This window comes from Mesorhizobium sp. M0195 (assembly GCF_040322115.1).
Lineage (GTDB): Bacteria > Pseudomonadota > Alphaproteobacteria > Rhizobiales > Rhizobiaceae > Mesorhizobium.
In genome coordinates, this window is sequence record NZ_JAMYSV010000001.1 from 279,342 (window position 1) to 388,150 (window position 108,809).

Sequence of the window (108,809 nt, forward strand, 5' to 3'; positions counted from 1 at the left end):
GACATAGGGCACCGGCTTGACGGTCGGGTGTGTCGGGTCGGCGGCGTTGATGGAATCCAGCGTCATTTTCGCGAAAGGCGCCGCCTTCTGGTACTCCGGGTTGTTGTAGAGCGAGGTGCGCGTTCCGGGCGGAACGTTGGCCCAGCCTTCCTTTGAAGCGACCAGTTCGAGATAGTGCTTCGAAGTCGCCCAGGAAACGAACTTTTGAGCGGCGTCGGCCTTCTGCGTGCCGGCGGGGATGGCCAGCGACCAGGCCCACAGCCAATTGCCGCGCTTGCCGAGGCCATTGTCCGGGGCCAGCGCATAGCCGACCTTGTCGGCGACGGTCGAGTTCTTCGGGTCGGAGACGAAGGACGCAGCGACGGTAGCGTCGATCCACATGCCGCATTTGCCCTGCTGGAACAGCGCCAGGTTTTCGTTGAAGCCGTTGGACGACGCGCCCTCGGGGCCGTCGGCCTTCATCAGGTCGACATAGAACTGCAGCGTGTTCTTCCATTCGGGCTGGTCGAATTGCGGCTTCCAGTTCTCGTCGAACCAGCGCGCTCCGAAGGAGTTCGACATGGCGGTCAGGAAGGCCATGTTCTCGCCCCAGCCGGCCTTGCCGCGCAGGCAGACGCCGTTCACGCCGTTGGCGCGGTCGGTCATCTTGTCGGCGGCCTGCTTGATGAAGTCCCAGGTCGGTGCATCGGGCATTTCGAGCCCGGCCTTGTCCATCAGGTCCTTGCGGTACATGACGAAGGAGCTTTCGCCGTAAAACGGCGCTGCGTAGAGCTTGCCGTCGACCGACAGGCCGCCGGCTATGGCCGGGATGATGTCCTTGACGTCATAATCGTCACCGAGCTTGTCGAGCGGCAAAAGCCAGTTCTGCTTGGCCCAGATCGGCACCTCATAGGTGCCGATGGTCATCACGTCGTACTGGCCACCCTTGGTGGCAATGTCGGTGGTGACGCGCTCGCGCAGGACGTTTTCCTCGAGCGTGACCCACTGCAGCTGAATGTCGGGATTTTTGGCGGTGAAGTCGTCGGTCAGCTTCTGCATGCGGACCATGTCGCCATTGTTGACCGTGGCGATGGTGATGGATTCGGCATGCGCGGCGAAAGCGAGGGCGCTGGCCGAGAACAGGCCTAGGGTGAACGTGCGAAGTTTCATCAAAATTCCTCCCATAAACCAAGATGAGCATTTGCCTTGGCTGTGGGCAATTACTCACCTGCGATGAATTATGTCAAGACGGAATCGTTGCTGCAGCGCAGCACGCCGGGTCTCGTGCGGCGACAAGCTGGGACGTTTGCGGCATGTCTGACGAAGGATTTCAGCCGGGCTGATTGGGCCCGGAGCTTTGCTGTCGGGCTTGCTGGGATTCAGCCTATTGGCAAGCGATCTCGCTCAGGATCCAATCGCGGAAGGCGCGGATCTTCGGCACGTTGCGCCGCGCCGTCGGATAGACCAGCCAATAGGCGTGGCCGTCGTCACCGACCAGATCAAAGGGCTGGATCAGGCGGCCGTCGGCAAGTTCGGCCTTGAACAGCGCCTTGGTGACGATCGCCACGCCGTGGCCGGCAATCGCGGCATTGGCCTCATAGGCCTGCGCGCCCATGCTGGTGCCGGGGCGCTTGGCCAGTTCCTCGACCGGCAGGCCGGCGGCGGCAAACCAGTCCCGCCACCAGATGTCGCCCGGGTCGAGGATCGGCAGCCGCAGCAGGTCGGCCGGCTCCTTGACGCCGCCGATGCTTGCTGCGAGCTTTGGACTAAGGACCGGCGTGAAATCGGCCCTGAAAAGCATATGGGTCTCGACGCCCGGCCAGTTGCCGCCGCCGGAGCGGATGGCGAGGTCGATATCCTCTCTGGCAAAGTCGACAACCCTGTTCGAAGTATCGACGCGCACCGCCAGCGACGGATGCGCGACCTGGAACGAACCGAGATGCTGGGCCAGCCAATTGGAGGCAAAGGTCAGCAGCGTCGAAACGCAAAGCACGCCGTCGGCGCCGGTGCGCGCGGCGGCATAGGCGCCGCTCAACAGCGCGAATGCTTCGCTGACCGCGGGCGCCAGGCGTTGGCCGGGTTCGGTCAGCACGATCTGTTTTGGCTGGCGCAAGAACAGGGGCGCACCGATGCGCTCCTCCAGAAGCTTGATCTGATAGCTTGCCGCCGCCTGCGTCATGCCAAGCTCCTGGGCGGCCTTGGTGAACGAGAGATGCCGCGCCACCGCTTCGAATACCCGGATCGCCTGAAGCGGAGGAAGCTGCGAAACCAGCTGTCGTGAATTGAGCTCCGGCATAAGCCCTCCTTATGGGCAGTGATCGACGTTTGATTGGCGGCACCGGCCGGGCCTACCGATATTCCGTATTGAAGATCAATTACGCCTAGAGATAGCGAAGGCAGACGATCATGACCACAATACAGGAAAAGCTGCTTCTTGCTCCAGCCCATGGCTGGTTTTCACGGTTGGCGCGGGGATTGGCAAGGCACGCGGCGCGGAAACGGGCCTATCTCGACGTCCGGGAGCTGCCGCCGCATCTGCAGCGCGACATGGGCTTTCTCGACGGCAACGATCCTTGCGGCCGGCACCAGTAGTGACGCTCGTTTTATCGGGAATTCAGATGCGTTTCGATTTCACATGATCGTTTCCGACCGCCAGCGGCTCGGAGATCATGCGCCCGCTAGCAAGGCCGCGGCGGTCCGCTCATCGGTGATCAGGCCGTTGACCAGCCGCCGGTTGACGGCGGCGAAGATGCCCGGCAGCTTGCGGTCGCCCATGGCAAGCGCGATCACCAGCGACTTTTCGCGCGACGGCAGCGGTGCCGACGACACCCGATCATTGGTAATACCCTCGATCATGCGGCCGTCACGATCGAACACCCAGCCGACGATCTCGGCGACGCCGCCTGCCTTCTGCAATGCCTTTAATTCACCCTCCGAAATGAAGCCGTCCTCGTAAAGCGGCGCCTTCGGGCCGAGATCGCCTATGCCGACAAAGGTGACGTCGGCCTCAGCCGCAAGCGCCAGCGTCGGCTGGATCATCGGCTGGCTCAGCAGCATCTCGCGCTCCTCCGGCGAGGAGGCGATGACCGGCAAAGGCATCGGAAACGAGCGCGCCTTGACCCTGTCGGCCATGGTGAAGATGACGTTGTAGAAGGCGGCCGAGCCGTCCGGCGAGATGTTGCCGGTCAGCGATACCACCTTGTGCTGCGGGCATTCCATCGGCGGCAGTTGCTCGATCGCGGCCTTCAGCGTGCGGCCGGTGCCGATCGCCATGACCATCGGCGTCGGCGACCGCAGCCGCCGTTCGATCTCGGCCGCCGCCGCCTCGGCCACGCCGATGACGGTGGAGGAAGAAGAAGGGTCGCTGGGCACCACCTCGACCAGATCAAGCGCAAAGCGCGATTTCAGCCGTGCCGCAAGGTCGAGGCAATTGGCGATCGGATGGTCGACGCGCACCTTGATCAATCCTTCGGAGACTGCGAGCGACACCAGCCGCTGCGCCGTCTGCCGGGAGATGCCAAGCGTGGCGGCGATCTGGTCCTGGGTGTTGCCGGCAACGTAATAGAGCCAGCCGGCGCGCGCCGCATCGTCCAGCCTGTTGCCGCCGCTATCCTGCCGCGAATTCAAGTTCCTGCCTCCCAACCCCGCCGGGCATAAGAGGCGGAGCGCCGTAGTTTCGCAGGGAATGAACTTGCGCGCAATTGCCTATTGCAAGAGCAATTGCTTAGGGCTGAGACTTGGGTATTTGGAGCGAAGTGGCGGGTCGACCCAGTCTCGTCGCAACAGCAAGGCTGTGGAGGTCGCACAATCTCGGTCCAAAGCGCGTCGCGTTCAATCGGGCTTATGCGATGCGCTTTAGACTCTTGCTTTCTATGCATGTCCGTATCGCAAAACCGCTGCACAGTGTTGCGCGACATGCATTAGCGGGGACGCCGCGGTTTATCTCCCGCGCCAAACGCTTTAAGGGATTTTTGAGAATGGAGCCTTGCATGACGCCGAAAGCGGTTTTCTGGGATATGGACGGCACGCTGGTCGACAGCGAGCCGCTGCACGAAGCGGCGCTGATCGCGGCGCTGCACAGTGTCGGCATCGTACCGCCGGCCGACCTGCATGAGCGCGTGCTCGGCATCGCCGCATGGCCGGTCTACGAAATGCTGCGCGACGAGTTCGGCCTCGACCTGCCTTTCGACGACTGGATCGTGCGCAAATACGATCACTATCTGCCGATGGCCCAAACGCTGACGCCGCGCAGAGGCGCGATCGAGATCTTCAACGAGCTGCGCGCGGTTGGCGTACCGCAAGCGGTGGTCTCCAACTCGGACAGGCTGATCGTCGATGCCAATCTGCGCGCCGTCGGCCTCGTCTATCCCGGCATGAAGACGGTCAGCCGGAACGACGTGCGTGAAGGCAAGCCGCATGCCGAACCTTTCCTGCGCGCCGCCTGGCTGGCCGACGTCGATCCCGCCGAGGCCGTGGCGGTCGACGACAGCGTGACCGGCGCCACGGCGGGGCTGGCAGCGGGAATGAAGACGATCTTCTGGCCAGAGGCGCCCATGGAGGGGCCGCCGGGGGCGATTATCATCAACAGCGCCGACGAATTGCGAGCCGAACTCGGGCTTTAAGCCAGGCCCGGCGGGACCGCGCTCAACTCCGGTAGGCGGGTTCCTGCTCGTCGAGGATCGCCTTCAGTTCGGAGAGGTGGCGTTCGGCCTGGCCGGGATAGTCTTCCTGTTCCCTTGCCGCCTTTTCGGCGATCTCGTCCGACAGTACCCGCAGCGGCCGGCCGGTCCACAGCGCCTTGATATAGGTTTCGGCGGCGCGCTCGAAATAGAACATGCGGTTGAAGGTGTCGGCGACGCTGTCGCCGATGACCAGCACGCCATGGTTGCCCATCACCATCACCTTGACCTTCGGGTCGACAAGAAGCTGCGAGCAGCGCTCGCCCTCTTCCTCGAAGGCCAGCCCGCCATAATGAGCGTCGACGACATGGCGGTTGAAGAAGATTGCCGAGTTCTGGTCGACCGGCGGCAGCGTCGAGTCGGCGAGCGAGCCAAGCACGGTGGCGTGGATCGAGTGGACATGCATGACGCAGCGCGCATGACGCACGTTGCGATGAATGGCACCATGCAGGCCCCACGCCGTCGGATCGGGCGCATTCGGGCCGACCAGCGTGTCGGGATCGTTGGCGTCGATCAGAAGCAGATCGCTCGCCTTGATGCGCGAGAAATGCACCTGGTTGGGATTCATCAGGAATTGCGAACCATTGTCGTTGACGGCCAGTGAGAAATGGTTGGCCACCGCCTCGTGCATGTTGAGCCGCGCCGTCCAGCGGAAGGCGCAAGCGAGGTCGACGCGCTCCTCATAGAACGGCAGGTTGGTCAGCACTTCCTTCTGCAGGCGCGTGATGCTCATCGTAAACCTCCGTGAAAGAAGCAAGGATGCCGCGCGGCTGGAACAGGTGCAACCGGTTTCGTTTGGTACAGGCGAGCTCCGCTATGCCGCCGTGCTGGTGGCCGCGCCGACCCGAAGCCCGCCATGCTCGACGATGAAATCGATCACCTCCTGCAGCCCCTTGCCGCGCGACAGGTCGGTGAAGCCGAACGGCCGCTTGCCGCGCATGCGGGCAGCGTCGCGTTCCATGATGTCGAGATTGACGTTCACATAGGGCGCAAGGTCGCTCTTGTTGATGACCAGGAAATCGGACCGGGTGATCGCCGGTCCGCCCTTCCTCGGGATCTCCTCGCCCTGGCAAACCGAGATGACGTAGAGCGTCAGGTCGGCAAGGTCCGGCGAGAAGGTGGCGGCGAGATTGTCGCCGCCCGATTCGATGAAGACGATGTCGAGATCGGGGAATTTTCTGGTCATCTCGGCGATCGCCTGCAGATTGATCGAGGCGTCCTCGCGAATGGCGGTGTGCGGACAGCCGCCGGTCTCGACGCCGACGATGCGATCCTCGGGCAGGGCCTGCAACCTGGCCAGCATCATGGCGTCTTCCTTGGTGTAGATGTCGTTGGTGACGACGGCGATCGAAAACTCGTCACGCAGTGCCTTGCAGAGCTTTTCGGTAAGCGTCGTCTTGCCCGAGCCGACCGGGCCGCCAATGCCGATGCGAAGAGGACCGTTGGGCGATATCATGCGGGGAACTCCGTGACGGCAAGAATGGCGAAGCCAAGCCCGATCAGCAGGCACAGCGGCGAATAATAACGCAGATCGAGCCGCGCGAAAGGCTGTTCGGGCGTCAGCCGACGCCACCACGGCGTGCAGCCGGCAATGCCGCGCGCCAGGAAAACCAGCGCGATGAGAAGCGACGTGGCGGCAAGCCCGGCTTTGGGAAACGGCGTGGCAAAGATGCCCTCGAGCGCCATCGGCCACAGTGTCGCCAGGCCAAGGCATGCGGCAACGGCGAAGCTGGCAAAGGGTGCCGGCATCTCGTCGACGCCATGAAAGCCGATGACCGCACGAGCGCAGGAAGCGGCGTCCCTGCCCGGCCAGATGCCGCCAATGCCCCAATAGACATGCAGTGCTGTGATCGACAGCAGGACGAGCGAGAGGGCGAAAGCGAGGACGATCATGAGCGGAACAACCGCGAATACTGGGCCTCGTGCTTCATCGCCACGATATCCGAGGCGAACGCGCAGCCGCCGAGATCGTCGAGCGTCGAGCCGGCAGCCCGGTCGGCCGTAGCCAGGGCAAGCGGCTCGAAGCCGGCGAGCAGCGCCGTGGCGCCGGTCTGGCCGACGGCGCCGAGCCGGATCGCGGCCTGAAGAAGGTTGGAGAAGAAGGCCTGCAGGAAGGCGGCCAGGGCGTCCCGCAGCGAAATGCCGTGATCGCCGGCAACAGCGCCGACGGCAACGCAATAGGCACATTCGGTCGGCAGGCGATCCAGTACCTGGCACGGCCAGGCGGAGGCTGCTTTCAGGAAAGCGGCGCCCTGCAGCATCGTCTCGGTATGACGCTCGCGCGAGCCTGCCAGAGCTTCGGCAAGGGCGACGATTTCATCGAGATCGCCGGTTTCGCGCGCCCTGCGCCAGCTTTGGGCAAACAGCACCGCATCATTCCAGCCCGAACCCATCTCGACGAGCGTTTCCAGCCACGCGGCGAGATCTTTGCTGTCGGCAACCAGCCCGGCATGCACGGCTTGTTCCAGGCCATGGCTGTAGGAAAAGCCGCCGACCGGGAAGGAAGGCGACAGCCACGCCATCAGCCGCAACAAAGCAATATTGGAAGGCTGGGCAACGCTGGAAGGCCGGTCAGTCATGGTCATGGTCATGCGAATGGCTGTGGGAATGAGAATCGCTATGGCTATGGGAATGCGCTTCGGCGTGGCTGTGCGCATGTGCCTCGGCATGGGCATGGCCGTGCCCGCCATGCGCGGAATAGGCGCCGCGCACCGGCTTGAACGGTTCGGAGACGTCGCTCACAATGGCGCCCAATCCCTCCAGCATCGTCTTAATGACATGGTCGCGCAGGATGAGGATGCGGTTAGCCTCGATGGCGGCGGCGAGATGGCGGTTGCCGATGTGCCAGGCGAGCTCGGCGAGATGGATCGGGTCGCTGCCCCTGATATCGTAGAGCGGCTCTTCGGCCGCGATGATCTCGATGTGGCGGCCATCCTCCAGCACCAGCCGGTCACCATGGTTCAACGTCACCGGTTCGGGCAGGTCGACCAGCACCTTGTCGCTACCGGCCGTTTCGATGGCACGACGGCGCAGATGCCGCTCGTCATGGGCAAGCACCGCCCGGTCGTATGGCGTGGTGGTTCCGGCTTCGCCTGCGGCCAGGACGGCGACTGCGCGCGGGAATTTGGTGAAGTCGGTGCGAATATCGAGCTTCATGTAAAAACTGCCTCTCCCAAAAGCCTAGCCTATCGCGTCCGCCGCCCCAATGGCGCTCAAACAATCGTGTCGAAGAGCCGCATGATAAACGATACCTGATAGACGAGCGCGCCGGCGACAAAGGCGATGTGAAAGCGGCGGTCGCGCAGCAGGACCGCAATGACGCAAAGCGCGACGAAAACCGGCGTGCGGATCAGATATTCGACGCCGAAATGGGCGAAATGCGCCGGCCCTTTCAGCAGCGTGTCGACCACGTCGAGCAGATAGGTCGCCGCCAGCAGGCCGAAGAACCAGGCCCGGCGCGAATAAAAGAAATCCTCATAGCTGGTGTAGTCCAGCATCGAGTCCGGAAACAGCAGCGCGCAGAGCAGGAACAGCGTGACGGCGTAGAAGATGATGAACAGGTATTTGCCGAAGGTCCAATTCTCGATCTGGAAGAGGCCGAACTCCCACCACCAGAAATGCACCAGCATCAAAAGCACCGACGCAACCCAGGCGAGATGCACGGGATAGAGCCGGTACTGGCTGGGATGCTGGACGATACGGGCAAGCCCCGACAAAAGCCGGGTGACGCCAAGGCCGATCACCATGCCCAGGACGATGCGGATATGCGGGAAAATGTCGTGGGCGTAGGGGAGTTGCTGGTCCATAGGCCTGGCGCGGCATGTTCTACATCGGTCGTTCTAACGCCTATGGTTCAGAACAGGAAGTAGCGTTGCGCCATCGGCAGCACGGTTGCTGGCTCGCAGGTCAAGAGTTCGGCGTCGGCGCGGACCTCATAGGTCTCCGGGTCGACCTCGACATGCGGCGTGGCGTCGTTGAGCACCATCGAATGCTTGCCGATGCCGCCGCGGGTGTTCTCGACGGCCACCATCTGCTTGTCGACGCCGAGCCTGCCGCGCAGGCCGGCGTCGAGCGCGGCCTTCGAAACGAAGGTCACCGACGAATTGGTCATCGCCTTGCCGTAGGCGCCGAACATCGGCCGATAGTGCATCGGCTGCGGCGTCGGGATCGAGGCGTTGGGATCGCCCATCGGGGCGGCGGCGATCATGCCGCCGATCAGCACCATGTCCGGCTTGACGCCGAAGAAGGCCGGGTTCCACAGCACAAGGTCGGCGCGTTTTCCGACCGCCACCGAGCCGATGTCCTTCGACAGGCCATGCGCGATGGCCGGATTGATGGTGTATTTGGCGATGTAGCGGCGGACGCGGAAATTGTCGTTGTCGCCGGTCTCCTGCGGCAGCGAACCACGCTGGCGCTTCATCTTGTCGGCGGTCTGCCAGGTGCGGATCGCCACTTCGCCGACGCGGCCCATGGCCTGGCTGTCCGACGAGATGATCGAGAAGGCGCCGATGTCGTGAAGAATGTCTTCGGCGGCGATGGTTTCCTTGCGGATGCGGCTTTCGGCAAAGGCGATGTCTTCGGGGATTGACGGCGACAGATGGTGACAGACCATCAGCATGTCGAGGTGCTCGGCCAGCGTGTTGACCGTGTAGGGACGCGTCGGATTGGTCGAGGACGGAATGACGTTGGGCAGACCGCAGACCTTGATGATGTCAGGCGCGTGGCCGCCGCCGGCGCCTTCGGTGTGGAAGGCATGGATGGTGCGGCCCTTGATCGCCGCGACCGTGTTTTCGACGAAGCCGGACTCGTTCAGCGTGTCGGTGTGGATCATCACCTGCACGTCGTAATCGTCGGCGACCGACAGGCAGCAGTCGATTGCAGCCGGTGTCGTGCCCCAGTCCTCATGCAGCTTCAGCGAGCAGGCGCCGGCGAGCACCATCTCCTCGAGCGCGGCAGGTAGCGACGCGTTGCCCTTGCCCGACAGGCCAATATTCATCGGGAAGGCGTCGAAAGACTGGATCATGCGCGCCAGATGCCACGGCCCCGGCGTGCACGTGGTCGCCAGCGTGCCGTGCGCCGGGCCGGTGCCGCCGCCGAGCATGGTGGTGATGCCCGACATCAGCGCTTCCTCGATCTGCTGCGGGCAGATGAAGTGGATATGCGCGTCGAAGCCGCCGGCGGTCAGGATCTTGCCTTCGCCGGCGATGATCTCGGTGCCGGGACCGATGATGATGGTGACGCCGCCTTGGGTATCCGGATTGCCGGCCTTGCCGATCGCGACGATGCGGCCGTCCCTCAAGCCGATGTCGGCCTTGACGATACCGGCGGTGGCATCGACGACCAGCGCATTGGTGATGACGGTGTCGACCGCGCCTTGCGCGCGTGAAACCTGGCTCTGGCCCATGCCGTCGCGGATGACCTTGCCGCCGCCGAATTTCACCTCCTCGCCGTGAACGGTGAGATCCTTTTCGACCTCGATGAACAGCTCGGTGTCGGCGAGCCGGACTTTGTCGCCAACGGTCGGGCCGTACATCTGCGCATAGGCGGCGCGGGTGATTTTAGCCATCAGCAATTGCTCCCGAAATACAGCCCGAAAATACCGCTTGTCGAAGGCGGGCCCCACATTGCCGCCATCCTATGATCACGCAATGACCCGCTGAGCGACACTTTCCGATCCCATTTGGCGTTTGAGGTGGCCGGGTCACCCCAAAACGACCATTTGCCAATCGATGGAAAGGAACATCCATGCGCAAAACGACCCTTCTGGCAGCCGCCGCCACGCTGGTGCTCGCAACCGCCGCCAGCGCCCAGCAACAGCCTGCGCAGCAGCCCAGTCCGGCGCCGGCCGCGCCTGCTCCTGCCGCGCCCGGAGCGCAGCCACAGGCGCCCACCATCCAGGCGATCAACGTCGTCGACATCAAGGATCTGCCGGCGGACACTCAAGCCAAGGTCAACGAGGTGATCGCCAAGCGCAGCGACGCCGATCTGCAGAAACTGCGCGGCTCGATCGACGCGACACCGCAGGTCAAGTCCGCACTCGAAGCCAAGGGGCTCACCTCGGCGCAGGTGATCGCCGCCAGCATGAGCACCAATGGCGCGCTGACGCTGATCACCAAGAAAGCGAGCTGACGAGACGAGGCGGCGGGCCGGCGCCCGGTCAGCCCGCCGCATCGCAAAGGGAACCTTCACGGGGGACGTTTCGTTTCGGTCCTGTCGCCCTGACACAAGCCTCGAAAAGGACCCTGAGAACGAGCGATGGCGATCACCACCTTCTCCGACACCAGATGGCTGCATGGCATTGCCGCGACCGCGTTTCTGGCCGCCAGCATTCCGCACGCCGCGCTGAACGCGCAGAGCCTCGACAGCGCCGAGACCGTCAACCGGATCGTCGGCTCGGAGGTCGGCCAGGAGGAGACCGAGACAAATGCGGAAGCCGGCAAGGTCAGCTCGGCGATCGACCGCACGCGTGAGAACATCGCTGCCGTGCGAAAGACATCCAAGCTCGACAAAGTCGATATCGTGTTTCTTACCGACGCCGCGCGCACCGAAGGCGGCCCGCCGCCGGCGATCGAAAGCAAGGTCAGGCAACATCGGGACGACATTGCCGAGCTGCGCAAGGAGATCGAGGCGAACGCATTGCTGTTCAACGCTATCGACTCGCGGCGAGTGCAGACCGAGGACGTTCTGGCGGTTGAATTCGACGATTCGGGAAAGGTCGTCATCTATGCGGCGGCCAAGCCGCCCGGCTGAGCCGAAACTGCTCGACGCCTTCGATCTCACAGCTTGCCCATGATCTTCTGCTGAAATCCGTAGACCTCGCGCTTGCCGCCGAACGGCACTAGCGTAACATCGCGCTCCTGGCCGGGCTCGAAGCGCATCGCGGTGCCGGCGGCGATGTCGAGGCGCATGCCCCTCGCCTTGTCGCGATCGAATCTCAGCCCTTCATTGGTCTCGAAGAAATGATAGTGGCTGCCGACCTGGATCGGCCGGTCGCCGCTGTTGGCCACCTTCATGGTGACCGTCGGCAGTCCCTTGTTCAGTTCGATCTCGCCGCTTGCCGTGATGATTTCGCCGGGGATCATCACTGCCTCACAGGATGCCGAAGGCGAGGCCGGCGCCAATCGCGGCACAGGCGGCGCCAGCGGCGCGGGCAAGCCCACTGAAGCGCCAGCCGAGGCCGAGACCAGCCGTGATGCCGACGGCATGGAGCAACGCGGTGGCAACGGCAAAGCCTGCGGTATAGCCAAGCCCAGCGGCATTTTCAGGCACCTCGGTGCCGTGGGCGTAGCCATGGAACAGCGCAAACAGGCCGATGACGGCGACGCCGGCCGAGACGGGAAGATCGACGGCGAGCGCAACCAGCAGCCCGAGTGCCACGACGGACGCCAATATGGCCGGCTCGACGAAAGGCATCGGCACATGCAGCATACCGAGCGCGCCGCCGGCCAGCATGACGCCGACGAAAGCCAGCGGCCATGCCCAGATCGCCTTGCCGCCCCTGAGCGCCGCCCATAGGCCGACGACAATCATCACCGTCATATGATCGAGGCCGGAGAGCGGGTGGGAGAAGCCGGCGGCGAAGGACGAAACCGTGCCGACGCCGACATGGGCATAGGCCGGCATAGCTGCCGCCAGCAGCAGGGCCGCCGACAGCGTCGTGCATTTCATCGTAGCGGGGATCATCGGCGTAGCTTCCATCTTCGAGATCATCATGCCTCTCACGCCGCCTTGCGGGCCGGACCGCAGCCTTCTGCCTTGAGGACGCGCTTGGTCGAGGCCGGATATTTCGTCAGCAGCGCTGCCGGACGGATCGGGCGGGCCGAGAAGTTGCCGCCGCAATTCGGGCAGGCGCCGCCGAGCACGTTTTGTGCGCAGTCGGCGCAGAAGGTGCATTCGAAGGTGCAGATCACCGTGTCCGTCGCATCGGGCGGCAGATCCTTGTCGCAGCATTCGCAGTTCGGACGCAGCTGAAGCATTTTCCTCTCCTTGGCGGTTTTATCTGATCGGCTCGTGCACGGTCACCAGCTTGGTGCCGTCTGGAAACGTCGCCTCGACCTGCACATCGTGGATCATTTCGGCAATGCCTTCCATCACCTGGGCCCGGGTGACGACGTGGGCGCCGGCCTCCATCAGCTCGGCGACGGCGCGGCCGTCGCGGGCACCCTCGACGACGAAATCGGTTATCAGCGCGATCGCTTCCGGATGGTTGAGCTTGACGCCGCGTTCGAGCCGCTTGCGGGCCACGATCGCCGCCATGGCGATCAGCAGCTTGTCTTTCTCCCTCGGCGTCAGATTCATGCGTTTTCCTGCGGTTGCACAATCGAAATCAGAGTGACCATAATTTGGGCAGGCCCGCCCGTCCGTTGAGCAATTCGACAAGCGGCACCAGCCGCTTGCGGAGCTGGTAGCCGTCCTCGGCGAACAGCCGAGCAAGAAGCTTGCCAGATTTCCGCACGCTCCAGAAACTGACGCCGCCCTGGCCGCCGACCATGGCCCGGGCCGGCTCGAGCAAAGCTTCTGCCCGCGGCGACACCATCAGCAGCGTCGCCACCGCGATGCCGCCACCGGCAACCGCCGGACGATTCAAGGTGACGGCAATGTCGGGGCCGATGCGGAACTCCTCGGCGTGAATCAGCGCCCCGTCCTGGCGGACGCGCCAGCGGTCATGGAATTGGCCTTGCCAAGCCCGTTCGCCCATGGCCAGGCGGCCGAAGACGGTAGCTTCCAGGATCAGCGCCTCGGCTCCGGCGGCAAGCTCCACGTCAAGCGTGCGGGCAAAGGCCGAGCGGTCGAAGACGATGGTTTCCTGCGGCAGCCAGGCAATGTGGCCGCCTTCGCCGGCGCTCAATTGCACCCGCACTTCGGCGCGGTCGGATGCGGCGCGGTAGATTTTCTCGCAGGCCTGCGTCGTTATCGTTGCGGACGCGCCGGCACCGACATCGACCTCCCAGGCGAGACGGTCGCCACCGGTCAGCCCGCCGGCGGTGTTGATCAGGACGGCTTCGAGCGGATCGGCCGAGACTGCCGGCATGCGGATCTTGGCCGCGCCGTCCTGGTACAGGCGCCGAAGACGCGTGCGGCCTCCGTTCCAGTCGCAGCCAAGCCGTGCAACGCCGGCAACGCGCTGGGCCGGCGGCACTGAGGTCAAGCTATATGCGATCGTGTCCACGACACCAACGTTAAGCACTGCGGCGGCTTTGTCGATATATAGCTTGTTGCTTGACAGCGTTTCGGTTTCTATAGAGGGAGCCACCTTGGTACGGTCACCGGCGCCTGGCGGGGGTAAAAGGCGACGATGACGACGTAATCGAGCACAAAAGGGGCGCTGATCAGTTGGCGTCGGGAAACGACAGAGTTGGGGAAGAAACCGAATGGCTGACCAGCTGGCAAACGATATCATCGCCAAGATCAAGGCTCATGCCGAGCCGGGCGGCGAGGAAATCACCACCGGTACCGAACTGACCGCGCTTGGCATCCATTCGCTGGAACTGACGGAGATCATCTTCGATCTCGAGGAAGAGTATGGCATCGAAATCGAGATGAACACGGTCGATGCCTGGAGCAATCTGAAGAATGTCGGCGACATGGTCGAGGCGGTTCGCGCGCTGATCGCGAAAAAAGCCTGACTGAATGCACAAGCGGATCGTCATCACGGGCATCGGCGGGTTATGCGGCCTCGGCACCAATGCACCGGCAATCTGGAATGAGATGCGCGCCGGCCGTTCGGCAATCGGCGCGATCGACAATCCGCTGCTGCATGATCTGAAGGTCAAGGTCGGCTGCGAAATCAAGGCGCTTCCCGAGCACGGCATCGACCGCAAACAGGTCGTGTCGATGGACCGCTTCAGCCTTCTGGCGACGATCGCCGCGCGGGAGGCGGCACAGCAGGCGGGATTGAACCCGCACGCGGCCAACACCTACCGGATGGGCACCATCGTCGGCGTCGGCGTCTGCGGCTGGGAGGCAATCGAAGAGAACTATCGCGCCATCCTGCTCGAAGGCAAGAACCGCGCCGGCATCTTCACCGTACCGAAAGTAATGCCGGGCGCAGCCGCCGGCCATGTCAGCATGAATCTTGGTCTGCGTGGACCGGTGTTCGGCATCACCTCTGCCTGCTCGTCATCCAACCACGCCATTGCCTCCGCGGTCGATCAGATCAGGCTCGGCCGGGCCGACGTCATGGTCGCCGGCGGCACCGATGCGCCACTGGTCTGGGGCATCCTCAAGGGCTGGGAAGCCCTGCGGGTATTGTCGCCGGACACCTGCCGGCCGTTTTCGGCCGACCGCCAGGGGCTCGTGCTCGGCGAAGGCGCCGGCATGGTAGTGCTGGAAACGTATGAGCATGCCATGGCGCGCGGCGCCGCTATTCTTGCCGAAATCGCCGGCGTCGGCCTTTCCGCCGACGCCTCCGACATCGTCGCGCCAACTATCGAAGGGCCTGAGGCGGCGATGCGCTTCTGCCTCGTCGACGCCGGGCTCAATCCGGAGGACGTCGACTATCTCAACGCGCATGGCACCGGCACCAAGGCCAACGACCAGATCGAGACGGCGGCGATCAAACGCGTGTTCGGCGACCATGCCTACAAGCTTTCTGTCTCCTCGACCAAATCGATGCATGCCCACTGCCTCGGCGCATCCGGCGCGCTGGAAATGATCGCCTGCGTGATGGCGATCCGCGAAGGCATCGTGCCGCCGACCGCCAATTATCGGGAAGCCGACACCGACTGCGATCTCAACATCACGCCGAACGTGGCACGCGAGCGCGCGGTGCGCACCGCGATGAGCAACAGCTTCGCCTTCGGCGGCACCAATGCGGTGCTGGCGGTCAAGGCCGTGTGACCACACCCTTTGCGGGCCTTTCACCGGGGCCGGTGAAACTTTCCATGCGCATATTGATCGCGCCAGGCGTCGCGCCTAACTCACTGCGACCCGCCATGACCATGCCGCTCGGCGCGGTCCCCGACCAGGAGTTTCGATGACCGATCTGTCCGCGTTTCCGATCGCCAGGCGCTGGCCGGCGAGCCACCCCGACCGCATCCAGCTTTATTCGTTTCCGACGCCGAACGGGGTGAAAATATCGATCGCGCTGGAGGAACTTGGCCTGCCCTACGAGCCGCATGCCGTCGACATCGGCAAGAACGAGAGCTGGACGCCGGAATTCCTGTCTTTGAACCCGAACGGCAAGATCCCGGCGATGATCGATCCGGACGGCCCGGGCGGCAAGCCGATCGGCCTGTTCGAATCCGGCGCCATTCTGCTTTATTTCAGCGACAAGACCGGCAAGCTGGTCCCGGCAGACGCAACGCTGCGTTACGAGACGATCCAGTGGGTGTTCTTCCAGATGGCTTCCATCGGGCCCATGTTCGGCCAAGTCGGTTTCTTCCACAAATTCGCCGGGCGCCAAATCGCCGACAAGCGCCCGCTCGAGCGTTATCGCGACGAGTCGCGGCGGCTGATCGGCGTCCTCGAAACGAGGCTCAAGGGCCGCAACTGGATCATGGGCGACGATTACACCATCGCCGACATTTCGATGCTTGGATGGGTGCGCAATCTGATCGGCTTTTACGAGGCGCGGGACCTCGTCGGTTTCGACGATTTCCCGGGCGTGGGCGCATGGCTGGAGCGTGGCCTTGCCCGGCCGGCGGTGCAGAGGGGCCTCACCATTCCGGCCAGAGCCTGATCAGAACCCTGACTGCCCCGGCTATTTTGCCTTGGTCCGGGGTTTCGAGCCGCCCTTGCCGACTACGGAAGCGGCAAGCGACGCCGCACCTTTGGCGGTCGCAAGCACGGCACCGGCGGCGACATTGGCCGTTGCCTTAACGGTGCGCATTGCGCTGCCTGCGATCGATCCTCTGCTGCTTGCCGACCTTTTGGCCTTGGGTGCAGCGGCTTTGGCCGCGGCAGGCATCACCTTTTTCGGCGCCGCCTTGCCAAAGCTGGGCTTTGCCGCATCCTTGGAGTGGGCCGCTCCTGCCGGGCCGGCGCTGGTTTTCGCTCGAGTGATTTTTGATCGTGTTACCTTGCCCTTGGCGGGCGCAGGCTTTCTTGCCATGGTTTCCATCTAACCGTTCCCTCATGCAATTGCCGTGTCCGGGATAACGGCCTGAAAGTGTTAAGGTTCCGGCCGAACAGTCCTTACCAGATCAGGCCTGTCCACCGACCACCAGGTCGGCGGGCCGCCGACGGGCAAGCACGCGGTCGATGTTCGGCATGTCGTTGGAAGCAATCCAGGCGCGCGCGTCCTGGTCGGACCGGCCGTGCTCGTGCCATCGCTCGAGCAGTCGGCGCTCGAGCTCGGCGCGCGGCACGTCGACGAAGATAGAGTAGTCGAACAGCGGCGCCAGCCGCGTCCATGGCTCTTCGTCGAGCAGCAGGTAATTGCCTTCGACCAGGACGAATTTGGTCTCGGCGGCGATGATCGCAGCGGCAGCGCGCGACAGCTCCATGCTGCGGTCGAACACCGGGATGGCGATATCCGGCTCGCCAGCGCGGATGCGCTTCAGCAGCGCTTCGAAGCCGGCAAAATCAAAGGTTTCCGGGGCACCTTTTCGCTGGCGAAGGCCGCGCCGCTCGAGCACGACGTCATCGTAGTGGAACCCGTCCATCGGCACGACTTCCGCCGTGCCTTCCGGCAGCAGGTCATGCAAGCCTGCCGACAATGTCGACTTGCCGGCGCCGGGCGGACCCGCAATGGCAACAATGAAGCGCGGCGCCTTGCCGGCGCGCTTGAAAATGGTAGCGGCGAGATGGGCGATCTCAGACATTGGCATCCGTTAAGATGGTTCTGGCGCATTTTGGCGGCAGTTTTCGAAAATTTCAAACGCGGCTTGTGCCAGGCCTTCAATCGGGCCTGGACTGGCTGATCCGCAGGAAATCGTTGTCGAAGCCGATGTCGCGCTCGGCACCGTCAGCCGCCAGGATGCGCATGCGGCCCGGCGAGGTCGTGACGTCGCGCGGCGGCTCGCCGGATGGCCATGGCAGTGCGCCGATGACATGGCGGAACGAAAAGCGGCGCCCTTCAGCAAGGGCAAAGGCGGTCGCCACGCCTTCATGCTTCAGCCAGTTGTCGCCGAGCGACGCGGCATGGCCGACGGCCGTGCGGCCGTCCTCGATGCCGAGCACGCCGCGGTGGCGGCCGCTCCATGGCGCGTAATCGCGCCCGCCATTGCTGACCCACAGCATGGTGACCGGCAGTTCGGCCGGGTTCTTCAGCACCAGCACGAGGTCGGCTTCCGCCTGGCGCGCCAGCGCGGTCCAGCCCGGTCCGCCATGGTCGGCCTCGACCAGCGTGACGAAGTCCTCACGCAGCTGGTCCATGCGATAGGCGGTCAGGTCGATCGTGCCGCCGTCGGCGGCGGGAAAGCGCGTCAGGTCGGTGCTGCGCGCCGGGTAGGCGAGCAAAGAGCGGCCGCGGGCCGGATCGGGCTCCGGCGGCTCGTTCGGCGTCGCGGCAAGGCGCTTCGGCGAGAACGCCAGCCTGCCGCCGGCCTTCATCACCGTCATCGGATGGTGGGCGACCGGAATGGCGCCGGCCCCGCCGGAAAAGACGTGCTCCTGATAGAGAAAGGGATGATCGTCGCGCACGATCAGGATCTTGTCGACGCTCGCGCCCATGACCGGGCGCTGCAGCCGCAAGACGGCGCGCCAGCCATCGACCGTTGCCGCGCTGTCGACGACGTCCCAGCGACTATTGGCCGGCCAGCCATGCAAAGGTGCCTCTTCGACGTCGCTGATCGAGAACGGCGCGCAGAGGAAATCGCCGGACAGGTGGACCGTACCTTCAGGCAGATCTTTCGGCAGCGTCTCGCGCGGCTCGCCGACCCAGGGTGCGCGATGCAAAGGGTTCAGCCGAAGGCCATCGATATCGACCGCCATGTCGGCGAGATGGCCGACGGCAAGATCGACCGATACCGAAATGCCTTTTGCCGTGATCGTGACCGTATCCATGTGCACCTACCGATTCTGCCAGCCCGAATTCAGGCGGCCCGATTCTGCCGGCGCCAGCAAAGCCCACTCGCCGCCGGTTGCGCAAGCGTGGTGGCCGGCAATTCCCCTCAGCCGGCTCGGCACAGCGGCCACGTGGGCCTGTGGACAGGGCACCAATCCAGGCCCCGACCGATATTAACCAAATGGACTGCGCCTTTGCGGTAAGATAGCTTCGCCTCGTCTCGGAAACAGCCTGCCTTCGGAACCGACTTGTCCGCCTTGCGCTTCTTTTCGCTCATCCACAATTACGTCGCGGTGCTGGCGCTGCTGCTGTTTGCCGCCGGCTGCACGACGGTGACGCCGCCCGACAGCGTGCTGGCCGTGCCGGCGCCGCCGCAGAAATATGCCGCGATGGTCATCGACGCCGGCACCGGCAAGACGCTGTTCGAGGTCAATTCCACGGCGCCACGCTATCCGGCGTCACTGACCAAGATGATGACGCTCTACCTTCTTTTCGAGGCGCTGGAGTCGGGGCGGATCAGCAAGGAGACGCAAATTCCGGTGTCGGACTACGCCGCGCGGCAGCCGCCGACCAAGCTGCGGTTCAGGCGCGGCGAGACGATCGACGTCGATTCGGCGATCCGCGCCATCGTCGTCAAATCGGCCAATGACGTGGCGGTCGCCGTTGCCGAATATCTCGGCGGCAGCGAAGAGGCGTTCGCCGGCATGATGACCGCCAAGGCGCGCCAGATCGGCATGAGCAGCACCGTCTTCCGCAACGCCTCGGGCCTGCCGGATGGCGACCAGCACACGACGGCGCGTGACATGGCGGTGCTCGGCATGGCGCTGCACACCCGCTTCCCGCAGCATTTCCACTATTTCTCCGACAGCGACTTCATGTTCCGCGGCAGGCTGGTGCGCGGCCACAACGACATGCTCGGCCGGGTGCGCGGCGTCGACGGCATCAAGACCGGCTACATCAGAGCTTCGGGCTTCAACATCGTTACCTCCTATAATGCAGACGGGCACAGGCTGATCATCGTGGTGATGGGCGCCGACAGTGCGCGCCAGCGCAACGACCATGTCGAGGCGCTGATCCAGCGCAGCCTGTCGACGGCGACGGCGAACGCGACGACGCGGCTGCTGTATGCCGAGCAGCAGTGAGAGGTTGGTCTACGGATATGGCCGGACGTTATCCGGCCAATCAAGTTTGTCGAGTTCATCCTGAGGCACTTTGCCATGCTGGTCGAACGCGGCCTGCAATCGCTCACTAAGCCACGATGTGCCTTGGTTAGAAAGCTCAACCGCTGCTTGTTGTTGGTAAGCCTTTCTCGGATCAGTGTTCCCTTCGCCACGTGATGCATTGCGCTTCGTCGACGCGAACGAATTTGCGCCGAGAGCACCCATGAGTTCGTTGAGAGAGATGCCGTTGGCCATCGTGCCTGCAACAAATTCGGCATGGTGGACGCGAATATAGCGGGACCACGTTGCTTTCCAATCGCGGTGAGTAATGTCTTCGGGCGTGGCATCGTCTCGTGCCGGCACATGATGCATGCCTATCGCAAGCCCAAAAACCCGGATGTCATTCGGATCGTATGTCAGTCGTGCGATGAAGATCACCGCATCGTCCTTAACCATTCGCGGCCGCTTTGTGGCGGGGTATGCGACAGCCCAATGGCAACCAGATCGCTCTATTTCCTCGATCGTGGGGAATGCTAATGGAACCCGATTGTCGCCCTCACCAAGAAACTTCACAAATGCCTGGGGAGCATCGGCAACATTTATGGGCAAGGTTGCCGGAGAGTCGACTATCCCTGCGTCGGCGCCAAAGTCGCCGAGGCCGATGGGGAGATTTGGGCGCCCGCCTTTCGCTCGATGGTGCGTCACCGTTTCGTCCCATTTATCGAGCTGCTGGACCGTAAGGTCGGCACCGCTGCGCATCCAAAGATCATCGAAATAGCGGCGGCACGCCGCGATGATTTCTGCATCTTGGGAAACCAAGCCGAACTCGTGGTTTCGGGTGAGCGCGGCCTCCGTCAGATTGGCAGATGTCACGATCGCTCTGTTTGATCCGAACAGGTACATCTTAGCGTGCAGGTTCCTGACGCCGCGCACCGTCCCTCCGACCTCCAGCAGCCGCCGCAGGGCCACAACGTCGCTGACGCCTTCCGCGAAATCTGACAAATTGAACCGGGTGATAGCCTGAACGGTTTTCGGACCCGCTGAAAGCAAGCGTCGCAATGCGCCCGCTTTTATAAACGGGGAAATGATCCGCAACTCGCTTGCATCCTCGCGAATGGCCTCGGCGACTTCCCGCGACCAACCTGAGTCGACGAGCCTTGTCGTCATTCCGCTGCCTGCAGTTCTCGATTCTCGACCGGCGCTAGCGCTTCGGCCAGCAGCGCGTCGAGGAGGCGCCGGCGGGTGGCGGCGGTAGTATTGAGGCTCGCCTCTAGCCGGTCGCAGAGCGCCATCAGCGCATCAACCTTTGCGACGATGCGGTGCTGCTCGGCGAGGGGCGGGATCGGGATCGGAAGCGGCTTCAAGTTGGCCGCCTTGATGCCCTTGGCCGTCATGCCGGTTGCGTGCTTGTCGATCAGCGACTGCATCAGATCGCTCATCACCGCGAACATCAGGAACTTTGTATCAATCATCGCATATGGCTGAAAGCAGATGGCGCGTTGCGCGAGTGCAAATGGTTCCTGGATATCGTTCAGGCAGATGTTTGCGAGCGGCGCCTCCGTGGTGAAGAACAAGTCGCCGATCTCGGGGAAGCCGCGCTTCATCCACGTCTTGAAAGTCACCTTCGATATGTATTCGCGCGGCTCACGGTTCAGGTAGCCCATGCGAATGTTCTTCGCGGTGATGAGTGGGATTCCTTCATCCGTCTTGGGAGGCGTGTTCCCGCGATAGTCGATGAACAGAAAGAGGTTCTCGAATGATTGAACGGCCCATCCCGAGGGAAGCGCCATTTCGAGTTCGTCGGGCGTCGGATCGGGCTCCATCTTGATCCGTGCGTCGCCGGTCTTCTTCTTCCGTTCAGCCTTTGCCTTCGCGATCCGCTTCAGCAGTTCCGACGCTGGTTCGTCCTTCTCGTCCTGCGGCACCAGCTTGCCGCGCACGGCGAGGTTGAGGATGGTCTGGCGCAGGGCATTGATCTGGTCGGGGCGCGTGGTGAGGGCGGGCAGCGCGTCGAGGACGAAGCGGGCGTCGGCCAGGAAGGTTTCGGCATCAAGCGCGTTGAGGCGGGCGAGGCTCGACGCCGTCAACCTGTCGCGTAACCCCTCGCGGTTTCCCCGCCCTGCCGCCAGCCGATCGCAGAGACCCATCAGCTCATCGACCTTGGCGACTATGCGGTGCTGCTCAGCGAGGGGTGGGAGGGCGATTATCTGCTCGTATGCGTCGGAACGGCTTAAGCCGGGTTTCACGCCCTTTCCGAGCTTGTCCAAATCGAGAGCCGCAAGCGCGTTTAACAGAAATCGAAGATTAAGGAATAGCGGAGACTCGACGAAGTAGGCAACGTCGGTCGTCCACGACGGGCCATCGCAGAGAGTCAAGGCACCAGCTGATCCTTTACGGCCTACGATGATCGAAGGGCGCACCGTCAGTGGTTCATCGGTGAAGCCGACGATCCCATTTGAACCGAACACGGGCACTGGGCCTTCGTCTAATCGTTCGCTTGCCTTCAAGCCTTTGCCGTATTGGAAATCTAGGATCGAACCGACCTTGGCTCGACGCCATCCTTGCGGCAAATCGGATTGATCTAGTTTCTCCTTTGCGATCCGCTTCAGCAATTCCGATGCCGGTTCGTCGTTCGTATCTTGCGGGACGAGTTTGCCGCGCACCGCCAGATCGAGAATGAAGCGGCGCAGCCGTGCGATCGCGTCGGGCGCGTCGGCGATCTTCTCGTAATGCGCCAATAGCCGTTGCGCATTCATCGGGCCAGCGCCTCGGCGAGGATCGCCTTCAACTGATCCCGCAATCCCACCGTTTCGGCTTCGGCGCGGGCGAGGTCGGCCAGCAGCGTTTCCGGGTCGCCATGATCGTCCGCCACCGCGTGCGGGTTCTTGATGTCGAGATTGTAGCCGCGCGCCTTGACCTCCTCGGCCGTGACGCGCCACGCCTGCGGCGTCTCCTCGCGGCCCTCGCGATCCTTGCCGCCCCACCAGTCAATGCAGCCCTCGAAATGCTCCAGCCGGATCGGCTTTGTCATCGAATAGGCTTTCTGGCCTTCCGGCACGCGATGCTCGTAGAACCAAATGTCTTTCGTTGGCGCGCCCTTCTCGAAGAACAACAGGTTAGTGCCGATCGATGCATAGGGCTTGAACACGGAATTGGGCAGGCGGACGATGGTGTGGAGGTTGCACTCCTCCATCAGATGTTCCTTGAGCCGCGTCTTCACGCCCTCCCCGAACAGCGTGCCATCGGGCAGAACCACGGCGGCGCGACCATTCGGTTTCAAGAGGCGCACGATCAGCGCCAGGAACAGGTCCGCCGTTTCCTTGGTACGGAAGGTCGGAAAATTGTTCTCGATGCCGTCTTCCTCGCGCCCGCCGAAGGGCGGATTGGTGACGACGATATCGACGCGCTCGTCCTTGCTCCATGAAATCAGCGGGCGGGCCAACGTGTTGTCGTGGCGCACGAAGCTCGGGTCCTCGATGCCGTGCAGCAGCATGTTGGTGACGCAGAGCATGTGCGGAAGCTGCTTTTTTTCCACCGCGCGAAGTGCGCCCTGCATCGTCTCACGCTGCGCGGGCGTGCGGACGTAGCCTTTTTCCATGTGACGAATAGCGCAGGTGAGAAAGCCACCCGTGCCGCAGGCAGGATCGAACAGCGTTTCTCCTGGGCGCGGGTCAATGCGATCAACCATGAAGGCAGTCACGGCGCGCGGTGTATAATATTCGCCGGCATTGCCTGCCGATTGAAGATCATTCAGCAACTGCTCATAGAACTCGCCGAAGTGCCGCCGCTCGTCGAGATTATTGAAATCAACCTCGTTGATCTTGTTTAAGACCTGCCGGATGAGGTGTCCGGATTTCATGTAATTGTACGCGTCCTCGAACACGTCGCGCACTACGCGGCGCCGGTCGCCCGGTTTTCCAGTGAGCTGCAGGCCTTTCAATGCAGGGAAAAGTTCATCATTGATGAAATCGAGCATGGCTTGCCCGGTGATGCCTTCTGGGTCGGCCGCCCAGTTGCGCCACTGGAGTTTTTCCGGAATCGGCGAGTGGTAGCCGTCCTTAGTCAGTTCAAGTTCTTGATCCTGGTCGTCGATGATCTTGAGGAAGAACATCCAACACAACTGGCTGATGCGCTGTGCGTCGCCATCAACGCCAACATCCTGGCGCATGATGTCCTGGATGGATTTGACAGTGGTGCGGACAATCATTGGCTATGCGATCTCCTGGTAAAGGGCGTCCTGCATTTCGTGGACGGCCTTTTCAAAGCCCTCCTTGCCGCCGAACGCCTTGATTAGTTGGACGACGCTGCCCATCGCAGTGAAGGGCGTCACCTTCAGCACGTTGGCGTCGTCGAGATGGATTACGCCTTCGTCCCGATATTTTTCGAGCAGCGCATCGAGCACGGCCCGGGCTTGTGGCCCGTATTTGGTGAACACGTCGCGCTTCTTGACGTTTTCGGCACGCTCGCGGCGTGTCAAAAGTTTCTTGTCGAATGCCACGTGGCAGATCAGATCGAAGGGATCGAGGTTCTTGCCCAGTTCATCTGCGATGGCGTCAAGCGCCAGGCCCTCGGCTTCCAGTTCCTCAACGATCGCGTGTTTGCGTTCAGCAGATTTCCAGCGTCTGAGGAAATCGTCGAGACTGGCGAAACGCTTCTTCAACGCCGTCTTAGTGAAATCGCGCAGGCTTTCGGTGACGAGCTTGCCGTTCTCGTCAAGATATTCGACGCGCTCGGCGACGATGCGGGCGCCGACGCCGTCCACGTAAATCTTGCGCACGTGGTTGCCCGGCGGTAGCGGAACGCCCGGCTGATCGATTATGGTTTCGCTATCGCCCGGTTCGTATGGCGCTTGATCACCTTCACCAAGACCGACGACAGTATCGTCGGGCGGTGTGATCGGATCGTCTTCGCTGGGTTCGTAAATCTGCACCGGATCCCCATCGAATTCTGGGTCAGCGAAATGATTGGTCGCGCCACGAAAGTCGATCAACGTGAAGTAGAATTTCTTGGTATCCTCGTGAACGCGGGTGCCGCGCCCGACGATTTGCTTGAACTCGGTCATCGACCCTACCGTGCGATCGAGCACGATTAGCCGACAGGTCTGCGCGTCAACCCCGGTGGACAAAAGCCGCGAGGTCGTGACTAGAACGGGATACTTCGATTCCGGGTCAAGGAAATTGCCAAGCTGGTCCTGGCCATCGCTGTCACCGCCGGTGATCCGCATGACATATCGGTGGTTCTCGTCGCAAAGATCCTTGTTCTCGTTGATGAGTGCCTGTCGCATACGCGCTGCGTGCTCCCGGTCAACGCAGAACACGATGGTTTTCTGGAAGCGGTCGCCGGTTTCCTTTAGAAATTCGGTGACCTTCTTGGCGGTAAGCAAAGTGCGGTCGTCAAGAACCAGCGTCCGGTCGAAATCCTTAGCGTTATAGATTCGATCCTCGACTTCGTTACCATCTCGGTCGAGTTGCCCAAGTTCCGGGCGATAGCCCTCAATGTCGCGATCGATGTGGACCTTGATGACTTTGTAGGGTGCAAGGAAGCCGTCACTGATGCCCTGGCGCAATGAATAGGTGAAGATTGGCTCGCCGAAATAATCGGCGTTTGAAACGTATTCCGTTTCTTTCGGCGTGGCAGTCAGGCCGATCTGCGTTGCACCGGAAAAGTGGGTGAGGATTTCGCGCCACGCGGAATCCTCGGCCGCGCTGCCGCGATGGCATTCGTCGATGACAATTAGGTCGAAGAAGCCGGGGGAGAACTCTTTGTAGAGCTTCTGGCGCTCCTCCGGTCCGGTGATCGCTTGATAGAGACCGAGATAGACCTCGAAGGCGGTGTCGATGCGCCGCTTCCTGTCGAGCGCCAGTGTCAGATCGACCGTGGTGCCGTCCTGCCGCTCAATGGTCTTTGCGTTCGTCGAAAGCTTCGCCATCGCCGCGCCGAACGGGCGGAAGTCGTTCACCATCGTCTGGTCGATCAACACGTTGCGGTCGGCAAGGAAGAGTATGCGTTTCTTGCGACCCGCCTTCCACAGGCGCCAGATGATCTGAAATGCCGTGTAGGTCTTGCCCGTCCCCGTCGCCATGACGAGCAGCACGCGATCGCGCCCCTTGGCGATGGCCTCGATCGCGGCATTGACGGCGTTTACCTGATAATAGCGGGGTGCTTTGCCGCTGCCGTCGTCGAAATAATCCTGAAGCACGATCTGTTCTGCTTCCGGGTCGAGGCCCTTCCAGGCGCGATAGCGTGCCCAAAGATTGGCGGGCGACGGAAAGGCGTCCATGCCGAGGTTCGCCTCCTTGGTGTCGCTCTGGCCCGTGCGGTCGTGAAAGACGAAACCGTCGCCGTTTGAGGAAAAGACGAAAGGGATGTCCAGCGTCGCGGCATAGTCGAGGCCCTGCTGGATACCATCGCCAACGCCGTGGTTGTTGTCCTTCGCTTCGATCAAGGCGATGGGGATATTCGGCTTATAGTAGAGAACGAGGTCGGCTTTTTTTGCCTTGCCACGCGTCACCAGCTTGCCACGTACGATAATGCGGCCCTTGGTGAAATAGACCTCCTCCCGAACCTGCAACATCTCGTCCCATCCGGCGAGCTTAACGGCGGGCAGAATGAATTTCGTGCAGATGTCGCGTTCGGTGAGGCTTCGTTTGTCCATTAATTGATATCCCCCTCCTTGGCTCTATTGGGTAAGCTCAATCCGATCAAGAGCGCGGTTCAAAACGTTGACCGGATTTCGTGCAAACTCCACTTGCCCGTTGAAGCCCGGCCCGGCTTCCGCTAAGAAGCCGGGGCTGGCCGGTTTACCGGCTGGTTCGTTTTCCGGATCGCCGATCCTGAAGGCACCCGTAGCTCAGCTGGATAGAGCGCTGCCCTCCGAAGGCAGAGGTCACAGGTTCGAATCCTGTCGGGTGCGCCATTTCTCAAGGGTACGACCCGGAGACATGGGTAATGGTTTATACCGGAGACATGGTGGACTGCACCCCTTGGATGAGCCACCAATTACGAACAGTTCCCCAGATTTTTGGATTGCGTACAACCTCCTAGCGCAACGGTTAAGTAGGCGACCGCGGGAAGTCCGCGGAGGGTCAAGCTTGTGCAAAAACGCCGGGCATAGCTCCAATAAGATCCGTGGATCATGTACTGTGATGAGACGTCGGGACCGAGGATCAGCGGATATGGACGAGGAGGGCTTGGCCGAGATCTCAGCCCGATATATTCGCTTCGCCGATACGGAAGCTCGCGGTCGCTCGCCGCTCTACGAGGAGTTGGCTCGGGCAGTCGCTGGGGATCGGGAGGCGCTCGGTTTCCTGTCGACCCTTCCGGACCTAAAGCGGCAACCGAACCTTCTACTTGCCGCGGTGCGTCACCTGTTCGGTACGCCGACAGGGTGGACCGAGTTTCGCCAGGCGCTTCAGGCTAATCCAGACGCTATCCGCTCGCTTATGCTCGAGCGCTCAACGCAAACCAATGAGCCGGGAAGATGCGCCACCCTGCTCCCCGTCCTGGCGCGGTTGTCGCAGCCGCTGGCGCTCATCGAGGTCGGGACATCCGCAGGGCTCTGCCTCATGCCGGACCTCTACGGCTATGACTATGGACGCACGGTGATCCGCGGACCCGCGATGGCCTTGGAGCAGCCTGTCTTCCGATGCTTCGCCAGCGAAACAACGCCATTGCCGACGGCCTTGCCGCAAGTCGTCTGGCGGGCGGGATTGGACCTGAGCCCGATAGATGCTTCGGACGACTCGCAAGTCGCATGGCTTGAGACACTGGTCTGGCCGGAACAGACAGCACGGCTCGCCAATCTACGGGCGGCCCTGAAGATCGCTGCCACAGTCAAGCCTCGGGTGGTGAAGGGCGACCTGCGCGGGAGCGACCTCGTGCAACTCTGCAACGAAGCGCCGAACGACGCTACACTCGTCATCTTTCACACAGCCGTCCTCGACTATGTCTCCGACCCTGGTGACAGAGAAGCTTTCGCCGAGCAGGCGATGCGTCTCTCGCCTTATTGGGTATCGAACGAATTCCCTCGCGTCTTCCCGTCCATCGCCACACGCGCCGAAACAAGCTGGCCGCCCGGCCGCTTCCTCTTATCTGCGAATGGCTCCCCTGTAGCTTGGACTGACCCGCATGGCGCCTCGCTCGAATGGATCGCGAACGAGGCGTAGGATATTGGTGGCGGATTACCGTCCTTGGCTAGAGGCGCCATCAGTTCCCAGCTTCATCTATGCTCGTTTCGACTGCTGCGTCTCGAATTCATTGGAAGCGACCTCTCCGACTTGTCTTGTCACCGCCTCTACCGGTCGGCCGAGAACGAGAATGGCGAGCCGAGGCCCGCGCAGACCGTCTCCGCAATCGGGAACCACAGCTATCGGCCAGCCGTTTACACTGCAAACCCACCTGGCGATCCTCAGAGGCCGGGCCGAGTTCTCCGAGATCCGCAAATTGGAGATTGATCATGACAAGCGCTGCCGACCGCGATCCGCGCCACCACACGCAGAAGATGCAGAAGAAATTGGAGGAGGTGAAACAGCACCTTCGCGAGGACATTGAGAAGGTCGATGAGCCGCAGCTGAAGGCGATGTTCGAGACGTCCGCCGAGGTGATCGGCGGTCTCCAGAAAGCGTTCCAGGACTATGAACAAAAGAATGAACCCGCTTGGCGTTGAACGAGTTGTTCGTGGATAGACCCCGAAGGGAGCGCCCCCGTGCCCGCACCGCCCGAAATGGATGTCGTCCTCGAAAAGCTGCCGTTGAGGATCGGCGCCTACATACCCGACGATTTGCTGGAGGACTGGTTTGCGCCGGGAACCGGCATGAACCCGGTCAGCAAGGAGGCGCTTGCCGCCGCCAAGAATTACGGTTGGCGCTTCGAATGCGACTTCAAGCACTACCCCGACCGCAAGGAGGGCGTGTTCTGGAAGTGGGTGCCGGCGATCTGATCCACGCTAGACGATTCATCGTTTTACGGAAACGCAGAACCGGTCTATCTTTTTTGACGCAATTCCGGACGGAAAACCGTTTCACACTTTTCCTGGAATTGCTCTAGCCTCAGCCTATCGGCGTCGTCACCTTGCCGGTTCCGCCGCATTCGGGGCAGGTTCGGCCGTCGATCATGCCTGACCCTGCACAGCGGCGGCAAATGTTCTCGCCAGCGCCGGGGACGCCTGCCGGAACCTCGTCCATGTTGGATTGAGCGGCTTGCCGGGGCTTGCCCTGCAGCTTGTTTCTCAACCGGGCGACCAAGCCTTCGTCGACCTCGAGCGGCTTGCTGCTGTCGTCCGGCAGGCCTTCGCCGGATTGGCCGATGGTTTCATTGCGCGGCCGGTCATTCATGCCTGTCGTGATCTTCTGAGCCATTGCGTTGCCGTTACGCCTTGCAATTTTTCGAACGCCTCAGCTCCGCAGAGGTTCCGGTTGCGGCCAGCCGCCTTCAGCCGGGTTTTGCCCGTGCCGGCCGGCGGCCGCGGCTGGCGAGGATGGTGGGAAGCGTGACCGGACGAAAATCCCAGCTGTCGACACCAACGTCATACTGGCGCGTGACCGGGGTGAGCCGGCCGTGCGAATGGCCATGCAGGTCGATCGACCTCCTGCCGATCTGGTTCCAGGTGCGAAAAGGATAGTGGCAAAGGATCAGCAGGCTGCCATCGAGCGTCAGCTCCTTGTAGTGTTGCGTGCTCGCCCAACCCGTCGCGTCAATGGTGGCCGCAGCATCGTTGTTGCCGATGATCAAGTGCTTGCTGCCATGAAGAGACGACAGCAGTGACGACACGAAGGACGCCGAGCCCCTGGCAAAATCGCCGAGGTGCCAGACCTCGTCGTCCGGGCCGACAGTCTCGTTCCAGAACGCAATGAGCGCCCGATCATGCTCCGCCAGCGAGCCGAACGGGCGGCGGTCGATGCGCAAAATGCGCGGGTCGCTGAAATGCGTGTCGGCGGTGAAGTAGATCATGCGCTGGAGCCTGTTTCGAACTGCCGATCTGGGCGCGTGGCGCACCAAGTCCATGTTGCTCTCCCGATGCTTGCTCAACCCGCTCGATCGCCGGTTGTTCCTGGAGGCAGGCCCAGGCGGTTTCCGCTCGTTGGCACTTTGAAACGGGGGAACTTTGAAACGGGGGAACTTTGGAATGAGACGCAGGTTAGAATGCTTGAGGCCGATGCTCTGAAAGGACCTCGACGATGACCGACGCAGCACCTGTTGGGCGAAGCCCGGCTCAAGCGCGGGGCGATATCGACGCCGGGCGCGAAGGCGATAAGATACCGGGGATCGACCCAGCCGCAGCTCCCATGGAGACGGACGCGGAATCGGCCGGCAGCGTTCCGGCAAAGGATCGGTCTGCGCCTCATGAAAAGCCGGAGTTCACCAACCAGGCGAGCTATGCCAATGCGATGCGTCCGCTGAAGGATGAGCCCGACGTCCAGCCGCGCCGATATGGGCCGGTGCTGGTGATTGCCGCCATCGTCGTGCTGGCCGCGGCGGTTTTCATCGGCGCAGCGATGCTGCGCTGAATATCGCAGATCCGAGAGCAGTGGCTGGACATTTTGCTTCCGGTCCGAGAATTTGCTGACGCGCCAGGTTGAGGCGCGATCAGTCCGGTGCACGTTGACCACGAACCACGAATTCTTTGCCCGAGACGCCACCACCGTGGCGCGCGACATGATTGGCGCGACGCTGCTTTTGCACAGCGTTGGCGGCATCATCGTCGAGACCGAGGCCTATCGCCCCGATGACCCGGCTTCGCATGCTTTCGGTGGCAGGACGGTGCGCAATGGCGCCATGTTCGGCACCCCGGGCAGCGCGTATGTCTATCGCTCCTATGGCCTGCACTGGTGCCTCAATACCGTGTGCCTGCCCGGCAGTGCCGTGCTGATCCGCGCAATCGAACCGCAATCCGGGCTGGAGGTGATGCGGGCCAATCGCGGCATTGACGACCCCCGGCTGCTTTGTTCGGGACCGGGTCGCCTTTGCCAGGCGCTGGCAATCGACAAATCCCATGACGGGCTGCCGCTGGACGCGCCGCCATTCGAATTCAGGCAGCCGGGCGACGCCAGCGCCATTCTTACAGGCCGCCGGATCGGCATTTCCAAGGCTGTCGATGCCGAGTGGCGGTTCGGCCTGCGCGGCTCGGATTATCTGAGCCGCAAGTTCTGACGCCTGCGGCAGCGGCAGCGCAGCTGCTGGCATCACTCGTCGGGTTTGCCGAGATGCATGGGTGTCGCCTGCTGGCGGGCTTCCCTGGTCACCTCGTCGGCTCCGGCAGGTGAAATCCCTCGCAACGCCTTCGCGGCTTCGACCAGGCGCCCACGATCATTGCCGAAGCTCTTGATCAGCTGACGGACCTGGTCGGCGGTGATGCCGTTCTGCTGGGCAAAATACTCGACTTCACGGTCGTCTTCCGCAGCAACGCGATCGCGGTCGCGGAAATCCCGCTTGCTCTTATCGTCGGCCATTTTTTCCTCCTGGTGGAGCCTTGCATCAACGGCAACGTGGGCAAGCCGCTTTCGTTGCCGCGACCGGGCGGACTTTTCCGCCGCCGAGCAGACTTACCAGGAACCATGAGGCGAGCAGCCGGTTTGGCTTGGATGCAGCAGCCACCAATTCATACCGATGGAGATTACGATGACGCTCGCAAGCAAAACCACTGTAGTTGCCGCGGCGCTGGCTATGTTGGCCGCGCCGGCATTCGGCCAGACGAGCCCGCCCGCGCCCGCAGCTCCGGCGCCCGGAATGAGTGGGCAAAGCCAGGATGCCATGCGCGATATGATGCGCCAGATGATGACCGAGATGCTGGAGGAGAGAATGCAAGAGGATCGCGCGCCCCGGGCGGAACGGCGCGGTCGCGACCGCTGGCATCATGACTACAGGATGGGCCCGCCTGACCGAGGCTGGGAGACGGGTGGTGGCATGGGACGGGGGATGCATGGCGCGAGGATGCGAATGATGTTCGCCATAGTCGATGCCGATGGCGACGGCGCGCTTTCTCAGGCAGAAGTCCAGGATTTCGTCGGGCGGATATTCAACGCCGTCGATGAGGACGGTGACGGCAGCGTCGACATGCAGGAAATCCGGTCCTTCTTCCACGGAGGCGGTGCCGAGGATCAGGAGTAAGTCTCCCACCGGTCGGCAAGGAGGCCTATCCGGGCAGCGCCACCTACGTCGGCCGGGGAAGATGAAAAGTCGCTGGCAACGGGATACGAGGCTGCCAGCCGGGGAGATCCGTTCCTTGGCTGGCATTCGAACGCCGGCGGACCAATCAGACCAGCAGGGATTCGTTGCCATGACAGAGAAAATTACGGAGAAAACTCCGACCATCGCCCGTATCTGGCGCGGCAGAACCGTGCCTGAAAAGGCGGATGCCTATGAGCATTACAATTACGAAGCCGGCATCAAGCCGCTGATCGAGAAGGCACTGGGCGTTCAGGCCTTTCGCGAGGACACGCCGAGCCATTCGGAATTCGTGACGATCTCCTATTGGGAAAATGTCGAGGCGATGGCGGCGTTCACCGGCGGCGATCCGACGAGGATCCACCATCTGGAGCGTGACGAAGAGTTCCTGATCGAGCTGCCGTCGAGGGTGCAGGTGCTGCGCATCCGCTCCAGTCACGGCCGCCTGGCATAGGGCGCCGCCGCTGCCCAGATCTATGGAATCGCCGTCAAGTCGATTTCGGTAATGTGCGAGCGGCCGAGATTTGCGGTGTAGAGCTTGTCGCCCTTGAAGGCGATGTTGGTGGGATGGGCGAGCGTGGTTGCCGCCGGATCCTCGATCAGCACCTCGAGCCCGCTATCCTGTCGCCAGCGATAGATGCGGCTCGGCTCGTAGCACGAGATGAACAGCGAACCGTCCGGCGCCACGGCGACGCCATCGGGGACGTTGTTCACGCCGTCCACGACGAGTTGGCGAGGTCCTGCCGTGCCGTCGGCACGGATCGGCACATAGCTGACGCAGGCCGCATGGCTTTCCACGACGTAAAGCCCATTGCCATCCGGCGCCAACGCCATGCCGTTGGCGAAGGCCATGGCCTCGCGGCACCACAGGCCGCCTTCGCCGGTCTTCAGATCATAGCGGAAGATACCGGAACGGTTGTCTTCGCCGAGGCTATCGGAGACATAGAGCCAGCCGCGCGCCTCGTCGACGATCGGATAATTCGGCACGCGGATGCCGGCCGAAGCGAAGCGTTGCATCTCGGCCACCGCGGCATCCCAGCGAAAGACCGCCGCATGTCTGAGATCGCAAGCAAAGCAGTTGCCTGCGCTATCGAACGCGATGCCAAGCAGAAAGCCTTCCGTGCCACCCATACGTTCGACCGAGCTGCCATCGGCGGCCAGCCGCAACAGGTCGCCGGTTTCGGTGCCGCACCAGATCGAGCCGTCGCTATGGATGGCCACGCCTTCAGGATGCGCGACGCGCGGGCTGGTGAAGATGCCGTCTAAGAAGACCTTCGCGGCCGACATTTCGAGCAACGGCTTTGCCATGCGCCGCCCCCTCTTCAGCCTGTTTCGGTATGCGATTGCTGCGCGGCTATACAGCGCTCGACCATCAGCCGGTCGGCCGCGAGGATCTCGGCGATCAGCGCGCCGCGCTCCTTGGCGCTGACGAATTCCAGTCGCCGCAGGCCGAGCGGGTCGATCCGGTTTCGCAGGACATCGAGCGTCTCGTTCGCGGGCAGCGGAACGTCGCGGCAATGGGCAGCGAATATCACAGCAAAGCCGGTGGCATCCTGGATCTGCTGCCGCGTCACGCCCGGCATGGTCTCGATGACGGCCAGTTGCCGGCTCTCCCGGTCGAGCCGAAACACGCAAAGGTCGGTGAACACTAGCGCCGGGCCGGTCCGATAGCCCATCGGCTCGCGTTCGGCCTGCGTCAACAGTCCGCGCGCCGAGCTGGCGATCTCGACCGTATCGACCAGCGACTGCACCGAATGGCGGGGGACGTAGAGCAGATGATCGCGGTGCATGTTGGCGACATCGGCCATGCCGCCTTGCCCGGGCAGCCGGATGGCGCTGCCATCGCGTTTGCGCAAGGCTATGGTGTTGACGCGGCCGCGTCGATCGACCTGCGCGGCACCGACGATCTCATGCGTCACTGCGCCGGCCTGGTAGTAGGTCGAATAGGTGTCGTCGCCGCCGGCATGCGCCACCGCCGTTTCGCAATCGAGGCTTTCGATCAGCGACAGGATCATCGGGCTCGGCGCGATGTCGAGATGGCCGCAACTCATGGTGGCGATGATCATGTCCGGCGCGTGCGTCGCTTTGGCCAGCCGATAGGCGACATTGGCCAGCGGCGACACCGCGCCGGCACTGGCAAAGCTGTCATTGTCGAGTTCGGCGGCGATGCGGGCGGCGATGATCTCGTCGATGGACGCCTGCTTTTCGCCGTGCACGAGCCCGGGCATGGCGAGGACTGTCTCAGCCCGGACTTTTGCAGCATCTTGAACCCGCTCCGGCACGCCTTCCGAAGGCATGCTCAGGCTGTCCGACAAAGGTATTTCCTTGGCCGCGAACGCCCCCGCCAACGCTTGATAATCCGTCACATAGAAAGGCAGGCAGGAGGCGGGATAGGCGCCGCCCGGCGCCAGCGCTATGGCCGACACCTGATTGCGGGTCAAAATGCTCTGCCGGCCGTCATGGCGCAGCGCCCCGACCGGGACGATTTCCTCAACCGTGACCAGCACCTGGCGCGCCGCGCCGGCCATGGCGAAATCCAGCGCCCGCGGCCCGATGATCTGGACATTGCCGCTCTCGTCGGCGCGCTGGCCATGGACGACGAACGTGTCGAGCCGCAAGGCCGGGATGAACCCGATCTCGGTTCTGGCAATGGGATCTGGCACGGCGATCGCGCCCGGCACGCGCGCCAGCATGTCCGAGCCCTCGGGAAGCTGAAACGGCATCGACGGCAGGTTCTGCTGCGCCGCCCGCAACGCCTGGATCATGGCCAGCGCCGTCCAGTCGCGGACCGGCACGGCATTGGTCTCGGCGGCCGCGCGGAAGCGCGGCGGCAAGCCAAAAATGTCGAGGCTGGAAAAGCAGATGTCGATCTCCGCCACGGCATCCGCTTCGAGGAGCAGTTCGAGCGGCAGGCCGCCGGCCCAGCAGACATAGCGTAGGCCTTTGACGCCCGAGCGGGCGATGGCGCGCAGCAGGGCGATCGGCAACCGGGCAAAATGATGCCCGCCGACGCCGAAGACATCGCCGCCGCCGACCATCGCGGCCAGGCTCTCGACATCGGTGAAGCGCGGCCGGTTCGGCTTGACCAGGGATGTCATTGCCCAGCCTTCGGCCGCGCGGCGCTTTTTTCGGCGAACGCCTTCACCCGCTGCTGGCCGGTCTCGCTACGATAAAGCCGGCCCAGTACGTCGCGCTCCATGGCAAGGCCTCCCGCCAAGTCGCCCGACACTGCGTGCGCTGTCAGCGCCTTCAATGCCTCGATCGCGGCAGCCGGTTCGGCGGCTATCATGCCGGCGAGTTCCAGCGCCCGCGGCATCAGCTTTTCGGCGTCGACGACTTCGTTGACCAGCCCGGCGGCGACGAACTCGGAAGCCGGCACGATGGCGCCGGTCATCAGCAAAAGGTTGGCGCGGTTGCGGCCGAGCTTTTGGACGCTGCGCTGCGTGCCGCCGCCGCCGGGGACCAGCCCTAGCTTGATCTCCGGCAGGCCGAGCTTCGCGAACTGGTTGGCGATGACGATGTCGCAACACAGCACCAGCTCCATACCGCCGCCGAGCGCAAAACCATTGACCGCGGCGATGACCGGCTTGCGGTTCTGCTCGATCGCCGCATACATGCGCGTGCCGGCGGCCTGGAAGACGTCGAACTCGGCAGCTGTCTGGGCGGCGTATTCCTTGATGTCGGCGCCGGCCATGAAGCCGCGCCCCTCGCCGGTCACCACGATCGCACCGACCCCGTCATCCCGCGACAGCACCTCGAAAACATCGGTGATCTCGCTTTGCATCAGCCGGTTCATGGCGTTGAGCTGATCGGCGCGCCGGAAGGTGACGACTGCGACGCGCCCGGATATTTCCAAGCTGAGTGTCTGGTAAACGCTCATCGTCAGACAGCGTCCACGGTCATGTCGCCGGACGCCTCAAGCGCTGCAATCTCGCCGCTGGACAGGCCGAACTCGGCCAGTATCTCGCGGCCATGCTGGCCGACCAGCGGCGCCGGCCGCTCTATGGTAGGCGGCGTCTCGCTCATCTTGACCGCCGGTGCGACCACCCTGACCTTACCGCCGCGCGGATGATCGTAGCTGGTGATCATGCCCAAGTGCTTGACCTGCGGGTCCTCGGCTGCGCGCCTTATGTCCTTCACCTCGGCACACCAGATGTCGACTGCCAGCAGCCGCGCCAGCAGGTCCTGCGTGGCAAACTTCCTGGTTTCGGCGTTGACTTTGTCGAACACCTCGTCGCGTTTGTCGAACAGCGTCTTCAGATCATCGTAGACAGCAAGCTGCGGCGCCTCCAGCACTTCATACAGCGTCTTGAACGGGCTCATGGCGATCGACACATAGCCACCGTCCTTCGCTTGGTAGATACCGAACGGCGCCTGCATGCCGGGGTGGCCGATGCCTGAATTCGGGCGCACGAAATCCTCGCCGAGATTGAGCACGGCGACATATTCTTGATTGAGGTGCGCCAGCATCCCGGCCAGCAGATTGACCTCGATCTTCTGGCCCTTGCCGGTCTTCTCGCGATAGTAGAGCGCCGACAATATGCCGTAGACCATGTTCATGGCGCCGATCTGGTCGGCGAGGCCGGCACCGGCCGGAACAGGGGCCTGATCGCCGCGGCCGGTGTTGGAGATCAGCCCGGACAGCCCCTGGATCAGCATGTCCTGACCGGGACGCTCGACATAGGGGCCTTCCTCGCCATAGCCGGAGCCAGAGCAATAGATGATGGCGGGGTTGACCGCCTTGAAATCCTCGTAGCCATAGCCGAGCCTGGCGAGCACGCCGGGGCGGAAATTCTGCACCACCACGTCCGCCTTCTTGGCCATGTCCATGATGATGGCATGCACCTTGCGGCTTTTCAGGTTGAGCGCGATGGAGCGCTTGTTGCGGTTCCAGGCGAGGAAATTCGGGCTTTCGGAGCCGCCGACCCATTTGGCGAAGAAGGTCATGCCGCGGAACATGTCGCCGGCGCCTGAACGCTCGATCTTGATGACGTCGGCGCCCATGTCGCCGAGCAGCTGCGTGGCGAACGGCCCCTGCAGCAGATGGCTGAAATCGAGGATGCGGACGCCTTCGAGGGCCTTGTTCATTTTTGTCTCATTGGTTGTCAAAGCAGGTCGGGTACGTAGCGGGGTGCGGCGGTGAGGCCGCCGTCGACGCGCAGGTCGGTACCGGTGGTGAAGCCGGCGGCGTCGGAGGCGAGATAGACGGCGGCTTCTGCCACTTCGGACGGTTTGCCGATGCGACCGAGCGGATGCATTTTCACCCAGGCCTTGGCGAGATTGCCGCCGATCTCCTTGATCAGTTTGTCGTTCATCGGCGTGTTGATGGTTCCGGGCGAGATCGAGTTGACGCGGATGTTGAGCGGGCCGAACTCGACCGCCATCTGACGCGTCATCGCCATCACCGCACCTTTGGCGCCGGCATAGGCGGTCCAGCCGTCGAGCCCGATATGACCTTGCGCCGAGGCCATGTTGATGATCGAGCCCGATTTCTGCGCGATCATATGCGGCAGCGCATATTTGCAGCCGCGGAACACGCTGGTCAGGTTGACCGCGATCAGCCGGTGCCACTGCTCGTCGGTCATCTCATGGACCGGCATGCCGCCGATGGCGATGGCGGCATTGTTGACCAGAATGTCGAGATGACCGGTCTTGCCGATGGCGCCGTCTATCAGGGCGGCGATGTCGGCCTCCTCCGCCACGTCGCAATGGATGTAGTCAGCGCGGTGGCCGGCGGCGCGCAGCTCGGCTGCGAATTTTTCGCCCTTCTCATCATCGATGTCGCCGAGGAAGACGTGCGCGCCCTCACGCGCCATTGCCTCGCTGATCGCATGGCCGATGCCGTCGGCGGCGCCGGTGACGATTGCGGTTTTCCCTTTGAGACGATCCATGTCAGACTCCAATGGCGCGCCGGCGCTTCGCTTCGTCGAAAGCGACGGCGGCAATGATGATCATGCCGGTGATGACCAATTGCCATTCGGTCGGCAGGCCGAGCCCGCGCAGCCCGTTGGACAGGAACTGCAGGATCAACACGCCGAGCGCCATGCCGGTCAGGCTGCCGATGCCGCCGGCAAGGCTCACCCCGCCGAGCACGGTGGCGGCGACGACCTGGAACTCGAAATTCAGCCCGGCCGTATGCTGCGCCGAGCCGACGCGGGCGGCTAGGATAATGCCGGCTACCGTTGCCAGCAGCGCGCTGATGATGAAGCAGATGAACTTGACGCGGCGCACGTCGTAGCCTGCCAGCCGCGCTACTTCCGGATTGCCGCCGACGGCATAGATCTGCCGCCCGAACGGCCGGTGCTGCATCACGTAGGCGAAGACGGCGAGCAGAACGATGGCAATGACAGCCGAATAGGGAACGACGTTGAACAGGCGACCGTCCGACAGCGCGATGAAGCTGTCGAGCGCTGCATCATCGGGGATGGCGCGCTGGCCGGTGTAGAGGTAGACACCGCCGCGCATGATGAACATCGTGCCCAGGGTCACGATCAGCGAGTTGATGCCGGCATAGGCCGTCAGATAACCATTCACGACGCCGATGATCAGCCCGAACAGCAACGCGCCGCTGATGCCGAGCACAAGCGAGTTGGTGTCGTTCATGATGATGATCAGCGGCAGCGCGATCGTCGCCAGCAGCGAGCCGATCGAGATGTCGACCTCGCCGGAGATGAAGACGATGGCGCAGCCGATGCCGGCTGTCAGCGCCAGCGAAGCCTGACCGAGCACATTGGTGATGTTGCGCACGGAGAAGAAATTCTCGGCGGTGAAGGAAAAGAACGCGATCACCAGGATGAGGCAGAAGAGCAATGCCACTTCCTGCCGTGCGACGAGCCGCGCCGGCATGGACGGCCCAGATTTCGTGGTGTCGGTGCTTGCCAGGCTCATCACTTGGTCCCTTTGCGAAGCGTCATCGTCTTAGCCGATCGCCGCATTGAGGATGTTCTCCTGCGTGGCCTCGTCGCGGGACATGATCGCGGTGAGGCGGCCTTCGCACATCACCGCGATGCGGTCGGCAAGCCCCAGCAGCTCGGGCATTTCGGACGTCATCATGACGACCGCCAGGCCTTCGCCGGCGAGCCGGTCGATGAGCGCAAAAATCTCCGACTTGGCGCCGACGTCGATGCCGCGGGTCGGTTCGTCGACGACGATCACCTTGAGACCGCGCATCAGCCAGCGCGAGATCAGCACTTTCTGCTGATTGCCGCCCGACAGGTTCTTGACCTGCTGGAACAAGCTCGGCGTCCTGATGCGGAAGCGGTCGACATAGTCCTGCACCGCTTTGCGTTCGCTTGCCTTATCGACGAAGCCCATCCTGGCGAAGGCGCCGAGCGAGGCGAGGCTGGCATTCTGGTAGACCGGCAACTCGCCCATCAACCCTTCGCTCTTGCGGTCTTCGGTGAGCAGGCCGATGCCGAGCCGGACGCCGGTGTGCGTGTCGTGCGGCAGCAGCCGGCTGCCATCGACCGAAATCGCGCCGGAGGTGATCGGATCGAAGCCGACAATCACCTTGGCGAGCTCGGTCCGGCCGGCCCCCATCAGGCCGAAGAAGCCGAGGACCTCGCCGGCATGCGCCTCGAACGACACATCCTTCAGCTTCTTGGCGGTGCTGAGCCCTTCAACGGAAAGCGCGACCTTGCTGCCCGGCGCGCCGCGCTTGCGAGGGAACAGGTTTTCGATGCGCCGGCCGATCATGTCCTGGATCAGCGTGTCGTTGGTGTGCTCGCCGATCGGCCTGGTCGAGACGTGGCGGCCATCGCGCAGCACGGTCACGGTGTCGGCGATCTCGAAGACCTCGTCGAGCTTGTGGCTGACATAGAGCACCGCGATGCCGAGCGCGGCCAGCCGGCGGATGACGGTGAACAGCAGCGAGACCTCGTTCGGCGTCAGCGAGGAGGTCGGCTCGTCCATCACCACGACGCGGGCCTCATGGGCAAGTGCGCGGGCGATTTCGACCATCTGCTGCTGGCTGACCGGCAGCGATCCCGTGCGCGCCGCCGGGTCGACATTGAAGCCGATACGCTTGAACAGAGCGGCCGCATCGGCACGGATCTTCTTCCAGTCGATCGAGCCGCCTTTGCCGGTCGGATAGCCTTCGAGGAAGATGTTTTCGGCGACGCTGAATTCGGCGATCAGCGCGATCTCCTGGAACACCACCTTGATGCCCTCTTTCAGGCTATCGCGCGGCGACTTGATGTCGGCCTCGCGGCCGCGCAGGCGGATGGTGCCGGCATCCTTGCCGTAGACCCCGGCCATGATCTTGATCAGCGTCGACTTGCCGGCGCCGTTCTCGCCCATCAGGGCATGGATTTTGCCGGGTTCCAAGGTCAGATCGACATTGTCCAGCGCCACCACGCCGGGAAAACGCTTGCCGATACCGCGCATCTCCAGCGCCGGCACGCTTTTGTCGACAGCCACGGTTTCGCCGGGGTGAAGGAAATCAACCGACATTGGCTCTGTTCCGCACGATGTCGAGATAGGTCGCCAGGATGATGACGATGCCGGGCACCACCATCTGCAGATCCTGGTTCCAGCCGAGGATGATGATGCCGTTGTCGATGACCTTCAGCACCAGCACGCCAAGCAACGTGCCAAGCAGCGAGCCGCGGCCGCCAAGCAGGCTGGTGCCGCCGAGGATGACCGCGGCAATAACCGTCAGCTCGAAGCCGCGGCCGGCGGTCGGCTGGCCGGCATTCATCAGCGACGACAGGATCATGCCGGCAATGCCGACGCAGAGGCCGGTGACGACGAAGGCGAAGATTTTCAAGCGTTGCGAGCGCACGCCGGAGAGACGAACCGCGCGCTCGTTGGCGCCGACAGCGTAGAGATAACGGCCGAGCGTGGTGAAGCGCAGCGTTGCCGCGGCCAGCGCGAAAATCACCGCGGCAACGACCACGGGCAGCGGGATCGCGCCGATATAGCCGGCGCCGAGATCGGTGAAGCCGGCAAGTCGGTGGTGGTTCTGCACCGCCTCGCGGGTGAACAGATAGACGCCGCCCTGCAGCATCATCATGGTGCCGATGGTGGCGATCAGCGAGTTCACCTTGAGCATGGTGACGACCAGCCCGTTGAACAGACCGACCGCGCCTGAAAAGGCGAGTGCCGCCAGCAGGCCGAGCGTCAGGCTGTGTGTTGAATTGAGCACGGCCATGCCGATACAGCCGACAAAAGCCAGCGATGCACCGACCGACAGGTCGACTTCCGCGGTGATGATCAGCATCGTCATGCCGGAGGCAACGATCAGCACCAGCGCGCATTGGCGCAGGATGGCGATGATGTTGGCTTCGGAATAGAATTGCGGCGCCGCAATCGAAATGGCGATGCAGAGCACGGCCAGGATCACGCCGAGCACCAGCTGGCTGCTGCCCAGCAGCTGGCCGCCGATGAAACGCCTTGGCGCAGAGGATTGCGTAAGCTCGCTCATGTCCATTTCATCTCCGGGCCCGTATCGGTGCCGTCGCCGTTTCGAAGCCTGCCGGCCAAAACAGGACGGTTGCCCTGTTTTTCCGTCGGCATATCCGATCCGCTGCCCTTCCCGCCGTGCGGGAAGGGCTACCCGGAATCCCTACTTCTTGAGATCGGCGGAAGTTTTCATGCATTTTTCCGGTGGCTGAAGCGCATTGACGGCATCCCATTTGATTTTGCGTGTGGTGCCATCGTAGTCGTAGAACTTCTTCCAGTCGTCACCGTTCATCGGCGCCGTCGGGCTGACGATGTGTTCCGGCACCTCTTCGCCGTTGAAGAGCTTAACCGCTGCATCGATGGCGGTGTAGCCTTCCTTTTCCGGGAACATCGCGGCCTCGATTCGGTAGGACGGCTCGTTCTGCATCGCATTGATGAAGGCGAGGCCTTCGCCGCCGGTGCCGACAGTCAACAGGCCGTCCTGCGACTTGCCGGCCGCTTTCCAGGCCTGAAGGCCGCCGAGCGAGGAGGAATCGTTGATGCCGTAGATGATGTTGATGTCGGCGTTCTTGGCAAGAGCCGCCGACGAGACTTCGAGTGCGCGATCGGGATTGCCGCCGCCGTCGAGGTCGTGGACCATGACCGCGTCGGGGATGATGGTCTTCAGGCCGTCCATGAAACCCTGCGACCGCAGGACGGTGGCGGACAGCAGCGGCAGGCCGACATTCATCACCTTGGCCTTGCCTTCGAGCTTTTCCTTGGCGTATTTGCCGGCTTCGACGCCGGCGGTGTAGCCGGTGTCGTAGTCGCAGATCGCGACCATGGTGGTCATGCCCTTGACCGGATTGCCTTCGAGCACGACCGGAACGTTGTTGGATTTCGCCTGGCGCAGCAGCGGCACGACGCCTTCCTCGTTGACGGGCGTGATGATCAGGACGTCGACGCCCTTGGCCATGAAATCTTCGGCGGCGGAGACCTCCTTGGCGACGTCCAGATTGGCGTCCTGCACCTCGAGCTCGATACCGAGTTCCTTGGCGCGGGCCTGCATACCCTTGATGACGTTCTGATACCACTCATGCGTGGCGTAGTTGGTGACGTAGCCGATGCGCTTCGGCATGTTTTCGGCCTGTGCCGCGGCGGCGCTCAGAGCCAGCACGGCCGCCGAGGCAAACAGCGTCGATTTGGACCAGTTCATGTTTCTTCTCCCTGTATTTCTTGTCAGTTGCTGAACGGATAGTCCCGCCGTTCCGGGTCGGCACGTGAAGAGGCGGCAGCTTCGCCCGCGCCCAGCGCCGCCGATATCGTCTCGGCCGCCGCCTTAGTCCGCTCAAAGACGGTGCTGCGATCGAAGCGCGCGGCCTTTTGCGGCAGGAACGGGACGGTGAGCGCGGCAATGACTGCGCCGGTATGGTCGCGCACCGGCGTCGAGATGTTGATGCAGCCCTCGACAGCCAGCGAGGCGCGCGTTTCATAGCCGAGCCTTGCGACTTCGTTCAGCCGCGCTTCGATTTCCGCCCGGCTGCCTTGGCCTTCGCCTGCAGCGACGATCCGCTCGACGATGCGGTCGCGCTCGGCGCGGCTCGAATGCGCCAGCAGCACCGCGCCGGAACTCGTTTCGAGGATCGGGAAATGCGAGCCAAGGGCAACCGAATAACGCATCGGCAAAGGCGAATCGATCTGCAGCACGACCAGTGCGCTCTCGCCTTCGCGGACGACGAGATGGCAGCTCTGGTCGGCATTGGCGGCGAGGCCGCGCATCACCGGCAGCGCGCATTCGACCAGACGGTTCACCGGGGGATGCATATGCGCCAGTTCGAACAGCTTCAGCGACAGGCGGAAGCGGTCCGATTGCGTCCGGAAAATGTAGCCGCGCTTCTCCAGCAGCAGCAGGATGCGGTAGATCTCGTGAATGGAGCGCCCCATTCCGGTGGCGATCTCGGTCTGGGTCAGCGGCTCGCCGCTGGCAGCCATGAATTCCAGTATGTCGAGCGCCTTCTCCACCGCGGGCACGCGGTAGCCGTTGCGGCCGCTTTCGCCTTCGTCGACGATCTGGGCAATATCGGTGGCCATTACGCGACGCTCCGTTGCGGCTGGCCATGCCTGGTCTCGCGATAGAGCCGGTTCAGCCGGTCCGCGAGCTCCGCCGCCGGCAATTCGCCGGTGATGGCCGCCGCGGCGTGAGGGGCGCATTGGCGGAAGAAGCTGATGAAGCCCGGATGGGTCGGGCGCAGATAGGAAGCTTCGATCGTCGCCAGCGTCGAGGCGAAGAAGCCGCCTGAGAGAGCGTTGACCTCGGCATCCTGCCACGCCGCCAGCGATCCCGGCTGTCCGCCGGATTTCACGTAGTCGCCGCGCTGATAGCCGGGCGAGCACAGAAACAGCGCGTAATCGATGGCTGCCTGCTTGTGTTTCGATTGAGCGCTGACGCCGATGCCGGCACCGCCGAGCAAGGCGCCGGCGGATCGCGGCGTCGGCACGTCGGCGAAGCGCAGATACGGCCTGTCTGCCTTAGAGGCGTAGTTCACATAGCCGAAGGCGAACGGCACGTAGACCACGTCGTCATGCGCGATCATGTGATCGTAGCAGCGGATCGGGTTCCATTTCGGCGAATCCGGATGCGACAGCGCTGCAAGCTGGCGCAACTGCCCGACGGCCTGCGCGATTTTTTCCCCGGCGATGAACTCGTCGCCGTCTTCCCGGGGCTCACCCAGCGTCAAAAGCAGGCACATGGCGTCAGTCGGCACCAACGGCAGCCCAAGCCATTTGCCGTCCTTCAAGGCGCGCCGGCCGAGCTCCAGCACCTCGTCATGGCTGCGCGGCAGCGGCCCGTAGCGCTCCAGCAGATCGGGGCGATACGAGGCAACCTGACAGGCAGCATCGATCGGCAACGCCCATTGAAGCCCGTCCCTTGCGTAGGATTGCCAGGACGCGCCAACCGAATCCCGTTCGAAGCCGCGGCGCTGCTCGGCCGACAAATCGAACGGCACCATCAGCCCGCCTTCGGCAATATCGCCGATGAACGGATGGTCGAACACGACAAGATCATAGGCGCCGAGCACCGGACCAAGCGCGCCCTCGCCGAATTCGTAGAGGCTGCGGCGGTCCCATTCGATCTCAAGACCGGGATTGCCGGCACAATACGGCCCGATGCTGGCGTCGAGCGGACCCCAGCAGCGTCGGTGATCCCACGCGAGACCGCGCAGTCTTGTCATGCCCGAAATTCCTCCCAGAGGCGGCCATGCGCCGGCCCAGCCGATTAGTAGCAACTATTTTCACCTAGACAAGTAGTTTTTACATACGCAAAGCCAGTCCTCGCTTCCGTTTGGCGAGAAAGCCGCCCAACCATCCTTGGTGCGCATCGCGTTGCCGCCGGCCTGCAGCCAAAGGCTGCGATGGATCTGGCTTTTGGGGAACTTTCGCGACGAACATTCGTTCGGTTGGCGCAGCCATCTGGAGCAGCATCACTGGAATCAGCAGCCACGTCGCAGGGAGCGGACTAAATGGACCAACCGTGGGCGCGGCCATGAACCGGTTTACCGCCTTGGCATTCGCCACGTTTCTGGCGATAACTTCGATCTGGGTCCTGTTCCTGGTTTCTTAAGATTTGGCTCTGGTTTTTCAGGATTTGGCTCTGGTTTGTTAGGATTTGGAGGGGTTCTCGACAGGTCGACCGCTTAACGACAACATCCACGGCATGCGGTTCTGCCAGCCGGAGCCGCGTGCGTGAAGAAACTGTCGCCAGGAGCACACCGGCACGCACATTCGGGGTTGGCAGCCACGCTGCCTGCAACGTTCCAATCAGTTTTCAGGAAACGGCGAGATCTCATGCTGCTGAGGGTGATCGTTCGAAACTGTGCCGCCATCCGTCTTGGCTGCCTCGGCGCGACGATCTTGCTGGTCGGGCTGCTTGCCGGCTGCCAGGGCGGCGTGCTCGATCCGCAAGGGCCGGTGGGGGCGGCGCAGCGGACGATCCTGCTCAATTCGGTTGCTATCATGCTGGCCATCGTCATCCCGACGATCGTGGCGACGCTCGGCTTTGCCTGGTGGTTCCGGGAAACCAACACAAGAGCGTGGTACCTGCCGGAATGGGCCTATTCCGGACGCATCGAACTGGTGGTCTGGTCGATCCCCATCCTCGTCATCCTGTTTCTGAGCGGCATCATCTGGATCGGGTCGCATGACCTCGATCCAATGAAGCCGCTGGATTCGCAGCAAAAGCCGCTTGAGGTGCAGGTCGTCTCGCTCGACTGGAAATGGCTGTTCATCTACCCCGAGCAGAATGTCGCGAGCATCAACCAGCTTGTGGTGCCGGCGGGCAGGCCGGTGCATTTCTCGCTCACCTCGGCAAGCGTGATGAATGCGTTCTTCGTGCCTCAGCTCGGCGGCATGATCTACACGATGAACGGCATGACGACGCAGCTTCACCTGCAGGCGGATCAGCCCGGCGAATTCTATGGGCGGTCGGCCCATTTCAGCGGCGACGGTTTTCCAGGTATGCAATTCGTGCTGCATGCCGTCGCAGCGGATGCCTTCGACGCGTTCGTCAATTCGGCGCGAAGCCGGGGACAGGCACTCGACAAGGCCAGCTACCACGAACTAGCCAGACAGAGCATCGACGTGCCACCTTCAACCTATCGCTCGGTCGAGCCGGACCTTTTCCATGAAATCGCGACGCAGGGCGTTCCGCCCGCGCCCGGTCCCCAGGCCGATCGCCCCGAGCCGGGCGTATCGCCCAAGACAGGAGGTTGACAATGCTCGGAAAATTGAGCTGGGACGTCATTCCGTTCGATCAGCCTCTGCCGATGATCGCCTCGGCGGTCGTCGCCCTGACAATCCTCGGCGTGCTGGCCTGGGTCTTCCTGGCCGGCCATTTTCCCTATCTGTGGCGCGAATGGATCACCAGCGTCGATCACAAGCGGATTGGCGTGATGTACACGCTGCTGGCGCTGCTGATGCTGCTGCGCGGCTTCAGCGACGCCGTCATGATGCGGTCCCAGCAGGCCCTCGCCTTCCAGGCGCCCGGCTATCTGCCGCCCGACCACTTCAATCAGGTCTTTTCCGCCCACGGCACCATCATGATCTTTTTCGGGGCGATGCCGTTCGTCATCGGCCTGATGAACCTGGTCGTGCCGCTGCAGCTCGGCGTCCGCGACGTTGCCTTTCCAACGCTCAACTCGGTGAGTTTGTGGCTCACCGCCACCGGCGCGCTGCTGGTCAACATCTCGCTGGTGATCGGCGAGTTCGCACGCACCGGATGGCTGCCCTATCCGCCGCTCAGCGAGACCGCCTACTCGCCGGGCGTCGGTGTCGATTACTATCTGTGGGCGGTGCAGATAGCGGGTGTCGGAACGCTGCTCACCGGCATCAATTTCGTCACCACGATCCTGAAGATGCGGGCGCCCGGCATGAGTTACCTCAGGATGTCGATGTTCTGCTGGACTTCGCTCGCCGCCAGCCTGCTCATCGTCGCCGCGTTCCCGATCCTCACCGCCACGCTCGCGATGCTGACGCTCGACCGCTATTTCGGCTTCCATTTCTTCACCAACGAAGCCGGCGGCAACATGCTGATGTTCGTGAACCTGATCTGGGCCTGGGGCCATCCCGAGGTTTACATCCTCGTCCTGCCGGCGTTCGGCATCTTCTCGGAGGTCATCTCCACCTTCTCCAGCAAGCCGCTGTTCGGCTACCGCTCGATGGTGGCCGCGACACTCTTCATCTGCATCGTTTCCTTCATGGTGTGGCTGCACCACTTCTTCACCATGGGCGCCGGCGCCGACGTCAACGCTGCGTTCGGCATCGCAACCAGCGTCATCGCTGTCGGTACCGGCGTGAAGATCTACAACTGGATGTTCACCATGTATGGCGGCCGCATCCGCTTCGCGACCCCAATGCTGTGGTCGCTGGGCTTCATGGTGACGTTCGTCATCGGCGGCATGACGGGCGTGTTGCTGGCGGTGCCGCCGGCCGATTTCCTGCTCCACAACAGCCTGTTCCTGGTGGCGCATTTCCATAACGTCATCATCGGCGGCGTGCTGTTCGGCGCCTTCGCGGGATATACCTACTGGTTTCCCAAGGCATTCGGTTTCCGGCTGCACGAGGGCTGGGGCAAGCTGGCCTTCTGGCTGACGCTGATCGGGTTCTATGCCACCTTCGTGCCGCTCTACGCCGTCGGCCTGCTCGGCATGACCCGCCGCATGCAGCATTTCGACGTGCCGGCCTGGTATCCCTGGGTGCTGGTTGCCGGCGCCGGCATGATCATCACCACCGCCGGCGTGGTCGCGCAGATCATACAGCTCGTCGTCAGCATCCGGCAGCGTGCGGCGCTTCGAGATTCCACAGGGGATCCCTGGGACGGGCGCTCGCTGGAATGGGCCACGACCTCACCGCCGCCGGTCTTCAACTTCGCCGCGCTTCCGCACGTCGAGGGCGAAGAGCCCTACTGGAGCATCAAGCAGCGGGCACGCGAGCAAAACCGCCTGCGCGACGAGCCTGAATACGAGCCGATCGAGATGCCGCGCAACAGTCCCACCGGGTTCATCTGCGCCTTCTTTGCGACCGTGATGGGTTTCGCTCTCATCTGGCACATCTGGTGGATGGTGGCGCTCGGCGCGCTCGGTGCTTTCGCTACCTTCGTCGTATTCGCATGGCGCGACAAACCCGAATACGTCATTTCTGCCGCCGAAGTCGCCCGGATCGACCGCGCCAACCGAAGCGCGCGCCGCGAGGCACTGGCTACCTACACGGGGCCAAGGCCATGACCGCGATAGACGTTCGAGAGCGTGACCCTTACCGTATTCATGGCGGGCACGGCCATGCACCCGGCGGCCCGGCCCCGATCCGGATCGTCGTCGGCTATGGCTTCTGGATCTTCCTTCTGAGCGACATCGTGATGTTCTCCGCCTTCTTCGCGGCCTATGCCGTGCTGGCGGGCAAGACGGCGGGCGGACCAAGCGGGGCCGAGCTGTTCAACTTGCGCAACGTCGCGATCGAGTCGGCCGCTTTGCTGTTGTCGAGCTTTACCTGCGGTCTCGCCGGCCTTGCCGTGACAGCGCGGCGAAGCTCCTGGTTCTATGTCGCGATGACTGTCACCTTCGTGCTCGGCGCCAGCTTCATCCTGCTCGAATTGCGCGAGTTCGTGCATATGGTTGCCAGTGGTGCCGGACCGACGCGCAGCGCTTTCCTGTCGGCGTTCTTCACGCTGGTGGGATGCCATGGCCTTCACGTCACGGCGGGGCTGCTGTGGCTGCTCACGATGATGGCGCAGATCTTCGCCAAGGGATTCCGCGACGATATTCTTCGGCGTTTCATGTGCTTCAGCCTGTTCTGGCACGCCCTCGACATCATCTGGGTCGCGCTGTTCACCGTGGTCTATCTCCTGGGAGCAAGTCGATGAGCAATGCGGATGATCGCCACGCGCAACGGCGCGACACCCATGGCCTGGAGCGCTACGACATCGATACGGCGCCGGGTGACGAATACCTCGGCGACACCGACGTCGGATCCGGGCTACGTGGCTATGTGATCGGCCTCGGGCTGGCAACGCTGCTGACCATCGCCTCGTTCTGGTTGCCCGGAGCCGACCTGGTATGGGCACCCGGCGTTCCGGTGGCGCTGGTCGTGCTGGCGATCGCCCAGATGGGCGTGCATCTCGTCTTCTTCCTGCACATCACGACGGGACCGGACAACACCAACAACGCCCTGGCGCTTGCCTTCGGCGTGCTGATTGTAGCTCTGGTGATCGGCGGCTCGATCTGGATCATGGCCAATCTCGACCACAATTTGATGCCGATGAACGCGATCATGAACATGAACCGCTGATTTAGCGATTATTCCGGCCATCGGCCGCAGTTCATGCGACAGCGAACTCCGGTCTCAAGCCCGTTCGAATGTTCCCACGAGCTCGGCGTCTCCCAGGACGTGTGGGGCGGCCTCGTTCAGCACGTTGTCCACCGCAGCCTTCTCGCCGGGACGCAGCGTCTCGACGTCGACCGCAAGAAGCTCCGGGCAGCCACCCGGTCAAACCCGCAGCCGGCCGTTGGCCGGAACATTCGCCGCGTCAACGGGTTTTTTGGTTCGGACGCATTGCCGCGGAAACGGCAATGGGCTCGGCAATGGACGAAGGGCGCGACATGACCGGGCTAAGCGGTAAGCAACCAAGCGGGGCGAAAGGTGTTGTGGTCGCATTCTCTGCGCCGGGCGGCGAGACCATCTACGCCCATGAACGGGAAACCGTCGCTGCCGTCGCGCGCACGATTGCAGCGTTGAAGGGATTTTCCTTCCGCGAGGGCCTGCGTGAAGGTGGCGGTGACAGGGGCGGGTTGTATTTCGTGCCGGACGACAGCCTGCTTGCTGCCGATGCGGTTCAACTGGGCATAAACGGGCCCGACGATCTCTTCGGCGGGGTGGTGCCTTGGCGCCTCGCAACCACCAAGGCCATAACCCACGAGCTGGTGGACGGATCGGCGGCACGGCCAAAAGAATGGCCCGCCGGCTTCGGCAGCGCCGTCGCCGCGGCCGTACTGCCCGGCTACACTGCATTTTCACGCCATGACGCGCTGCGCGCAGCGCAACGTCTGCTGGAGCTCGGGCTGGTCCGGTTCAAGCCACCGCGCGCTTCGCGGGGCCGCGACCAGCACACCGCCGCGACAGTCGGCGATGTCGAAAGGCTGCTGGACCAATATCCATCGTCTGAGCTAAGCGAATACGGCCTTGTTCTCGAAACGCAGCTTCGCGACATCGTTACGCTGAGCGTTGGCAGAACCATGATCGACGAATTGTCGATCAGCTATTACGGCACCCAGCGGACGACGACCGACAACGACGGACAGCCCGTTTACGGCGGATCCGATCTGGTTGTGGTGCGCGGCGGATGGGAGGCGCTGGATGAGCTGCGATTATCTCCGGCGCTGGGTTTGGCCGTGGCGCAGGCGAGGACCTATGACGCAGCGATGGATGGTTATCCAGGATTCTTCGCTTCGCGACGCAACTACGACATCGGCCAAGGTGTCGATTCCTCGGGCATCTGGCGATCGGGTGTGCTGGAAGCCAGCTGGCGGATCGGTGGCAGCAGCAGCGCCGAGCTGGCAGCGATGGACGCCATGACGCGCGACCCCGACATGCAGATCGTGCATGTCTCCGCCGTCAAGCAGTTCGGCAGCACTGCGCGGCTGCCGCCGAACGCGGCAATCCATTTCCACGGGGAGGACCCGGAGGAGGGTCAAATCACGCGTTACACCGTCGTGACCCAGGCGATCCGAGGGCCGATCGGAGAAGCCGGCCGATTCTAGCCATGTCAGGTTGAAGTCAAGCACGCCTCCGGCATAGAACATCCACAAATGGCCCGAGTTTGTTTCGGGCAGGCAGCAAGTCAGAAAAGGCCCAGGCCCTGAAATGGGTGGCGGGCGTGCAATAGCGGCGTTGCCTGCCGGAGTGGTTACGGAAATGGCCATGCCAACCGTTTACGACAAACGACAGGATCCGGAAGGCCTCTGGGAGGTCTATGACAGCGAGAGCGACGAAGCCGTCGTGGTCGATGGCTTGCCGCTTTCCGGTCTCGACGAAAGCGAGGCCTATGAAGCGATTGAAAAGCTCTATCGCGGCGAGCTGACGTCGGACAACATCCCCGAGACAGCTCGGTCAGGGTGGCCTCCGACCAAGGACGGATTGTGATGACGGCCTGACGGACATCACCGGGGCGACCGGTCGCGGATCTACGACGAGGCCTTGACCCCGAGCTTGCGGGCCTTGTCCTCGAAGTCGTCACGAATGTCCTCGATCGTCGGCAGATGCAGTCGCCGCAGCTGGGCGTGCAACTTTTTGGCAGCGTCGGAATTCAGGTCGCGCTTGAAATTGGTCGCGACCTCCTCGGCCGAGCCGTAACGGCGATAGCGCTCTATGTCGGTCTTCGTGGCTTGCTGGACATGTTCGAGCGTCTTGCGCTCGGCATCGGATTTTCCGTCCGGTTTGGCCCGCATGACCGGATTGAAGGCTTTGCTGATAACGAATTCGACCAGTTCCTGCTGGGCGTGAGCCATGATTGTTCTCCCTCGAAGGAGGCCTGTCCGGGCTTAGAACGGTTCGTCGTTTTCCGGAAACGCTGAACCGCTCTATCTTTTCGTTTTGACGCATTCGAACGGAAAACCGTTCCACACTTTTACTGGAATTGCTCTAACCGCGGCGGCAATTGAAGGTTCCTTGGCGGATTTCGTTACCGCCGCAGGTCAAGCGCAGTTCCTCGAGGATCACAGCCGAGCCTTGGTGGTGCGTGGCGTTGCCAGGAGCAGGCTTGTTTCGCTGCCGGTAATTCCGGGGATCAGGCGGATACGTCTCAGCACCGCGTCGAACTCGCTCAGGGTCTGGGTTCCGAGTTCTATCACCAGATCCCAGCGGCCATTGGTGGTATGGATGGTCGAGACCTCGGAGAAGCCACCCAGCGCCCGAATGACGCGATCGGCGGCGTGGCCTTCGATCTCGATCATCATGATGCCACGCACGCGCTGATCGACCGCGTCGGCGCGCAGAATGACGGTGTAGCCGACGATGACGCCGTCCCTTTCAAGTCGCTCGATCCGGGACCTTACCGTTGCCCGGGAGACACCCAGGCCGACGGCAAGATCGGAAATGCTGCGCCGGGCGTCGTGCCGCAAAGAGGTGATGATCTGCTCGTCGAGCTGGTCCATGGTTGCTCACAACGGAAGTAGATGATGCCATTATGCTAAGGCATTTCGACAAATTTGCCAATTTGACATGTTCATTCTGCCAGCGATGCGAGGTTCAATAAAGGCATCGTAATTGGCGGGGTATGAGAATGCATTGCACGATCGTGGGCGCACCGATCCAGGCCGGCTCAGGCCGCATGGGCTGCGAGATGGGGCCGAGTGCGCTGCGCACGGCCGGCCTGGCCACCGCACTGACCGAGCTCGGCCATACGCTGACCGACCTCGGAACGATCGTCCCGGCCGACATGCGTCCTGTCGTACACGGCAACGCGGCGGTGAAGGCGCTGCCGGAAATTGCCGCCTGGACGGCAGCAATCAGCGAAACGGCCTATGCCGCGAGCGCCGATGCGATGCCGATCTTTCTCGGCGGCGACCACAGCATTTCGGCCGGTACGCTCGCCGGCATTGCCCGCCGGGCGGCGAATGCCGGCCGGCCGCTCTTCGTGCTGTGGCTCGATGCGCACCCCGATTTTCATACGCTCGACACGACCACCAGCGGCAATTTGCATGGTGTGCCGCTGGCCTATGCCAGCGGGCAGCCCGGCTTCGAGGGCTATTTCCCCCGCCTTGCAGCGCAGGTGGACCCGGCTCGCATATGTGCGCTGGGGATCCGCAGCGTGGACCTGGCGGAAAGGGAAGCGTTGCGCAGAGCCGGCGTGACGGTCCATGACATGCGTTCGATCGACGAGCACGGCATTGCGCAACTGCTTCGCGCCTTTCTCGAACGGGTGAGCGCCGCCAACGGCATGCTGCACGTCAGCCTCGACGTCGATTTTCTCGACCCGTCGATCGCCCCGGCGGTCGGCACCACCGTTCCCGGCGGCGCCACCTTCCGCGAGGCGCATCTGGCAATGGAAATGCTGCATGACAGCGGCCTCGTCACCAGTCTCGACCTGGTCGAGCTCAACCCTTTTCTCGACGAACGCGGCCGCACCGCCACGCTTTTGGTCGACCTGACCGCGAGCCTGATGGGCCGGCGGATCATGGATCGCCCGACGAGGGGGTTCTGAGCCATGACCGTCAATTTGAACATCGTCCCGTTCGTCAGCGTCGACCGCATGATGAAGCTGGTGCTTGCCATCGGCATCGAGCGCTTCGTGCTCGAGCTTGCCGCCTATATCGAAGAGGATTTCAGGCGCTGGGAGCTGTTCGACAAGACGCCGCGCGTCGCCTCGCACAGCGTTGACGGCGTCATCGAGCTGATGCCGACCAGCGACGGGCAGCTCTACGGGTTCAAATACGTCAACGGGCATCCGAAGAATACGCGTGACGGCCGCCAGACCGTGACCGCTTTCGGCGTGCTTGCCGATGTCGGCAATGGCTATCCGATGCTGCTTTCGGAAATGACCATCCTGACGGCGCTCAGAACCGCCGCAAGCTCGGCGGTCGCGGCGAAATACCTCGCTCCAGAGGCCGCCAGGTGCATGGCGATCATCGGCAATGGCGCGCAATCGGAATTCCAGGCCATTGCCTTCAAGGCGCTGCTTGGCGTCGACAGGCTGCGTCTCTACGATATCGACCCGGCGGCCTCGGCGAAATGCATGAAGAACCTTGCCGGCATGGGTTTCGACATCAAGCTCTGCGCGTCGGCGCAGGAAGCCGTCGAAGGTGCAGAGATCATCACCACGGTCACCGCCGACAAGCGGTCGGCAACAATCCTGACCGACAACATGGTTGGATCCGGCGTGCACATCAACGCGGTTGGCGGGGACTGCCCGGGCAAGACCGAGCTGCATCGCGACATACTGCTGCGCTCGGACATTTTCGTCGAATATCCGCCGCAGACGCGCATCGAAGGCGAGAGCCAGCAGCTCGATGCGGATCACCCGCTCACCGAATTGTGGCAGGTGATGACAGGAAAGGCAGCAGGCCGGACGGATGCCCGACAGATCACATTGTTTGACTCCGTCGGCTTTGCGATCGAGGATTTTTCCGCGCTGCGCTACGTCCGCGATCAGCTTCAGCGGACCGGCCTTTACGAGGAACTAGACCTTCTGGCCGATCCCGATGAGCCGCGCGACCTGTTTGGCATGCTGCTGCGCGCCGAAAAAGCGACCGGGCTGGCGGTTGCCGGCAGCTGAGCTGCGATCCCGTCGGTCAGTCCTTCTTTTCCTGATACAGGCGCTCGGTCGCACGCTCGCTTTCCCTGCGCTCCGCCGGGCCGCGACGGCGCTGCGTGAGCAGGGCGTAGGCGATCAGGACTGCCAGCAGCAGTGGACCGCCTGCAACAACGAGCAACCACAAACTATTCCCAGACATCGACCGTCTCCTTTCCCTCACAACCGGAAAGGACCCGAACCGTTCCTCCGTCTTGTTGGATGTCGCCCGCAGGACGTCGTGCGATTCAGGATTTTGTGCCGCGAGCAGGACGTTCCACGCCTTGTCTGCACTCAGGATGCCCTTATCTAGACTCTTATCGTTCGGTCACATGCACTCTCTGCGAAGTGAAGGGAACCACAAGGGCTTTCCAACATTTGGTTGTTCAAGAGACAAACATGCAGCCACATCGGCTCCGGGGCTAGGAATACCATGCGTGAGAATCAATCCGACGTCTTCGATCTGTTTTCCGAGGTTTACAAGAATGCGGCGCAGGAGGAGATAAGCCTCCAGCAATATCTGCTTGCCTGCCGCGAGGACAAGTCGATGTACGCCTCGGCACCCGAACGGATGGTCGAGGCGATCGGCGAGCCGACCTTTGTCGATACCAGCAAGGACGAGCGGCTCGGCCGTATTTTTTCGAACCGGACGATCAAGATCTATCCGACCTTCGCCGACTTTTACGGCATGGAGGATACGATCGAGCGTATCGCCGGTTATTTCCGCTATGCCTCGCAAGGGCTCGAGGAACGCAAGCAGATCCTCTATCTCCTCGGCCCAGTCGGCGGCGGCAAGTCCTCGCTTGCGGAGCAGCTGAAAAGGCTGATGGAGCAGCGTCCGATCTATACACTGAAGGTCGGCGGCCAGGTCAGCCCGGTCTTCGAATCGCCGCTCGGGCTGTTCGATCCCGACCGCATGGGCGACCTTTTGGAGGACAAATACGGCATCGCCCGGCGGCGGCTGACCGGCCTGATCTCGCCCTGGGCGGCCAAGCGTCTCGACGAATTGTCCGGCGACATCTCCAAATTCAGCGTCGTCAAGCTGATGCCGTCCAGGCTTCGCCAGATCGGCATCGCCAAGACCGAGCCGGGCGACGAGAACAACCAGGACGTTTCGGCCCTGGTCGGCAAGGTCGACATCAGGCAGCTGGAAAACTTCAGCCAGTCCGATCCGGACGCCTATTCCTATAGCGGCGGGCTGAACCGGACGACGCAAGGACTGCTCGAATTCGTCGAGATGTTCAAGGCGCCGATCAAGGTGCTGCATCCGCTGCTGACCGCCACCCAGGAAGGCAGCTACAACGGCACCGAGAATTTCGGCGCTTTCCCCTATCAGGGCATCATCGTTGCCCATTCCAACGAATCGGAATGGCTGCAGTTCAAGAACAACAAAAACAACGAGGCGTTCCTCGACCGCATCCTGGTGGTCAAGGTGCCGTATTGCCTGCGCGTCACCGAAGAGCGGCAGATCTACGAGAAGCTGTTGCGCGAAAGCGAACTGGCTAACAGCCCCTGCGCTCCGGAAGTGCTCGACATCCTCAGCCGGTTCACCGTCTCGACCCGCCTGGCCGAACACGACAATTCGCCGCTCTACACCAAGATGCGCGTCTATGACGGCGAGAACCTCAAGGAAACCGATCCCAAGGCGAAGTCGGTCCAGGAGTACCGAAACGCCGCCGGTGTCGATGAAGGCATGACCGGCGTCAGCACCCGCTTCGCCTTCAAAATCCTGTCGCAGACCTTCAACTACGACACCGAAGAGGTGGCCGCCGATCCGGTGCATCTGATGTACATCCTGGAAGAGGCGATCAAGCGCGAGCAGTTCCCGAAGGAAACAGAGGCGGACTATCTCGATTTCATAAAGTCGGAGCTGGCCACCCGTTATGCCGAGTTCATCGGCCACGAGATCCAGAAGGCCTATCTGGAATCCTACAGCGAATACGGCCAGAACCTGTTCGACCGCTACATCGCCTATGCCGATGCCTGGATCGAGGATCAGGACTACAAGGATACCGATACCGGCCAGATCCTCAATCGCGAGGTTTTGGACAACGAACTGTCGCAGGTCGAAAAGCCGGCCGGCATCGCCAATCCCAAGGACTTCCGCAATGAAGTGGTGAAGTTCACGCTGCGCGCGCGGGCCAGAAACCATGGCCGCAACCCGTCATGGACGAGCTACGAAAAGCTGCGCGAAGTCATCGAGAAGCGGATGTTCGGGCAGGTCGAGGACCTGCTGCCGGTGATCAGCTTCGGCTCCAAGCAGGACAGCGTGACGGAGAAGCGGCATACCGAATTCGTGCAGCGGATGATCCAGCGCGGTTACACCGAACGCCAGGTTCGCCGGCTGGTGGACTGGTACATGCGGGTGAACAAGGCGGGTTGAAGCCAGCCCGGGGTAACATATGCCGATCTTCATCGATCGCCGACTGAACCCGAAGGACAAAAGCCTCGGCAATCGGCAGCGTTTCCTGCGGCGGGCGCGCGAAGAGTTGAAGCGCACGATCCGCGATCAGATCCGCACCGGCAAGATCGCCGACGTGGACGCCGAGCATGCCGTTTCGATGCCGGCGCGGGGCACCGGCGAGCCGAGCTTCAACGATGCCAGGAACAGCGGCAGCCGCCAGCACGTCCTGCCCGGCAACAAGCATTTCTCCCCAGGCGACCGGCTGCCCAAGCCCGGCCAGGGCGGCGGCATGGGGTCCGCCCCGGGGAGAACCGAATCGGAGGACGATTTCCGTTTCGTGCTGTCGCGCGAAGAGGTGCTCGACCTCTTTTTCGAAGACCTCGAACTGCCTGACATGGTCAAGCTCAACCTCAAGGAGATCCTCGCCTTCAAGCCGCGCCGGGCCGGCTTCGCCGCGACCGGCTCGCCGACCAACATCAATGTCGGGCGCACGATGCGCAACAGCCATGGCCGCCGCATAGCGCTCAGGCGTCCCAAGCAGGAGGACCTCGATGCGATCGCGCAGGAGATTGCGTCGCTGGAGGCGAAGCCGCAAAACGTCGAGATGCGCCAGCGCATCGTGGCGCTGCAGGAAGAGTTCGATCGACTGGAGCGTCGCCGCAAGCGGATCGCCTATGTCGACCCGGTCGATATCCGCTTCAACCGCTTCGACGCACAGCCGGTGCCGAACGCCAACGCGGTGATGTTCTGCCTCATGGACGTGTCCGGTTCGATGGGCGAACGCGAGAAGGATCTGGCCAAGCGCTTCTTCGTGCTGCTGCACCTGTTCCTGAAGCGGCGCTACGACCGGACCGAGGTGGTCTTCATCCGCCACACCCACGAGGCGCAGGAGGTCGACGAGGAAACCTTCTTCTACAACACCCAGAGCGGCGGTACGGTGGTTTCCACCGCGCTCGAGGAGATGCACCGCATCGTCGAGCAACGCTATCCCAGCCGCGAATGGAACATCTATGTCGCCCAGGCCTCGGACGGTGACAATTTCGTCACCGATTCCGAGCGCTGCATCGCCCTGCTCGACGAACAGATCATGCGGCTGTGCCAGTATTTCGCCTATGTCGAGATCCTCGACGAGCGCGAGAGCCACATCTTCGGCGCTACCGACAACGGCACGTCGCTATGGCGTGCCTACAGTGCGGTCAAGCTGAGATGGTCGAACTTCCAGATGAGCCGCATCGCCACCGCGGCCGACATCTACCCGGTTTTCCGCCAGCTCTTCGCCAGACAGCCGGGCTATCAAAAGAGCGGTGAAAGAGGGGGCTGATGGCGAGCAGATCCGGGCTGCTGTTTTCCGGTTCCGACTGGGATTTCAGGACGCTGTCGCGCGCCTACGAGACCATCGAGGCGATCGCCACCGAAGAGCTCCACCTCGACACCTATCCGGTACAGATGGAGATCATCTCGTCCGAACAGATGCTCGACGCCTATTCTTCGGTCGGCATGCCGCTGATGTACCGGCACTGGTCCTTCGGCAAGCACTACCTCTACCAGGAACTGCTCTATCGCAAAGGCGGGCGAGGGCTCGCCTATGAACTCGTCATCAATTCGAATCCCTGCATCGTCTATCTGATGGAGGAAAACACCATGGCCCTCCAGGCCCTGGTGACGGCGCACGCAGCACTCGGGCATAACCATTTCTTCAAGAACAATTATCTTTTCCGGCAGTGGACGGACGCCGGCGCCATCCTCAGCTATCTCGACTTCGCCAAGGGCTATATTGCCCGCTGCGAAGAGCGGCATGGCGTCGATGCGGTGGAAGAGATCCTCGATGCCGCACACGCGCTGATGGAACAGGGCGTGTTCAGATATCACCGGCCGCCGAAGCTGTCGTCGGAAAAGCAGCGCGAGGGCCTTCGCGAGCGCCTGGAATACGAGGAGCGCTCCTACAACGATCTGTGGCGCACGCTGCCGCCGTCCAAGGACGGCACCAAGGTTCGCGAGACGGACACCATGGCGGAGCGCAAGAAATCGCTCAACCTGCCCGAGGAGAACCTGCTTTATTTCCTGGAGAAGAACAGCCTGATCCTGGAACCGTGGCAGCGTGAGGTTATCCGGATTGTCCGCGTTATCGCGCAGTATTTCTATCCACAGCGCCAAACGCAGGTGATGAACGAGGGCTGCGCCACCTTCGTGCATTACACGCTGATGAACCTTTTGTTCGACCGCGGGCTGATCGGCGAAGGTGCCATGCTGGAGATCCTGCGCAACCATTCGAACGTGATCTTCCAGCCGGGCTTCGACGATCCGCGCTTTTCCGGTATCAACCCTTACGCGCTGGGGCTTGACATGATGCAGGACATCCAGCGCATCTCGACCGCGCCGACGGCCGAGGACCGCGACTGGTTCCCCGATATCGCCGGCAACGGCGACTGGCGCCAGACCTTGCTGGACGCCTGGGCCAACCATCGCGACGAGTCCTTCATCCGCCAATATCTGAGCCCTACCCTGATACGGAAATGGCGGTTCTTTGTGCTTGCCGACGCTGCCAACGACCCCCATTACGAAGTCGCCTCGATACACAATGAGCGCGGCTACGAGAGTATCCGCAGCGCACTCGCCCACAGCTACGACATCGGCGCCAGCCGGCCGGACATCCAGGTGGTGGATGTGGACCTGCTCGGCGACCGGCATCTGCGCCTGCAGCACAAGGTCAAGGACGGCATCGTGCTGGAAGGCGGCAGCCGCGACGCCACGCTGCGCCACATCCGCAAGCTCTGGGGCTACGAGGTCAGCATGGTCGCGGTCGACGCGCAGACCGGCGCCAGGCTCCACGAACGCTCGACCAGCCAGATCGGGGAATGACCGAACAGCCTGCCGGCGAAGTCGGGCGCCTTTTCAGGATCACCAACCACCCTATCTACGCGCGCACCACGAGCGCATGGTCGGGAGCAGGAACATGCGCGCATTGACGATCGCCACGCTTCTGTTGGTCGCCGTCTCGATGGCGCTCTCGCTCGCGCACGCTTTGGAATTGCCCGGCAAGTTGCGCCTCAAGGAGGCCACCTACAGATCAGTGCAGGCGATCTACTATCCCGGCTTCACGATCGGCGGGTTCGCCGAGATCGGCGGCATCATTGCACTCGCCGTCCTGCTTTACCTGACGCCCTATCCAAGCGCCCGATTCTGGTGGACCTTGGCGGCGCTTGTCTCATTGCTGGCGGAGCACGCGACCTATTGGTTGGTCACCCACCCCGTCAATAATTTCTGGGTGCAAGACACTGTCCTGCCGAAATCCGCCGCGACGTTTTTTTCAATGTTCTCTCGAAAGCAGACCGGCGACTGGAGAGATTTGCGCAACGTCTGGGAGGCTTCGCATGTGGTCAGGGCAGGCCTGGCAATGCTGAGCCTCGTCTCAATTGCTGTCGCCGCGACATTTTTTGCCGAATAGCCCCAGGGATTAAGGTCAAGGGACGTACCCGGCATCGTATTGTCTTAACGTCAAGCGATCCGGCCGTTCAGCGGTCGGCGCGATGCTTGTTGTGGGCGCTTTCCTGGTGCTCGCCGCGGATGATGTTGCGATCGTCGGGATCGGCAATATCCTTCGGGTCCGATCTGAGCTCGGCACCGCGCCGGAACGCCTCGCGCTCTTGCCTGGTCTTTTTCAAATCCGCTTCCGCGTCGAAATCCTTGCCGGCGTTTTTCGTGTTCTCGCGCTCTTCGATGATGCGCAATTGCTGCTCATGAGTCTTCTTTCCGGCCATTGGTGACCTCCTTCCTTCGATTGTCCGCTTCCCCAAGGTCCAGATTCGCTACAGCCCGAAAGGATAAGTCTCGGGAAGGCCTGTCCCCGCATGCTCCGGCCCAAGCGGCGTCACGGCATTGGTCTCATCGAACCAGACGAAAGCATCGAACTGGCGGGCGAGCGAGGCGTCCGCATAGTGGCTGTGCAGCTCGGTCTCGGGCCGATAGATGACGCCGATAAAGCGTTCCAGCCGGCGCTCCAGAAGCCGTTGGCGCAGCGTGTCGTCGCGCTCGAAATCGAGCAGGAAAGGCGAGACGCCGCTGTCGTGGCAAAGCCGCTCATAGCTGTCGTTGTGGGAAGGCCGAACCGGTTTCACTTCCATGTCGCCGTCCCAGTCGGTGGCAGCGGCCACCGTCCCGGAATGCGTACTGAGCCCAATCAAGGCAACCTCGTCGCCAAGACGCTGGCGGCAGAGCTGGCCGATGTTCAATTCGTCCCTGACGATCCCCATCTCGGTATAGCGGGCATCGCCAATATGGGAATTATGCGCCCACACCACCGCCTTGGCGTTCGGGCCGCGGGCCTGCAGCAGGTGCTCCAGCGTTTCGAACATGTGGGTGTCGCGCAGGTTCCAGGATTGCGCGCCGCCATAATACATGGTGCGCATTTCTGGTAGCCGGAGGTGAGTGCGACACGGCCATAAGTGGCCGGGTCGTTCTGCCACGGCGTCAAGCAGCCGTAGCGTTCGCGTGCGATCCTTGCCGCCTGCGGATCGACCCGGTCGAGATATTGCAGGACCGCCGCGATCGACCCGCCCATATTGTAGATGTCGAGGCCATAGAACCCGGCCCGCCGGGAGGATATCCTGATCCGCTCATCATGCTCTCGCATCCAGTCGACGAACGCCGCGACGTCGGTGTTGCGCCACATCCAGGTGGGAAAGCGCTGGAACGGCGGATCGGCGCCCGGCCGTGGTGGCCGGTGGCGGACGTAACGGTCGATCGCCGCCACATCGGGCCAGTCGGCCTCGACCGCGACGATGGTGAAGCCATGCTTCTCGATCAGCCTGCGCGTGATCGCGGCGCGCGCACGATAGAACTCCGACGTGCCGTGGCTGGCTTCGCCGAGCAAGACGACGCGGCGGTCGGCAAACCGGTCGAACAGCGCACCGAAGGCCGGATCGTCGAAATCCGGAAGCGGTTCGGCGGCGGCCGCTATCATCTGCGGCAGGCTGCTCCTGCGCTGATGCCGGTGCGGAAGATCGGCCGCTATCTGGCTGTCGCTGCCTGGCTCGCCCCAGCCTTGCTCGCCGATCAGCGGAACAAACCGCACGCCGCCGAAATCCTCCTCGGTGTAAGTTGCTGCGCCGGTCCGGGTGACCTTGAGCAGGCGCTGCGCGTCGAATTCGTCGCCGACCGGGATGATAAGCCGGCCGGCGACGTCGAGCTGTTCCTGCAGCGCGAGCGGTGCGCCGGGGCCAGCGGCGGCAACCAGGATCGCATCGAAGGGTGCAGCCTCTGGCCAGCCCTTGGTGCCGTCGCCAGTGCGGACTTCAATATTGTCGTAGCCAAGCTTTTTAAACCGCTGCCTTGCCGTTTCAGCCAACGCGGCGTGGCGCTCGATGGTGTAGACACGTTCGACGATCCGGCTCATTACGGCAGCCGCATAGCCCGAGCCGGTGCCGACCTCGAGAACATGGTCACCGGCTCCGACCTCGGCCATTTCGATCATCAACGCAACGATGTAGGGCTGCGATATCGTCTGACCTTCGGCGATCGGCAGCGGCCCGTCCTCATAGGCAAATTCTTCAAAACCGGGCTCGACGAAAGCCTCGCGCGGGACCTCGCGCATCGCCTGAAGGACATTGCGGTCGCGAATGCCACGGCGGCGTAGGTGAATGTCGACCATTTGGTTGCGGGCATGGGAGAGATCGAGCATTTTTTGCTCCTCCTACGGGCCTCCGCCACAATCGCCCAAGCTGCTCAACGGCACTTTGGCCAGTCGATGTCCCGGGGGCCTCGGCAGTCCCCTTGGATTCATGCAATGCGGTGCATCTTCCTAACCGTTGGCAAGCCCCGAGGTTCCTCAAAAGACCGACCCGCTTTTTGTCGGGCGAGGCGGATTGCAGGATCGGCGAGCGGGAGCTGGCCGCGCCCGCCCAAACTTATTTCGAGGCAAATCCTTTCTCCGAGGCGACGCCACTCCAGATAACGACGGACGAGGGTATTCCGGAGGCATTTCCATGAACGACGAGGCCCGCACCACTGCGCAAACAACCGGCCTTGACCAGATGGATCTGATGGACCGCTACTGGCGCGCCGCGAACTACATTTCGGTTGGCCAGATCTATCTGCTCGACAATCCGCTCTTGCGCGAGCCTTTGCGGCCCGAGCACATCAAGCCGCGGCTGCTCGGCCATTGGGGCACGACGCCCGGCCTCAATTTCATCTATGTGCATCTGAACCGGATCATCCGTGAACGTGGTCTCGAGGTTCTGTTCATCTGCGGGCCGGGTCACGGCGGCCCGGCAATGGTCGCGAACACCTGGCTCGAGGGCACCTACAGCGAAATTTATCCCGAGATCGGCAGGGATGAAGACGGCCTGCGAAAGCTGTTCCGGCAGTTCTCGTTCCCCGGTGGTGTGCCGAGCCACGCGGCCCCGGAGACACCCGGCTCGATCCACGAAGGCGGAGAGCTCGGCTATGCGCTGGTCCATGCCTTCGGCGCCGCCTTCGACAATCCGAACCTTGTGGTTGCCTGCGTCGTCGGCGACGGCGAAGCCGAGACCGGCCCGCTCGCCGCGGCCTGGCATTCCAACAAGTTCCTGAACCCGGCATCCGACGGTGCCGTCCTGCCGATCCTGCATCTCAACGGCTACAAGATCGCCAGCCCGACGATCCTCGGCCGCATGGAAGACGAGGCGTTGCGCAGCCTGTTCCTCGGCTATGGCTACGAAACCTTTTTCGTGGAAGGCCACGAGCCTGCCCCGATGCATCGGGAGATGGCCCGCACGCTCGATACCGTGCTCGACCGGATACACTCCATCCAGGAGCCTGCACGAGCCGCGGGCTGGAAGGGAGAGCGGCCGTTGTGGCCGATGATCGTGCTGCGCAGCCCAAAGGGCTGGACCGGGCCGAAAGAGGTCGACGGCAGACGAGTCGAGGATTTCTGGCGTTCGCACCAGGTCCCGGTGTCGAACGCGCGCGGCGACGCGGCGCACCGCCAGATCCTCGAAGACTGGATGCGCAGCTACGAACCGAAGACGCTGTTCGATGAAGGCGGGCATCTCCTGGCGGAGCTCGCGGCGCTGGCGCCCACAGGGCCCAGACGCATGGGCGCAATCCCCTACGCCAATGGCGGCCTGCTGAAGCAAGACCTCGTGCTTCCCGACTGGAAAGGCCGGGCGCTCGACGTACCGCGTCCGGGCGGCACTGTTGGGGAGGCGACGCGGACCGTGGGGAGCTATCTTCGCGACGTGATCCGCCTGAACGCCGAGGCCAGGAATTTCCGGCTGATGGGACCCGACGAGACGTCCTCCAACCGTCTCGACGACGTGTTCGAGGTTACGGACCGGGTCTGGATGGAGCGGATCGAGCCTTACGACGTTCATCTTTCCCGCGGCGGCCGCGTCATGGAAGTGCTCAGCGAGCACCTTTGCCAAGGCTGGCTGGAGGGCTATCTGCTGACCGGCCGCCACGGCCTGTTCTCGTGCTACGAGGCGTTCGTCCACATCGTCGATTCCATGGTCAACCAGCATGCCAAATGGCTGAAGACCTCCGGCGAACTTGCCTGGCGCAAGCCGATCGCCTCGCTAAACTACCTGCTGACCTCGCATGTCTGGCGGCAGGATCACAACGGCTTCAGCCATCAGGATCCGGGCTTTGCCGATTTCGTCGCCAACAAGAAGGTCGACACGGTAAGGCTCTATTTCCCGCCGGATGCAAACACGCTGCTGTGGATCACCGACCATTGCCTGAAAACCTACAACCGCATCAACGTCATCGTCGCCGGCAAGCAGCCGGCGCCGCAATGGCTGTCCGCCGAGGACGCGGAAGCGCACTGCAAGGCCGGCGCGGGCATCTGGGAATGGGCCGGGACGGTTGCCAAGGGCGAAGATCCGGATGTGGTCCTGGCTTGCGCCGGCGACGTGCCGACGCTGGAGACGCTTGCCGCAGCCGACATCCTGCGCTCGGGCATTCCGGACCTGAAGATCCGCGTCGTCAATGTCGTCGACCTGATGATTTTGCAGTCGAATTCCGAACATCCGCATGGCTTTGCCGACGACAGATTCGACGCGCTGTTCACCAAGGCCAAGCCGGTCATCTTCGCCTATCACGGCTACCCCTATCTCATTCACCGTCTGACCTACCGGCGCGCCAACCACGACAACATGCATGTGCATGGCTTTCGCGAGGAAGGCACGACGACGACGCCGTTCGATATGGTCGTGCTCAACCAGCTCGACCGCTATCATCTGGCGCTCGCCGCGATCGCGCGTGTGCCGGGGCTGGCCGAGCGGGCGAAGGAGCTTGCCGCGGCGCTGCATGGGAAATTGGCTGAGCACAAAGCCTATGTCCGCGAACATGGCGAGGACATGCCCGAGATCCAGAAATGGTCCTGGCCGCAGGACGGCGCGACAAGGGCCGGCGATTGATGCGACGATCGATCCTTGCGTTGAATGCCGGCTCGTCGAGCATCAAGTTCGGACTTTACGACCTTGCAGCATCCGCCGAGCTGGATCTTGCCTCGCGCGGTTCGCTGGATCTGGGCGATGCGCCAAGGCTGACCGCGAAAGCCGCCGATGGGGAGCTGCAGTGCGATCGGCCACTTGCCGCGGACGCATCGCCCGACATGGGCCTCGGCCAGATGCTGCAATGGATCGAGAACGAACTTGGCGGAAGGAAACTGATCGCCGCCGGCCATCGCATCGTTCATGGCGGACGCGAGTTCGTCGAACCTGTCCGCCTGACACCGACAATTATCGAGGCTCTCGACAGGCTGACGCCGCTTGCGCCACTGCACCAGCCGCGCAGCCTCGCGCCGATCCGGGCGCTTGCCGCGTTGCGGCCCGACCTGCCGCAGGTCGGATGTTTCGACACGGCCTTCCATAGGACCATCGAGCCTCTGGTCAGCCGTTTTGCGCTGCCGCGTCGCTATGAGGCAGACGGCATCCACCGCTACGGCTTTCACGGGCTTTCCTACGAATATGTCGCGGGCCGGCTCAAGCAGAGATCGCCCGATCTGGCGGCGAAAAGAACCATCGTCGCCCATCTCGGTAACGGGGCGAGCCTGTGCGCCATGCGCGACGGGAGAAGCGTCGATACGACGATGGGCTTTTCGGCGCTTGACGGCCTGGTCATGGGCACACGCTGCGGCGCCATCGATCCGGGCGTGCTTTTGTACCTCCTGCTGGAAAGAGGGGTTTCGGGAGAGGCGCTGCAAGACATGCTCTACGAGGAATCCGGCCTGCTCGGCGTGTCCGGCATTTCCGGCGACATGCGAACGCTGGAGGCCAGCGATGACCGCCGGGCGCGCGAAGCGGTGGAGCTTTTCGCCTTCCGCGCCGCCAGGGAAGTTGCCGCCCTCGCCAATACGCTGGGCGGGCTGGAATGCCTGGTGTTCACCGGCGGCATCGGCGAGCACTCTGCCGCGGCCCGCAAAGCGATTTGCGGCAGGCTTGGCTGGCTCGGCGTGGCGATCGACGAAGCCGACAACAACTCCCATGAAGCGCTCATAAGCCAGGCGGATGGCAAGGTCGAAGTCCGCGTCATCGCGACCGACGAAGAAGGTGTCATCGCCCGCCACACGCGCAAGGTGATCGACGGGCCTGGCTGATGCGGATGGCCTTGATGGCGCTTGCTCGACCGGCTACGTCGCGACGGCGGCCGATCTGTTGAACACGATGGTCACCCGCGTTCCTTTGCCGGGGGCAGAATCCACCTCGAACCGGGCTTTGGCATTTTCAATCAGCGATTGAGCGATCAACGCTCCGAGCTTGCCGGGTTTCGGCCAGGTCTCGCCTTCGGGCAGGCCGATGCCGTCATCGGCGACTACGATGCGAAAACCGTCTCCGTCGACGACGCTGCGCAGCGTGATCGTCCCGCCTTCGCGACCCAGAAAGGCGTGTTTCAGCGCGTTCGTCAAAAGCTCATTGACCACCAGTCCCGTCGGCATCGCCACGTTGATGGACACCGGATAAGTGTCGACCTTCATATCGAGCCGGATGCCCTGCATGGCGTGCGACGTCATCACGGCGGAAGCGATCTGGCTGAGATAGACGCCAAGGTCCACTTCGGCCTTCTGTTCGTCGGCCGACAGCGTCTGGTAGAGGATTGCGAGCGCATCGACGCGGCCGGCGAGGCGCTCGAAACCTTTCTGATCAGGCGATGCCGCACTGCGGGCCTCCAATCTGATGAGAGCCGTGATCATTTGGAGATTGTTCTTCATCCGATGCTGCAACTCGCGCAGCAGCATGTCCTTTTCCCGAATGCGTTGTTCGATGGCCTCGCTGTCGCTTGCCTTGTGCGCGGTAACGTCGACAAGGGCGACCAGTCGAAAGGACCGTCGCCCGCGCTCGTCCTCGATCAGGTTCGAATAGACATCGACGATGGCTGGCGCTGCGGCGGCACGTTGTATCCTGAATGTTCCCGCGCGATCGATATCCTCGACGATGGCCCGGGCCAGCGGCCGGTCCTTGTATTCGCTCAAGCCTTCTCCGCTCAGTGCGGCCCAGTTCCAGCGCTCGAGCTCGGCGACGGATACGCCTGACAATTTCTGGAACTCGGAATTGACATAGACGACACGTTCATCGCCGCTGAGATCGGAAATTGCGATCGCGATCGGCAGCTGGTCGAGAAATCTCTTGAATTGTTCGCTATCCAGCACGCCCGCCAGATGCGGGGTATCGAGCAATTGCTGGAGCTGCTCGGTTGTTTCGACTTCGGCGGGCATTCCAGGCTTTCGATGTTTCCGGTGAAACCATGATCAATATCAGGTCGCTCACCAACTGCGAAGTCCGCTCATTGCCGCGCGGCTACGAATGGCGGAGAGCCGAGATCATGGTTGAGAAGCGTCGGAAGACTCAGCTCGAATGGCTCTGCTCGACCAGATGGTATTTATACCGGTCGCGAATATGTTCGTTGAAGAACCGGCCCTTCGACGAAGCCTTGCGGAACGCGGCGTGGACCTGCGGCGGAACGTCCTCGTAATCATAGCGGTTTCCGCTCGGGACGAACCACACCGAGAGTACCCTCGTCGCCGGCTGGTAGTCGATGTTTCTGATCGCAGTTGAAGGCATCTCGACAGCTCCAATGCTCGGCAGTGCTCCAATCCACGCCATCGTGTGAATAACCCTGCACGGAGAGCGAGGTTCCTTGCTGCCGAAGCAGCCTTGCCGCTACGGGCCGGCTTCACCAAGTACAGTTGATGCCACCGCTCAAGACATCGGCTGCAGCCCGTCAGGGCGATCTCTTTGCCGCCACCGACGACCTGCCGGAAGGATTCCGCTACCGGCCCGAACTGATCACGCCGGACGAGGAAGCAGCGTTGGCAAGCCAGCTCGACGGCCTGCCTTTTCAGCCCTTCGACTTTCACGGCCATCTGGCAAACCGGCGGGTGGTCGGCTTCGGGCTGCGTTACGACTACGACCGGCGCGAAGTCGTCGAAGCACCGCCGATACCCGGCTTTCTGCTGCCGCTCAGGGACAAAGTTGCAGCCTTTGCCCGCCTGCCGGCCGAAACCTTCGTGCAGGTGCTGATCAACGAGTACCGGCCGGGCGCCGGTATCGGCTGGCACCGCGACAAGCCTCATTTCGAATTGGTCGCCGGCGTTTCGCTGCTGGCCGCCTGCAGCTTCCGCCTGCGCCGGAAAAACGGCACGCGATGGGATCGCAAGACGGTCACCGTCGAGCCAAGATCAGCCTATTTGATGACGGGTGCTGCGCGCAACGAATGGGAGCACAGCGTTCCGCCGGTCGCCGAGCACCGCTATTCGATCACATTACGCACGCTGCGCGCGCAAAATTCGCTTGGGATAGCGCCGTAAGGCAAGCCAGGCGCCGCCCTGAAGTACTGAGCCGATACGATTTCATGGGTCGCCATGCCGACCGGCCAAATCCGCCAGCATGGCGCGCTGGCCTTTCAGTATCTTGACGTTGGCTTCAGGCAGGGAGAACCAGCCCGCTCTGTCGACTTCGGCAAATTCCTTCATCGAGCCGGACCTTGGCGGCCATTCCATGACGAAGGTGTTGCTGCTTATGGCGTCGCTGTCGAAGTCCGCTTCGACGCACCACGCGACGACGAGCTTGCCGCCCGGCTGCCGGTAGCTGCCAAGGTGTTCGAAAACTCCATCGATGGCGACCCCGAGCTCCTCTTCGGCTTCGCGTTTTGCCGCCGTCAGTTCGTCTTCGTTCTCGTCGACCAGGCCCTTCGGGATCGACCATGCGCCGTCGTCCTTCTTCGCCCAGAATGGGCCGCCGGGATGCACCAGCAGCACCTGAAGTGAACCTCGGCTTTGGCGATAAATGAGCAACCCTGCGCTGCGTTTGGCCATTCCGCTATTCCCCTGACGAAAATGAACCGAATGTTCTCGTCCGGGCCGGCGTATGGACCAGCCTGCCACGGCGGAACGATTTCGGCTCGCAGCCGTTCCGTCCGTTCGGCAAATGAGTGATTGACATGGCGACGCCGCGAGCTGCCTGGAAGGGCTTTATGAAAGTCGGATCGGTTTCCTGTGGCGTCAAGATCATCGGCGCCGTCAGCGAGGCCGAGAAAGTGCATTTCAGGATCCTGAACCGCAAGGACGGTCTCCCGGTCAAGAGCGCTTATATCGACGAGGAGACCGGCGATACGGTGGAGGCTGCCGACCAGGTAAAGGGCTATGAAGTCGAGAAGGGCGAATTCATCCGCATAGAGCCGGACGAAATCAAGAAACTAAAGATGGTATCGCAGCACACGCTCGAGATCGGCGAGTTTGTGCCCACCGCCGAAATCGACGCACGCTACCTCGAAAAGCCCTATTATCTGGTTCCGGCCGACGCGCCCTCCACTGAGGCCTTCGCGGTGATCCGGGACGCCATGGCCAGGAAGAAAGTGGCAGCCCGCTCCTGCGTCGTGCTGTACCAGCGAGGCCGAGAGGTGCTGATCCAGCCGCTGGGCAAGGGCATGGTGATGACGGAATTACGCAACCACAATGAAGTGGTCGCAACGGACGCGGTGTTCGAAGGACTGAAGGCTCGCAAGGTCGATCCCGAGATGCTGGAAATCGCGCAATTGCTGATCGACAAGAAGCCCGCCAAATTCGACCCGTCAAAGTTCGAAGACACTTATGAACAGGCGCTGGTTGCGATGATCGAAGCCAAGCGCAAGGGCAAGAAACCGCCCAAGCCGGCACCTGCGCCGAGGACGAATGTCGTCAACCTCGCCGATATTCTGCGCAGAAGCCTGGCGCAGGAAGGCGGCAAGGCTCCTAACAAAGGTCGGGGAACGGCCGCGAAACGCAGATCAGCCTGAATGTCCGAAAGCGGATCGAACGGAACCGAAAACGCTCGCGCGCATTTAGATGACGTAGCAATCCGTCGGCAAGCCAAGCGGAGCGGGGGACTGGTGGACGTCGTTGAACTAAAGACTGGCGGAATCCCGCAAGTTTCCTCCGCCGATCTGATGCAGGCGTTGCCTGTGGCTGTCTACACCACCGACAGACAAGGCTACATCTCGTTCTTCAATGAAGCCGCTGCCGATCTCTGGGGATATCGTCCGGTTATCGGCCAGGACCGCTGGTGCGGATCATGGAAGCTTCGCCACCTCGACGGACGGCCGATGGCGCACGACGAATGTCCGATGGCCGTTGCCTTGCTGGAGGAGCGGGACGTTCCTGGGGGCCGGGCGATCGCCGAGCGGCCGGACGGCCAGTTCATCCCGTTCAGCGCGTATCCGGTCCTGCTTCGCGATGCGAACGGCGAGGTCGTCGGCGCCATCAACACCTTGCTCGACCTGCGCACCCAGGCGCTGGCTGACGACGCCAGCATAAGGCTCGCTGCCATCGTCGAATCTTCGATGGACGCGATCGTGTCGAAAGACCTGAACGGCATTATCACCAGCTGGAACGACGCGGCACAACGCCTGTTCGGCTACACGCCCGCGGAGGCGATCGGTCGCCCGGTGACGATGCTCATCCCGCCCGACCACCTGGATGAGGAAGCCATGATCATCAGCCGCATTCGCGCCGGCGAACGGATTCCTTCATATGAGACTATCCGGCAGCGCAAGGACGGCACCCTGGTTCCGGTTTCGCTCACCATCTCGCCGATACGCGACGGCATTGGGCGTATCGTCGGCGCTTCCAAGATCGCGCGCGACATCAGCCCGCATAAGGACAGCGAACGGCGTATCCGCACACTCATGCGCGAAGTCAACCATCGCGTTAAAAACCAGTATTCGGTGATCGTCTCGATGATCCGCGAGACCAGCAAGCTGGCGGGTACGCCAGAGGCTTTCCTTTCCCAAGTCCGGGAACGCATCATGGCACTTTCGGAATCACACGATCTGCTGGTCGATGCCGAATGGCGTGGCGCGACCATCGGCGAACTAATCCATGCCCAGACTAAGGCCTTCGCGACACAGGCCAGGCTATCGATGAGCGGGCCGATGATCATGCTGCAGCCGAATGCGGTGCAATATCTCGGCATTGCCTTTCACGAGCTGGCCACCAATTCGGTAAAGCACGGAGCGCTGTCGCGCCTTGACGGGCGGGTCGAGGTCGAATGGACCGTGACGCCAGCCGCCGATGGCAGCGACGGCTTCCGCCTTGTCTGGCGGGAACTGGACGGACCATTGGTCGATGAAAACACGCGACGCGGTTTCGGAACGGTCGTGCTCAAACGCGTCACCCCGCAGGCGCTCAGCGGCACCGGCCGCCTGGAATTTGAGAGGCACGGCATCACCTGGACGCTGGAAGCGCCGCTGCGCTTCGTTCAGATGTCGATGGCTGGCATTGCGGCTGATTGAAGGCCGCTACCTCGGCAGCGGCTTGGAGGCCGTGTGCCAACGCAATCCCTATGGCAGCAATCAGGAGGAGCAGCGATGAGTTGGCTGGGCACCTGGCGGAACCAGTACGGGTCGGTCGTCGAACTGACCAGCGAAGAGGGCGGACGGATCAGCGGAACCTTCAGGACGGCGCTGGAGGACAGCGCCTTCTTCGGCACGACGGTGCCGCTGTTCGGAGCCTGCCATGGAGATGTCATCGGATTCACCTGCGCGGCCGAAGGGCGGGTCGGAGCCGCGGCGGTGAGCTATACCGGCATCCTCAGGAACGGGAAGCTGGAGATGCTGTGGCACACCGTTGCGGATGCCGCTTTGTCGGCGGAAAAGGAAGGGGCGCCGGCCCGAGCCAGGAAACTCCCCGCCTGGCGTGCCTTTGGAACCAGCCTCGACAGTTTTGAACGCGTCTCCTGACTATTCCGCCCGCCACCGCGGCATTCAGCTCGCAAGCGAGGCAGCAGGGTCCCGCGGCGCGTAGGAACTCGCACTGACAATGGCGCGTTGGTGCGCCAGGACATGTGCTGTTCGTTACGGGATCGACCCAATGAGCGTGCTTTATCGCGCAGCGAAAATCGCCGAACAGGCCCATGCCGGGCAGACGGACAAGACAGGGCGGCCTTATATCGAACATTGCCGCCGGGTCGTCGATGCCGTCGAAACGCTCGATCAGAAAGCCATCGCCTATCTTCACGACGTCATCGAAAAAGGCGACGGTTGGAATCGCGACCGGCTTGAGGCGGCCGGGTTCGGGCCGTCCATCGTATCGGCCGTCGACGCACTGACGCGGCGGCCGAACGAGGACGATTCCGTGTTCGTTCGTAGGGCTGCGGCCAATCCGCTGGCGTTGCCGGTCAAGCGCGCCGATCTTGTCGACAATCTATGGCAGGCACGGCAGATCGGTGCCTCGACAGAGAAATACGAAGACAGCCTGCGCATCCTTGAAGAGTTCTGACGGAAAGCTGGCGCCGTTGCCAATGTGAGTCTATTCGGTGACGTGCGGCGTATGCCGCTTGTCCTCCGCGGGATCGGCCTCAATCCGCGCCCGGCCGGGATCGAACGCGCCGTGGCGGGCGATCGCCAGTGCCGGGGTGTCGGGCGTCTCGTAGGCCCACATGAAGTCTTCTGCCGACGAGCCGACCGCATGAACACGCCAATAACTTGCCGTGCCCTTCAGCGGGCTGTGGCTCGTTGTGTTCGTCTTCTCCAGAAGGTCGAAATAGATGTCCTCGAAGGGTATGTAGAAGACAGGATCATGACCGTCTTCGTAGAGCAGCTTTGCCCGCGCGCTCGACGCAATAATGGCGTCGGAGAACCGAACGGTTACGGTTCCATCGAACGGGACGATCCTGAGCGGGCCTGAGCGGGGGGCGGAATTTGCGGCTAAGGGCTGCATTCGACTTCTCCGTTGACTGCGCTGCCCTCCCGAAACGTGTTGTTGCCCGTCAGGGTTCCAGACCGCGCGCCGAGGCCGGTGGTGGAACGGTTTTGCAAGGTCGTCGTTGTTTCAGACCTCCGCACGCGCCATAATCGCAATGGCCGCCACTCGCCGACTCAACAGCAAATGGATCACATGCTGGATCGATCGCCTACCCTTCCAAGGTCGCTTGGCGCTGCGCTGCGAAGGGAAGTGCCGCGGTTTACGGCGCCCGGCAATGAAATTTCGTGCACCACGGTTGCATCCTACAATGTGCATAAATGCGTCGGCACCGACGGCAGGTTCGATCCGGAGCGGGTCGCAGCCGTGGTCAAGGAACTCGACGCCGATATCATTGCCTTGCAGGAGGCCGACGAAAGGACCGGAAGCAGGCAGGGTTTGCTCGATCTCGCAGCGCTCGAGCGGGACAGCGACCTCGTCCCCACACATGTCCCGGAAAACCGCCGCAGCCATGGCTGGCACGGAAATCTGATCCTGGCGCGCCGCGGCGTGGTCGAAAGCGTGAACCAGATCCGGCTGCCCGGCCTTGAGCCGCGCGGTGCGGTCATCGCGGATCTGGAGCTGAAGGGCGTCTCGCTCAGGATCATAGCCGCACATTTTGGCCTGCTGCGGCGGTCGCGCTCGCAGCAGGCCAACGCGCTGGTCGAAGCCACGCACCCGGTTCTGCGGCCGACAATCCTGCTTGGCGACCTCAACGAATGGCGCGTCCGCAACAGGTCTTCGCTGCTGGCCCTGCTGCCGCATTTCGGTCCGATCGATGCGGTTCTGCCGAGCTTTCCGTCGCGCTTTCCGCTGTTTGCGCTCGACCGCATCCTGGCCAGGCCGCCGCACCTGATTTCCAGCATCGAGGTGCACAAGACGCCGCTGGCGCAGCGCGCTTCCGATCATCTGCCGATCAAGGCCCGGCTGAACCTGGACGCGATACGGCAGCCGCGACTGCAACCAGAATGAACCTGAAGGGTTGTTAGTCAGATTTCAGACGGTTTGCTTCGCTGATGTTTGTCGGTGCACTTCATGGATACAGCCATTTCGCGGTTTGCCCGGGACAAGATCGCGGCCGGCAATAGCGGGTTGCTGCTGATCGCCGACAATTATGACGCGTTTGCCGCGCGAATCCTTGCGGCGCGCAGTGCCACCAGCAGCCTCGACCTGATGTACTATCTCTGGCACGACGACCATAGCGGCCGGCTGCTGATGCAGGAGGTCGTCAAGGCGGCGGAGCGCGGTGTCCGCGTCCGCATGCTGCTGGACGACATCAATCCGCGCAACAGCGACGCCGCTTACCTGGCGCTCAACAGCTACAAGAACATCGAGCTGAGGCTGTTCAACCCCAGCGGCATGAGGAACGGCAGCATCTTTCGCTCGCTGGAGATGGTCGCCCGGCTGTTTGCGATGACCCGCCGCATGCACAACAAGGCCTGGATCGCCGACGGGAGCCTGGCCATCGTCGGCGGAAGGAACATCGGCGATGCCTATTTCGACGCTGCGGAGACGAATTTTCGCGATCTCGACCTGTTGCTTCTCGGTCCTGCCGTAGGGCAGACGATGCAGATCTTCGAGGCGTTCTGGAGTTGCGAGGCGGCAAAGCCTATCGAACTGCTCAACCCGGCTACAGCGGGCTCGCGCGCCGATTTCCTCGACAATCTCGATGCGACCGCGGACGGCCAGCTTTTGAACAGCCTCCGTGCCTGGCGCACGATCACGGAGTTCATTGTAGCGCACAGCGACGTCTGCTGGACGAAAGGCGTTCGCGTCATTTCCGATCCGCCGGAAAAGGTGCGCGGCAAGAGGCGCAGGAATTGGCTGACAAAGGAGCTGCTTCCCGCTATCGCGGCGACCAGGCAGCGCCTCGAAATTGTCTCGCCCTATTTCATCCCCAGCCGCACCGGGTTGGCCATCCTGTCGAAGTTGGTGGACCGTGGCGCCGAGGTTGCAATCCTGACCAACTCGCTCGCCGCGACGGACGTCGCCGCCGTGCACGGCGCCTATGCCAAATACCGCCGCAAGCTGCTTAAAAAAGGTATCCAGCTTTTCGAATTGCAGCCCTTCGACCGCCAGGCCAACATCTCCGTTTTCGGCTCAAAGGGAGCCAGCCTGCATACCAAGGCCTTTACGGTCGACGACACGCTGGGGTTTGTCGGTTCCTTCAATTTCGATCCGCGTTCGGTGTCGTTGAATGCGGAAATGGGCGTGCTTTTCCACGATATCAATCTGGTGATGGAGTTGCGCCGGCTGTTCGAGCACGAAAAGTCACCGCAGACGAGCTACCAGCTGGTCCTGGACAAAGGCGCCTTGCGGTGGCTCGGCTTGGCGGATGGCGAGATGCGGCAATATTCGCGTGAACCGGAGGCCAGTCTCTATCGGCGCATCGTTGCAGCGCTGGTTGGGTGCCTGCCGATCGAATCGCAATTGTAGAAGCGACGGATTTGTCGGAACGCGACTCTTTGTCGGAACGGAAATGCGGGATCACGAGTTGTAATCCGGTCCGGAGCATGCCGATGAAGACCACGCTATACAGTTTTCTTGCTGAGCTCTTGCCGTTCTGGATGGCGCATAAACGCAAAATGCGCGCCGACCGTGTCGCTGAGCGGCCGACACGATCTGCCGCAGGTGACGATGTTCGGCCGTCAGGCGACCCGAACCGCGCAACACCGGCGCGACGGCGCAACGCGTCTTAGGGCGGGATGCCTGCAAATTACACCCCGCCCCAAATGTCTGGTTAGCGACATTCTGCGACGCCAAATGATTTCGCTTGACTGCAAAGCTCTAGCTCTTTGGCGATCACGCTATCGTTAAGTATCGCTGTTTGAAATTCGGCGTTGCCAAGCATCCATTTTGCAGCACGTACGTTAATGACACTACAGTTTGCCGTTACAGGTGAGCACCATGAGTGCTAATGCGATAGAATTCTTGCAGGACTGGATTCACGAAAACGTTCATGTGCCGCCGCCTCCGATCAGGCTTGAAAAGGAGGCGGAAATCCTCGCCAAGGAATGCAAGCAAGAGGCGGCCAACGCCGGGGTACCCATCGAAGACATCGAGGAAGAGGTTGGCGACCTCAAGGATCTGCTCGTCGCCAAGCTCGAAGACGCAGCCGAGGACGAGGCCAGGCAACTCAATGGCAAGGGCAGCGACATGAATAGAACGGCTGAAGCCAGCGGTCGGGCGACACTGGAGAACAATCTGTGATTCAGGGCGGGCCGAACAAATGCGCCGCTGAGGACGCCGCAATCTCCTGGGCATTTTCAGCGGGTTCGTACTGCAGCGGGTTGCCGTGGCTCAGACTTCGCACGATCCGCTCCGGACTGAAGGAATGACGCCATGGCATAAACCTTTTCGCCGGACATGCGTTGTTGGGTTTCAAGCCAGGGAGATGACCATGCAGATGAAATCGGAAATCGCCGGCGAGGCCGCCAAGCAGCGGCATATCCAGCGCCGTATCGACGAGAAGGACAAGTCCAAATCCAATGGCAAGCAAAAAGGCGCTATGCAGGCCGGCGCCCGCAAATATCCCGAGCCGCCCTTCCCCGAGCAGCACCAGCCCAAGCCGGGGCATGAATGGGCGATCGAGCCGGCGCCGCTTTATGATGCGCCATTTTATATCGGATCGAAAAAGCTCGACGGCAAAGTGGCCGTCATTACCGGCGGCGATTCAGGCATCGGCCGTGCGGTGGCCGTGCTCTATGCGCGTGAAGGCGCCGATGTGGCGATCGTCTATCTCTCGGAGGACAAGGACGCCGAAGAGACCAAAAGGGCCGTCGAAGCCGAAGGCCGGCGCTGCATCCTGATCAAGGCCGATGTCAGCGAACGCGACCACTGCCACAACGCGGTGGCTGAGATCGTGCAGGAGTTTGGGCGCATCGACGTGCTGGTCAACAACGCCGCTTTCCAGATCCACTCCAGCGATTTCAGCGAGCTGACCGAGGAGCATTTCGACACGACGCTGAAGACCAACCTCTACGGCTATTTCCACATGGCGCAGGAAGCGGTACCGCACATGAAGCCCGGTTCGGCAATCATCAATACCGGTTCAGTGACCGGCATCGAGGGCTCGAAGCAACTGGTCGACTACTCCATGACCAAGGGCGGCATTCATGCCTTCACCCGCGCGCTCTCGGGCAACCTTGTCGACAAGGGCATAAGGGTCAACGCCGTGGCGCCGGGGCCGGTTTGGACGCCGCTCAACCCCTCGGACAAGGAAGCCGGCGATGTTTCGAAATTTGGCGCCGATACGCCGATGAAACGGCCCGCCCAGCCGGAGGAGATCGCGCCGGCCTACGTGTTCCTCGCCTCGCCGCACTGCTCGAGCTATATCACCGGCGAGATATTGCCGATCGTGGGCGGCTACTGACGGCATGTATTTCATTGCCCTGGCCACTGACTATGACGGCACGCTGGCGCATGAGGGGATCGTTGCCGAGAAGACGCTTGCGGCGCTTGAACGCTTCAAGAAGAGCGGCCGCAAACTCATTCTCGTCACCGGGCGCGAGCTGCCCGACCTCAAACGCGTCTTTCCCGAAGTCGCGATCTTCGACAAGGTCGTCGCCGAAAACGGCGCGTTGATCTACACGCCGGCCAGCGAGGAGGAGCGGACGATATCTCCGCCGCCCGCCCCCGAGCTCATCGCCAAACTCAGGAAACGCGGTGTCAAACCGCTTTCGGTCGGACGCTCGATCGTCGCAACCTGGGAACCGCATCAGGCTACCGCGCTCGAGGTCATCAAGAAATTGGGGCTGGAGCTGGAAATCATCTTCAACAAGGGCGCGGTGATGATCCTGCCCAGCGGCATCAACAAGGCAACCGGCCTGACAGCCGCGCTTCAGGACCTCAGATTGTCGCCGCACAACGTCGTCGGCGTCGGCGACGCCGAAAACGACCACGCCTTCCTGCGCGCCTGCGGCTTCAGCGTCGCCGTCGACAACGCACTGCCGGCAGTCAAGGAAACGGCGGATCTCGTGACACGCGGCGCGCGCGGAAAGGGCGTCGAGGAACTGATCGCCAAGGTGGTGGAGCGCGATCGCGAGCTTGTGCCGAGCCGCGACGGCATTGTGCTTGGCTCGGAGGACGGCAAGGAGGTGTATCTGTCGCCAACCGATACGGTGCTGATCGCCGGGAGCTCCGGCATCGGCAAATCGACCCTGGCGACCGCACTGACGGAGCGCTTCGTCGAGAGAAAGTTCCAGTTCTGCATCTTCGATCCGGAAGGCGACTACGATGGCCTCGAAGGCGCAGTCCGGCTGGGCGACGGCTCGAACGCGCCGACGAAAACGCAATTGCTCGATCTCCTGGAGAAGCCTGACAACAATCTTGTCGTGAATGGCCTGGCGCTGCGCGTCAACGAGCGGCCGGACTTCTTTGCCGACCTGCTGCCGGGCCTCGGCAGTCTTCGTTTCCGTACGGCACGACCGCACTGGCTGATCATCGACGAGGCGCATCACCTCCTGCCGAAGCGGCGCGACGATACTCCAATGGTGCTGGCGATGGAATTGCCGGGCACGATCCTGATCACGGTTCATCCGGACGCGATCTCAACCGAGGCATTGCGGCTGGTCACCGCCGTCATCGCACTCGGCCCCAAGGCGAAAAAGGTCATCAAGACGTTCTGCCGCGAGACCGGCACCGAACCGCCAAAGGACAAGGATCTGAGCTCTCCAAAAGACCAGCGCGTGCTGTTCTGGCGGCCGCAGGCGCACAAGAAACCCGCCATGGTCGAGCCAATCGAGCCGCGGCAGTCGCTCAAGCGCCACAGCCGCAAATATGCCGAGGGCCAGCTCGACGAGAAGGGCAGCTTCTATTTCCGCGGTCCCGACAATGCAATGAATCTCCGCGCCCATAATCTGATGATTTTCGCCCAGATCGCCGAGGGCATCGACGACAGGACCTGGGAACATCATCTGCGCGCCGGCGACTATTCCGAATGGTTTCGCCACCAGATCAGGGACAAGGAACTGGCGCGCGAGACCGCGGAGGCGGAGAAAGACGGCACACTTTCGGCGCAGGAGAGCCGCAACCACATCCTGGACGCAGTGCGCCGCCGCTATACCGCGCCCGCCACCGCGCCAAAGGAATAGATGCAAACGGCGCCCAGCCGTGGAACCTCATCCGCCAAACGAAATTGTGTTCTATCGGGCGCCAGATCCAATCAATGCCGAATAATTGCCCCGGAAAGAGACGATGGATGAGCAGCGACCCGGACAAGAATGGTCCTGTCTTTTCGGCGGAGCAGGCGCGGCAGGGCGAGATCATCCTGCGGACGCGGGCGCGCCGGATCATTTTCATCGCCGGCCTGGTGGGTCTCGTCTTTCTGGCATTGCTGGTGTGGTGGGTTTGAATTCCTGACGGCTGGAGCGAAATCATGAAATCACAACTTGTTGCCGAAAGCGCCGGGCAGAGAACGTTTGTGGTTGTGCTTGATCCCGGCGAAGAGGCGTTTGCGCAGCTGACGTCGTTTGCGGTCGAGCGTGGCGTCGGCGGCGCGTCGCTGACTGCGCTCGGCGCTTTCGAAAGGGCAACCGTCGGCTGGTTCGACCCTGGAGAAAGAACCTACCGGAAGATCCCCGTTCGAGAACAGTGTGAAGTGCTGAGCGCGATCGGCGATGTTGCCATCGGCGACGACGGCAGGCCCAGCCTGCACGTCCACGCAGTCCTTGGATTGAGTGACGGCACCACGAGGGGTGGTCATCTGCTGGACGGAATCGTGCGGCCGACGCTCGAGGTCACATTGGTGGAGACGCCTGGCCATCTGCGCCGCAGGCATCATCCCGAACTCGGCGTCGCCCTGATCGACCTGGAGCCTTGATCCGAGCCGATCACTTCGTTGATTTGACTGCGGCCGTTTCGGGTACACCCTCCCAACCGAAGGCGCTGCGGCCGCCGAGCAGATGCGATTGCTCGAACTCCCCGGCGACGATTTCCTTCAGGCTTGGGCCGGTGACATAGCGCTCGACCTGCCGCGACTGGTCGTCCAGCCGCCGCAAGGCGCCGATCTCTTCGTCACGGCCGAGCCTGGCCTTGTGGACAGCCGACTTCAGCACGCCGATCGTCTCGTCATAGACTTTCAGCGGCACAGGGAACGGGTGCCTGTCCTTGCCGCCATGCGCCAGCGAGAAGCGTCCTGGATCGGAAAAACGGCACGGCGCGCCATGCACGACTTCGGCGACCAACGCCAGCGCCCGCACCGTGCGCGCGCCGACATTGGGCACGAGGAGAAGCTCGGCGAAATCCGTCGGACCGCGCTCGGCCGCCGCGGCGATATTGCCGTGCAGGCGGCGCATGACGACATCACTTTCGCGCACATCGTGGTGCGCCGGCATGACCAGATGCGGCAGCAGCTTTTGTGCCGGGTCCGGCGCTGGCGCCGAACCCCGCTCCAAAGCGGCAAGTTCCCTCACGATGCGATCCGGTCCAAGGTCGTGCAGAAGGTCCAGTTGTCCCTGGCGCGACGCTTCGGCGCGGCGGTCGGTCAGGTTGACGATCTCGCCCTGATTGGCGCCCTCGATGGCAGCATGCGGCTGGTCGACAAAGCTCTTCAGGCCCTCGGACAGCCAGTGATAGCGGCGCGCCACCTTGCTGTCGCCGTTCATGCCTTGCTGCACCACCACCCACTTGCCGTCGTCGGTGACGATAAAGCCGTGCAGATAGAGATCGAAACCGTCCTGGACCGCGGCGCTGTCCACCTTGGCGACAAGCCGGCTGGCAGTCGCGAGGCCTTGCCCGTCGAGACCGACACGCTCGCCGATCAGGGCGAGCTCATGCGGGGTCTTGCGCGAATGCGCGCCGCGGCCGCCGCAAACGTGGATGCCGAGTTCGCCGGAAAGCGGCGACAGACCGCGCTTCAACGCTCCGACGACGCTGGTGGTGATGCCGGAGGAATGCCAGTCCATCCCCATCACGGCGCCAAAAGACTGGAACCAGAACGGATGCGCCAGCCGGCGCAGCAATTCATCGCGGCCGTAATGGTGGATGATCGCCTCGCACATGACCGCGCCAAGCCGCGTCATGCGGTCGCCAAGCCATTTCGGTACGCGCCCGCCGTGAAGTGGGAGATCAGCACTTCCCGATCGCTGTGCCACGGTCTTTTGCTTGCTCCTTGAGTCCTGCCTCGACAGATAGGTATCGAAAGGGGTGTGGAGAAGCTATGGCCTGATTCAGGCCGCGATCGTTGCAAGCCGCCAGCTACCGGGCAGGTTCGCTGAGGAGATCAAACTTCTGGATCTCGCAATGCTCGCCCACCGATTCCAGCAGATCTATTGGCGGTGCGCCAGTGTCCGGCCGCCTCCAACTGATCTCGAACGAGAAAACAGGGTCTTTGATATCCGGGCGCCTCTCTATCGCGACGAGGCGTGCCCGGTAGCCAAGCGGCCCGATCATCGTATCGAGTTCCTGTCGGGCTGCGGCCTTCCAGGTCACTGCCAACTGGGCGTGGTGTTCGCGCGAAATTCGAAGATCCACCCATTTCAGGACGAGCAAGGTGGCCAGCGTCAGTGCGGTGCCGGCCGCGCCCAAGCCGTATTGGCCACCACCGAAAGCCAATCCGATCGCCGTCATCACCCACAATGTGGCCGCCGTGGTGACGCCGCTGACAAGACTGCCACGGCGAAGAATGGCGCCACCGCCGATAAAGCCGACCCCGGTCAGCACGCCCAGCGGAAAGCGCAAGACGTCCATCGATGCAAACGAATCCGGGTGCTTGCCAACGGTTCCCAGCAGAATGCTGGCCTGGACCATTGCGATGGCAGCCGCCAACCCTACCAGCACGGTGGTGCGTAGCCCCGCCGCGTGCCCGCGCGCCTCCCGGTTGAGGCCTATCAACAGGCCGGCGAGTGCGGTCAGAAGCAGTCGTGCCGCGATGTCCTGCCAAACCGGAACAACGAGGAGCATCGCGGTCACCCGTCGGGCCAGGCGCTGCTGGCCAGGAATAGCGCCATGGTCAAAGCGAACAAGGGCAAGAGCGTCTTCATCGCAAATTCTTTTTGTCGATAAGCAACAAACGATGCGCCTGGATTTTGGTTGCGCCGCCGACGATTCACCCGGCGATGGGCAGCGGCGGAACAAAACCTTCGGCCTGCGGATTGGTGGGTTCACGCCAACGAAGGATTTGCAGTCATGGTCCGCTTGCTGCTTGCTGGAGCCGTCGCTTATCTGGCCTATCGCATCACCAAGGAGATCGGTGGGTCTGGCGAGGTCGATCCGCTGTCGCCTTCAGCCGACCAAGCCGGCCGCAAGGCGCCGAGGCAGCAAAGCGGGGCACAGAGGAATGGCCGACGGCGGTAGCGAATGCCGTAGCGGCGGCGCGGGCCAGCCATGACCGCATTTCCGTTGCCGCTCGACCTTCGTCCGATGGAAGCCAAAGCCGCCGATGCAATTCCTCGCGACGACGGGCTTTGGCAATACGAGCCGAAATGGGACGGGTTTCGCTGCCTCGTGTTCAAGGGCGACGATGCCGTCGATCTGCGTGCAAAATCGGGCAAGCCGCTCGGCCGCTATTTTCCCGAGCTGGTCGCGGTGCTGCGCGATGTGCGCTCGCGACGGTTTGTTGCCGACGGCGAGATCGTCATCGAGGTCGACGGATCGTCCTCGTTCGAGGCCCTGCAAATGCGCCTTCATCCCGCCGAAAGCAGGATCCGCAAGTTGAGCCTCGAGACACCCGCCATGCTGGTCCTGTTCGACATGCTGGCCGAACCCGGCGGCAGGATCATCATCGAAGAGCCTCTCACCACCAGGAGGCAGGCGATTGAGGCCTTTGTCGCGACGGCGGCACGGCCCGAACTGCACCTCTCCAAATATACGCACGACGCCGCCACCGCCGAGCGCTGGCTGCAGGGCGCCGGCCACGGCTCCACCGACGGTGTTGTTGCAAAACTGATCGCCGGGCCATACCGGCCCGGCGAGCGCGCCATGGTCAAGGTAAAGCGACTGCGCACTGCGGATTGCGTGGTCGGCGGCTTTCGCTATCTCGCCGGCAGCAACGAAGTCGGATCCCTGCTGCTTGGCCTCTACAATAACGAAGGCAGGCTGGACCATGTCGGGTTCACCTCGACCATCGGCAAGGACGACAGGGCAGCATTGACCAGACGGCTGGAAAAACTGCGCGCCAAACCGGGTTTCACCGGCAAGGCGCCGGGCGGACCAAGCCGCTGGAGCACGGAGCGGAGCGGACAATGGGAACCGATAAAGCCTGAACTGGTGGTCGAGGTTCGGTTCGACCATGTGACCGGCGACCGATTCCGGCACGGAACCAAGCTGTTGCGCTGGCGGCCGGACAAGGAGCCCCGGCAATGCACGTTCGAGCAGATCGAGTAACTCCGCTCCGAGGCACCGGTTCAAGGCTCCAGCCGCCCGCTCTACCGTTCATGACGGACCAATGCAGAATTCACCGGTTCGCCGCGGCCAACCGAGCCTTGGCAACATTTCCGAGGCTCGGTTGCGGTTTTGAAATCAAGCGGCTTCTTGCATTGCGCGTTCGTTGACACCGCTTTCGCCGAGCTTGGAAAGCGCTTCGTCGGTCGCGACCTCTTCCTTGAGAGTTGCCCTGAGCAGCTCGACCACGTCGCTCTTGCCAAGTTCTTCCGCCCACGCGATCAAAGTGCCGTAGCGAGCGATCTCGTAATGTTCGACAGCTTGCGCCGCACCGACAAGCCCGGCGTCGAGCGCGGGAGCACCATTATACTCCTCGAGCATTTCCGAGCCCTCTTCGATGATGCCGTCAATCGCCGGACAGGTTTTGCCGCGGGCCGGCTTGCCGAATTTCTCGAACACCTCCTCGAGGCGGTCGACATGTCCTTCGGTTTCCATGCGGTGTTTCTCGAAAGCGGCGGTCACTTCTTCCGACTCCGCGCCCTTGGCCATTTTGGGCAGCGCTTTCAGTATCTTCTTCTCGGCGTAGTAGAGGTCTTTAAGCCCGTCGAGGAACAGATCCTCAAGGCCCTTGCTTGCCGCCTTCGCGGCCTTTTTCGTGGTCGCCATGATCCTCTCCCGAATGGTTGGTGCCGCCTCGCAAAGTGGAGGCGTCCGATAACCCTCCGACGGGAAACAAGTTCCCTGACGCGACGGGAGCTTTGAAAATTTTTCCGACCCGCGTGTGGTGTCGCAAGGGCCTCGACCTGCGGCAGCAATCGGCGAGGAAAGCGCCGTCAGCGCTCGCCGATATGCTCGAACAGGCGGGTGTATTCGGCCTCGGCCAAGCCGTAGCCGCCATCTGCCAGTGCGACGAGACCATCGCGGTCGCGGATGATAATTTCGCCGCGGCGGGACCGGATGAGCCCTCGCCCCTCAAGCAGCTGCAGCGCGACCGTGACACCCGGGCGCCTTACGCCAAGCATGATCGACAGGAATTCGTGAGTGATCGTCAGCCGGCCGCCGTCCACCCGATCGTCACACATGAGCAGCCAGCGCGCCAGCCGGTCTTCAAGTTTCGATCGCGCGTTGACCAGCGCGGTAAAGCCAGTCTGTACATGCAGATATTGCACGTAGCGCAGCAAGAACAGCCGCAGCGTCGGGCTTTGTGTCAGCGCCGCTTTGAACGGCTCGGCGTCGATCTTGGCGGCTTCTCCCGCCAGCTGCACATAGCAATCATGGACCGTACGGTCGTCGCCCATTATCAGGGCCGAGCCGGTCATACCTTCCAAGCCGACAAGGCCAACTTCCGCATCGCTGCCGTTCGGCATTTTCGCAACCACGGAACCGATACCCTCCTCGAGGAAATAGATGGCCTCGATCGGCGATCCGGACACTTCGAGCGATTGCCTTAACTCCAGCGAACAGCGCTCGATGTGCGGCTCGAGAGATGCGAAATCGCCGGCGCTCATTCGGCGCAACAGCTTGTTTTTGTATGGATTTTTATTGGAATATGGATTCTTATTGGAAGTTGCTGGATCAGACATAGCTGGGCCCAAAACAGGGCAAGAGCTTTTTTATCTCCCAGCCGTCCGCGCCCGGTATAACCTGCGAACGATCGCGCTTATATAAGCACTGAAAGGTATGGAGCCTACTAAATAAAAAAATGAATCGATGCACGGCAGTTCTCCTGCCGCTTGCCTACGAAAACATCCGGCTGAAAGTTAGTGTTGGAAACGTACCAAAGACGGCTTGGTACGAAAACGACAATTGAGATCGCCGAACTCGAAAGAGCCCGTCGCGAGGGATGCAACGGGCTCCATTCGGGCGTCGTGGGCTACGCCCAGTGATCCAAATGAGGGTGGGTTGGATCGCAGCAACAATGCAGGTGCGAGACAGTCGTTCCCAAACTGTCTGCTTGGTAATTTCTGTACATTGAGTTTGGACGAGAGCGGCGCTAATTGAATTGGAGTCGTCCACACAGGCATGGCGAGTGGACGCTTGAAAGACGCTTCGCGCTTTCGCCCTTTTCAAGGGAGGATGGCATGTCGATGCAAGGTGCAGCAACTCCAGCCGAACTGAGCGTGCTGAGAAAAGCGCTCGACGACTGCTGCCGCGAGTTGGGTGTTGCGGACGACAGTCCTGTCCGCGAGCGGTTGGCAGCCCGTATCATGTCGCTGTTCAACGAGGGTGTGCTCAGCGCCGATCTGAAAGAAGCGCTGGCCGCCGATCGCCAACACTAAGCTGCTGCTATGGTGGCGTCCTCGGCGCCGAAAGATTCGGCACCGAGTCGCCCTTTCTGGCCAGGGTCCCGGTTTGCCAAGGATACTTGGAATCTTGTCTTTTCACGACAAAACGCCCGGCGCTTATTACCAGGCGGCAGGCGTTTTTGTCGCGAGCGTGACACTAACGCGTGTCGCGCTTGACCGGCCTCATGCGATGCACTTTAGGTTCCTGTTTTATGCATGTCGTTATCACAAAACCGCTGCACACCCTCGGGTCAAGCCCGAGGGCATGCTTTTGCGCGACATGCATCAAATGCGCCCAAGCAGGACCAGGATAATGACGATAAGCAGCACCAGGCCGAGGCCGCCACCACCGTAATAGCCGGTGCCATAGAACGGTCCGCCGCCCAAGCCGCTGAAGCCGCCAAGCAAGGCAAGGACCAAGATGATGATGAGAATGGTTCCAAGGCCCATGATGTCTGCTCTCCTTGTTTGCGCTGCCGCCATTCGCATCAGCGCGTCGCATTGTACAAAGGTATGAACTCGCAAGAAGCATTCCTGTTCCGGCGGGACGGTAAGGCGTACACTCATGCGGCAAGCAAAATGCCGGGCCGTGCCGTCAGAAAAGTCCACAGATGCATGCCTGCAGAGAATGGCATGGCGGCCGCCTTGAACACCTGAGAACATGCTGAAATTCATGGGGAATTTGTCGGAACCTTCGCCCGCCCGAACGGTTGTTTTCTTAGTCGCAACGCGACGACCCTCGTAAAAAGGAGAAGCATCATGTTCACGAAAATTCTCGCAGCTTCCGCGCTTACGATCGGTCTGGCCACGTCAGCGATGGCCCAGAACGTCGGCGATCCCTACGGAGACGCTACCGACGGCAGCGGGCGGACGATCGTGGTCCCGGATAATGGCGGCCCTGACAGCGGCACGGATTCGACCATCACCAACAGCATTCGCGATTTCTCAAGGACGAATTCGAATGCCGACCGGAATTGCCCGCCAGGCCCGCAGGGGGCTCTGCCCGATGCGACCGGCAAGGCTCCTGGCACGATGGCCCCGACGGTGAACGACAACCACTGCGGCAAGTAAGCGCCCGGTGATCACAGCACCAGGCCGCGGAGCATAGGCTCCGCGGCCTGTTGGTTTTTGCCGCAAATTAGCGCCTAACGGCCGCGGTGGTCAAAACTGACCGCGATCTCCCGACCGTCCAACGCGCGAACGATGAAGCCAACCAGCTCCTCGTCGGTTTGCCGGAACCAGGGAAAGCGTCTGCGCAAATCGGCTATGACGACGGTGGTCGAGAGAATATCGCCGGAATGGTAGTCGGCCATGACGGTATGAATGGCTTTGTCGGTATCCATACCAAGCGGCGACTTGATCTGCCCCACGGAAGCCTCCACCCATCTCTCCCGGCCAACGATAGCAAGACCGCGGCAAAGCGAAAGAGCTTGTACGATTGCGTACGATCTCGCCGCGTGCGTTGCAATTTGCGGGACGCAGCCGGCGTCCTTTGTTTTGCGTTTCCAAACTATTGTCTGGCGTCGCGGCGGCTCTGGCGCCACGACCAGGCAACCTCGCTGCAGCTTCCGCGTTGAGCCATCGAGGGATGACATCAGCCTCGGAGAGCTCCCATGAAAACACTTCTATCCATCACTGCGGCAGCGATGATGGCCGGCGCGCCTTTGGTTGCTTTTGCCCAATCGGCGACGCTGACGCCTCTAACGACCGACACCATGAGCAAGGTTGACACTGCGACGTTCGTCAAGACGGTGCCCATCGCCAATACATTCGAAATCGAATCGAGCCGACTTGCGCAGACGCAGGCGAAGGCCGACGACGTAAAAGCCTTCGCGGCGCAAATGGTCACGGACCACACCAAGGCCGACGAGGAGTTCAAGGCGGCGCTCAGCAAGGGTCAGACGACTTCGGCCACCGCGCCAGCCGGCCCGCCGCTGGACACCAAGCACCAGGCGCTGCTCGACCAACTCAAGGAGGCCAGCGGGGACAGCTTCCAATCGAAATACATCGACATGCAGACCCAGGCGCATAAGGAAGCGGTGGCGCTGTTTTCCGCTTACGCAAATTCCGGCGACGATCCGGCGATGAAGGAATTTGCCAAAAAGACGCTGCCGGTGCTGCAAATGCACGAACGTCACGTGAAGGATCTCGCTGCCGCGCATCAATGAGGGCGACGACCGCCAGCGGTTTCGCCAACGGAGACGCCGGGCTTGAAGGGAGCGGCTGTCGTCGGCCCCGGGAACAAAGTACCGAGAGTGCCGTTATTCACTTGGCCTATTCCCGGGAGGATCCAATGGGAGGCGGCATTCGCGAGGCGCCGAGGGCAGTAGAGCTGGGTTTCGGCGCCGTTCCGATTGCCGCTGTCACAGGCTGAATCGATTTCCGGCCGGGACAGGTTACCATGCGCTACGGCGAGATATTTGCAAACGCAACGGCGCTCTTGTTGCTGGCGCTGATGGTTGGCGGCATCTTCATCTTGTTTGGAGAACCGCTGTGGCCGCGGCACTACGCGAGAATGGTGCTGGTCCCGAATATTGATGCCATGGCCACCGCGTCATTCCGAACAAGGTGCGCTCCAAGTCCATGCCTGCCCGACACCATCGATCAGACCATGCTGGCTCCTCGCCCCGAGGACGGACCGTGATCTGCGATTTGCAGACGCTGCAACGCTGTGGAGCGGGATGCGGTAAGGCCCGCCGCGCAAGTCGCGCCGCGGGCTTACCGGTGCAATCAAACGGTCTTGCAAACCGTCCGGCTACAACTAGGTCAGGATAAGCACGATCTTGTAGGTATTCGGATCGACGATGACGATCCGGCCATCGGCCAGCACGAAATATTCATAGGATTCGTAAGCCGGAACGATCTTGACGATGCGCGCCGGCAGACGATGCAGCCGGACCTTCTTTCGCGGAACCTCGACGCCGACAGAGATGTCGAAATCGACATTGGAAACCGGTTGGACATTCGTTTCCTTGATGACCTGGGTAATTTCTGTCTTCTGTTCAACGGTCACATTGCTGATGGAAGCGGTCGAACTCTGGTCCTGCGTCTGCGTAGAGGCGTTGCCCTGAGTCTGCTCGCTGGTCGTGGTCCCAGTCTTGCTCTGAGCCTGCTCCTCGGTCTTCATTTTCGTGTTGCCTTGGGCCTGCTCGGTAGTGGTGGTTCCGGTTTTGCCCTGGGCCTGCTCGTCGGTTTTCATTTTGGTGTTGCCCGTGGCCTGCTGGTCAGTCGTGGCGCCAGCCTTGCCCTGAGCTTGCTCGTCGGTCTTCATTTTCGGCTTGCCCTGAGCCTGCTGGTCAGTCGTAGCGCCAGCCTTGCCCTGGGCTTGCTCGTCGGTCTTCAGCTTTTTGTTGCCCTGCGCCTGTTGTTCAGTCGTAGCGCCGGCCTTGCCCTGGGCCTGCTCGCCCATCTTTGCGCCATTTGGACAGTTGGCAGTGCCGGCTGCGCAATTGGCGCCGGACTGGTCGTCGGTCGACTGCTGCGTCTGGGCAAGTGCCGCTCCGCAGCTGACGCTGATTGCTAGCATGCTGGTAATCAGAACGCCTTTCATGAGAGATCTCCTTGGAAAATGCGTCCCTTCACCGCGTAAAACTGCGGCTAAAAAACTTTGTTCCAAATTAACCGAGCGAAACGGCAAGCGATCCGAGCGGCGGAACAAGCTTTGCCCGGTGACGTTACCGACCTAGCGACCCCGCTGCGAACGGCATGACGCGGCGCAGCGCAGAGGTGGCTCACGACGAAAGGAGACGATCATGAGAATGCATCTTTCCGCGGCTGCGGCTGGGTTCTTGCTGCTTGCGGGTGTTGGCGCCGCTGCGGCCCAGGACGTGGTCATCGAACCGCAGCAGGAGACGATCGTACGCGAGTATGTGAAAAAGCAGCCTCTGGCGTCCGTCCAGCTTCCCGGCGTGGAGCTCAATGTCGGCTCGACACTGCCCGATACCGTCGAGCTTCATGAAGTTCCCAGCGTCAAATACCGCTACGTCGTCGTCGACAATCGGACCGTCCTGGTCGATCCTGGCACGCGCAGGATCGTGAAGGTCATCGAGTGAACAAGCGCGTCGCTTTGAAGGGACATGCGGCGCGTCCAGCATTGTCGACATCCCAGACTGCTGCCCTTGTTGGGCATTCCGACGCAGAAAGGCCCGCCGTTCCGACGCACGGCGGGCCACATAGCGAGTCACCACGCCAGGCGGCAGGGTCCTGTGCTCGCCAGGCCAGAAACTTTGAGAGAATATTCCCGGCTCCTCATCTGGTGTGAAATACTGTTCTTTGATCTGGCGATCAGCATTTCCGATGATGCCCGCAAGGCTTCGCATTCCGCCTGGCCGCAACGATTGCAAAACCGATGAGATTGACCATGCCTGGGAACACCAACACTTCGCTTCAATTCTTCTCGGCAACTATAAGCCGGCGCGCCGGCTTCGCTGTACTTCTTGCATCAGCGGTTGCGATTGTCAGCCTTGCTGCGCCGTCGTTCGCCGAGGACAAGACGGCGGTCAAGGTCGGCATCATGAGCGGCGAGGACGAGGACGTCTGGCGCGTCGTCACCGCCCAGGCGGCGGAGAGGGGCCTGACGATCGAGACCGTGGTGTTCAACGACTATACCCAGCCGAATGAAGCGCTCGAGCGTGGCGAAATCGACGCCAACGCCTTCCAGCACAAGCCCTATCTCGACAACCAGATCAAGACGCAGGGCTATCACATCGTCCCGGTCGGCTATACCGGGGTCTGGCCGATCGGCCTTTATTCCAAGAAGTACGCGAATATTGCCGACCTGCCCGAAGACGCGGTCATTGGCGTGCCGAACGACCCGTCCAATGAGGGCCGCGCACTGCGCGTCCTGCAGAGCGAACATCTGATCAAGCTCAGGGAAGGCACCGGCATTCTGGCGACGACCACCGACATCGCCGAAAACCCGAAGCACTTGGTCATCAAGGAGCTGGACGCAGGCATCGTCGGGCGCTCGGTGGAAGACCTCGACGGGGCCGTAGTCAACACGGATTGGGCGCTTAAAAGCGGCCTCACACCGGAGAACCGCATCGCCCAGGAGGCGGTGGCCGACAATCCCTATCGCAATTTCATCGCGGTCAAGGCCGGCAATGAAAACCAGCCCTGGGTAAAGACATTGGTCGCTTCCTATCAGAACGAAAAGGTGAAGGCCGAATTCGACCGGGTCTACAAGGGAACTGGCATCAGCGCCTATTGATGCCGAGCTCAACTGGGCGCTGAAGCCCGGCATGATAAAGCGGTCCGCGCTTCAACGCGGACCGCGATCGCGTTTGCGGGACACCAATACAGGAACTTTTATGAACCAGCATTTCGCCTCGGTCACCGAAGTCACGCATCCCGTCGGCGGCCGCTCCGCGGGATCGAACGATGTCGTGCGCCTCATCGAGCTGAAGCGCCGTTTCGGCGCGACAGCGGCGCTGGACGGCGTGTCGCTCAGCGTGCGCCAGGGCGAGATCCTCGGCATCATTGGCCGTAGCGGCGCCGGTAAGTCGACGCTGATACGCTGCCTGAACGGCCTGGAGCGGCCGGATTCAGGACAGGTCTTCATCGAAGGCCGCGACATCAGCCGGCTCGGCGAGCGCGAATTGCAGCCGCTGCGCCGGCGCATCGGCATGATCTTCCAGCATTTCAACCTGCTGTCCGCCAAGACGGTCGAAGACAATGTAGCGCTGCCGCTCAAGATCGAAGGCCGGCCCAGGGCCGAACGCCTGGCGCGCGCCGCCGAGCTGCTCGAGCTTGTCGGCCTGTCAGAGAAGGCGAAAGCCTATCCGGCGTCGCTGTCGGGCGGGCAGAAGCAGCGCGTCGGCATTGCCCGGGCGCTTGCGGCGCGCCCGGCGCTGCTGCTGTCGGACGAAGCGACCTCGGCGTTGGACCCGGAGACGACGCGCTCCATCCTTGCCTTGCTCAGAGACATCAACCGGCAGCTCGGCCTGACCATCCTGCTCATCACGCACGAGATGGAGGTGATCCGTTCGATCGCCGATCGTGTCGCGGTGATCGACACTGGGCGGATCGTCGAGCAAGGCCCGGTCTGGTCGGTTTTTGCGGACCCCAAGTCGGCGATCACGCAGAGCCTGCTCGGCGGCATCCGGCCGCAATTGCCGGCAGAGATCGCAAGCCGGCTAACGCGGAACGCCGGCGTGGAGGCGATCCTCAGGATCGACGTGGCCGGTGAGGCCGCGCGAAGCCCGCTTTTGTCCGATCTTGCCTCGGCAGTTCCCGGCTCGTTCCGCCTCGTGCATGGCGGCATCGATCACGTCCAGCAGCAGCCGGTCGGGACACTGTTCGTTGCGGTCGCCGGCAGCAATGAAGCTCACCTGGCAGAGGTGATCGCGTTCTTGAAAGCCCGCCAAGCGCGGGTGGAGGTGCTTGGCCATGTCGCCGGTTCTGTTTGAGCTTCTCGTCCGTTCGATCTGGGAAACGATCCTGATGACGGCCGCCTCCGGCCTCATCTCGCTGGTTTTCGGGCTGCCGCTCGGCCTGGCGCTGGTCGCCACCGACCGCGGCGGCATCGCCGAAAACCTGTGGGTGAACCGCGCGCTTGGCGCTGTCATCAACGGCTTCCGCTCTGTGCCTTTCATCATCCTGCTGGTTGCGCTGATCCCGGTGACGCGGCTGATCGTCGGCACCTCGATCGGCACCTGGGCAGCGATCGTTCCGCTGTCGATCGCGGCGACGCCCTACTATGCCCGGATCGCCGAAGTGTCGCTGCGTGAGGTCGACCACGGGCTGATCGAAGCGGCGCGCGCCATGGGCGGCAACCGCTGGACGATCATTCGCGAGGTGCTGGTGCCCGAAGCGCTGCCCGGCATCGTCGCCGGCTTCACGGTGACGCTGGTGACGCTGATCGGCGCCTCGGCGATGGCCGGCGCCATCGGCGCCGGCGGGCTCGGCGACCTCGCCATCCGCTACGGTTACCAGCGCTTCGAAACGTCAGTCATGATCGCCGTGGTCATCGTGCTGGTCGTCCTGGTCTGCGGCATCCAGTGGGCCGGCGACCGGCTGGTCGCGAGGCTGGATCACCGCACCTGATCGTTGGCCGCAAATGAGGGAAATCCGAGGTCGCGCCGTCAGCCGGCGCGCCTCTTTTCCGTGGCTGCCCGGTCGATCCCCAATCCATCCGCCGAAAGAGCGACCCCGAACTTTTCGGCGGCTTCTGCGGGCGTGTAATAGCCCAGCGCGACATCCCTCGCCACCAGATCGACGTCCCGCTGCAACGGATCGCCGTAGCCGCCGCCGCCCGGTGTGCCGACGCGCACGCGGTCGCCTGCCTTCAACGCGATGTCCTGCTCCTTGGACAGATGCGGCGGCACATGTTCCTTGCCGTCGCGGAACACGGTCACCGTGTTGACCGCGCCGTCCTTGCCGCCGAGCGCACCTTGCGGGCCGAACCGGCCGTGATCCATGACGAAGGAGGCGCGGGCGTCGCCGCGCAGGATTTCCACCTCATAGGCAAGCCCGAAACCGCCGCGGTGCTTGCCGGCGCCGCCCGAGCCTTCGCGCAGCGCATAGTGGCGGTAGAGCACCGGGAAGGCCTGCTCCATGATTTCGACCGGCGGCGACTTGGAGATGCCTATGGTCGAGCAGCCATTGGTCAGGCCGTCGTGATCAGCATTGCCACCATAGCCGCCGCCGGAAATCTGGTACATGACGTAGTCGCGGCCACGGACCGGGTCGTTGCCGCCGAGCGCGAAATTGCCGCTGGAGCCAGCCGGAGCCGCCGTCACCCTGTCCGGCAGAGCCTGCACCATCGCCGCGAACACCGCCTCGGCGATGCGCTGCGAAACCTCGGCTGCGCAGCCCGACACAGGGCGTGGATATTTGGCGTCGAGGAAGGTGCCTTCCGGCCGCTTGACGATCAGCGGTTCGAAGGCGCCGGCGCTGATCGGCACATCCGGGAAAATATGGCGCATGGCGAGATAGACCGAGGACAAGGTCGTCGCCAGAACGCTGTTCATCGGCCCGGCGCAGGGTTCTGATGAGCCCGAGAAGTCGAAGCTGAGCGTGTCGCCTTTTTTCTCGACTGCCAGCGCGATGATCAGCGGCTCGTTTACCACGCCGTCTGAATCGACGAAGGCGTGCGAACGATAGATTCCGTCGGGAATGGCCGATATGTTGACGCGCATCTGTTCAGCAGCGCGGCGCCGCAATTCGGCGATCGCTTCGATCACCGTTTCATCTCCGTAACGATCCAGGATTCCGTTGAGCCTGTCCTGGCCGATCAGCAGTGCCGCCGCCTGCGCGCGAATATCGCCAATGCGCTGGTCGGCGACACGGATGTTGGAAGAGATGATGGCGTAGATCTCCGGGTCGAGCACGCCCTTCTTGAACAGTTTCACCGGCGGCAACCGCAAGCCTTCCTGCTCGACCGCCGTTGCCGAAGCGGAGAAGCCGCCCGGCACCGAACCGCCAATGTCGGGCCAATGGCCGGTGTTCGACAGCCAGCAGAAGATCTTCCCGTCCCGGTAGACCGGCATGGCGAAGCGCACATCCATCAGATGGGTGCCGCCGAGATAAGGATCGTTGACGATGTAGATATCGCCTGGCTCGGGCGGCAGGCAGCGTCCGTCGGCGATCATCTCGATCACCGTTTTGGTCGAATACTGCATGACGCCGACGAACACCGGCAGACCCTGGCTGCCTTGCGCGATCAGCGAACCATCGAGCGCCGAATAGATGCCATCCGAACGGTCATTGGCCTCGGCGATAACAGGCGAGAACGCGGCGCGCGAAAACGTCAGGTCCATTTCGTCGCAGACCTGCTGCAGGGCCGCCTGGAGGACCGAAAGCGTAATAGTGTCGAGCTGCGCCATCTCAGGCCTCACCGATATCGATGATGATGTTGCCGTCGGCATCCGAGCGCGCCCGGTCGCCGGGCTCGAGCACGGTAGTAGCGTCCATCTGTTCGAGGATCGCCGGCCCCATGATGACTGCGTCGAGCGGCAGCTTTTCCCTGCTGTAGACCGGCGTATCGTACCAGAGCCCGGCATACCAGACCGGCCGGATTTCGCGCCGCGCCTCTTCGAGCGTTTTGGCGCGCCCGGCCGGGTCGATCAGCCGGGACAGATCGATCGTCGGCCGCACGCCGGTAACCGACGTGTTGAGGTTGACCAGATTGGCGCGGATTTCCGGCAGCTCGACCTTGAAGCGGGCGAAATAGGCACTCTCGAACAGTTGCTGCAGTACCTGGCGTGTCACCGCAGACGACGGCAGCGGCACGTTGATGATATGCGTCTGGCCGACGAACTGCATGTCGGCGGAATGCGTGACGCGGATTGCTTCCGGCTTCACCGCTTCCTTGCCGATCAGCTCCTCGCCTTCGTTTCGGTGCCGTTCCAATGTCTCGCGGAGTTGGTTTTCATCGAGACTGGCCACCGGCTGGTTGACCGTGTTGACGAAATCATGGCGCAGATCAGCGACGACGCAGCCGAGAGCATTGGTGATGCCTGGCCGCGCCGGCACCAGCACTTTCGGCAAGCCTAGTTCGCGCGCCAATGCCGTCGCATGCAGCGGACCGGCGCCGCCGAAGGCGAACAGCGCGAAATCGCGCGGGTCGTGGCCGCGCGACACCGAGACCATGCGGATGGCGCCGGCCATCTTCACGTTGCCGAGCCGCAGCACCGCACCCGCCGCCTCGACGCCGGACAAGCCTGTGGCGCGGCCGATCCTGTCCTCGAATATGCCGGTGACCCGTTCGACGGTGACCGGGTTTTCCACCGCGAGCAGCTTCTTCGGCGCTAGCCTGCCGAGCACCAGATTGGCGTCGGTGATGGTCGGCTCCAAGCCGCCGCGTCCGTAGCAGATTGGCCCGGGATTGGCGCCGGCGCTTTCCGGGCCAATCTGGATCAGGCCTGCCGCATCGAGGCGGGCGATCGAGCCGCCGCCGGCGCCGACCGTATGCACCGCCACCATCGGCACGTGGATCGGCATCGCATATTCGATTTCGATCTCGTTCGACACCGCCGGCTCGGCGTTGCGGATCAGCGCCACGTCGGTCGAGGTGCCGCCCATGTCGTAGGTGACCAGGTTTTCGAAGCCGGCGCGTTTGCCGGTATAGGCGGCAGCAATGACGCCGGAAGCGGGGCCGGACATGACGGTCTTGGCCGACTCACGTGTGACAAAGCGGGCCGAGATCATGCCGCCATTGCCGTTCATAATCAGGAAGTCGCGGGCGTAGCCTTTTGACGCCAGCTCCTTGCGCAGCCGCTCGACATAGCGTTCGAGGATCGGTTGCACCGAAGCGTTGACCGAAGCGGTCACGCCGCGCTCGAATTCGCGCGCTTCCGAAAGCAGGGCGTGGCCTGTCGTGATGTAGCCGTTCGGCCAAAGCTCGGCCGCTATCTCGGCGGCGCGCCGCTCATGCGCCGGGTTGGCGTAGGAATGCAGGAAATGGATGACCAGGGATTCGCAGCCGGCTGCGATCAGTTGTGAAACCGCTGTCCGCATCTCGGCCTCGTCGAGCGGGATGCGCACCGCGCCCGAGGCCTCGACCCGCTCCGACAGTTCGAGCCGCAGATTACGCGGAATGATCGGGACGAAGGTGCCCGTCATGCCATAGGCCTGCGGCCGTGTCCGCCGGCCAAGCTCGATGACGTCGCGAAAGCCGCGTGTGGTGATCATGCCGGTTTTGGCCAGCCGGCGCTCCAGGACCGCGTTGGTGGTCGTCGTCGTGCCGTGCACGATGAGGTCGATGCCGTCGACCGGAAATCCGGTGGCGCCAAGTGCCGAAACGACGCCGAACGCCTGGTTGTCGACTGTCGTCGGGGTCTTGGCGATGTGCACCCGGCCACCGTCACGGCCGTCGATCAGAAGGAGGTCGGTAAAAGTTCCGCCGACATCGATGCCCGCGACGACGCTGCCAGTCGAATCCAGCGCTTGCGCCGAAAAATTCTGTCCCATTGTCGAAACCCGAAATGCCCGAACTGCCTACATGCCTTAGTTTGGAAAGCTGTTTTACGGCGGCGTCTTGACGCAAATATCGTTTGTATACTAATAAATTCCGGACACAAGAGCTTACCGCTTCGGAGTGTGCAAACGGCACGCTGGAACCTGACCGGTTCGGGCGCGCAGGTGGAGATTTGGCGCCGGCGCTGAGCCGGCCCAGAAGGTTAGGTTTGATGAACACCACATCCGCGTTCAACACAGCCGGCGCCCGGCCGTTGCAGTTCCCGATACCGGCCAATGTCTATGCCGAAACCGTGGTCTCGGTGAAGCATTATACCGACCGGCTGTTTTCGTTCCGCATCACCCGGCCGCAGTCGCTGCGCTTCCGCTCCGGCGAATTCGTCATGATCGGCCTGCCCAATGCCGAGAAGCCAGTGTTCCGCGCCTATTCGATCGCCAGCCCGTCCTGGGACGACGAACTCGAATTCTTCTCGATCAAGGTGCCGGACGGCCCGCTTACCTCGGAGCTGCAGAAAATCGAGATCGGCGATACCGTCATCATGCGGCAGAAGTCGACGGGTACGCTGGTGGTGGACGCGCTGACCCCGGCCAAGCGCCTGTTCATGATCTCGACCGGCACCGGCATTGCTCCCTTCGCCAGCCTGCTGCGCGATCCCGATACCTATGAGAAGTTCGAGCAGGTTATCCTGACCCATACCTGCCGCGACAATGCCGAGCTGACCTACGGCCAGGAACTGGTGGCCGCACTGGAGAACGATCCGCTGATCGGCGAGCTGACCGGCGGCCGCGTCACGCTGTATAATTCGACGACGCGCGAGACCTCCGAGCGCATGGGCCGCATCACCGCGCTGATCGGCTCGGGCAAATTCTACACCGATCTCGGCATCGACAGGCTCAATCCCGAGACCGACCGCATCATGATCTGCGGCTCGATGCATATGCTCAAGGACGTCAAGGAGCTGGCTGAAAGCCACGGCTTCCAGGAAGGCTCGCTGCATCATCCGGCAAGCTTCGTCGTCGAGCGCGCCTTCGTCGGCTGAGACGCGGCAGTTCAGAGTCTACTGGTTTGCGACCCTGATTTTGACCACACGGTCAAAAGTCGGCTGCCTCGACCGTCTTTTTCCGCTATGACCGCTTGAAGGACTCGTGAAGCGCTGCTTCACGGTCTATCTTCGGCATAACTCGCTGAACAAGAGGCAGGAGATGAGCAGCACAATCCGCGAAACCGATCTCGGCACGTCCAAGATCACGCCGCTGCCGGCGCGCGCCGCCGCCAATGCGCCGATGCCGCAAGCCCATGGCATTGCCCGCAATCCCGGCATGAGGCTCGATCTCGGCTTCATGGAATCGATGCGCAGCGTCAACCGCTCGGCGCTGGAACGCCGCGTTGCCAGCCTGACCAAAAGACGGTCGATTAAGGCCGATAACCAGGCGGCCTGGCTGCTGCGCGCCGTCGCCTGCATGGACCTGACGACGCTGAACTCGAATGACACGGAAGAGCGCGTGCGCCGGCTCTGTGCCAAGGCGGTCAACCCGTTCCGTCGCGACATCGTCGAAGGGCTCGGCATTACTGGTGAAAAGATCCGCCCCGCGGCGGTCTGCGTCTATCATCCCTTCGTCGCCACCGCCGTCGAAGCGCTGCGCGGCAGCGGCGTCCATGTCGCCGCCGTTTCGACCGCCTTCCCGCATGGACTTGCACCGCTTTCGACGCGCCTGCAAGAGATCGAAGCATCGGTCCGCGACGGCGCCGACGAGATCGACGTCGTCATCCCGCGCGGTTTGGTATTCGGGGCGAAATGGCAGGAGTTCTATAACGAGATCGTCTCGATGCGCGCCGCTTGCGGCGAGGCGCATCTGAAGGTGATCCTCGGTACCGGCGACCTCGCCACGCTGCGCAACGTCATGCTCGCCTCGATGGTGGCGATGATGGGGGGTGCAGATTTCATCAAGACCTCGACCGGCAAGGAAAGTGTCAACGCGACGCTGCCGGTCGGCCTTGCCATGGTGCGCGCGATCCGCGCCTATTTCGAGGAAACCGGCTATCTCATCGGCTTCAAGCCGGCCGGTGGCATTTCCACGGCAAAAGCCTCGCTCGATTGGCTGGTGCTGATGAAGGAAGAACTGGGCCGTCCGTGGCTGGAGCCGGAGCTGTTCCGCTTCGGAGCATCGAGCCTTTTGACCGATATCGAGCGCCAGCTCGAGCATCATCTGACCGGCCACTACTCGGCCAATCATCGCCACGCGATGGCGTGATTCGGAGCGCTTCATGAACATCCTCGAACGCTATCACGCCATGGATTACGGGCTGGCGCCGGAAGCCCGCAACGAGGCCGATGCCTGGCTGGCCGCGCGGGATTTCGGCAAGGCGCTGTTCATCGGCGGCGACTGGAAGGCAGCCAGCGAAGGCAAAACCTTCGACACCAGCGATCCGTCCTCGGGAAAGCTGCTGGCCAAGGTGTCGGACGCTGGTGCCGCCGACATCGACGCGGCGGTGTCGGCCGCCACAAAAGCGCTGCCGAAATGGAGCGCCAGCACCGGCTACAGCCGAGCCAAAGTGCTCTATGCCATCGGCCGCGCCATGCAGCGCCACCAACGGCTGTTCGCGGTGCTTGAGACAATCGACAATGGCAAGCCGATCCGCGAGAGCCGCGACATCGACGTGCCGCTGGCGATCCGCCATTTTATCCATCATGCCGGCTGGGCGCAGGCGCTGGACAGGGATTTTCCCGGCCACAAGGGTGTCGGCGTCGTCGGCCAGATTATCCCGTGGAACTTCCCACTCTTGATGCTCGCCTGGAAGATCGCGCCGGCGCTCGCCGCGGGCTGCACCGTGGTGCTCAAACCCGCGGAATTCACGCCACTCACCGCGATCCTGTTTGCCGAGATCTGCGCACGCGCCGGCGTGCCGAAGGGCGTCGTCAACATCGTCCAGGGCGGGCCGGAGGCGGGCGCGGCAATCGTCAACCATCCCGGCGTCCAGAAGATAGCCTTCACCGGTTCGTCCGAGGTCGGCAAGATCATCCGCAAGGCCACTGCCGGCTCGGGCAAGAAACTGTCGCTGGAGCTTGGCGGCAAGTCGGCATTCGTCGTTTTCGAGGATGCCGACCTCGACAGCGCCGTCGAGGGTCTAGTCGATGGTATCTGGTTCAACCAGGGCCAGGTGTGCTGTGCCGGCTCGCGCCTTCTGGTGCAGGAAGGGATCGCCGACGCCTTCATCGCCAAGGTCAAGACGCGGATGAGCCGGCTGCGCGTCGGCAGCCCGCTCGACAAGAACACCGATATCGGCCCGCTGGTCGATTTGACTCAGCTCGATCGCGTCAAGGGCCTGATTGCCGAAGGTGCCAAGCAGGGCGCGATCTGCTGGCAGCCGGACTCGGCACTGCCCGCCGCGGGCTATTACCATCTGCCAACGCTGGCGACCGGTGTTTCGCCGGCTAACATCTTGACACAGGAAGAGGTGTTCGGGCCGGTGCTCGCCACTATGACCTTCCGCAACACCGAGGAAGCGATCGAGCTCGCCAACAACACACGCTATGGCCTGGCCGCTTCGGTGTGGAGCGAGAACATCAATCTTGCCCTGCACATCGCGCCGCAATTGAAGGCCGGCGTCGTCTGGATCAACGGCACCAATATGTTCGACGCCTCCTGCGGTTTCGGCGGCTATCGCGAGAGCGGCTTTGGCCGCGAAGGCGGGCGCGAGGGCATGTTCGAATATCTCTCGGCAAAACTGCCGCTTGGCCCGATCATCAAACCGGCAACGTCTTCTGCCCAACCTGTCGAGCAGGCGGAAGGTGGCGCCATCGACCGCACGGCAAAACTGTTCATCGGCGGCAAGCAGGTCCGGCCGGACGGCAATTATTCCTTGGCCATCGCCAGCGCCAAGGGCAAGCTTGCCGGCGAGGTCGGTCTCGGCAACCGCAAGGATATCCGCGACGCCGTCGCGGCCGCGCGCGCCTGCAAGGCCTGGCCGGAGGCGACCGCCTACAACCGCAGCCAGGTACTCTACTACGTGGCCGAAAATCTTTCCGGCCGCGCCGACGAGTTTGCCGCCCGTTTGACCCAGCTCACCGGCGCGACCGCCAAGGCGGCGCGCGAAGAGGTCGAGCTGTCGATCGAGCGCCTGTTCCTCTACGCCGGCCTGGCCGACAAATTCGAGGCCCGCGTCCACCAGCCGCCGGCCCGCGCCGTCACGCTGGCGCTGCACGAGCCAGTCGGCGTCGTCGGCATCATCGCACCGGACAATGCGCCTCTGCTTGGCCTGATCTCGCTGATGGCACCGGCGCTCGCCATGGGAAACACCGTGGTCGCCGTGCCGTCCGAAAAATACCCGCTGCTTGCCACCGACCTCTACCAGGTCATCGAATATTCCGACGTTCCGGCGGGCGCCATCAACATCGTCACCGGCCGTAGCGCCGAGCTGGCCGGCGTGCTGGCCAAGCACGACGATGTCGACGGGCTCTGGATGTTCGCCGATGCCGAGACCTGTGCCAAGGCGGAGGCCGAGTCCATCGGCAATCTCAAGCGTGTCTGGACCGGCAACGGCCACAGCCTCGACTGGGCATCGAGCGAAGCAGCCGGCGATGCCTTGCTGCGCCGTGCGATCGAGGTCAAGAACGTCTGGGTGCCCTACGGCGACTGAGTGTCCCGGAGGGGACGTCCGGGCTTGACGGGCCAACAGATGTTCTTTACCGAGAAAAAACATTTGGGCGGCAGGCGAATACCGAAACAGGCGGGATGGTACTGTCCGCCTGGCACATTGCGCCCGGCCTTGTGCCGGTAAAAAGCCGAACGATTAAAGACGGGCGAGGAGAAAAGCATGGCAGATCTGACTGGCAAGATCGTTGTCGTCACGGCGGCGGCGCAAGGCATCGGCCGGGCAAGTGCGCTGGCGTTCGCCAAGGCCGGCGCCATCGTCCATGCCACCGACATCAACGAGGTGGTGCTCGCTGATCTCGGCAAGACGCCCGGTATCAAGACCCGCAAGCTCGACGTGCTGAACGACGAGGCGGTGAATGCCGCTTTTGCCGAGATCGGCACCGTCGACGTGCTGTTCAATTGCGCCGGCTTCGTCCATTCCGGCTCAATCCTCGAGATGAAGGACGGCGATCTCGACTTCGCCTATGATCTCAATGTCCGCTCGATGATCCGCACCATCCGCGCCGTGCTGCCCGGCATGCTGGAACGCGGCGACGGCTCGATCATCAACATGGCGTCGCTGGCCAGTTCGACCAAGGGCGTGCCGAACCGCTTCGTTTACGGGCTGACCAAGGCAGCCGTCATCGGTCTGACCAAATCGGTCGCCGCCGACTATGTCGGCAAGGGCATACGCTGCAATGCGATCTGTCCGGGCACGGTCGAAAGCCCGTCGCTGCAGGATCGCATGCATGCGCAGGGCGACTACGAAGCAGCTCGCGCCGCCTTCATCGCCCGCCAGCCGATGGGCCGCCTCGGCACGCCCGAGGAAATCGCCGATCTCGCCGTCTATCTGGCCGGCGCCACCTATACGTCGGGGCAGGCTTATAATATCGACGGTGGCTGGTCGATCTAAGCTCATCTCAAATCAAGGAGAGGAATTCTATGAAACTGCTGCGCTATGGCGAGGCGGGGAACGAACGCCCCGGCCTGCTCGATGCCGATGGAACGATCCGCGACCTCTCCGCCTATGTCACCGACATTGCCGGCAAGACGCTTGACCCGGCATCGCTCGAGACATTGTCGAAGCTCGATCCGAAATCGCTGCCGGCAGTTTCCGGCAAGCCGCGGATCGGCGCCTGCGTCGCCGGCACCGGCAAATTCATCTGCATCGGTCTCAACTATTCCGACCACGCCGCCGAAACCGGCGCTACCGTGCCGCCGGAACCGATCATCTTCATGAAGGCAAGCTCGGCTATTGTCGGGCCGAATGACGACGTGCTGATCCCGCGCGGCTCGGTCAAGACCGACTGGGAGGTCGAGCTCGGCGTGGTCATCGGCAGAAAAGCGAAGTATGTCACCGAGGCCGAGGCGCTGGATTATGTCGCCGGCTATTGCGTCGCGCATGACGTCTCCGAGCGCGCCTTCCAGGCTGAGCGCCAGGGCCAGTGGACCAAGGGCAAGAGCTGCGACACGTTCGGGCCGATCGGTCCGTGGCTGGTGACCAAGGACGAGGTCAATGACCCGCAGAACATTCCGATGTGGCTGACGGTCAACGGCAAGACGATGCAAAACGGCTCGACCAAGACCATGGTCTTCGGCGTCGCTTATCTCGTGTCCTATCTCAGCCAGTTCATGTCGCTGCACCCCGGCGACATCATCTCGACCGGCACGCCGCCCGGCGTCGGCCTCGGCATGAAGCCGCCGGTGTTCCTGAAGCCCGGCGACGTCGTCGAGCTCGGCATCGAAGGGCTGGGCATCCAGAAGCAGACGTTCAGGGCTGACGTGTAGCGCACCCTCCCTTCTCTCCTTGTGGGAGAAGGAAAAGAGGGCTACTTCAGCACCCTCCCATCGGCCCCAAACCGGTACGTCTTCGCCGGATCCGGCGTCGCGTACAGCGTGGCGCCAGGTTCGGCGTTATAGACGCCAAAAATGCGCACGGTGATCAAGCCAGCCTTCTCGCAGTCGAGATAGAGATTGGTGTCGGCGCCAAGATGTTCGGCATGGACAACCGTGCCTTTCCAGGCACCGGATTTCGCATCGACGGTCAGGTGCTCGGGACGGACACCGATGGTCTTGGCCGTCTCGCCAAGCCTGGCCCCGTCGACGAAGTTCATCTTCGGTGAGCCGATGAAGCCGGCGACGAATTCATTTGCCGGCGAATTGTAAAGCTCCATCGGTCCGCCGATCTGCTCGATCTTTCCCGCGTTCAGCACGACGATCTTGTCGGCCAGTGTCATCGCCTCGACCTGGTCGTGGGTGACATAGATCATCGTGGCCTTCAGCCGACGGTGCAGCTGGGCGATCTCCAGCCTGGTGTTGACGCGCAGCGCGGCATCGAGGTTGGACAGCGGCTCGTCGAACAGAAAAAGCTTGGGCTCGCGCACCACGGCGCGGCCGATGGCGACGCGCTGGCGCTGACCACCGGAAAGCTCGGCCGGCCGCCTCTCGAGGTAGGGCTCCAGCGACAGCATCGACGAGGCGATGCCGATGCGGCGGTCGATCTCGGCCGCCGGTGTGCCCGCCTGCTTGAGGCCGAGGCCCATGTTGTTCTTCACCGTCAGATGCGGATAGAGCGCATAGGTCTGGAACACCATGGCGATGCCGCGTTTGGCCGGCGGGGTGGCGGAGACGTCCGCCCCGTCGATCACCACGCGGCCCGAGGTCGAGTCCTCCAGCCCGGCAATGACCCTGAGCAGCGTCGACTTTCCGCAGCCGGATGGACCGACGAAGACGACGAACTCGCCATCCGTCACCTCGAGGTTGATGCCCTTCAGCACCTCTACCGGCCCGAAGGCCTTTTTGACATTCTCGATGTTCAGCGAGCCCACGGCTTCGTCCCTGTTCTAGAGTTTCACGGCGAGGCCGCTGCGTACGCTCTCGTCGGCGGCAAGGCAGACGGCGAGCGACTTCACCGCGTCGTCCATATGGCGGGTCAAGTCGAGATCCTCGCGGATCGCCTTGAGCACAAATGCCTGTTCGAGATCGCAGAGATCCTGATGGCCAGGCTCGCCCTCCATCGACAGCATCTCGTCCGGTTTGGCGAACTTGCCGTCCGCGCCGGTCGCCGCACTGTGCAGGCGGATGGTCGAGGTCTTGGTGTGGGTGTCGATGTCGTCGGACCTGACGCCCTCCTTCATGACGATCGACACGCAGCCATTGGGCGAGATCACGTCCTTCACGAAGAAGGCCGTCTCCGAGATCATCGGCCCCCAGCCGGCCTCGTACCAGCCGACCGAACCATCGTCGAACAGCACCTGCAGGTGGCCGTAATTATACATCGTGGGCGCAATCTCGTCGGTCAGCCGCAGCCCCATGCCGCGCACCTCGACCGGCCTGGCGTCGGTGATCTGCAGCATCACGTCGAGATAATGCACGCCGCAATCGACGATCGGCGACGTCGTCTGCATCAGCTGCTTGTGCGTCTCCCAGCTATGGCCGGAGGATTGCTGGTTGAGGTTCATTCGGAACACGTAAGGGCCGCCGAGCTTGCGCGCCTCGGCGATCAGCCGGATCCAGGACGGGTGATGGCGCAGGATGTAGCCGATCACCAGTTTTTTGCCGTTGGCCTTGGCTGCCGCGACCACGCGCTTTGCATCGGCGACGGTGGTTGCCAGCGGCTTTTCGACGAAGACATGGCAGCCGGCCTCGAACGCCCTCACCGCATAGTCGGCATGGCTGTCGGAATAGGTGGCGATGCAGGCGACGTCAGGACTCTCGTCGCGCAACGCCTGGTCAAAGGAGCGCCTGATGCCATAACTGGCGAGCCCGCCCGGCAACGGCACGTCGGAGCGATTGACCAGTGCTGCGATCTCGAAGCCCGGATTGGTATGGTAGGCCAGCGCATGGCTGCGGCCCATATTGCCGAGACCGGCGACGACGACGCGCAGAGGTTGTTGCGAACTCACTTGACCGCTCCCGAAGTGATGCCGCGGATCAGCTGCCGCGAGAAGATGACGTAGAGGATCAGCACCGGCATGATCGCCAGCGACAGTGCCGCCAGAATGGCGTTCCAGTTGGTGACGAACTGGCCGAGGAACAGCTGGGCGCCGAGCGTCACTGTCTTGGTCTCCTCCGACGGCGCCAGGATCAGCGGGAACCACAGATCGTTCCAGATCGGGATCATGGTGAAGACCGCGACCGTCGCCATCGATGGGCGCACCAGCGGCAGCACCAGCCGGAAAAAGATGGTGTATTCAGACAGGCCGTCGATCCTGCCCGCATTCTTCAGATCGTCCGAGACCTGCTTCATGAATTCCGACAGGATGAAGACGGCAAGCGGCAGGCCCTGCGCCGTGTAGACCAGGATCAGCGCCGTCAGCGTGTTAACCAGCCCGCTCGCCACCATCAGCTGCAGGATGGCGACGGTGCCGAGGCGGATCGGGATCATGATGCCGAGCGCCAGATAGAGCCCCATCAGCGAATTGCCGCGGAAGCGGTATTCCGACAGTGCGAACGCAGCCATGGCGCCGAACAGAAGCACGAAGAACAGCGAGGCGACGGTGACGACTAGGCTGTTCTGGAAATAGTGGATGAAGTCGCCCTGGCCGATCACCGTGGCGTAGCCGATCAGGTCGAAGGTCCCTGGCGTTGGCGGCGTCAGCGGCGCGCCGAAAATCCCTGCGCGCGATTTGAACGAATTCATGATGACGAGGATGACCGGAAACAGCGCGATGGCGGTGTAGGTCAACAGGATCGCGTGGGCGCCAATGATGCGGGGCAGCGAGCGGGTTGCGGTGCTCATGTCGCGCCTCAGAACTGGTAGCGACGCAAGCGCGTCTGCACGAGGAACAGGTAGACGCAGACGCCGCCGAGGATGATCAGGAACATCATCGTGGCGATCGCCGCGCCCATGTTGGGATCGCCGACCTGCAGCTGGAAACCGAAGAAGGCGCGGTAGAGGAAGGTGCCGAGAATATCCGTTGAATAGTTCGGCCCGGCCAGCGCGCCTTGCGCGGTGTAGATCAGGTCGAAAGCGTTGAAATTGCCGACGAAGGTCAGGATCGAGATGATGCCGATCGACGGCAGGATAAGCGGCAGCTTGATCTTCCAGAACTGCGCCATCCCGGTAATGCCGTCGCATTCGGCCGCTTCGATCACCTCTTCGGGAATGGACAGCAGTGCCGCATAGATCAGCATCATCGGGATGCCGACGAACTGCCACACCGAGATCAGGCTGAGCGCGGTCAGCGCATATTGTGCCTTGCCGAGCCAGGGCGTGAACAGGCTTTTCAGGCCGACAAGGTCCATCATATGCGGCGCCACGCCCCATAGCGGCGACAGGATCAGCTTCCAGGCGAAGCCGACAATGACGAAGGACAGGATCGTCGGCACGAAGATCGCCGTGCGGTAGAAGGCGGAAAACCGCAGCCTGGGGCTGGACAGAAGTGCGGCCAATAGGACGCCGATCGGGTTCTGCACCAGCATATGGATGACGAAGAACCAGACATTGTTCCTGAGGGCGTTCCAGAAATTGACCGACCAGTTGGGATCACCGAACAGCATGCGGAAATTTTCCAGTCCGACGAAGACCTGCGACTGATTGATGTTGCGGAACAAGGAAAGCTGCAGCGTGCCGGCCAGAGGCAGGATCATGATCGCCGTATAGACCAGCAACGCCGGCGCCAGGAAAACGCCGATATGCCAACGGAACGGTCTTTTCGGTGCTGCGGCCATGCATTCGGTCCCCGGATCAGGTCTTGCAATTGCCGTCAAAGGGCGCGGCGCCTCCTCTCCCTCGAGGGGAGGGTGCCTCGCACAGCGAGGCGGGTGGGGTCGGCCGATGCGGCCCGCCATCGTGGTTTCGACCGTGCTTTCCAGCAGCGATCAAGCCGCAGCCTGCCTCGACCGACCCTCTCTGTCGCCTTCGGCGACATCTCCCCCTCGAGGGGAGACAACGCTTCGCCGCGCTCTTATTTCGCCGGCTTGTACCAGCTGTCGAGGCCGTCCTGCAGCTTCTTGGCGGCAGCTTCCGGCGTGTCGGTGCCGTTGATGACGTTGGCCGATTCAACCCACGTCTCGTTTTCAAGGTTCGGCGTGCCGCGCGACAGGATCTGGTAGGTCGAGCGGATCGTCGACTTGCACTTGCCACGCCAGGAGACGAATTCCTGGGCCAGCGGGTCTTCCATCTTCACCGGGGTGTTGTTCAGGCTGAAGAAGCCCGGCAGCGCGTTGGCGTAGATGGTGGCGAAATCCGGCGAGGCCACCCAGGACAGGAAGGTCTTGGCCGCATCCGCATTCTTCGAGGCCGCATTGAGGCCCATGCCGATGTCGGTGTGGTCGGAGATGTAGCAGGTGTCGCCGGCCTTCTGCACCGGCGGCGGGAAGGCGCCCATCTTGAACTGCGCCTGCGTGTTGAACAGGCCGATCTCCCACGAGCCGGCCGGGTAGATGGCGGCGCGGCCGAGCGTGAACAGGTTCTGGCTGTCCGGATAGGTCTGCGCCTCGAAGCCGTCGCCGAGATAGTCCTTCCACCTGGCCAGTTCCTTGAAGGGCTCGACCCACTGCGGATCAGTCAGCTTCTGCTCGCCCTTGATCAGCGCCAGGCGGCCTTCCTCGCCCTTCCAGTAGTTCGGGCCGATGTTCTGGTAGCCCATGGTCGCCGCTTCCCAGAGGTCCTTGGTGCCCATCGCCATCGGGATGTAGGTGCCGTCGGCCTTGATCTTGTCGAGCGCGGCGAAGAATTCGTCGCGCGTCTCCGGCACCTTGATGCCGAGCTTGTCGAAGGCGTCCTTGTTGTAGATGAAGCCATGGATGACGGAGGCCATCGGCACGCAGAAACTCGACTTGCCGTCGTCGGTCTGCCAGGCGGCCTTGGCGACGTCGGAAAAGTTATCCATGCCGGGCAGGGTCGAGATGTCGGCGAGGTTGCCCTTCTTGAAGAGCTCCAGCGACTTGTCGAACGGGCGGCAGGTGATCAGGTCGCCGGCCGAGCCGGCGGCGAGTTTGGCGCCGAGGGCGGCGTCATATTCGGTTGGCGCCGACGGCGCGAACACCACCTTGATGCCCGGGTTCTTGGCTTCGAAGGCCGGGATCAGCTTGTCCTTCCAGATGGCAAGGTCGTCGCCGCGCCAGCTCTCGATGTTGAGCGTTACGTCGTCGGCGTAAGCCACCCCGGCGGAGCCGAGAATGCTGGTGCCGAGAAGAAGTGCCGTCAGTAGCTTCGTTGTCATGCTCAGTCTCCCTGTTGACCTTTTTCAGGTTCGGTTTTGATGAGAACAGAGGCATTGCGCCCCTTGCTCCCCTCGATCGCGGAAAGGGCTGGCCGCAGCTTGTGGCCGGTCCCTTCCAGTATCTTCTCGGCCGCGTCGGCGCTGGTGGCGCCGGCGGCGAGCAGAATGGCGGTCTTGACGACGCCGCCGCTCTTTTCGAGCAGGCGCGCCGCCTCGTCCTTGTCGCGCCCGCTGACGGCGGCGACGATGCGTGCGGCGCGGTCGCGCAGCTTGATGTTGTCGGCCATGAGGTTGACCATGTAGCCGTCATGGACATGGCCGAGATGGATGGCGGCCAGCGTCGACAGCATGTTGAGCGCGATCTTCTGGGCGGTGCCGGCGCCCATGCGCGTCGAGCCGGCAATCAGCTCCGGCGGCGTTTCGAGCAGGATGGCGATGTCGGCCAGCCGCAGCAGCGGCGCATCCCTGTTGTTGGCGACGGCAATCGTCGCCGCACCGCGGCGCCTGGCTTCCTCGATCGCCCGGACAGCGTAAGGTGTCGAGCCGCTGGCCGAGACGGCGATCAGGCAATCGCTACTGCCGATGCCGGCGGCGGCGACCGCTGCCGAAGCTTCGTCAAGGTCATCCTCAGGCCCGCCGGCCAGTGTCCTGAAAGCTTCGTCGCCGCCGGCGATCAGGATGGCGATGCGGTCGCGCTGGATACCGAAAGTGCCCGGCAGTTCCAGCGCATCGGCCAATGCCATCAG

116 protein-coding genes, 1 tRNA gene and 1 pseudogene (2 of these 118 cut by a window edge) are annotated in these 108,809 nt (G+C 62.6%); 58 read left to right on the forward strand and 60 right to left on the reverse strand.

What is annotated here, in order from left to right:
* Together NKJ12_RS01365 and gcvA are read right to left on the reverse strand one after the other, a co-directional pair.
* Positions 1-1,149 carry the 5' portion of an ABC transporter substrate-binding protein gene (locus NKJ12_RS01365; protein WP_352701036.1) on the reverse strand. It extends 162 nt beyond the left edge of the window, so only the first 1,149 of its 1,311 coding nucleotides appear in the window; its start codon is at positions 1,147-1,149; its stop codon lies beyond the left edge, outside the window.
* 214 nt (positions 1,150-1,363) lie between these two features.
* Complete coding sequence (gcvA, locus tag NKJ12_RS01370; RefSeq protein WP_352701037.1) at positions 1,364-2,275, reverse strand: transcriptional regulator GcvA; 912 nt, start codon at positions 2,273-2,275, stop codon at positions 1,364-1,366.
* Between the two features lie 110 nt (positions 2,276-2,385).
* Here gcvA and NKJ12_RS01375 point away from each other — a divergent pair, with 110 nt between their 5' ends.
* The gene (locus tag NKJ12_RS01375) at positions 2,386-2,571 is read left to right on the forward strand and encodes a hypothetical protein (protein ID WP_254815832.1); all 186 of its coding nucleotides are present in this window, start codon (positions 2,386-2,388) and stop codon (positions 2,569-2,571) included.
* Positions 2,572-2,646: 75 nt separating this feature from the next.
* Here the strand turns inward: NKJ12_RS01375 and NKJ12_RS01380 are convergent, their stop codons facing one another.
* Entirely contained in the window at positions 2,647-3,606 is a 960-nt protein-coding gene (locus NKJ12_RS01380) for a sugar-binding transcriptional regulator (RefSeq protein WP_352701038.1), read from the reverse strand.
* A gap of 362 nt (positions 3,607-3,968) precedes the next feature.
* On the opposite strand from NKJ12_RS01380, the gene NKJ12_RS01385 reads away from it, so the two are divergent.
* Complete coding sequence (locus NKJ12_RS01385; RefSeq protein WP_352701039.1) at positions 3,969-4,601, forward strand: HAD family hydrolase; 633 nt, start codon at positions 3,969-3,971, stop codon at positions 4,599-4,601.
* Positions 4,602-4,623: 22 nt separating this feature from the next.
* Here NKJ12_RS01385 and NKJ12_RS01390 read toward each other — a convergent pair whose 3' ends face one another.
* The 7 genes from NKJ12_RS01390 to ureC all read right to left on the reverse strand — a co-directional run bounded on the left by NKJ12_RS01390 (position 4,624) and on the right by ureC (position 10,224).
* Positions 4,624-5,391 (reverse strand): class II aldolase and adducin N-terminal domain-containing protein, encoded by a 768-nt coding sequence (locus tag NKJ12_RS01390; RefSeq protein WP_352701041.1) that lies wholly within the window; start codon positions 5,389-5,391, stop codon positions 4,624-4,626.
* Positions 5,392-5,472: 81 nt separating this feature from the next.
* Positions 5,473-6,114 (reverse strand): urease accessory protein UreG, encoded by a 642-nt coding sequence (gene ureG, locus NKJ12_RS01395; RefSeq protein WP_254815829.1) that lies wholly within the window; start codon positions 6,112-6,114, stop codon positions 5,473-5,475.
* Positions 6,111-6,551 (reverse strand): DUF3995 domain-containing protein, encoded by a 441-nt coding sequence (locus tag NKJ12_RS01400; RefSeq protein WP_352701042.1) that lies wholly within the window; start codon positions 6,549-6,551, stop codon positions 6,111-6,113. The genes ureG and NKJ12_RS01400 overlap by 4 nt, the downstream gene beginning before the upstream one ends.
* The gene (locus NKJ12_RS01405) at positions 6,548-7,249 is read right to left on the reverse strand and encodes an urease accessory protein UreF (protein ID WP_502905687.1); all 702 of its coding nucleotides are present in this window, start codon (positions 7,247-7,249) and stop codon (positions 6,548-6,550) included. The genes NKJ12_RS01400 and NKJ12_RS01405 overlap by 4 nt, the downstream gene beginning before the upstream one ends.
* Positions 7,230-7,814 carry an urease accessory protein UreE gene (locus NKJ12_RS01410; protein ID WP_352686338.1) on the reverse strand — a complete coding sequence of 195 codons (585 nt, stop codon included), beginning with the start codon at positions 7,812-7,814 and terminating at the stop codon, positions 7,230-7,232. The genes NKJ12_RS01405 and NKJ12_RS01410 overlap by 20 nt, the downstream gene beginning before the upstream one ends.
* Positions 7,815-7,870: 56 nt before the next feature.
* Complete coding sequence (locus NKJ12_RS01415; protein ID WP_352686335.1) at positions 7,871-8,464, reverse strand: hypothetical protein; 594 nt, start codon at positions 8,462-8,464, stop codon at positions 7,871-7,873.
* 47 nt (positions 8,465-8,511) lie between these two features.
* A complete protein-coding gene (ureC, locus tag NKJ12_RS01420; protein ID WP_502905688.1) occupies positions 8,512-10,224 on the reverse strand; it encodes an urease subunit alpha in 1,713 nt (570 codons plus the stop codon).
* 179 nt (positions 10,225-10,403) lie between these two features.
* On the opposite strand from ureC, the gene NKJ12_RS01425 reads away from it, so the two are divergent.
* Together NKJ12_RS01425 and NKJ12_RS01430 are read left to right on the forward strand one after the other, a co-directional pair.
* The gene (locus NKJ12_RS01425) at positions 10,404-10,787 is read left to right on the forward strand and encodes a hypothetical protein (protein ID WP_023677006.1); all 384 of its coding nucleotides are present in this window, start codon (positions 10,404-10,406) and stop codon (positions 10,785-10,787) included.
* Between the two features lie 126 nt (positions 10,788-10,913).
* Positions 10,914-11,408, forward strand: a complete 495-nt coding sequence (locus NKJ12_RS01430; protein ID WP_352701044.1) for a hypothetical protein — start codon at positions 10,914-10,916, stop codon at positions 11,406-11,408.
* 26 nt (positions 11,409-11,434) lie between these two features.
* On the opposite strand, the gene NKJ12_RS01435 is transcribed toward NKJ12_RS01430, so the two are convergent.
* Genes NKJ12_RS01435 through NKJ12_RS01455 form a run of 5 tightly spaced genes read right to left on the reverse strand, consistent with a single transcriptional unit; the run spans position 11,435 to position 13,827 of the window.
* Positions 11,435-11,740 (reverse strand): urease subunit beta, encoded by a 306-nt coding sequence (locus tag NKJ12_RS01435; protein WP_352476983.1) that lies wholly within the window; start codon positions 11,738-11,740, stop codon positions 11,435-11,437.
* 7 nt (positions 11,741-11,747) lie between these two features.
* The gene (locus NKJ12_RS01440; protein WP_352701409.1) at positions 11,748-12,341 is read right to left on the reverse strand and encodes a HupE/UreJ family protein; all 594 of its coding nucleotides are present in this window, start codon (positions 12,339-12,341) and stop codon (positions 11,748-11,750) included.
* A gap of 35 nt (positions 12,342-12,376) precedes the next feature.
* The gene (locus NKJ12_RS01445) at positions 12,377-12,634 is read right to left on the reverse strand and encodes a DUF1272 domain-containing protein (protein WP_352701045.1); all 258 of its coding nucleotides are present in this window, start codon (positions 12,632-12,634) and stop codon (positions 12,377-12,379) included.
* Positions 12,635-12,653: 19 nt separating this feature from the next.
* Entirely contained in the window at positions 12,654-12,956 is a 303-nt protein-coding gene (locus NKJ12_RS01450; protein ID WP_023677011.1) for an urease subunit gamma, read from the reverse strand.
* Positions 12,957-12,984: 28 nt separating this feature from the next.
* Positions 12,985-13,827 carry an urease accessory protein UreD gene (locus NKJ12_RS01455; protein ID WP_502905689.1) on the reverse strand — a complete coding sequence of 281 codons (843 nt, stop codon included), beginning with the start codon at positions 13,825-13,827 and terminating at the stop codon, positions 12,985-12,987.
* 202 nt (positions 13,828-14,029) lie between these two features.
* Here NKJ12_RS01455 and NKJ12_RS01460 point away from each other — a divergent pair, with 202 nt between their 5' ends.
* The 3 genes from NKJ12_RS01460 to NKJ12_RS01470 all read left to right on the forward strand — a co-directional run bounded on the left by NKJ12_RS01460 (position 14,030) and on the right by NKJ12_RS01470 (position 16,338).
* Positions 14,030-14,284: an acyl carrier protein gene (locus NKJ12_RS01460; protein ID WP_352509366.1), complete on the forward strand. Its 255-nt coding sequence runs from the start codon at positions 14,030-14,032 to the stop codon at positions 14,282-14,284.
* Between the two features lie 4 nt (positions 14,285-14,288).
* Positions 14,289-15,497 (forward strand): beta-ketoacyl-[acyl-carrier-protein] synthase family protein, encoded by a 1,209-nt coding sequence (locus tag NKJ12_RS01465; RefSeq protein ID WP_352701046.1) that lies wholly within the window; start codon positions 14,289-14,291, stop codon positions 15,495-15,497.
* Between the two features lie 136 nt (positions 15,498-15,633).
* The gene (locus tag NKJ12_RS01470; protein WP_352686332.1) at positions 15,634-16,338 is read left to right on the forward strand and encodes a glutathione S-transferase family protein; all 705 of its coding nucleotides are present in this window, start codon (positions 15,634-15,636) and stop codon (positions 16,336-16,338) included.
* A 21-nt stretch (positions 16,339-16,359) separates the two neighbouring features.
* Here the strand turns inward: NKJ12_RS01470 and NKJ12_RS01475 are convergent, their stop codons facing one another.
* Entirely contained in the window at positions 16,360-16,488 is a 129-nt protein-coding gene (locus NKJ12_RS01475) for a hypothetical protein (protein WP_302893450.1), read from the reverse strand.
* Here NKJ12_RS01475 and NKJ12_RS01480 point away from each other — a divergent pair.
* The gene (locus tag NKJ12_RS01480) at positions 16,481-16,723 is read left to right on the forward strand and encodes a hypothetical protein (protein WP_352686329.1); all 243 of its coding nucleotides are present in this window, start codon (positions 16,481-16,483) and stop codon (positions 16,721-16,723) included. The two genes, NKJ12_RS01475 and NKJ12_RS01480, sit on opposite strands and share 8 nt — an antisense overlap.
* Before the next feature lie 78 nt (positions 16,724-16,801).
* On the opposite strand, the gene NKJ12_RS01485 is transcribed toward NKJ12_RS01480, so the two are convergent.
* Positions 16,802-17,422 carry a nucleoside triphosphate hydrolase gene (locus tag NKJ12_RS01485; protein WP_352701048.1) on the reverse strand — a complete coding sequence of 207 codons (621 nt, stop codon included), beginning with the start codon at positions 17,420-17,422 and terminating at the stop codon, positions 16,802-16,804.
* Between the two features lie 76 nt (positions 17,423-17,498).
* Complete coding sequence (locus tag NKJ12_RS01490; protein WP_352686326.1) at positions 17,499-18,605, reverse strand: hypothetical protein; 1,107 nt, start codon at positions 18,603-18,605, stop codon at positions 17,499-17,501.
* Between the two features lie 249 nt (positions 18,606-18,854).
* Here NKJ12_RS01490 and NKJ12_RS01495 point away from each other — a divergent pair, with 249 nt between their 5' ends.
* A complete protein-coding gene (locus NKJ12_RS01495) occupies positions 18,855-19,748 on the forward strand; it encodes a D-alanyl-D-alanine carboxypeptidase family protein (RefSeq protein ID WP_352686324.1) in 894 nt (297 codons plus the stop codon).
* A 9-nt stretch (positions 19,749-19,757) separates the two neighbouring features.
* Here the strand turns inward: NKJ12_RS01495 and NKJ12_RS01500 are convergent, their stop codons facing one another.
* From NKJ12_RS01500 to hsdR, 4 genes are read right to left on the reverse strand one after another with little or no spacing between them, the layout of a single operon-like run.
* Positions 19,758-20,933 carry a phospholipase D family protein gene (locus tag NKJ12_RS01500; RefSeq protein WP_352701049.1) on the reverse strand — a complete coding sequence of 392 codons (1,176 nt, stop codon included), beginning with the start codon at positions 20,931-20,933 and terminating at the stop codon, positions 19,758-19,760.
* Positions 20,930-22,522, reverse strand: a complete 1,593-nt coding sequence (locus tag NKJ12_RS01505) for a restriction endonuclease subunit S (protein ID WP_352686321.1) — start codon at positions 22,520-22,522, stop codon at positions 20,930-20,932. The genes NKJ12_RS01500 and NKJ12_RS01505 overlap by 4 nt, the downstream gene beginning before the upstream one ends.
* Positions 22,519-23,973, reverse strand: a complete 1,455-nt coding sequence (locus tag NKJ12_RS01510; protein ID WP_352686319.1) for a type I restriction-modification system subunit M — start codon at positions 23,971-23,973, stop codon at positions 22,519-22,521. Before NKJ12_RS01510 ends, NKJ12_RS01505 begins: the two co-directional genes overlap by 4 nt.
* Before the next feature lie 3 nt (positions 23,974-23,976).
* Positions 23,977-26,421 (reverse strand): EcoAI/FtnUII family type I restriction enzme subunit R, encoded by a 2,445-nt coding sequence (hsdR, locus tag NKJ12_RS01515; protein WP_352686317.1) that lies wholly within the window; start codon positions 26,419-26,421, stop codon positions 23,977-23,979.
* 184 nt (positions 26,422-26,605) lie between these two features.
* Here hsdR and NKJ12_RS01520 point away from each other — a divergent pair.
* The 4 genes from NKJ12_RS01520 to NKJ12_RS01535 all read left to right on the forward strand — a co-directional run bounded on the left by NKJ12_RS01520 (position 26,606) and on the right by NKJ12_RS01535 (position 28,704).
* A tRNA-Arg gene (locus NKJ12_RS01520) sits at positions 26,606-26,682 on the forward strand.
* 259 nt (positions 26,683-26,941) lie between these two features.
* Positions 26,942-27,931 (forward strand): DUF2332 domain-containing protein, encoded by a 990-nt coding sequence (locus tag NKJ12_RS01525; protein WP_352701050.1) that lies wholly within the window; start codon positions 26,942-26,944, stop codon positions 27,929-27,931.
* A 290-nt stretch (positions 27,932-28,221) separates the two neighbouring features.
* Positions 28,222-28,431: a hypothetical protein gene (locus NKJ12_RS01530; RefSeq protein ID WP_352474763.1), complete on the forward strand. Its 210-nt coding sequence runs from the start codon at positions 28,222-28,224 to the stop codon at positions 28,429-28,431.
* A 39-nt stretch (positions 28,432-28,470) separates the two neighbouring features.
* Positions 28,471-28,704 carry a hypothetical protein gene (locus tag NKJ12_RS01535; RefSeq protein ID WP_254815811.1) on the forward strand — a complete coding sequence of 78 codons (234 nt, stop codon included), beginning with the start codon at positions 28,471-28,473 and terminating at the stop codon, positions 28,702-28,704.
* Positions 28,705-28,813: 109 nt separating this feature from the next.
* Here NKJ12_RS01535 and NKJ12_RS01540 read toward each other — a convergent pair whose 3' ends face one another.
* Both NKJ12_RS01540 and NKJ12_RS01545 read right to left on the reverse strand, forming a co-directional pair.
* Positions 28,814-29,122 (reverse strand): hypothetical protein, encoded by a 309-nt coding sequence (locus NKJ12_RS01540; RefSeq protein ID WP_352686679.1) that lies wholly within the window; start codon positions 29,120-29,122, stop codon positions 28,814-28,816.
* A 73-nt stretch (positions 29,123-29,195) separates the two neighbouring features.
* Positions 29,196-29,714, reverse strand: coding sequence for a metallophosphoesterase (locus NKJ12_RS01545; RefSeq protein ID WP_352686312.1), 519 nt, complete (start codon positions 29,712-29,714; stop codon positions 29,196-29,198).
* 227 nt (positions 29,715-29,941) lie between these two features.
* Between NKJ12_RS01545 and NKJ12_RS01550 the strand changes: the two genes are divergently transcribed.
* Positions 29,942-30,271 (forward strand): hypothetical protein, encoded by a 330-nt coding sequence (locus NKJ12_RS01550; protein ID WP_352701051.1) that lies wholly within the window; start codon positions 29,942-29,944, stop codon positions 30,269-30,271.
* A 94-nt stretch (positions 30,272-30,365) separates the two neighbouring features.
* Complete coding sequence (locus tag NKJ12_RS01555; RefSeq protein ID WP_352701052.1) at positions 30,366-30,914, forward strand: DNA-3-methyladenine glycosylase; 549 nt, start codon at positions 30,366-30,368, stop codon at positions 30,912-30,914.
* A 32-nt stretch (positions 30,915-30,946) separates the two neighbouring features.
* Here NKJ12_RS01555 and NKJ12_RS01560 read toward each other — a convergent pair whose 3' ends face one another.
* Entirely contained in the window at positions 30,947-31,213 is a 267-nt protein-coding gene (locus NKJ12_RS01560) for a DUF3606 domain-containing protein (RefSeq protein ID WP_352701054.1), read from the reverse strand.
* A 169-nt stretch (positions 31,214-31,382) separates the two neighbouring features.
* Between NKJ12_RS01560 and NKJ12_RS01565 the strand changes: the two genes are divergently transcribed.
* Positions 31,383-31,871: an EF-hand domain-containing protein gene (locus tag NKJ12_RS01565; RefSeq protein ID WP_352701055.1), complete on the forward strand. Its 489-nt coding sequence runs from the start codon at positions 31,383-31,385 to the stop codon at positions 31,869-31,871.
* Positions 31,872-32,040: 169 nt separating this feature from the next.
* Positions 32,041-32,382, forward strand: coding sequence for an antibiotic biosynthesis monooxygenase family protein (locus NKJ12_RS01570; protein ID WP_352701056.1), 342 nt, complete (start codon positions 32,041-32,043; stop codon positions 32,380-32,382).
* A 20-nt stretch (positions 32,383-32,402) separates the two neighbouring features.
* Here the strand turns inward: NKJ12_RS01570 and NKJ12_RS01575 are convergent, their stop codons facing one another.
* The 11 genes from NKJ12_RS01575 to NKJ12_RS01625 all read right to left on the reverse strand — a co-directional run bounded on the left by NKJ12_RS01575 (position 32,403) and on the right by NKJ12_RS01625 (position 44,542).
* The gene (locus tag NKJ12_RS01575) at positions 32,403-33,236 is read right to left on the reverse strand and encodes an SMP-30/gluconolactonase/LRE family protein (RefSeq protein ID WP_352701058.1); all 834 of its coding nucleotides are present in this window, start codon (positions 33,234-33,236) and stop codon (positions 32,403-32,405) included.
* Between the two features lie 14 nt (positions 33,237-33,250).
* Positions 33,251-35,026 carry a CoA-transferase gene (locus NKJ12_RS01580; protein ID WP_352701059.1) on the reverse strand — a complete coding sequence of 592 codons (1,776 nt, stop codon included), beginning with the start codon at positions 35,024-35,026 and terminating at the stop codon, positions 33,251-33,253.
* Positions 35,023-35,808: an enoyl-CoA hydratase/isomerase family protein gene (locus tag NKJ12_RS01585; protein WP_352701060.1), complete on the reverse strand. Its 786-nt coding sequence runs from the start codon at positions 35,806-35,808 to the stop codon at positions 35,023-35,025. The genes NKJ12_RS01580 and NKJ12_RS01585 overlap by 4 nt, the downstream gene beginning before the upstream one ends.
* A gap of 2 nt (positions 35,809-35,810) precedes the next feature.
* The gene (locus NKJ12_RS01590) at positions 35,811-37,016 is read right to left on the reverse strand and encodes a CaiB/BaiF CoA transferase family protein (RefSeq protein WP_352701061.1); all 1,206 of its coding nucleotides are present in this window, start codon (positions 37,014-37,016) and stop codon (positions 35,811-35,813) included.
* A gap of 17 nt (positions 37,017-37,033) precedes the next feature.
* Positions 37,034-37,819 carry an SDR family NAD(P)-dependent oxidoreductase gene (locus NKJ12_RS01595; protein ID WP_352701063.1) on the reverse strand — a complete coding sequence of 262 codons (786 nt, stop codon included), beginning with the start codon at positions 37,817-37,819 and terminating at the stop codon, positions 37,034-37,036.
* Position 37,820: 1 nt separating this feature from the next.
* Positions 37,821-38,816 (reverse strand): ABC transporter permease, encoded by a 996-nt coding sequence (locus NKJ12_RS01600; RefSeq protein WP_352701064.1) that lies wholly within the window; start codon positions 38,814-38,816, stop codon positions 37,821-37,823.
* A 30-nt stretch (positions 38,817-38,846) separates the two neighbouring features.
* A complete protein-coding gene (locus NKJ12_RS01605; protein WP_352701065.1) occupies positions 38,847-40,379 on the reverse strand; it encodes a sugar ABC transporter ATP-binding protein in 1,533 nt (510 codons plus the stop codon).
* A complete protein-coding gene (locus tag NKJ12_RS01610) occupies positions 40,369-41,352 on the reverse strand; it encodes an ABC transporter permease (protein ID WP_352701066.1) in 984 nt (327 codons plus the stop codon). Before NKJ12_RS01610 ends, NKJ12_RS01605 begins: the two co-directional genes overlap by 11 nt.
* Before the next feature lie 141 nt (positions 41,353-41,493).
* Positions 41,494-42,525, reverse strand: a complete 1,032-nt coding sequence (locus tag NKJ12_RS01615) for a sugar ABC transporter substrate-binding protein (protein WP_352701068.1) — start codon at positions 42,523-42,525, stop codon at positions 41,494-41,496.
* A 23-nt stretch (positions 42,526-42,548) separates the two neighbouring features.
* Positions 42,549-43,400: an IclR family transcriptional regulator gene (locus NKJ12_RS01620; RefSeq protein WP_352701069.1), complete on the reverse strand. Its 852-nt coding sequence runs from the start codon at positions 43,398-43,400 to the stop codon at positions 42,549-42,551.
* Positions 43,400-44,542: an extracellular solute-binding protein gene (locus NKJ12_RS01625; RefSeq protein WP_352701070.1), complete on the reverse strand. Its 1,143-nt coding sequence runs from the start codon at positions 44,540-44,542 to the stop codon at positions 43,400-43,402. Before NKJ12_RS01625 ends, NKJ12_RS01620 begins: the two co-directional genes overlap by 1 nt.
* Before the next feature lie 613 nt (positions 44,543-45,155).
* On the opposite strand from NKJ12_RS01625, the gene cyoA reads away from it, so the two are divergent.
* The 6 genes from cyoA (at position 45,156) to NKJ12_RS01655 (ending at position 50,999) form a co-directional block, all read left to right on the forward strand.
* Complete coding sequence (gene cyoA, locus NKJ12_RS01630) at positions 45,156-46,079, forward strand: ubiquinol oxidase subunit II (protein ID WP_352701071.1); 924 nt, start codon at positions 45,156-45,158, stop codon at positions 46,077-46,079.
* Positions 46,080-46,081: 2 nt separating this feature from the next.
* A complete protein-coding gene (cyoB, locus tag NKJ12_RS01635; protein WP_352701072.1) occupies positions 46,082-48,088 on the forward strand; it encodes a cytochrome o ubiquinol oxidase subunit I in 2,007 nt (668 codons plus the stop codon).
* Positions 48,085-48,723, forward strand: a complete 639-nt coding sequence (cyoC, locus tag NKJ12_RS01640) for a cytochrome o ubiquinol oxidase subunit III (protein ID WP_352701073.1) — start codon at positions 48,085-48,087, stop codon at positions 48,721-48,723. The genes cyoB and cyoC overlap by 4 nt, the downstream gene beginning before the upstream one ends.
* Positions 48,720-49,148: a cytochrome o ubiquinol oxidase subunit IV gene (cyoD, locus tag NKJ12_RS01645; RefSeq protein WP_352701075.1), complete on the forward strand. Its 429-nt coding sequence runs from the start codon at positions 48,720-48,722 to the stop codon at positions 49,146-49,148. The genes cyoC and cyoD overlap by 4 nt, the downstream gene beginning before the upstream one ends.
* A gap of 281 nt (positions 49,149-49,429) precedes the next feature.
* Positions 49,430-50,617 (forward strand): DUF3182 family protein, encoded by a 1,188-nt coding sequence (locus NKJ12_RS01650; RefSeq protein ID WP_352701076.1) that lies wholly within the window; start codon positions 49,430-49,432, stop codon positions 50,615-50,617.
* A 160-nt stretch (positions 50,618-50,777) separates the two neighbouring features.
* Complete coding sequence (locus NKJ12_RS01655; RefSeq protein ID WP_352701077.1) at positions 50,778-50,999, forward strand: hypothetical protein; 222 nt, start codon at positions 50,778-50,780, stop codon at positions 50,997-50,999.
* 41 nt (positions 51,000-51,040) lie between these two features.
* Here the strand turns inward: NKJ12_RS01655 and NKJ12_RS01660 are convergent, their stop codons facing one another.
* Positions 51,041-51,364 (reverse strand): hypothetical protein, encoded by a 324-nt coding sequence (locus NKJ12_RS01660; RefSeq protein ID WP_352701078.1) that lies wholly within the window; start codon positions 51,362-51,364, stop codon positions 51,041-51,043.
* A 207-nt stretch (positions 51,365-51,571) separates the two neighbouring features.
* Positions 51,572-52,009 (reverse strand): Lrp/AsnC family transcriptional regulator, encoded by a 438-nt coding sequence (locus NKJ12_RS01665; protein ID WP_352476949.1) that lies wholly within the window; start codon positions 52,007-52,009, stop codon positions 51,572-51,574.
* A gap of 128 nt (positions 52,010-52,137) precedes the next feature.
* On the opposite strand from NKJ12_RS01665, the gene rocF reads away from it, so the two are divergent.
* Complete coding sequence (rocF, locus tag NKJ12_RS01670; RefSeq protein ID WP_352476948.1) at positions 52,138-53,058, forward strand: arginase; 921 nt, start codon at positions 52,138-52,140, stop codon at positions 53,056-53,058.
* A gap of 3 nt (positions 53,059-53,061) precedes the next feature.
* Complete coding sequence (gene ocd, locus NKJ12_RS01675; protein ID WP_352701079.1) at positions 53,062-54,129, forward strand: ornithine cyclodeaminase; 1,068 nt, start codon at positions 53,062-53,064, stop codon at positions 54,127-54,129.
* A gap of 16 nt (positions 54,130-54,145) precedes the next feature.
* Here ocd and NKJ12_RS01680 read toward each other — a convergent pair whose 3' ends face one another.
* On the reverse strand, positions 54,146-54,307 hold the full coding sequence (locus NKJ12_RS01680; RefSeq protein ID WP_254815787.1) for a hypothetical protein: 162 nt from the start codon (positions 54,305-54,307) through the stop codon (positions 54,146-54,148).
* A gap of 270 nt (positions 54,308-54,577) precedes the next feature.
* On the opposite strand from NKJ12_RS01680, the gene NKJ12_RS01685 reads away from it, so the two are divergent.
* From NKJ12_RS01685 to NKJ12_RS01700, 4 genes are all read left to right on the forward strand, one after another.
* On the forward strand, positions 54,578-56,527 hold the full coding sequence (locus NKJ12_RS01685; RefSeq protein WP_254815786.1) for a PrkA family serine protein kinase: 1,950 nt from the start codon (positions 54,578-54,580) through the stop codon (positions 56,525-56,527).
* A 19-nt stretch (positions 56,528-56,546) separates the two neighbouring features.
* Entirely contained in the window at positions 56,547-57,869 is a 1,323-nt protein-coding gene (locus NKJ12_RS01690; RefSeq protein WP_352476946.1) for a YeaH/YhbH family protein, read from the forward strand.
* Positions 57,869-59,407, forward strand: coding sequence for a SpoVR family protein (locus NKJ12_RS01695; RefSeq protein WP_352686276.1), 1,539 nt, complete (start codon positions 57,869-57,871; stop codon positions 59,405-59,407). Before NKJ12_RS01690 ends, NKJ12_RS01695 begins: the two co-directional genes overlap by 1 nt.
* Positions 59,408-59,501: 94 nt before the next feature.
* Positions 59,502-59,993 carry a DUF1772 domain-containing protein gene (locus NKJ12_RS01700; protein WP_352476945.1) on the forward strand — a complete coding sequence of 164 codons (492 nt, stop codon included), beginning with the start codon at positions 59,502-59,504 and terminating at the stop codon, positions 59,991-59,993.
* Between the two features lie 67 nt (positions 59,994-60,060).
* Here NKJ12_RS01700 and NKJ12_RS01705 read toward each other — a convergent pair whose 3' ends face one another.
* Together NKJ12_RS01705 and NKJ12_RS01710 are read right to left on the reverse strand one after the other, a co-directional pair.
* On the reverse strand, positions 60,061-60,306 hold the full coding sequence (locus tag NKJ12_RS01705; RefSeq protein WP_023720508.1) for a hypothetical protein: 246 nt from the start codon (positions 60,304-60,306) through the stop codon (positions 60,061-60,063).
* A gap of 48 nt (positions 60,307-60,354) precedes the next feature.
* Positions 60,355-62,225, reverse strand: a pseudogene (locus NKJ12_RS01710) (protein-L-isoaspartate(D-aspartate) O-methyltransferase).
* A gap of 304 nt (positions 62,226-62,529) precedes the next feature.
* Here NKJ12_RS01710 and NKJ12_RS01715 point away from each other — a divergent pair.
* Positions 62,530-64,941 carry a phosphoketolase family protein gene (locus NKJ12_RS01715; RefSeq protein ID WP_352701081.1) on the forward strand — a complete coding sequence of 804 codons (2,412 nt, stop codon included), beginning with the start codon at positions 62,530-62,532 and terminating at the stop codon, positions 64,939-64,941.
* Positions 64,941-66,122, forward strand: coding sequence for an acetate/propionate family kinase (locus NKJ12_RS01720; RefSeq protein ID WP_352507040.1), 1,182 nt, complete (start codon positions 64,941-64,943; stop codon positions 66,120-66,122). Before NKJ12_RS01715 ends, NKJ12_RS01720 begins: the two co-directional genes overlap by 1 nt.
* A gap of 33 nt (positions 66,123-66,155) precedes the next feature.
* Here the strand turns inward: NKJ12_RS01720 and NKJ12_RS01725 are convergent, their stop codons facing one another.
* Positions 66,156-67,238 carry a sensor histidine kinase gene (locus NKJ12_RS01725; RefSeq protein WP_352507041.1) on the reverse strand — a complete coding sequence of 361 codons (1,083 nt, stop codon included), beginning with the start codon at positions 67,236-67,238 and terminating at the stop codon, positions 66,156-66,158.
* A gap of 130 nt (positions 67,239-67,368) precedes the next feature.
* Positions 67,369-67,584: a KTSC domain-containing protein gene (locus NKJ12_RS01730; RefSeq protein WP_352476940.1), complete on the reverse strand. Its 216-nt coding sequence runs from the start codon at positions 67,582-67,584 to the stop codon at positions 67,369-67,371.
* A 128-nt stretch (positions 67,585-67,712) separates the two neighbouring features.
* On the opposite strand from NKJ12_RS01730, the gene NKJ12_RS01735 reads away from it, so the two are divergent.
* Positions 67,713-68,330: an alpha-ketoglutarate-dependent dioxygenase AlkB gene (locus tag NKJ12_RS01735; RefSeq protein WP_352507042.1), complete on the forward strand. Its 618-nt coding sequence runs from the start codon at positions 67,713-67,715 to the stop codon at positions 68,328-68,330.
* A gap of 42 nt (positions 68,331-68,372) precedes the next feature.
* On the opposite strand, the gene NKJ12_RS01740 is transcribed toward NKJ12_RS01735, so the two are convergent.
* Positions 68,373-68,837: an NUDIX hydrolase gene (locus tag NKJ12_RS01740; protein ID WP_352507043.1), complete on the reverse strand. Its 465-nt coding sequence runs from the start codon at positions 68,835-68,837 to the stop codon at positions 68,373-68,375.
* 125 nt (positions 68,838-68,962) lie between these two features.
* On the opposite strand from NKJ12_RS01740, the gene ku reads away from it, so the two are divergent.
* The 4 genes from ku to NKJ12_RS01760 all read left to right on the forward strand — a co-directional run bounded on the left by ku (position 68,963) and on the right by NKJ12_RS01760 (position 72,275).
* The gene (ku, locus tag NKJ12_RS01745; protein WP_352507044.1) at positions 68,963-69,796 is read left to right on the forward strand and encodes a non-homologous end joining protein Ku; all 834 of its coding nucleotides are present in this window, start codon (positions 68,963-68,965) and stop codon (positions 69,794-69,796) included.
* Between the two features lie 93 nt (positions 69,797-69,889).
* On the forward strand, positions 69,890-71,290 hold the full coding sequence (locus NKJ12_RS01750; RefSeq protein ID WP_352507045.1) for a PAS domain-containing HWE histidine kinase family protein: 1,401 nt from the start codon (positions 69,890-69,892) through the stop codon (positions 71,288-71,290).
* Positions 71,291-71,365: 75 nt separating this feature from the next.
* Positions 71,366-71,737 (forward strand): avidin/streptavidin family protein, encoded by a 372-nt coding sequence (locus NKJ12_RS01755; RefSeq protein WP_254815773.1) that lies wholly within the window; start codon positions 71,366-71,368, stop codon positions 71,735-71,737.
* A 130-nt stretch (positions 71,738-71,867) separates the two neighbouring features.
* Complete coding sequence (locus NKJ12_RS01760) at positions 71,868-72,275, forward strand: HD domain-containing protein (protein ID WP_352507046.1); 408 nt, start codon at positions 71,868-71,870, stop codon at positions 72,273-72,275.
* Positions 72,276-72,305: 30 nt separating this feature from the next.
* On the opposite strand, the gene NKJ12_RS01765 is transcribed toward NKJ12_RS01760, so the two are convergent.
* Positions 72,306-72,716: a DUF427 domain-containing protein gene (locus NKJ12_RS01765; protein ID WP_352507047.1), complete on the reverse strand. Its 411-nt coding sequence runs from the start codon at positions 72,714-72,716 to the stop codon at positions 72,306-72,308.
* A gap of 177 nt (positions 72,717-72,893) precedes the next feature.
* Between NKJ12_RS01765 and NKJ12_RS01770 the strand changes: the two genes are divergently transcribed.
* The 7 genes from NKJ12_RS01770 (at position 72,894) to NKJ12_RS01800 (ending at position 79,557) form a co-directional block, all read left to right on the forward strand.
* On the forward strand, positions 72,894-73,709 hold the full coding sequence (locus tag NKJ12_RS01770; RefSeq protein WP_302893445.1) for an endonuclease/exonuclease/phosphatase family protein: 816 nt from the start codon (positions 72,894-72,896) through the stop codon (positions 73,707-73,709).
* A 63-nt stretch (positions 73,710-73,772) separates the two neighbouring features.
* Entirely contained in the window at positions 73,773-75,173 is a 1,401-nt protein-coding gene (locus tag NKJ12_RS01775) for a phospholipase D family protein (protein WP_352507048.1), read from the forward strand.
* Positions 75,174-75,644: 471 nt separating this feature from the next.
* On the forward strand, positions 75,645-75,947 hold the full coding sequence (locus NKJ12_RS01780) for a hypothetical protein (RefSeq protein WP_352701082.1): 303 nt from the start codon (positions 75,645-75,647) through the stop codon (positions 75,945-75,947).
* 190 nt (positions 75,948-76,137) lie between these two features.
* On the forward strand, positions 76,138-77,109 hold the full coding sequence (locus NKJ12_RS01785) for an SDR family oxidoreductase (protein ID WP_254815767.1): 972 nt from the start codon (positions 76,138-76,140) through the stop codon (positions 77,107-77,109).
* Between the two features lie 4 nt (positions 77,110-77,113).
* Positions 77,114-78,829, forward strand: a complete 1,716-nt coding sequence (locus tag NKJ12_RS01790; RefSeq protein WP_352686262.1) for an HAD family hydrolase — start codon at positions 77,114-77,116, stop codon at positions 78,827-78,829.
* 107 nt (positions 78,830-78,936) lie between these two features.
* A complete protein-coding gene (locus NKJ12_RS01795; RefSeq protein ID WP_254815765.1) occupies positions 78,937-79,089 on the forward strand; it encodes a peptide ABC transporter permease in 153 nt (50 codons plus the stop codon).
* A gap of 24 nt (positions 79,090-79,113) precedes the next feature.
* Positions 79,114-79,557 (forward strand): PPC domain-containing DNA-binding protein, encoded by a 444-nt coding sequence (locus NKJ12_RS01800; protein WP_352507051.1) that lies wholly within the window; start codon positions 79,114-79,116, stop codon positions 79,555-79,557.
* 10 nt (positions 79,558-79,567) lie between these two features.
* Here NKJ12_RS01800 and NKJ12_RS01805 read toward each other — a convergent pair whose 3' ends face one another.
* Together NKJ12_RS01805 and NKJ12_RS01810 are read right to left on the reverse strand one after the other, a co-directional pair.
* Positions 79,568-80,830: a DUF763 domain-containing protein gene (locus NKJ12_RS01805; protein ID WP_352507052.1), complete on the reverse strand. Its 1,263-nt coding sequence runs from the start codon at positions 80,828-80,830 to the stop codon at positions 79,568-79,570.
* A 103-nt stretch (positions 80,831-80,933) separates the two neighbouring features.
* On the reverse strand, positions 80,934-81,638 hold the full coding sequence (locus NKJ12_RS01810; RefSeq protein ID WP_352476927.1) for an MgtC/SapB family protein: 705 nt from the start codon (positions 81,636-81,638) through the stop codon (positions 80,934-80,936).
* Positions 81,639-81,863: 225 nt separating this feature from the next.
* Here NKJ12_RS01810 and NKJ12_RS01815 point away from each other — a divergent pair, with 225 nt between their 5' ends.
* A complete protein-coding gene (locus tag NKJ12_RS01815; RefSeq protein WP_352507053.1) occupies positions 81,864-82,031 on the forward strand; it encodes a hypothetical protein in 168 nt (55 codons plus the stop codon).
* A 30-nt stretch (positions 82,032-82,061) separates the two neighbouring features.
* On the forward strand, positions 82,062-83,060 hold the full coding sequence (locus NKJ12_RS01820; RefSeq protein WP_352701083.1) for an ATP-dependent DNA ligase: 999 nt from the start codon (positions 82,062-82,064) through the stop codon (positions 83,058-83,060).
* 135 nt (positions 83,061-83,195) lie between these two features.
* On the opposite strand, the gene NKJ12_RS01825 is transcribed toward NKJ12_RS01820, so the two are convergent.
* Entirely contained in the window at positions 83,196-83,723 is a 528-nt protein-coding gene (locus tag NKJ12_RS01825; protein ID WP_254815759.1) for a YciE/YciF ferroxidase family protein, read from the reverse strand.
* Between the two features lie 167 nt (positions 83,724-83,890).
* On the reverse strand, positions 83,891-84,640 hold the full coding sequence (locus NKJ12_RS01830) for a Crp/Fnr family transcriptional regulator (protein ID WP_502904640.1): 750 nt from the start codon (positions 84,638-84,640) through the stop codon (positions 83,891-83,893).
* A gap of 498 nt (positions 84,641-85,138) precedes the next feature.
* Here NKJ12_RS01830 and NKJ12_RS01835 point away from each other — a divergent pair, with 498 nt between their 5' ends.
* Positions 85,139-85,336 (forward strand): hypothetical protein, encoded by a 198-nt coding sequence (locus tag NKJ12_RS01835; protein ID WP_254815757.1) that lies wholly within the window; start codon positions 85,139-85,141, stop codon positions 85,334-85,336.
* Positions 85,337-85,627: 291 nt separating this feature from the next.
* Here the strand turns inward: NKJ12_RS01835 and NKJ12_RS01840 are convergent, their stop codons facing one another.
* Positions 85,628-85,792 carry a DUF3309 family protein gene (locus NKJ12_RS01840; protein ID WP_023677107.1) on the reverse strand — a complete coding sequence of 55 codons (165 nt, stop codon included), beginning with the start codon at positions 85,790-85,792 and terminating at the stop codon, positions 85,628-85,630.
* Between the two features lie 309 nt (positions 85,793-86,101).
* On the opposite strand from NKJ12_RS01840, the gene NKJ12_RS01845 reads away from it, so the two are divergent.
* Complete coding sequence (locus tag NKJ12_RS01845) at positions 86,102-86,413, forward strand: hypothetical protein (RefSeq protein ID WP_352701084.1); 312 nt, start codon at positions 86,102-86,104, stop codon at positions 86,411-86,413.
* Between the two features lie 74 nt (positions 86,414-86,487).
* Here the strand turns inward: NKJ12_RS01845 and NKJ12_RS01850 are convergent, their stop codons facing one another.
* On the reverse strand, positions 86,488-86,712 hold the full coding sequence (locus NKJ12_RS01850; RefSeq protein ID WP_352701085.1) for a hypothetical protein: 225 nt from the start codon (positions 86,710-86,712) through the stop codon (positions 86,488-86,490).
* 276 nt (positions 86,713-86,988) lie between these two features.
* Between NKJ12_RS01850 and NKJ12_RS01855 the strand changes: the two genes are divergently transcribed.
* On the forward strand, positions 86,989-87,510 hold the full coding sequence (locus tag NKJ12_RS01855; RefSeq protein WP_352647974.1) for a DUF4142 domain-containing protein: 522 nt from the start codon (positions 86,989-86,991) through the stop codon (positions 87,508-87,510).
* 233 nt (positions 87,511-87,743) lie between these two features.
* On the forward strand, positions 87,744-87,986 hold the full coding sequence (locus NKJ12_RS01860; RefSeq protein ID WP_254815753.1) for a polymerase: 243 nt from the start codon (positions 87,744-87,746) through the stop codon (positions 87,984-87,986).
* A gap of 117 nt (positions 87,987-88,103) precedes the next feature.
* Here the strand turns inward: NKJ12_RS01860 and NKJ12_RS01865 are convergent, their stop codons facing one another.
* The gene (locus NKJ12_RS01865) at positions 88,104-88,892 is read right to left on the reverse strand and encodes a DUF1236 domain-containing protein (protein ID WP_352701087.1); all 789 of its coding nucleotides are present in this window, start codon (positions 88,890-88,892) and stop codon (positions 88,104-88,106) included.
* A gap of 202 nt (positions 88,893-89,094) precedes the next feature.
* On the opposite strand from NKJ12_RS01865, the gene NKJ12_RS01870 reads away from it, so the two are divergent.
* The 4 genes from NKJ12_RS01870 (at position 89,095) to NKJ12_RS01885 (ending at position 92,386) form a co-directional block, all read left to right on the forward strand.
* Positions 89,095-89,394, forward strand: a complete 300-nt coding sequence (locus tag NKJ12_RS01870; protein WP_254815751.1) for a DUF1236 domain-containing protein — start codon at positions 89,095-89,097, stop codon at positions 89,392-89,394.
* A 308-nt stretch (positions 89,395-89,702) separates the two neighbouring features.
* On the forward strand, positions 89,703-90,551 hold the full coding sequence (locus NKJ12_RS01875; protein ID WP_352686244.1) for a MetQ/NlpA family lipoprotein: 849 nt from the start codon (positions 89,703-89,705) through the stop codon (positions 90,549-90,551).
* Positions 90,552-90,651: 100 nt separating this feature from the next.
* The gene (locus NKJ12_RS01880) at positions 90,652-91,749 is read left to right on the forward strand and encodes a methionine ABC transporter ATP-binding protein (RefSeq protein ID WP_352507059.1); all 1,098 of its coding nucleotides are present in this window, start codon (positions 90,652-90,654) and stop codon (positions 91,747-91,749) included.
* A complete protein-coding gene (locus tag NKJ12_RS01885; protein ID WP_352701088.1) occupies positions 91,730-92,386 on the forward strand; it encodes a methionine ABC transporter permease in 657 nt (218 codons plus the stop codon). The genes NKJ12_RS01880 and NKJ12_RS01885 overlap by 20 nt, the downstream gene beginning before the upstream one ends.
* 38 nt (positions 92,387-92,424) lie before the next feature.
* Here NKJ12_RS01885 and NKJ12_RS01890 read toward each other — a convergent pair whose 3' ends face one another.
* A complete protein-coding gene (locus NKJ12_RS01890; protein ID WP_352701089.1) occupies positions 92,425-94,167 on the reverse strand; it encodes a hydantoinase B/oxoprolinase family protein in 1,743 nt (580 codons plus the stop codon).
* A 1-nt stretch (position 94,168) separates the two neighbouring features.
* Entirely contained in the window at positions 94,169-96,253 is a 2,085-nt protein-coding gene (locus NKJ12_RS01895; RefSeq protein WP_352701091.1) for a hydantoinase/oxoprolinase family protein, read from the reverse strand.
* A gap of 218 nt (positions 96,254-96,471) precedes the next feature.
* On the opposite strand from NKJ12_RS01895, the gene NKJ12_RS01900 reads away from it, so the two are divergent.
* From NKJ12_RS01900 to NKJ12_RS01920, 5 genes are all read left to right on the forward strand, one after another.
* The gene (locus NKJ12_RS01900) at positions 96,472-97,299 is read left to right on the forward strand and encodes a ferredoxin--NADP reductase (protein ID WP_352476915.1); all 828 of its coding nucleotides are present in this window, start codon (positions 96,472-96,474) and stop codon (positions 97,297-97,299) included.
* Positions 97,300-97,462: 163 nt separating this feature from the next.
* A complete protein-coding gene (gene deoC / locus NKJ12_RS01905; RefSeq protein ID WP_352507064.1) occupies positions 97,463-98,512 on the forward strand; it encodes a deoxyribose-phosphate aldolase in 1,050 nt (349 codons plus the stop codon).
* A gap of 13 nt (positions 98,513-98,525) precedes the next feature.
* Positions 98,526-100,898, forward strand: a complete 2,373-nt coding sequence (locus NKJ12_RS01910) for an aldehyde dehydrogenase family protein (RefSeq protein ID WP_352507065.1) — start codon at positions 98,526-98,528, stop codon at positions 100,896-100,898.
* A gap of 177 nt (positions 100,899-101,075) precedes the next feature.
* On the forward strand, positions 101,076-101,807 hold the full coding sequence (locus NKJ12_RS01915; RefSeq protein ID WP_352507066.1) for an SDR family oxidoreductase: 732 nt from the start codon (positions 101,076-101,078) through the stop codon (positions 101,805-101,807).
* A 29-nt stretch (positions 101,808-101,836) separates the two neighbouring features.
* Positions 101,837-102,682 (forward strand): fumarylacetoacetate hydrolase family protein, encoded by an 846-nt coding sequence (locus NKJ12_RS01920; protein ID WP_352507067.1) that lies wholly within the window; start codon positions 101,837-101,839, stop codon positions 102,680-102,682.
* A gap of 41 nt (positions 102,683-102,723) precedes the next feature.
* Here the strand turns inward: NKJ12_RS01920 and NKJ12_RS01925 are convergent, their stop codons facing one another.
* The 6 genes from NKJ12_RS01925 to NKJ12_RS01950 all read right to left on the reverse strand — a co-directional run.
* Positions 102,724-103,722, reverse strand: coding sequence for an ABC transporter ATP-binding protein (locus NKJ12_RS01925; protein WP_352476910.1), 999 nt, complete (start codon positions 103,720-103,722; stop codon positions 102,724-102,726).
* 15 nt (positions 103,723-103,737) lie between these two features.
* Positions 103,738-104,799 (reverse strand): Gfo/Idh/MocA family protein, encoded by a 1,062-nt coding sequence (locus tag NKJ12_RS01930; RefSeq protein WP_352507068.1) that lies wholly within the window; start codon positions 104,797-104,799, stop codon positions 103,738-103,740.
* Complete coding sequence (locus NKJ12_RS01935; protein WP_352507069.1) at positions 104,796-105,635, reverse strand: carbohydrate ABC transporter permease; 840 nt, start codon at positions 105,633-105,635, stop codon at positions 104,796-104,798. Before NKJ12_RS01935 ends, NKJ12_RS01930 begins: the two co-directional genes overlap by 4 nt.
* 8 nt (positions 105,636-105,643) lie before the next feature.
* Positions 105,644-106,567, reverse strand: a complete 924-nt coding sequence (locus NKJ12_RS01940; RefSeq protein ID WP_352507070.1) for a carbohydrate ABC transporter permease — start codon at positions 106,565-106,567, stop codon at positions 105,644-105,646.
* 236 nt (positions 106,568-106,803) lie between these two features.
* Complete coding sequence (locus NKJ12_RS01945; RefSeq protein ID WP_352686225.1) at positions 106,804-108,063, reverse strand: ABC transporter substrate-binding protein; 1,260 nt, start codon at positions 108,061-108,063, stop codon at positions 106,804-106,806.
* Positions 108,064-108,065: 2 nt separating this feature from the next.
* On the reverse strand, positions 108,066-108,809 hold the 3' portion of the coding sequence (locus NKJ12_RS01950; RefSeq protein WP_352686222.1) for an N-acetylmuramic acid 6-phosphate etherase. It continues 216 nt past the right edge of the window; only the last 744 of its 960 coding nucleotides appear in the window; its start codon lies off the right edge, out of view; the stop codon is at positions 108,066-108,068.

What these genes read in the sequence shown, in the direction of transcription:
- gcvA (WP_352701037.1), bottom strand. Translation starts at nt 2,275, where the DNA reads ATGCCGGAGCTCAATTCACGACAGCTGGTTTCGCAGCTTCCTCCGCTT.
- NKJ12_RS01375 (WP_254815832.1), top strand. Translation starts at nt 2,386, where the DNA reads ATGACCACAATACAGGAAAAGCTGCTTCTTGCTCCAGCCCATGGCTGG.
- NKJ12_RS01385 (WP_352701039.1), top strand. Translation starts at nt 3,969, where the DNA reads ATGACGCCGAAAGCGGTTTTCTGGGATATGGACGGCACGCTGGTCGAC.
- NKJ12_RS01390 (WP_352701041.1), bottom strand. Translation starts at nt 5,391, where the DNA reads ATGAGCATCACGCGCCTGCAGAAGGAAGTGCTGACCAACCTGCCGTTC.
- ureG (WP_254815829.1), bottom strand. Translation starts at nt 6,114, where the DNA reads ATGATATCGCCCAACGGTCCTCTTCGCATCGGCATTGGCGGCCCGGTC.
- NKJ12_RS01400 (WP_352701042.1), bottom strand. Translation starts at nt 6,551, where the DNA reads ATGATCGTCCTCGCTTTCGCCCTCTCGCTCGTCCTGCTGTCGATCACA.
- NKJ12_RS01405 (WP_502905687.1), bottom strand. Translation starts at nt 7,249, where the DNA reads ATGACCATGACCATGACTGACCGGCCTTCCAGCGTTGCCCAGCCTTCC.
- NKJ12_RS01410 (WP_352686338.1), bottom strand. Translation starts at nt 7,814, where the DNA reads ATGAAGCTCGATATTCGCACCGACTTCACCAAATTCCCGCGCGCAGTC.
- NKJ12_RS01415 (WP_352686335.1), bottom strand. Translation starts at nt 8,464, where the DNA reads ATGGACCAGCAACTCCCCTACGCCCACGACATTTTCCCGCATATCCGC.
- ureC (WP_502905688.1), bottom strand. Translation starts at nt 10,224, where the DNA reads ATGGCTAAAATCACCCGCGCCGCCTATGCGCAGATGTACGGCCCGACC.
- NKJ12_RS01425 (WP_023677006.1), top strand. Translation starts at nt 10,404, where the DNA reads ATGCGCAAAACGACCCTTCTGGCAGCCGCCGCCACGCTGGTGCTCGCA.
- NKJ12_RS01430 (WP_352701044.1), top strand. Translation starts at nt 10,914, where the DNA reads ATGGCGATCACCACCTTCTCCGACACCAGATGGCTGCATGGCATTGCC.
- NKJ12_RS01435 (WP_352476983.1), bottom strand. Translation starts at nt 11,740, where the DNA reads ATGATCCCCGGCGAAATCATCACGGCAAGCGGCGAGATCGAACTGAAC.
- NKJ12_RS01440 (WP_352701409.1), bottom strand. Translation starts at nt 12,341, where the DNA reads ATGATCCCCGCTACGATGAAATGCACGACGCTGTCGGCGGCCCTGCTG.
- NKJ12_RS01445 (WP_352701045.1), bottom strand. Translation starts at nt 12,634, where the DNA reads ATGCTTCAGCTGCGTCCGAACTGCGAATGCTGCGACAAGGATCTGCCG.
- NKJ12_RS01450 (WP_023677011.1), bottom strand. Translation starts at nt 12,956, where the DNA reads ATGAATCTGACGCCGAGGGAGAAAGACAAGCTGCTGATCGCCATGGCG.
- NKJ12_RS01460 (WP_352509366.1), top strand. Translation starts at nt 14,030, where the DNA reads ATGGCTGACCAGCTGGCAAACGATATCATCGCCAAGATCAAGGCTCAT.
- NKJ12_RS01465 (WP_352701046.1), top strand. Translation starts at nt 14,289, where the DNA reads ATGCACAAGCGGATCGTCATCACGGGCATCGGCGGGTTATGCGGCCTC.
- NKJ12_RS01470 (WP_352686332.1), top strand. Translation starts at nt 15,634, where the DNA reads ATGACCGATCTGTCCGCGTTTCCGATCGCCAGGCGCTGGCCGGCGAGC.
- NKJ12_RS01475 (WP_302893450.1), bottom strand. Translation starts at nt 16,488, where the DNA reads ATGCGCACCGTTAAGGCAACGGCCAATGTCGCCGCCGGTGCCGTGCTT.
- NKJ12_RS01485 (WP_352701048.1), bottom strand. Translation starts at nt 17,422, where the DNA reads ATGTCTGAGATCGCCCATCTCGCCGCTACCATTTTCAAGCGCGCCGGC.
- NKJ12_RS01490 (WP_352686326.1), bottom strand. Translation starts at nt 18,605, where the DNA reads ATGGATACGGTCACGATCACGGCAAAAGGCATTTCGGTATCGGTCGAT.
- NKJ12_RS01500 (WP_352701049.1), bottom strand. Translation starts at nt 20,933, where the DNA reads ATGACGACAAGGCTCGTCGACTCAGGTTGGTCGCGGGAAGTCGCCGAG.
- NKJ12_RS01505 (WP_352686321.1), bottom strand. Translation starts at nt 22,522, where the DNA reads ATGAATGCGCAACGGCTATTGGCGCATTACGAGAAGATCGCCGACGCG.
- NKJ12_RS01510 (WP_352686319.1), bottom strand. Translation starts at nt 23,973, where the DNA reads ATGATTGTCCGCACCACTGTCAAATCCATCCAGGACATCATGCGCCAG.
- hsdR (WP_352686317.1), bottom strand. Translation starts at nt 26,421, where the DNA reads ATGGACAAACGAAGCCTCACCGAACGCGACATCTGCACGAAATTCATT.
- NKJ12_RS01525 (WP_352701050.1), top strand. Translation starts at nt 26,942, where the DNA reads ATGGACGAGGAGGGCTTGGCCGAGATCTCAGCCCGATATATTCGCTTC.
- NKJ12_RS01530 (WP_352474763.1), top strand. Translation starts at nt 28,222, where the DNA reads ATGACAAGCGCTGCCGACCGCGATCCGCGCCACCACACGCAGAAGATG.
- NKJ12_RS01540 (WP_352686679.1), bottom strand. Translation starts at nt 29,122, where the DNA reads ATGGCTCAGAAGATCACGACAGGCATGAATGACCGGCCGCGCAATGAA.
- NKJ12_RS01545 (WP_352686312.1), bottom strand. Translation starts at nt 29,714, where the DNA reads ATGATCTACTTCACCGCCGACACGCATTTCAGCGACCCGCGCATTTTG.
- NKJ12_RS01550 (WP_352701051.1), top strand. Translation starts at nt 29,942, where the DNA reads ATGACCGACGCAGCACCTGTTGGGCGAAGCCCGGCTCAAGCGCGGGGC.
- NKJ12_RS01560 (WP_352701054.1), bottom strand. Translation starts at nt 31,213, where the DNA reads ATGGCCGACGATAAGAGCAAGCGGGATTTCCGCGACCGCGATCGCGTT.
- NKJ12_RS01565 (WP_352701055.1), top strand. Translation starts at nt 31,383, where the DNA reads ATGACGCTCGCAAGCAAAACCACTGTAGTTGCCGCGGCGCTGGCTATG.
- NKJ12_RS01570 (WP_352701056.1), top strand. Translation starts at nt 32,041, where the DNA reads ATGACAGAGAAAATTACGGAGAAAACTCCGACCATCGCCCGTATCTGG.
- NKJ12_RS01575 (WP_352701058.1), bottom strand. Translation starts at nt 33,236, where the DNA reads ATGGCAAAGCCGTTGCTCGAAATGTCGGCCGCGAAGGTCTTCTTAGAC.
- NKJ12_RS01580 (WP_352701059.1), bottom strand. Translation starts at nt 35,026, where the DNA reads ATGACATCCCTGGTCAAGCCGAACCGGCCGCGCTTCACCGATGTCGAG.
- NKJ12_RS01585 (WP_352701060.1), bottom strand. Translation starts at nt 35,808, where the DNA reads ATGAGCGTTTACCAGACACTCAGCTTGGAAATATCCGGGCGCGTCGCA.
- NKJ12_RS01590 (WP_352701061.1), bottom strand. Translation starts at nt 37,016, where the DNA reads ATGAACAAGGCCCTCGAAGGCGTCCGCATCCTCGATTTCAGCCATCTG.
- NKJ12_RS01595 (WP_352701063.1), bottom strand. Translation starts at nt 37,819, where the DNA reads ATGGATCGTCTCAAAGGGAAAACCGCAATCGTCACCGGCGCCGCCGAC.
- NKJ12_RS01600 (WP_352701064.1), bottom strand. Translation starts at nt 38,816, where the DNA reads ATGAGCCTGGCAAGCACCGACACCACGAAATCTGGGCCGTCCATGCCG.
- NKJ12_RS01605 (WP_352701065.1), bottom strand. Translation starts at nt 40,379, where the DNA reads ATGTCGGTTGATTTCCTTCACCCCGGCGAAACCGTGGCTGTCGACAAA.
- NKJ12_RS01610 (WP_352701066.1), bottom strand. Translation starts at nt 41,352, where the DNA reads ATGAGCGAGCTTACGCAATCCTCTGCGCCAAGGCGTTTCATCGGCGGC.
- NKJ12_RS01615 (WP_352701068.1), bottom strand. Translation starts at nt 42,525, where the DNA reads ATGAACTGGTCCAAATCGACGCTGTTTGCCTCGGCGGCCGTGCTGGCT.
- NKJ12_RS01620 (WP_352701069.1), bottom strand. Translation starts at nt 43,400, where the DNA reads ATGGCCACCGATATTGCCCAGATCGTCGACGAAGGCGAAAGCGGCCGC.
- NKJ12_RS01625 (WP_352701070.1), bottom strand. Translation starts at nt 44,542, where the DNA reads ATGACAAGACTGCGCGGTCTCGCGTGGGATCACCGACGCTGCTGGGGT.
- cyoA (WP_352701071.1), top strand. Translation starts at nt 45,156, where the DNA reads ATGCTGCTGAGGGTGATCGTTCGAAACTGTGCCGCCATCCGTCTTGGC.
- cyoB (WP_352701072.1), top strand. Translation starts at nt 46,082, where the DNA reads ATGCTCGGAAAATTGAGCTGGGACGTCATTCCGTTCGATCAGCCTCTG.
- cyoC (WP_352701073.1), top strand. Translation starts at nt 48,085, where the DNA reads ATGACCGCGATAGACGTTCGAGAGCGTGACCCTTACCGTATTCATGGC.
- cyoD (WP_352701075.1), top strand. Translation starts at nt 48,720, where the DNA reads ATGAGCAATGCGGATGATCGCCACGCGCAACGGCGCGACACCCATGGC.
- NKJ12_RS01650 (WP_352701076.1), top strand. Translation starts at nt 49,430, where the DNA reads ATGGGCTCGGCAATGGACGAAGGGCGCGACATGACCGGGCTAAGCGGT.
- NKJ12_RS01655 (WP_352701077.1), top strand. Translation starts at nt 50,778, where the DNA reads ATGCCAACCGTTTACGACAAACGACAGGATCCGGAAGGCCTCTGGGAG.
- NKJ12_RS01660 (WP_352701078.1), bottom strand. Translation starts at nt 51,364, where the DNA reads ATGGCTCACGCCCAGCAGGAACTGGTCGAATTCGTTATCAGCAAAGCC.
- NKJ12_RS01665 (WP_352476949.1), bottom strand. Translation starts at nt 52,009, where the DNA reads ATGGACCAGCTCGACGAGCAGATCATCACCTCTTTGCGGCACGACGCC.
- rocF (WP_352476948.1), top strand. Translation starts at nt 52,138, where the DNA reads ATGCATTGCACGATCGTGGGCGCACCGATCCAGGCCGGCTCAGGCCGC.
- ocd (WP_352701079.1), top strand. Translation starts at nt 53,062, where the DNA reads ATGACCGTCAATTTGAACATCGTCCCGTTCGTCAGCGTCGACCGCATG.
- NKJ12_RS01680 (WP_254815787.1), bottom strand. Translation starts at nt 54,307, where the DNA reads ATGTCTGGGAATAGTTTGTGGTTGCTCGTTGTTGCAGGCGGTCCACTG.
- NKJ12_RS01685 (WP_254815786.1), top strand. Translation starts at nt 54,578, where the DNA reads ATGCGTGAGAATCAATCCGACGTCTTCGATCTGTTTTCCGAGGTTTAC.
- NKJ12_RS01690 (WP_352476946.1), top strand. Translation starts at nt 56,547, where the DNA reads ATGCCGATCTTCATCGATCGCCGACTGAACCCGAAGGACAAAAGCCTC.
- NKJ12_RS01695 (WP_352686276.1), top strand. Translation starts at nt 57,869, where the DNA reads ATGGCGAGCAGATCCGGGCTGCTGTTTTCCGGTTCCGACTGGGATTTC.
- NKJ12_RS01700 (WP_352476945.1), top strand. Translation starts at nt 59,502, where the DNA reads ATGCGCGCATTGACGATCGCCACGCTTCTGTTGGTCGCCGTCTCGATG.
- NKJ12_RS01705 (WP_023720508.1), bottom strand. Translation starts at nt 60,306, where the DNA reads ATGGCCGGAAAGAAGACTCATGAGCAGCAATTGCGCATCATCGAAGAG.
- NKJ12_RS01715 (WP_352701081.1), top strand. Translation starts at nt 62,530, where the DNA reads ATGAACGACGAGGCCCGCACCACTGCGCAAACAACCGGCCTTGACCAG.
- NKJ12_RS01720 (WP_352507040.1), top strand. Translation starts at nt 64,941, where the DNA reads ATGCGACGATCGATCCTTGCGTTGAATGCCGGCTCGTCGAGCATCAAG.
- NKJ12_RS01725 (WP_352507041.1), bottom strand. Translation starts at nt 67,238, where the DNA reads ATGCCCGCCGAAGTCGAAACAACCGAGCAGCTCCAGCAATTGCTCGAT.
- NKJ12_RS01730 (WP_352476940.1), bottom strand. Translation starts at nt 67,584, where the DNA reads ATGCCTTCAACTGCGATCAGAAACATCGACTACCAGCCGGCGACGAGG.
- NKJ12_RS01735 (WP_352507042.1), top strand. Translation starts at nt 67,713, where the DNA reads ATGCCACCGCTCAAGACATCGGCTGCAGCCCGTCAGGGCGATCTCTTT.
- NKJ12_RS01740 (WP_352507043.1), bottom strand. Translation starts at nt 68,837, where the DNA reads ATGGCCAAACGCAGCGCAGGGTTGCTCATTTATCGCCAAAGCCGAGGT.
- ku (WP_352507044.1), top strand. Translation starts at nt 68,963, where the DNA reads ATGGCGACGCCGCGAGCTGCCTGGAAGGGCTTTATGAAAGTCGGATCG.
- NKJ12_RS01755 (WP_254815773.1), top strand. Translation starts at nt 71,366, where the DNA reads ATGAGTTGGCTGGGCACCTGGCGGAACCAGTACGGGTCGGTCGTCGAA.
- NKJ12_RS01760 (WP_352507046.1), top strand. Translation starts at nt 71,868, where the DNA reads ATGAGCGTGCTTTATCGCGCAGCGAAAATCGCCGAACAGGCCCATGCC.
- NKJ12_RS01765 (WP_352507047.1), bottom strand. Translation starts at nt 72,716, where the DNA reads ATGCAGCCCTTAGCCGCAAATTCCGCCCCCCGCTCAGGCCCGCTCAGG.
- NKJ12_RS01770 (WP_302893445.1), top strand. Translation starts at nt 72,894, where the DNA reads ATGCTGGATCGATCGCCTACCCTTCCAAGGTCGCTTGGCGCTGCGCTG.
- NKJ12_RS01775 (WP_352507048.1), top strand. Translation starts at nt 73,773, where the DNA reads ATGGATACAGCCATTTCGCGGTTTGCCCGGGACAAGATCGCGGCCGGC.
- NKJ12_RS01780 (WP_352701082.1), top strand. Translation starts at nt 75,645, where the DNA reads ATGAGTGCTAATGCGATAGAATTCTTGCAGGACTGGATTCACGAAAAC.
- NKJ12_RS01785 (WP_254815767.1), top strand. Translation starts at nt 76,138, where the DNA reads ATGCAGATGAAATCGGAAATCGCCGGCGAGGCCGCCAAGCAGCGGCAT.
- NKJ12_RS01790 (WP_352686262.1), top strand. Translation starts at nt 77,114, where the DNA reads ATGTATTTCATTGCCCTGGCCACTGACTATGACGGCACGCTGGCGCAT.
- NKJ12_RS01795 (WP_254815765.1), top strand. Translation starts at nt 78,937, where the DNA reads ATGAGCAGCGACCCGGACAAGAATGGTCCTGTCTTTTCGGCGGAGCAG.
- NKJ12_RS01800 (WP_352507051.1), top strand. Translation starts at nt 79,114, where the DNA reads ATGAAATCACAACTTGTTGCCGAAAGCGCCGGGCAGAGAACGTTTGTG.
- NKJ12_RS01810 (WP_352476927.1), bottom strand. Translation starts at nt 81,638, where the DNA reads ATGCTCCTCGTTGTTCCGGTTTGGCAGGACATCGCGGCACGACTGCTT.
- NKJ12_RS01815 (WP_352507053.1), top strand. Translation starts at nt 81,864, where the DNA reads ATGGTCCGCTTGCTGCTTGCTGGAGCCGTCGCTTATCTGGCCTATCGC.
- NKJ12_RS01820 (WP_352701083.1), top strand. Translation starts at nt 82,062, where the DNA reads ATGACCGCATTTCCGTTGCCGCTCGACCTTCGTCCGATGGAAGCCAAA.
- NKJ12_RS01825 (WP_254815759.1), bottom strand. Translation starts at nt 83,723, where the DNA reads ATGGCGACCACGAAAAAGGCCGCGAAGGCGGCAAGCAAGGGCCTTGAG.
- NKJ12_RS01830 (WP_502904640.1), bottom strand. Translation starts at nt 84,640, where the DNA reads ATGTCTGATCCAGCAACTTCCAATAAGAATCCATATTCCAATAAAAAT.
- NKJ12_RS01835 (WP_254815757.1), top strand. Translation starts at nt 85,139, where the DNA reads ATGTCGATGCAAGGTGCAGCAACTCCAGCCGAACTGAGCGTGCTGAGA.
- NKJ12_RS01840 (WP_023677107.1), bottom strand. Translation starts at nt 85,792, where the DNA reads ATGGGCCTTGGAACCATTCTCATCATCATCTTGGTCCTTGCCTTGCTT.
- NKJ12_RS01845 (WP_352701084.1), top strand. Translation starts at nt 86,102, where the DNA reads ATGTTCACGAAAATTCTCGCAGCTTCCGCGCTTACGATCGGTCTGGCC.
- NKJ12_RS01855 (WP_352647974.1), top strand. Translation starts at nt 86,989, where the DNA reads ATGATGGCCGGCGCGCCTTTGGTTGCTTTTGCCCAATCGGCGACGCTG.
- NKJ12_RS01860 (WP_254815753.1), top strand. Translation starts at nt 87,744, where the DNA reads ATGCGCTACGGCGAGATATTTGCAAACGCAACGGCGCTCTTGTTGCTG.
- NKJ12_RS01865 (WP_352701087.1), bottom strand. Translation starts at nt 88,892, where the DNA reads ATGAAAGGCGTTCTGATTACCAGCATGCTAGCAATCAGCGTCAGCTGC.
- NKJ12_RS01870 (WP_254815751.1), top strand. Translation starts at nt 89,095, where the DNA reads ATGAGAATGCATCTTTCCGCGGCTGCGGCTGGGTTCTTGCTGCTTGCG.
- NKJ12_RS01875 (WP_352686244.1), top strand. Translation starts at nt 89,703, where the DNA reads ATGCCTGGGAACACCAACACTTCGCTTCAATTCTTCTCGGCAACTATA.
- NKJ12_RS01880 (WP_352507059.1), top strand. Translation starts at nt 90,652, where the DNA reads ATGAACCAGCATTTCGCCTCGGTCACCGAAGTCACGCATCCCGTCGGC.
- NKJ12_RS01885 (WP_352701088.1), top strand. Translation starts at nt 91,730, where the DNA reads ATGTCGCCGGTTCTGTTTGAGCTTCTCGTCCGTTCGATCTGGGAAACG.
- NKJ12_RS01890 (WP_352701089.1), bottom strand. Translation starts at nt 94,167, where the DNA reads ATGGCGCAGCTCGACACTATTACGCTTTCGGTCCTCCAGGCGGCCCTG.
- NKJ12_RS01895 (WP_352701091.1), bottom strand. Translation starts at nt 96,253, where the DNA reads ATGGGACAGAATTTTTCGGCGCAAGCGCTGGATTCGACTGGCAGCGTC.
- NKJ12_RS01900 (WP_352476915.1), top strand. Translation starts at nt 96,472, where the DNA reads ATGAACACCACATCCGCGTTCAACACAGCCGGCGCCCGGCCGTTGCAG.
- deoC (WP_352507064.1), top strand. Translation starts at nt 97,463, where the DNA reads ATGAGCAGCACAATCCGCGAAACCGATCTCGGCACGTCCAAGATCACG.
- NKJ12_RS01910 (WP_352507065.1), top strand. Translation starts at nt 98,526, where the DNA reads ATGAACATCCTCGAACGCTATCACGCCATGGATTACGGGCTGGCGCCG.
- NKJ12_RS01915 (WP_352507066.1), top strand. Translation starts at nt 101,076, where the DNA reads ATGGCAGATCTGACTGGCAAGATCGTTGTCGTCACGGCGGCGGCGCAA.
- NKJ12_RS01920 (WP_352507067.1), top strand. Translation starts at nt 101,837, where the DNA reads ATGAAACTGCTGCGCTATGGCGAGGCGGGGAACGAACGCCCCGGCCTG.
- NKJ12_RS01935 (WP_352507069.1), bottom strand. Translation starts at nt 105,635, where the DNA reads ATGAGCACCGCAACCCGCTCGCTGCCCCGCATCATTGGCGCCCACGCG.
- NKJ12_RS01940 (WP_352507070.1), bottom strand. Translation starts at nt 106,567, where the DNA reads ATGGCCGCAGCACCGAAAAGACCGTTCCGTTGGCATATCGGCGTTTTC.
- NKJ12_RS01945 (WP_352686225.1), bottom strand. Translation starts at nt 108,063, where the DNA reads ATGACAACGAAGCTACTGACGGCACTTCTTCTCGGCACCAGCATTCTC.